Source organism: Pleomorphovibrio marinus, assembly GCF_003347495.1.
GTDB classification, from domain to species: domain Bacteria; phylum Bacteroidota; class Bacteroidia; order Cytophagales; family Cyclobacteriaceae; genus Pleomorphovibrio; species Pleomorphovibrio marinus.
The window spans coordinates 55,915-171,257 of record NZ_QCXY01000009.1 but is presented as its reverse complement, the minus strand read 5'-3'; the positions used below and the strand labels follow the sequence as shown (position 1 = coordinate 171,257).

The 115,343-nt window shown below is 44.4% G+C and carries 69 protein-coding genes, 6 tRNA genes and 1 other RNA gene (2 of these 76 only partly in view); 48 read left to right on the top strand and 28 right to left on the bottom strand.

All coding sequences use genetic code 11. From position 1 onward, the window contains the following. Together DB520_RS19805 and DB520_RS19800 are read right to left on the bottom strand one after the other, a co-directional pair. A protein-coding gene (locus DB520_RS19805; RefSeq protein WP_198675396.1) for a DUF2490 domain-containing protein crosses the window boundary here: on the bottom strand, positions 1-483 show its 5' portion. 294 nt of this gene lie to the left of the window's left edge; 483 of the gene's 777 nt are visible here — the first part of the coding sequence; the start codon lies at positions 481-483; its stop codon lies beyond the left edge, outside the window. A gap of 79 nt (positions 484-562) precedes the next feature. Next, positions 563-1,705, bottom strand: a complete 1,143-nt coding sequence (locus DB520_RS19800) for an acyl-CoA dehydrogenase family protein (RefSeq protein WP_114751507.1) — start codon at positions 1,703-1,705, stop codon at positions 563-565. Between the two features lie 282 nt (positions 1,706-1,987). Between DB520_RS19800 and galE the strand changes: the two genes are divergently transcribed. From galE to DB520_RS19780, 3 genes are all read left to right on the top strand, one after another. Further along, on the top strand, positions 1,988-3,001 hold the full coding sequence (galE, locus tag DB520_RS19795) for a UDP-glucose 4-epimerase GalE (RefSeq protein WP_114751506.1): 1,014 nt from the start codon (positions 1,988-1,990) through the stop codon (positions 2,999-3,001). Positions 3,002-3,037: 36 nt separating this feature from the next. Continuing rightward, the gene (locus tag DB520_RS19790) at positions 3,038-5,323 is read left to right on the top strand and encodes a GH92 family glycosyl hydrolase (protein WP_114751505.1); all 2,286 of its coding nucleotides are present in this window, start codon (positions 3,038-3,040) and stop codon (positions 5,321-5,323) included. A 274-nt stretch (positions 5,324-5,597) separates the two neighbouring features. Next, the gene (locus DB520_RS19780) at positions 5,598-7,175 is read left to right on the top strand and encodes an FG-GAP repeat domain-containing protein (RefSeq protein ID WP_232835068.1); all 1,578 of its coding nucleotides are present in this window, start codon (positions 5,598-5,600) and stop codon (positions 7,173-7,175) included. A 34-nt stretch (positions 7,176-7,209) separates the two neighbouring features. Here DB520_RS19780 and DB520_RS19775 read toward each other — a convergent pair whose 3' ends face one another. Then, the gene (locus DB520_RS19775) at positions 7,210-8,667 is read right to left on the bottom strand and encodes a PhoPQ-activated pathogenicity-related family protein (protein WP_114751502.1); all 1,458 of its coding nucleotides are present in this window, start codon (positions 8,665-8,667) and stop codon (positions 7,210-7,212) included. Between the two features lie 140 nt (positions 8,668-8,807). Between DB520_RS19775 and DB520_RS19770 the strand changes: the two genes are divergently transcribed. Then, a complete protein-coding gene (locus DB520_RS19770) occupies positions 8,808-9,800 on the top strand; it encodes an N-acetylmuramoyl-L-alanine amidase family protein (protein WP_114751501.1) in 993 nt (330 codons plus the stop codon). A 9-nt stretch (positions 9,801-9,809) separates the two neighbouring features. On the opposite strand, the gene DB520_RS19765 is transcribed toward DB520_RS19770, so the two are convergent. Next, positions 9,810-10,169, bottom strand: coding sequence for an Hpt domain-containing protein (locus DB520_RS19765; protein WP_157972173.1), 360 nt, complete (start codon positions 10,167-10,169; stop codon positions 9,810-9,812). A gap of 169 nt (positions 10,170-10,338) precedes the next feature. On the opposite strand from DB520_RS19765, the gene DB520_RS19760 reads away from it, so the two are divergent. Then, entirely contained in the window at positions 10,339-12,588 is a 2,250-nt protein-coding gene (locus DB520_RS19760; RefSeq protein WP_114751499.1) for a Tex family protein, read from the top strand. Between the two features lie 52 nt (positions 12,589-12,640). Here the strand turns inward: DB520_RS19760 and DB520_RS19755 are convergent, their stop codons facing one another. The 3 genes from DB520_RS19755 to DB520_RS19745 all read right to left on the bottom strand — a co-directional run bounded on the left by DB520_RS19755 (position 12,641) and on the right by DB520_RS19745 (position 16,206). Beyond that, entirely contained in the window at positions 12,641-13,942 is a 1,302-nt protein-coding gene (locus DB520_RS19755; RefSeq protein WP_114751498.1) for a nucleotide sugar dehydrogenase, read from the bottom strand. 141 nt (positions 13,943-14,083) lie between these two features. Next, the gene (wecB, locus tag DB520_RS19750; protein ID WP_114751497.1) at positions 14,084-15,202 is read right to left on the bottom strand and encodes a non-hydrolyzing UDP-N-acetylglucosamine 2-epimerase; all 1,119 of its coding nucleotides are present in this window, start codon (positions 15,200-15,202) and stop codon (positions 14,084-14,086) included. 182 nt (positions 15,203-15,384) lie between these two features. Then, complete coding sequence (locus tag DB520_RS19745; protein WP_232835067.1) at positions 15,385-16,206, bottom strand: endonuclease/exonuclease/phosphatase family protein; 822 nt, start codon at positions 16,204-16,206, stop codon at positions 15,385-15,387. Positions 16,207-16,448: 242 nt separating this feature from the next. Between DB520_RS19745 and DB520_RS19740 the strand changes: the two genes are divergently transcribed. The 12 genes from DB520_RS19740 (at position 16,449) to DB520_RS19685 (ending at position 33,416) form a co-directional block, all read left to right on the top strand. Continuing rightward, positions 16,449-19,262: a PAS domain-containing hybrid sensor histidine kinase/response regulator gene (locus DB520_RS19740; RefSeq protein WP_114751496.1), complete on the top strand. Its 2,814-nt coding sequence runs from the start codon at positions 16,449-16,451 to the stop codon at positions 19,260-19,262. A gap of 139 nt (positions 19,263-19,401) precedes the next feature. Continuing rightward, entirely contained in the window at positions 19,402-20,331 is a 930-nt protein-coding gene (locus DB520_RS19735) for a ribose-phosphate pyrophosphokinase (protein ID WP_114751495.1), read from the top strand. 40 nt (positions 20,332-20,371) lie between these two features. Then, the gene (locus tag DB520_RS19730; protein ID WP_114751494.1) at positions 20,372-20,962 is read left to right on the top strand and encodes a 50S ribosomal protein L25/general stress protein Ctc; all 591 of its coding nucleotides are present in this window, start codon (positions 20,372-20,374) and stop codon (positions 20,960-20,962) included. Between the two features lie 88 nt (positions 20,963-21,050). Continuing rightward, positions 21,051-21,611, top strand: coding sequence for an aminoacyl-tRNA hydrolase (pth, locus tag DB520_RS19725; protein WP_114751493.1), 561 nt, complete (start codon positions 21,051-21,053; stop codon positions 21,609-21,611). Between the two features lie 8 nt (positions 21,612-21,619). Further along, positions 21,620-21,928 (top strand): thiamine-binding protein, encoded by a 309-nt coding sequence (locus tag DB520_RS19720; RefSeq protein ID WP_114751492.1) that lies wholly within the window; start codon positions 21,620-21,622, stop codon positions 21,926-21,928. Between the two features lie 298 nt (positions 21,929-22,226). Beyond that, positions 22,227-24,170, top strand: a complete 1,944-nt coding sequence (locus tag DB520_RS19715; protein ID WP_114751491.1) for a polysaccharide biosynthesis protein — start codon at positions 22,227-22,229, stop codon at positions 24,168-24,170. Positions 24,171-24,621: 451 nt separating this feature from the next. Beyond that, positions 24,622-25,308, top strand: a complete 687-nt coding sequence (locus tag DB520_RS19710; protein ID WP_114751490.1) for a response regulator transcription factor — start codon at positions 24,622-24,624, stop codon at positions 25,306-25,308. Positions 25,309-25,317: 9 nt separating this feature from the next. After that, positions 25,318-26,682, top strand: coding sequence for a HAMP domain-containing sensor histidine kinase (locus DB520_RS19705; protein ID WP_114751489.1), 1,365 nt, complete (start codon positions 25,318-25,320; stop codon positions 26,680-26,682). A 68-nt stretch (positions 26,683-26,750) separates the two neighbouring features. Continuing rightward, positions 26,751-28,100, top strand: a complete 1,350-nt coding sequence (locus tag DB520_RS19700) for a hypothetical protein (protein ID WP_198675395.1) — start codon at positions 26,751-26,753, stop codon at positions 28,098-28,100. Positions 28,101-28,164: 64 nt separating this feature from the next. Beyond that, complete coding sequence (locus DB520_RS19695; protein ID WP_114751487.1) at positions 28,165-29,928, top strand: glycoside hydrolase family 9 protein; 1,764 nt, start codon at positions 28,165-28,167, stop codon at positions 29,926-29,928. 31 nt (positions 29,929-29,959) lie between these two features. Further along, positions 29,960-31,891, top strand: a complete 1,932-nt coding sequence (locus DB520_RS19690) for an ABC-F family ATP-binding cassette domain-containing protein (RefSeq protein WP_114751486.1) — start codon at positions 29,960-29,962, stop codon at positions 31,889-31,891. Between the two features lie 235 nt (positions 31,892-32,126). Next, positions 32,127-33,416, top strand: a complete 1,290-nt coding sequence (locus tag DB520_RS19685) for a type IX secretion system plug protein (RefSeq protein ID WP_114751485.1) — start codon at positions 32,127-32,129, stop codon at positions 33,414-33,416. Between the two features lie 47 nt (positions 33,417-33,463). Here DB520_RS19685 and DB520_RS19680 read toward each other — a convergent pair whose 3' ends face one another. Further along, positions 33,464-35,422: a M1 family metallopeptidase gene (locus tag DB520_RS19680; RefSeq protein ID WP_114751484.1), complete on the bottom strand. Its 1,959-nt coding sequence runs from the start codon at positions 35,420-35,422 to the stop codon at positions 33,464-33,466. A gap of 240 nt (positions 35,423-35,662) precedes the next feature. On the opposite strand from DB520_RS19680, the gene DB520_RS19675 reads away from it, so the two are divergent. The 3 genes from DB520_RS19675 (at position 35,663) to DB520_RS19665 (ending at position 37,913) form a co-directional block, all read left to right on the top strand. Then, on the top strand, positions 35,663-37,489 hold the full coding sequence (locus tag DB520_RS19675) for a TonB-dependent receptor plug domain-containing protein (RefSeq protein WP_114751483.1): 1,827 nt from the start codon (positions 35,663-35,665) through the stop codon (positions 37,487-37,489). A gap of 207 nt (positions 37,490-37,696) precedes the next feature. Further along, positions 37,697-37,771: transfer RNA gene (locus DB520_RS19670), tRNA-Val, on the top strand. A gap of 66 nt (positions 37,772-37,837) precedes the next feature. Continuing rightward, a tRNA-Lys gene (locus DB520_RS19665) sits at positions 37,838-37,913 on the top strand. 281 nt (positions 37,914-38,194) lie between these two features. Here DB520_RS19665 and DB520_RS19660 read toward each other — a convergent pair. Beyond that, positions 38,195-39,538 carry a Gfo/Idh/MocA family protein gene (locus DB520_RS19660; RefSeq protein WP_114751482.1) on the bottom strand — a complete coding sequence of 448 codons (1,344 nt, stop codon included), beginning with the start codon at positions 39,536-39,538 and terminating at the stop codon, positions 38,195-38,197. Positions 39,539-39,979: 441 nt separating this feature from the next. Then, complete coding sequence (locus DB520_RS19655; protein WP_114751481.1) at positions 39,980-42,517, bottom strand: phosphocholine-specific phospholipase C; 2,538 nt, start codon at positions 42,515-42,517, stop codon at positions 39,980-39,982. 742 nt (positions 42,518-43,259) lie between these two features. Here DB520_RS19655 and DB520_RS19645 point away from each other — a divergent pair. The 3 genes from DB520_RS19645 to DB520_RS19635 all read left to right on the top strand — a co-directional run bounded on the left by DB520_RS19645 (position 43,260) and on the right by DB520_RS19635 (position 49,753). Continuing rightward, complete coding sequence (locus tag DB520_RS19645; RefSeq protein ID WP_232835066.1) at positions 43,260-46,361, top strand: SusC/RagA family TonB-linked outer membrane protein; 3,102 nt, start codon at positions 43,260-43,262, stop codon at positions 46,359-46,361. A 12-nt stretch (positions 46,362-46,373) separates the two neighbouring features. Beyond that, positions 46,374-48,077: a RagB/SusD family nutrient uptake outer membrane protein gene (locus DB520_RS19640; protein ID WP_114751479.1), complete on the top strand. Its 1,704-nt coding sequence runs from the start codon at positions 46,374-46,376 to the stop codon at positions 48,075-48,077. Positions 48,078-48,460: 383 nt separating this feature from the next. After that, complete coding sequence (locus tag DB520_RS19635; RefSeq protein WP_114751478.1) at positions 48,461-49,753, top strand: aminopeptidase P N-terminal domain-containing protein; 1,293 nt, start codon at positions 48,461-48,463, stop codon at positions 49,751-49,753. Here the strand turns inward: DB520_RS19635 and hemN are convergent, their stop codons facing one another. Further along, positions 49,754-51,106: an oxygen-independent coproporphyrinogen III oxidase gene (hemN, locus tag DB520_RS19630; protein ID WP_114751477.1), complete on the bottom strand. Its 1,353-nt coding sequence runs from the start codon at positions 51,104-51,106 to the stop codon at positions 49,754-49,756. It lies immediately after the preceding gene. A 158-nt stretch (positions 51,107-51,264) separates the two neighbouring features. On the opposite strand from hemN, the gene DB520_RS19625 reads away from it, so the two are divergent. Further along, positions 51,265-52,347, top strand: coding sequence for an alkane 1-monooxygenase (locus DB520_RS19625; protein WP_114751476.1), 1,083 nt, complete (start codon positions 51,265-51,267; stop codon positions 52,345-52,347). Positions 52,348-52,394: 47 nt separating this feature from the next. On the opposite strand, the gene ald is transcribed toward DB520_RS19625, so the two are convergent. Further along, positions 52,395-53,513: an alanine dehydrogenase gene (ald, locus tag DB520_RS19620; protein WP_114751475.1), complete on the bottom strand. Its 1,119-nt coding sequence runs from the start codon at positions 53,511-53,513 to the stop codon at positions 52,395-52,397. 499 nt (positions 53,514-54,012) lie between these two features. Between ald and DB520_RS19610 the strand changes: the two genes are divergently transcribed. Continuing rightward, complete coding sequence (locus DB520_RS19610) at positions 54,013-56,427, top strand: alpha-ketoacid dehydrogenase subunit alpha/beta (RefSeq protein ID WP_114751599.1); 2,415 nt, start codon at positions 54,013-54,015, stop codon at positions 56,425-56,427. Positions 56,428-56,942: 515 nt separating this feature from the next. Here DB520_RS19610 and DB520_RS19605 read toward each other — a convergent pair. Together DB520_RS19605 and rnpB are read right to left on the bottom strand one after the other, a co-directional pair. Beyond that, positions 56,943-58,100: a sigma-54-dependent transcriptional regulator gene (locus DB520_RS19605; RefSeq protein WP_114751473.1), complete on the bottom strand. Its 1,158-nt coding sequence runs from the start codon at positions 58,098-58,100 to the stop codon at positions 56,943-56,945. Positions 58,101-58,132: 32 nt separating this feature from the next. Further along, an RNA gene (rnpB, locus tag DB520_RS19600) (RNase P RNA component class A) lies at positions 58,133-58,569 on the bottom strand. Between the two features lie 236 nt (positions 58,570-58,805). Here rnpB and DB520_RS19595 point away from each other — a divergent pair. Next, complete coding sequence (locus DB520_RS19595; protein WP_114751472.1) at positions 58,806-61,265, top strand: TonB-dependent receptor; 2,460 nt, start codon at positions 58,806-58,808, stop codon at positions 61,263-61,265. Between the two features lie 916 nt (positions 61,266-62,181). Further along, positions 62,182-62,754, top strand: coding sequence for a DUF3109 family protein (locus tag DB520_RS19590; RefSeq protein ID WP_114751471.1), 573 nt, complete (start codon positions 62,182-62,184; stop codon positions 62,752-62,754). A gap of 113 nt (positions 62,755-62,867) precedes the next feature. Here the strand turns inward: DB520_RS19590 and DB520_RS19585 are convergent, their stop codons facing one another. After that, positions 62,868-63,470: a porin family protein gene (locus DB520_RS19585; protein WP_114751598.1), complete on the bottom strand. Its 603-nt coding sequence runs from the start codon at positions 63,468-63,470 to the stop codon at positions 62,868-62,870. 630 nt (positions 63,471-64,100) lie between these two features. Here DB520_RS19585 and DB520_RS19580 point away from each other — a divergent pair. Both DB520_RS19580 and DB520_RS19575 read left to right on the top strand, forming a co-directional pair. Continuing rightward, a complete protein-coding gene (locus tag DB520_RS19580; RefSeq protein ID WP_114751470.1) occupies positions 64,101-75,422 on the top strand; it encodes a T9SS type B sorting domain-containing protein in 11,322 nt (3,773 codons plus the stop codon). Between the two features lie 5 nt (positions 75,423-75,427). Beyond that, positions 75,428-76,498, top strand: a complete 1,071-nt coding sequence (locus tag DB520_RS19575) for a PorP/SprF family type IX secretion system membrane protein (RefSeq protein ID WP_232835065.1) — start codon at positions 75,428-75,430, stop codon at positions 76,496-76,498. Between the two features lie 4 nt (positions 76,499-76,502). Here the strand turns inward: DB520_RS19575 and murA are convergent, their stop codons facing one another. From murA to DB520_RS19555, 4 genes are all read right to left on the bottom strand, one after another. Next, positions 76,503-77,810, bottom strand: a complete 1,308-nt coding sequence (murA, locus tag DB520_RS19570; RefSeq protein ID WP_114751469.1) for a UDP-N-acetylglucosamine 1-carboxyvinyltransferase — start codon at positions 77,808-77,810, stop codon at positions 76,503-76,505. Beyond that, complete coding sequence (locus DB520_RS19565) at positions 77,810-78,484, bottom strand: DUF4290 domain-containing protein (protein ID WP_114751468.1); 675 nt, start codon at positions 78,482-78,484, stop codon at positions 77,810-77,812. The genes murA and DB520_RS19565 overlap by 1 nt, the downstream gene beginning before the upstream one ends. A gap of 96 nt (positions 78,485-78,580) precedes the next feature. Further along, the gene (locus tag DB520_RS19560; RefSeq protein ID WP_114751467.1) at positions 78,581-80,839 is read right to left on the bottom strand and encodes an ATP-dependent helicase; all 2,259 of its coding nucleotides are present in this window, start codon (positions 80,837-80,839) and stop codon (positions 78,581-78,583) included. An 852-nt stretch (positions 80,840-81,691) separates the two neighbouring features. Next, complete coding sequence (locus DB520_RS19555) at positions 81,692-82,540, bottom strand: lysophospholipid acyltransferase family protein (RefSeq protein WP_114751466.1); 849 nt, start codon at positions 82,538-82,540, stop codon at positions 81,692-81,694. A 125-nt stretch (positions 82,541-82,665) separates the two neighbouring features. On the opposite strand from DB520_RS19555, the gene DB520_RS19550 reads away from it, so the two are divergent. The 4 genes from DB520_RS19550 to nadD are packed head-to-tail and all read left to right on the top strand — an operon-like array spanning position 82,666 to position 84,716. Next, positions 82,666-83,259: a sigma-70 family RNA polymerase sigma factor gene (locus DB520_RS19550; protein ID WP_114751465.1), complete on the top strand. Its 594-nt coding sequence runs from the start codon at positions 82,666-82,668 to the stop codon at positions 83,257-83,259. A 26-nt stretch (positions 83,260-83,285) separates the two neighbouring features. Beyond that, a complete protein-coding gene (locus tag DB520_RS19545) occupies positions 83,286-83,558 on the top strand; it encodes an anti-sigma factor (RefSeq protein WP_114751464.1) in 273 nt (90 codons plus the stop codon). Between the two features lie 13 nt (positions 83,559-83,571). Beyond that, positions 83,572-84,153, top strand: a complete 582-nt coding sequence (gene gmk / locus DB520_RS19540) for a guanylate kinase (RefSeq protein WP_114751463.1) — start codon at positions 83,572-83,574, stop codon at positions 84,151-84,153. After that, positions 84,150-84,716, top strand: a complete 567-nt coding sequence (gene nadD, locus DB520_RS19535; RefSeq protein WP_114751462.1) for a nicotinate (nicotinamide) nucleotide adenylyltransferase — start codon at positions 84,150-84,152, stop codon at positions 84,714-84,716. Before gmk ends, nadD begins: the two co-directional genes overlap by 4 nt. Before the next feature lie 9 nt (positions 84,717-84,725). Here nadD and DB520_RS19530 read toward each other — a convergent pair whose 3' ends face one another. The 5 genes from DB520_RS19530 to DB520_RS19510 form a co-directional block, all read right to left on the bottom strand. Then, on the bottom strand, positions 84,726-86,075 hold the full coding sequence (locus DB520_RS19530; RefSeq protein WP_114751461.1) for a vanadium-dependent haloperoxidase: 1,350 nt from the start codon (positions 86,073-86,075) through the stop codon (positions 84,726-84,728). A gap of 96 nt (positions 86,076-86,171) precedes the next feature. After that, positions 86,172-87,509 (bottom strand): vanadium-dependent haloperoxidase, encoded by a 1,338-nt coding sequence (locus DB520_RS19525; RefSeq protein WP_114751596.1) that lies wholly within the window; start codon positions 87,507-87,509, stop codon positions 86,172-86,174. A gap of 48 nt (positions 87,510-87,557) precedes the next feature. After that, positions 87,558-90,887: a VCBS repeat-containing protein gene (locus DB520_RS19520; protein ID WP_114751460.1), complete on the bottom strand. Its 3,330-nt coding sequence runs from the start codon at positions 90,885-90,887 to the stop codon at positions 87,558-87,560. Positions 90,888-91,029: 142 nt separating this feature from the next. Next, a complete protein-coding gene (locus DB520_RS19515; protein WP_114751459.1) occupies positions 91,030-92,892 on the bottom strand; it encodes a RagB/SusD family nutrient uptake outer membrane protein in 1,863 nt (620 codons plus the stop codon). A gap of 11 nt (positions 92,893-92,903) precedes the next feature. Beyond that, positions 92,904-96,086, bottom strand: coding sequence for a SusC/RagA family TonB-linked outer membrane protein (locus DB520_RS19510; protein ID WP_114751458.1), 3,183 nt, complete (start codon positions 96,084-96,086; stop codon positions 92,904-92,906). A gap of 398 nt (positions 96,087-96,484) precedes the next feature. Between DB520_RS19510 and DB520_RS19505 the strand changes: the two genes are divergently transcribed. After that, positions 96,485-99,124 carry a DUF5686 family protein gene (locus tag DB520_RS19505; protein WP_114751457.1) on the top strand — a complete coding sequence of 880 codons (2,640 nt, stop codon included), beginning with the start codon at positions 96,485-96,487 and terminating at the stop codon, positions 99,122-99,124. Positions 99,125-99,209: 85 nt separating this feature from the next. On the opposite strand, the gene DB520_RS19500 is transcribed toward DB520_RS19505, so the two are convergent. The 4 genes from DB520_RS19500 to DB520_RS19485 form a co-directional block, all read right to left on the bottom strand. After that, entirely contained in the window at positions 99,210-99,494 is a 285-nt protein-coding gene (locus DB520_RS19500; protein WP_114751456.1) for a hypothetical protein, read from the bottom strand. 132 nt (positions 99,495-99,626) lie between these two features. Beyond that, positions 99,627-100,187: a ribosome recycling factor gene (frr, locus tag DB520_RS19495; RefSeq protein WP_114751455.1), complete on the bottom strand. Its 561-nt coding sequence runs from the start codon at positions 100,185-100,187 to the stop codon at positions 99,627-99,629. Positions 100,188-100,200: 13 nt separating this feature from the next. Then, complete coding sequence (gene pyrH, locus DB520_RS19490) at positions 100,201-100,911, bottom strand: UMP kinase (RefSeq protein WP_114751454.1); 711 nt, start codon at positions 100,909-100,911, stop codon at positions 100,201-100,203. A 100-nt stretch (positions 100,912-101,011) separates the two neighbouring features. After that, the gene (locus DB520_RS19485) at positions 101,012-101,506 is read right to left on the bottom strand and encodes an acetyl-CoA carboxylase biotin carboxyl carrier protein subunit (RefSeq protein ID WP_114751453.1); all 495 of its coding nucleotides are present in this window, start codon (positions 101,504-101,506) and stop codon (positions 101,012-101,014) included. A gap of 122 nt (positions 101,507-101,628) precedes the next feature. Here DB520_RS19485 and DB520_RS19480 point away from each other — a divergent pair, with 122 nt between their 5' ends. The 14 genes from DB520_RS19480 to rpoC form a co-directional block, all read left to right on the top strand. Continuing rightward, positions 101,629-104,232 (top strand): M1 family metallopeptidase, encoded by a 2,604-nt coding sequence (locus DB520_RS19480; RefSeq protein WP_114751452.1) that lies wholly within the window; start codon positions 101,629-101,631, stop codon positions 104,230-104,232. A 136-nt stretch (positions 104,233-104,368) separates the two neighbouring features. Continuing rightward, positions 104,369-104,451, top strand: a tRNA-Tyr gene (locus tag DB520_RS19475). A gap of 194 nt (positions 104,452-104,645) precedes the next feature. Then, a tRNA-Gly gene (locus DB520_RS19470) sits at positions 104,646-104,718 on the top strand. Positions 104,719-104,753: 35 nt separating this feature from the next. Then, positions 104,754-104,825, top strand: a tRNA-Thr gene (locus DB520_RS19465). A gap of 59 nt (positions 104,826-104,884) precedes the next feature. Then, on the top strand, positions 104,885-106,072 hold the full coding sequence (gene tuf / locus DB520_RS19460; RefSeq protein WP_114751451.1) for an elongation factor Tu: 1,188 nt from the start codon (positions 104,885-104,887) through the stop codon (positions 106,070-106,072). A 116-nt stretch (positions 106,073-106,188) separates the two neighbouring features. Beyond that, positions 106,189-106,259, top strand: a tRNA-Trp gene (locus tag DB520_RS19455). A gap of 83 nt (positions 106,260-106,342) precedes the next feature. Beyond that, a complete protein-coding gene (gene secE, locus DB520_RS19450; protein ID WP_114751450.1) occupies positions 106,343-106,531 on the top strand; it encodes a preprotein translocase subunit SecE in 189 nt (62 codons plus the stop codon). Positions 106,532-106,549: 18 nt separating this feature from the next. Next, entirely contained in the window at positions 106,550-107,107 is a 558-nt protein-coding gene (nusG, locus tag DB520_RS19445) for a transcription termination/antitermination protein NusG (RefSeq protein ID WP_114751449.1), read from the top strand. 3 nt (positions 107,108-107,110) lie between these two features. Beyond that, a complete protein-coding gene (gene rplK, locus DB520_RS19440) occupies positions 107,111-107,554 on the top strand; it encodes a 50S ribosomal protein L11 (protein WP_114751448.1) in 444 nt (147 codons plus the stop codon). Between the two features lie 10 nt (positions 107,555-107,564). Continuing rightward, positions 107,565-108,263 (top strand): 50S ribosomal protein L1, encoded by a 699-nt coding sequence (gene rplA / locus DB520_RS19435; protein ID WP_114751447.1) that lies wholly within the window; start codon positions 107,565-107,567, stop codon positions 108,261-108,263. Positions 108,264-108,265: 2 nt separating this feature from the next. Next, positions 108,266-108,808: a 50S ribosomal protein L10 gene (gene rplJ / locus DB520_RS19430; protein ID WP_114751446.1), complete on the top strand. Its 543-nt coding sequence runs from the start codon at positions 108,266-108,268 to the stop codon at positions 108,806-108,808. 53 nt (positions 108,809-108,861) lie between these two features. Continuing rightward, the gene (rplL, locus tag DB520_RS19425) at positions 108,862-109,242 is read left to right on the top strand and encodes a 50S ribosomal protein L7/L12 (RefSeq protein ID WP_114751445.1); all 381 of its coding nucleotides are present in this window, start codon (positions 108,862-108,864) and stop codon (positions 109,240-109,242) included. Between the two features lie 155 nt (positions 109,243-109,397). After that, positions 109,398-113,273, top strand: coding sequence for a DNA-directed RNA polymerase subunit beta (gene rpoB / locus DB520_RS19420; protein WP_114751444.1), 3,876 nt, complete (start codon positions 109,398-109,400; stop codon positions 113,271-113,273). 49 nt (positions 113,274-113,322) lie between these two features. Further along, positions 113,323-115,343: the 5' end (the start) of a DNA-directed RNA polymerase subunit beta' gene (gene rpoC, locus DB520_RS19415; RefSeq protein WP_114751443.1), read on the top strand. 2,290 nt of this gene lie beyond the right edge of the window; only the first 2,021 of its 4,311 coding nucleotides appear in the window; the start codon lies at positions 113,323-113,325; its stop codon lies off the right edge, out of view.

Below are 115,343 nucleotides of genomic sequence, written 5' to 3'. Positions count from 1 at the left end.
GCTGTACGTCCCTGATAGTTCCTCTGTCACCTTCTCTTCACTATTTATATGCCTGACGGTGTCCCCCACAAATCGTTGCTCTATTCTGATCCGGTGGTTAAAAGAAAACCTGTCCTCACTGTAGGAGAAATTCACCTCTTGGTGAGGGCGGATTTCGGGTTGGATCACATCCGTAAAAAGGCTATAAAGCATAGAATAGGATATTCCGCCCCCGTAGCTTACCCAGTCTTTTTTTTGGTGCAAGAGACTTGCCCTACCTATACTTTGATATTGTCGGCTTTCTTCAGCAAACCTTCTGTTGTCCAGTTCAATTCCCAAATTGGTTTTTTCCCCGGTCTCCACTTCCAGAAAATACCTAGTCCAGTAAAGCCATCCCTCTTCAAAAGTGGAAATTTGGGCTTGTGCACCTGTTTGCAGGAAGAAGGTTACCAACAAAAAGAAGAACCATCTCCCTAAAAGAAAAGGGTTGGAGTTTTTCGACAAGTTTTTTAAAAGATAAAGTATAGGCCTGTTTTGAAGGGAAAAGGCACAAATTCAAAGCCAACTTTAGAATGCCTTCGATTTATTCAAGAATGCACTTGGCAATCACCAATTTTTGAATTTCAGTGGTACCCTCACCTATAGTACAAAGTTTGACATCCCGGTAATACTTTTCTACTGGATAATCTTTGGTAAATCCATATCCACCGAATATCTGTACTGCTTCATTGGAAAGTTTTACCGCAACCTCTGAGGAATAATACTTAGCCATGGCACTTTCAAGCTTCACCGACTTCCCTTCGTTTTTCATAGCCGCTGCCCTGAAGGTCAATAACTTTGCAGCATCCAATTCCGTGGCCATTTCGGCAAGTTTGAAAGATATACCCTGAAAATCTGAGATGGGACGGTCAAATTGATGCCTTACTTTTGCATATTGCAAGGAAGCCTCCAACGCTCCTTCCGCAATACCCAATGAAAGAGCAGCTATGGAAATCCTCCCTCCCTCCAGGAGTTTCATGGACTGGATGAACCCTTCCCCCACTTTTCCTAAGACATTCGATTTATGCAGCCTACAGTCCTCAAAAATCAATTCTGCAGTTTCGGAAGTTCTCATGCCGAGTTTGTCCTCTACCCTGCCCCCTCGAAAGCCTTTGGTGCCTTTTTCAACAACGAATGCAGTCATGCCACGGGAGTCCCTCACTTCCCCTGTACGGGCAATCACCACAGCCACATCCCCGGATACCCCGTGAGTGATGAAATTTTTTGTCCCATTGAGCACAAAGTAATCGCCATCCTGCTTAGCTACGGTTTTCATATTTGCGGCATCAGAACCGGTATTGGGTTCGGTGAGCCCCCAAGCACCCAGCCATTCACAGCTAGCTAGCTTGGGTAGGTATTTTTGTTTTTGTTCCTCATTACCAAAAAGCATGATGTGCCCGGTACAAAGGGAATTGTGTGCCGCCATCGACAGGGCTATTCCCGGATCCAGTTTAGCCAATTCCACAATTGCAGTGATGTATTCAAAATAACCAAAGCCGGATCCACCGTAATTGGTCGGTACTAGGACACCCATTAGCCCCAGTTTACCTAGTTCTTTGATAAGCGATAGTGGGAATTCTTGCTTATCATCCCACTCCTTGCGGTATGGAGTGATGGATTTAGCTCCAAAATCCCGAATCATGTCAGCAATCATGACTTGATTCTCATTGAGCGAAAGATGGTTCATAATAAAATTTAAGTTAAGTGTGTATTAGGCTGTTTTATATTTTAGGTATACTTTTTTTGATCCAGAAAGTTTCATCTGTTTATAATTTGTTTTTTTATTGGTCAGACCTGACTGCCATGCCTTCGGCAGGTAAACCGTCAGGCAGGTAGCTTGCCCCCAACTGGATTCAGGGGACTAGTTCCTGGAATCCCTTCCTGTGGCGAATTCGTCATGCAAGTTTCAAAGTACTGGTAAAATCCCCAATAGTTTTCCAAAAATAGCAGGAAGACTTATATTTGGTTCATGGAAAAGATTTTAATTACAGGGGGAGCAGGTTATATTGGTTCCCACACGGCGGTAGCACTAGTAAATGCGGGCTATCAGCCCATTATTATCGATAATTTTTCAAATTCCGACAAAAGTGTGCTAAATGGCTTAAGGAATATATTGGGGGAGGAGGTTCCCTACTATGATGGTGACTGTAATGATGCGGATCTCATGAAAAAAATTTTCACAGAAAATGCATTGACGGGGGTGATTCACTTTGCGGCTTACAAGGCAGTTGGGGAAAGTGTTGCCCAGCCCCTGAAATACTACAAAAATAATGTGGGGTCCCTATTATTGCTCATAGAAACGATGCAATCTTTTGGGGTGAAAAGCCTGGTTTTTTCCTCCTCTTGTACGGTATATGGCCAGCCCGATCAACTGCCTGTAAGGGAGGACACCCCTAGGAAACTCGCCGAGAGTCCCTATGGCAACACAAAGAAGATTTGTGAAGATATCTTATCTGACGTGACTAGGAGCAAATTAGGCTTGAAAATAATTTCCCTTCGATATTTTAACCCTATTGGAGCACACGAAAGTGCAGAGATAGGTGAACTTCCTTTGGGGGTTCCCGCTAATTTGGTGCCTTTTGTCACTCAGACAGGCGCAGGTATCAGGAAAGAACTTACAGTCTACGGAGATGATTATGCTACTCCAGATGGAACCTGCATAAGGGATTATATTCATGTCATGGACCTGGCAGATGCACATGTGAAATCCATAGAATACCTCAAGGATAAACCAGTGGATTTTTTTGACTTGTTCAATGTGGGCAGGGGAAAAGGCAATACAGTAATGGAAGTAATAAAATCCTTTGAAAAGGTGAGCGGTAAGTCACTAAACTATAAAATTGGAGCAAGAAGGCCAGGGGATGTGGAGAAGGTATGGGCCGATACTACTAAGATTTCCGAGAAACTAAAGTGGAACCCGCAATATAATCTCGAGGATGCCCTAAGGGATAGTTGGAGGTGGCAACTTTCACTTCCCCTTTAATAAGCCTTAATTAACTTTATTGTCAAAGACCGAAAGATGAAAAATCTCATCATTTGCCTTGTCCTTTTGGCCTGTTGCTCTGTCAAAGAAGAAAACTCGATTTGGGAAGAAAAAGAAAGGCCAGTGGATTTGGTATACCCACTTTTGGATGCCGCAAATTCCCGCTGGTTTTATTTTAGTTCCGCCACCAGGCCATTTGGTATGGTAAACTTAAGTCCCGATACCCAGGTTGATGGGGCCTGGAACAGCGGATATAGGTATGACACAGACACAGTGAAAGGATTCAGCCATGTACATGCCTGGCAGATGTCTGGAGTATCTGTGATGCCACTTGCTTTTAAAGGCAATGCTGTCTCTTTCCTAGATGATTACTATTCTCCATTTTCACACGACAGTGAATTGGTGGAAGCTGGATACCATAAGCTGTATCTGGATCGGTATGGGATAGATGCAGAACTTACCGCTACACATAGGGTAGGAATTCATCGATATACTTTTCCAGAAGACAAGGATGCAGGGGTTTTATTTCAATTGGCAGGTACTCTTGGGCCTTGCGAAATGGTGGATGGGAAACTGGAGCAAAAGGATAAGCGTACTTTACTGGGGCAAGTCACCAATTCTCCTACCTCCCGGAGACCGAAGCCCATCACTGTATTTTTCAAGGTGGAGTTTGACCAGGATATTCAGGGTCTGGTTTATTCAAATGAGTCCGAAAATACCATTGTGGATTTTGGTGCAGGGCTTAACAAACCCCTTCATATGAAAGTTGCCATTTCTTATACCAGTTCCGAGAATGCAGCCAACAATCTAGAAGAGGAACTGAAAGGTTGGGATTTTGATGGGGTAGTGGAAGAAACCCAGGAGGTTTGGAATGAAATGCTGAGCCGGATCCGCGTGGAAGGTAATTCATTGGACCAGCGAAGACGTTTTTATACTGATCTTTGGAAAGCTTTGCAAGGCAGAAGAACCCTTTCGGATGTCAATGGAGCCTATCCGGATAATACAGGGGAGGAATTCCGTATTGGGCAAATACCATTAGACGAAAGTGGAAAGCCAAAATTCAGGCATTTCAATTCGGATTCCTTTTGGGGGGCACAATGGACCATTGCAGTGCTTTGGGGCCTGGTTTACCCGGAGATTGTGGAAGAGTTTTGTAACAGTTTTCTCCAATATTATCAGGATGGGGGACTTATCCCAAGAGGCCCCTCTGGTGGTAACTACACCTATGTCATGACTGGAGCGTCTTCCACTCCTTTTTTTGTAGGAGCTTTTCAAAAGGGAATAAGAGGGTTTGACGTAGAGAGGGCTTATGAGGCTCTGAGAAAAAACCACCTGCCCGGTGGAATGATGAGCAAGTCTGGATACGAGCACAAAACTGCTTTTGGTGGTGGGGTTGAATATTACATGGCAAAGGGATTTGTGCCTTATCCAAACCCAAAAGGAAGGTTTGGAGGTCACGAGCAAGGGGCCGGGCAGACCTTAGAGTACAGTTATCAGGACTGGACACTGGCACAGTTGGCAAAAGCACTTGGAAAAACAGATGACGAAGCTTCTTTCTTGCAAAGGTCTGGCAACTATAAACATGTTTATGATGGTGAGACAGGTTGGATGAGGCCGAAAGATGAGAATGGCGAATGGCTGCAACCCTTTGACCCTTATGATTATGCCAATGGTTTCGTGGAGGCGAATGCGGCGCAGTTTACCTGGTTTGTCCCCCATGATTTACCGGGTTTGGCAGAATTGATGGGTAGCAAAGAAAATGCTGCGGAAAAGCTTCATCGCCAGTTTGAAGAGGCTGAGCAACTGGGCTTCACATCAGGGACTTCCCATGCTGTAGAAACTCACCCAGAGTATAGGAGGATTCCCATTAACTATGGTAACCAACCCTCCATGCAAACGGCCTATATTTTCAACTATTTGGATAGACCGGATTTGACACAATACTGGTCCAGGAAGGTGCTCAATGTAGCATTTAGTGCACTTACCCCAGAATTGGGGTATAACGGAGACGAGGACCAGGGACTAATGGGTTCTTTGGCCGTATTGATGAAACTGGGTCTCTTTCAAATGAACGCAGGCACAGAAGAAAACCCAATCTATGAGATTGGCAGTCCCATTTTTGATAAGGCAACGATACAATTGAACCCGGATTTCTACTCCGGTGGTGAATTAGTCATAGAGGCAGAAAACAACAGCAATGAAAACTACTATATCACGAAAAAATCCTGGAATGGGAACAGCATCGCTGGATTTGGCTTAAGGCATAGGGACCTCATTCAAGGAGGGGTATTGAGGTTAGAAATGAGTGATTCAAAACCATGATTTTGGATTTGACCTGATAGGCAGACAAAAAAAGAGGACCGCTACCTTGCCTTTCACGGTTTTACCCTAATGTTTTACCGAGGTCTGGGGCATTGCGGGCTCTTGGTGTTTTATCACCAATTTATTTTTAGAGTGGTTTTTGGAGGAGTTAGTGAAGTAGTTATCATATACCCGGCTGGTTTGTTTTATTATATATAGTACTTTTGTAGCTCCATGGCGTAATTCATGTATACCTGGGACAATCAATAAAAAGCAGTAATTCAATTTCACTATTTTGGCCTTAATCAAGAACGTTTTCCTTTCCCAATTCCTAGCCATGGTAATTTTGCTTTCCTGTGATTCAAAGGACCAAAAGGAGGAAAAAGACAGCGAAAAGACTACCACAGCGAAAGTGGAGCCGGAAAAAGAAGAGGTGTTGGACGGAAGTCAGTTATCCCGCCGTTATTGTGCTGGGTGCCATCTTTATCCATCTCCGGAATTGCTCGATAAGACCACCTGGGAAACCTACATTTTGCCCAGAATGGGGAATTATTTTGGTCTCTATGAATCGGATACTACAAGGGAATTCTTACTCGAAAAAGGAAGACCTGGTGAGCTTGTGGAAAGGAGACAGGTGTTTCCCAAGACCGCAACTTTGGACTCCTCCATATTTGAAAAGATAAAGGCTTATTACATTGAAGAGGCTCCTGAGAAACTGGATTTACCCGAATACCCCAAACCCATAAGGGGTATTCCTGGGTTTGAGGTTAAAATCCCCCCTTATAGGGTAAAGCAGCCCATGACCTCCATGGTGAAATTTGGAAGGAACAACCGGATTCATGTAGGTGATGCCGGCAGGTCTCTATACAGTATTTTGGACTCTGAAATGACCTTACTACGCTCAGCTCCTGTCCCTCAGGGCGCTGTTTGGGTGGAGGAAGGCAATAGCACCTATGTGTTGGCCATGGGAGCATTCAACCCTACCGATATGGATAATGGCGCCCTTCTGGAAATGCCAAACGCAGATATTACCAGAGCCAGGCTGCTTATAGACCAGCTTCAGCGTCCGGTACATGTAGTGGCAGGAGACCTGGACGGGGATGGAGAGGAAGAGTTTGTGATTTGTGAATACGGCAAACATACTGGAGCTTTGGCATGGTACAAAAAACAGGCAAATGGTGAGTATTTGAAAAGGATTTTAAAAGACATCCCAGGAGCCACTAAGGCATACCTTGAAGATATGAATGGAAATGGAAGGCTGGACATTGTCTCTTTGTTTGGCCAGGGGGATGAGGGGATTTTTATTTTTTGGAACCAGGGTAACGGAAGGTTTGTCGAAGAGCCGCTGGTACGATTTCCCCCATCTTATGGATCAAGTTATTTTCATCTTTTTGATTTTAACGAAGATGGGCATCTGGACATCATTTATACTGCGGGTGACAATGCCGATTATGACCCTGTATTGAAACCCTACCATGGGGTGCGCATCTATTTAAACGATGGTAACAATCGATTTAAGGAAGAATTTTTCTACCCTATGCATGGAGCCTATATGGCCATTCCTCATGATTTTGACGGGGACGGCAATATGGACATTGCGGCTATATCCTTTTTTCCTGATTTTGAAAATGGGGCCGACTTGGGGTTTGTCTTGTTAAAAAACCAGGGACAGATGGAATTTCAACCTTATACTTTTGAGGAGGTACAAGATGGGAGGTGGATAGTGATGGATGTAGGAGATGTTGACGGGGATGGGGATTTGGATTTGATCCTTGGGGGGATGGTATTTGGCACTGACTATCAGGCGGCATTTGACAGATGGATGGACAAAGGTATTCCCTATTTAATCCTTGAAAACAAGGCGGCTAATTAGGGGATATAACTCTATATCCTGGGAATTTTTTTTATCACTGTGCCCGATTTATCCTTGAGGTATCAGGGGTAAAGGGGTCGAAAGGATAGGTTTCAGGCAAGACCTTGATTCCGGTTGATACTTTAATGGGCGAATTCCCTGCATAGGTAAGCTCCACAAAATGGCCTTTCCAGCCCTTCTCCGGGGCTTCTATGGGGATTTCGTAGTGTCCATCTTCAGAAAGGCTGATAGTGGTATCCCTCCACTTAGGCCCAAGGACATAAATTCGGAAGTCCCTGGCATCAGGGTTGGTGGCTTCCCATAACTTTACTTGAACTGGGCCGTTTTCCGGATCCACCTTTATTTTGATATGGGTGTCGGTGATTTCCCAGGAATACCTGGGACGCTCCTCCTCCTCGACCAAGCGCTTAAAAAACCCGGCCAATACTTGGGCAGCATCTGTGTCCTTTAAGGAGTGACCGGTGTTTGGCACATAAAGGAGATGTTTTTCCCCTTCGATTTTCTCCCAGTAAAACCTCCAGCTATCGGGTAGAAAAAACTCATCCCCAGATGCATTAATCAGCAATTTGGGAATATCCTTGACCTGCTCGAGATAGTTTAAAGGATCTGTAATTTCGAGTAGCCGGTCATATTCTTCCGTGTTCATCCAGTCCATTATACCTTCTCTTTCATAGTCTTTAATTGCAGGGGACCATTCCCCATAACTTCTCCAATGGTGTTTAAAGGAAGGTATTAGGTCCAAAAGATCTATGACTATGGGAGCCATCCCAATCACCCTTTCGTCCATAGCAGCTGTAGTCCAGGTAGTCCAGCCTCTTTTGGACGCCCCGGCCACCATGTACTTATCAATGGTTGCCCCATGATGTTCCTGAGAGAACTCAGCTACAGCATCTACAGCAGTCATCACCGCCCTTGTCATGGGTAGTCGGGCCAGCCATTCAGCCTCCTCGTTTTTTGCCCCTCCTTCCAGAAATTTCCTCCAACCATATGCAATGATGGCGTCTTCGGTGCGATTTACCAGGCTATCCCCCACAAAATTCAACGGTTGAAAAGGTATATTATGAATATAAATGGTAGGAGCCCCGGTGGCCATGGCCAATTCTGAGGCTTCCTTTGTAGGGTTCTCCGGTAGCTTGGTGTTTTGGCTTCCTCCTCCAATAAAAACGATAGAAACATCCGACTTGCTGTTTTTTGGTAATACCACACTCACCCAATGCCACCACTGGGTCTTGTCCACTATCTCCTCTGAAAGCCAATTCAGGGATTCTACCCGAAGCACATAATAATCATAGGTGTTCTCATTTCTCTCATGAACCAACTCGTACTTTAATTCCCGGTTTTCTTTGGACACATACTCCTTGAGCGGATTGGAGGGTTGGGGATTCTCCGATGGTTGCCCATGCTTCACAGTTGGTTGACAAGCACCAAAAGAAATCAGTATTAGTAAAAATGGGATATTTAACCCTATGAAAACATTTAATAATTTTTTCATTTTGTGGACTATAGTTTAAATGCCAAGGATAATACTTCTTTTTTTACAAATATTACCATTCTCAAAGAATTTTAACTAACTTATTTTGACCAATAGTTTTGTAACTTTCTGCTTTAAGACAACCAGTTTATCTCTCTACCATGATTAAATACCTGATTTATAATTGTATAGCAATTTCAATATTGGTATTAGCTTCTGTATGGGGTACCGCTGGTGAATCAACGGCAAATCTAAAAAATAAAACAGTCTGCTTGGATCCGGGCCATGGAGGCACCTCGGATACAGACCAATACAGGGTGGGTCCAACTGGTGAAAGGGAGGAATGGGTTAATTTAAGAGTCGCTCTACATCTCAAAGAGAAATTGGAGAATGCCGGAGCAAAGGTGATCATGACAAGGGATTCTGACGAGTTTATCCCCTTGGATAGGAGAAGCGAAATTGCCAAAGACTCCAATGCGGACATTTTCCTGTCCATTCACCACAATGCGACCGCTGATACCGCGGTGAACTTTCCCATTGTTTACTTTCATGGCAGTGCCACAGAAAACCTTGCTGGAGTAAAACTGGCCCAATTAGCTGCTCAAAGGTTTAGAGAGCATCTTTTCGGAAATGCAGTGCCTGTGAGTGTGGTTTCGGATTTTACCATTTTCCCCTCCTCCGGAGCAAGTGTACTCCGTGGGACATACGGTATTCCTGGGATAGTGGCAGAGGCTTCCTTCTTTTCCAATCCATCGGAGGAGCAAAGGCTAAAAGTGAAGGAATATAATGAACTTGAGGCAGAGGCCTATTTTTTGGCAATAAGGGATTTTTTTGAACTTACCCCTCAATTGGTAATTCATGATAAAGTAGAACCTAATGAACTTCCCATATTTGAGGTTCTTCAAGAGGCCGAGCGGATGAGACCTGAAGCCAAGTTATGGAAAGAACACGTTGAGCAGGCAAAAAAGCTATTTGAATCCGGTGATTTGGACAAAGCCTTTGAGCTATTTACCCAATCAGCAAAATCCTTCCCTGACTCCTATGTGGCTGGTGAAGCAATGAGATATAGAGTAAAAATTCTGGAGCTAAAGGATAAGACCAATCAAGCAGATAAGGAACGAAGAAGGCTTCATGCTTTTTATCCAGAAGAATGAGTCCTGAACTTACTTAATCTCCCGAAGTAACTGCTGATTAACTTTTTCGAGCCATTCGATGGTGGAATTAATTTTGGGCTCCAGATCTGATGAAGGTAGGTTGTCCTCTGGGGCACCTTCTACTTCCCGTATTAACTTGCTTAGTGGATGGATTTTTATATTGTCAATGCTGGGTTTAATTTGATGAGCTAAGCTTTTTATTTGCGCCAAATCGTTGTTTTCCAAGGAGGCTTTGAACCCGGTAATGGTGGTTTCGGATTGATCTATAAAAAGCTGAAGCATTTGTTGGACAAAGTCCCTACTCCCACCACTAATTTCTTCAAGATCGGAAAGATCATAAAGTTTCTCTCCTTTGTTACCTTCATTCATGGTATGCATAATAGGTACAAAATAGGTACAAATTTTTATAGGGCAAAAATACGCATACTTATTGACATTTCGCTTTTCGATTTTTCCCCTTTTTAGATTAAGCCAAAAAAAAATAGCCTTAAATTGCGTCCCGAAATGGAAAAATAATACGGGAAGGATACAATTTGATATGACGAATTTGAATCATTATTTTAAGATTGCTGAAGAACTAGGAATACAATTAAAACAGGTGGATAGTACGGTGGCACTTCTGGATGAGGGTGCTACGGTACCGTTTATCTCAAGATATAGAAAAGAAGTCACTGGAAGCCTCGACGAGGTACAAGTAGCTGCCATCAGGGACCGGGTTCAACAGCTGAGGGATTTGGATAAGCGAAAAGAGGCGGTTTTAAAATCCATAAAAGAGCAAGGGAAGCTTAGTCCTGAGTTGGAGAAAAAGATAGAGGGCGCTGAGACTATGGCCACCTTGGAGGATATTTACCTCCCTTATAAACCAAAGCGCAGAACTAAAGGCACTGTGGCCAGGGAAAAAGGTTTGGAGCCCTTGGCCAACCAACTTTTTGAACAAGCAAAGGGAGTAGACCCTGCTGCGCTAGCCCTTGAATTCGTGAATGAGGAAAAAGAGGTACTTACCACGGAAGATGCTCTTCAGGGAGCAAGGGACATTATTGCAGAATGGATAAACGAAGATGCAAGTATCCGGAAATCGCTTAGGGAGTTGTTTATTGAAGAAGGGGTTTTTACCTCCAGGGTAATTCCGGGAAAAGAGGAGGAGGCCCAAAAATACAAAGATTACTTTGAGTGGTCTGAACCAATAAAAACTGCCCCATCCCACAGAGTTTTGGCTATGAGACGAGGTGAAAAGGAACTTTTCCTAATGTTGGATGCCTGTCCAGAGGAGATGGATGCCGTTTCTATCATCGAAAGAAGAATCCTTAATGGAGATCACCCCACAGCACAACAAGTAAAATTGGCCATAAGGGATAGTTATAAGCGCTTGCTAAAACCTTCCATGGAAACCGAAGTTCGGCTTTATTCCAAGAAAAAGGCGGATGAGGAAGCTATCCGTGTTTTTGCCGAAAACTTGCGTCAATTGCTGTTATCCGCTCCACTGGGAGAACGGGCGGTAATTGCCATAGATCCGGGTTTTAGGACAGGTTGCAAGATGGTAGCTTTGGGAAAACAAGGGCAATTTTTGGAGTATGCAACTATCTTTCCGAATGAACCCCAACGTAAAACAGCAGAATCGGGAGCTATATTAAAGCATTGGGTGGAAAAGCATCACATTACAGCAATAGGTATAGGAAATGGAACTGCCAGCAGAGAAACTGAATCTTTTGTGAGAGGTCTGGGGTTAGAGGGAGTTATTGTTGTAATGGTGAATGAAAGCGGGGCTTCTATATATAGTGCCTCCGAAGCGGCCAGGGAAGAGTTTCCAGATCAGGACTTGACGGTGCGAGGAGCTATTTCTATCGGAAGGAGGCTTATGGATCCCTTGGCGGAATTGGTAAAGATAGACCCAAAATCCATAGGGGTAGGGCAATATCAGCACGATGTGGACCAAGCCGCCTTGAAGAATTCCCTAGATGATACGGTAATGAGTTGTGTGAATGGTGTAGGTGTGGAAGTGAATACTGCATCCAAGCAATTGCTCACTTATGTTTCCGGATTAGGGCCCTCACTTGCCCAAAACATTGTCCATTATAGGGATGAGCATGGCCCTTTTAAAAGTAGGGAGGAAATCCGGAATGTGCCTCGTCTAGGGGAAAAGGCTTTTGAACAGGCAGCAGGGTTTCTTAGGATCCGAAATGGGGAAAACCCATTAGATTCCAGTGCGGTTCACCCAGAACGGTATGGCTTGGTGAAAAAAATGGCTAAAGATATCGGATATGAATTGAACCAGTTACTAAAAGAAAAAGGAGTTACTGAAAAGATTACTCTCGAAAAATATGTAAGTGATGAGGTGGGGCTACCTACCCTTCGGGACATCTTGGAGGAATTGGCCAAGCCTGGCAGGGATCCGAGGGAAAGCTTTGAGGTGTTTGAGTTTCAGGAGGGTGTAAATACCATGAAGGACTTGAAGGTGGGGATGAAACTACCAGGAATTGTTACCAACATCACCAAGTTTGGGGCATTTGTGGATATTGGGGTACATCAGGATGGCCTGGTGCACTTAAGTCATCTTGCAGACAGGTTTGTGAAAGATCCAACGGAGGTAGTGACAGTAAATCAAAAAGTGGAGGTTACCGTGGTGGAGGTAGATATTGCTAGAAAGAGGATTGCATTAAGTATGAAATCCGATCCATTCGGGGAGAACCCCAAAGGTAAGGGCAAAAGAGGAAACAAAAAAGAGGAAGCCGGCGATGGTGATTTGGCCACCAAACTTGCTATGTTAAAAGGGAAATTTAACAAGAACTAAAGGCATTAGGATGAATAGGGAGCAAAAAGGCTCCCTATTCATTTAACCGTGCTTATAGTCTTGCATCTACTTTGTCCTTGTCCAAAACAGCCTTCACGTCAAAGACTACCTTATATTCGGATTTTTGTATGGGAAGTGCCCTGAATTCCTTATGCGCCACTGCCAAAATCACGGCCGAGTATTGGTCCAAGTCAGGGGCAATTTCTCCTCCTATCATGCTAATGCCATACTCTTCCTTTACTTCTTCAGGATTGGCCCAAGGATCATATACGTCTACAGCCATGTCGAAAGACCTGAGCTCCTTGTAAATGTCGATCACCCGGGTGTTACGTACATCAGGGCAGTCTTCTTTAAAGGTAAAGCCCAATATGAGCACCTTCGAGTCAATTACTTTAAGGTCTTTTCGCATCATCCATTTGATGACTTCCGTGGCCACAAATTTTCCCATGCTGTCATTCAAACGTCTTCCCGCTAGGATGATTTCCGGATGATACCCCACTTCCTGCGCCTTTTGGGCCAAATAGTAGGGATCCACTCCAATGCAATGCCCGCCCACTAGTCCTGGCTTAAAAGGGAGAAAATTCCATTTGGTTCCTGCTGCTGCAAGTACTTCATGGGTGTCAATTCCCATCAGGTTGAATATTTTCGACAACTCATTGACAAATGCGATGTTGATATCCCGTTGGGCATTTTCAATCACCTTGGCGGCTTCGGCCACTTTTATGTTGGAGGCTTTGTGAGTCCCGGCAGTTATGATACTCTTGTAGAGATCATCCACGTAATCGGCCACTTCCGGTGTGCTTCCTGAGGTTACCTTCAAGATTTTCGCAACAGTGTGCTCTTTATCACCCGGGTTGATTCGCTCAGGGGAATAGCCAACATAAAAATCCTTGTTGTAGGAAAGGCCAGAAACTTTTTCCAGTACAGGGACGCATTCATCTTCGGTTACCCCAGGGTAAACGGTGGATTCGTATATCACAATATCCCCATTTCTCAGATATTTACCCACTGTTTCGGAAGCTTTGATCATGGGGGTCAATACGGGCTTATTATGTTTGTCCGTAGGGGTAGGCACAGTAACAATGTAAACCGTAGCCCCTTGGAGCTTTTCAGGGTCCTTGGTTGGGAACAAACCAGCCTTAGGCTCCTTGACCAACACCTCCTGTAAATCCTTGTCCTCGATTTCTCTGGTAAGGTCCTTGCCTTGATTTAGTTCTTCAATTCTTTTGGGGGAAATATCAAAACCAACAACTTGATATTTTTTGGCAAACTCCACCGCAAGGGGAAGCCCAACATACCCTAATCCTATTATGGCGATTTTAGCCTCAGAGAGGTTTTTATTTTCAAATTTCATATGATTATAATTTGTTTTTTAAAGGCCATATAGCCTGCCCCGAACTCGCTTCGGGAGAATCTCGCAATCTTAATCATTTCCCTGTGTGACACTTGTGTCATGCACGATTTCATTTTGTGAATTAAATATAGCGGATGTACTTCAATTTAAATTAGGTGCAGAATATTTGGGAAGTGTTTGTAAAATAATATCCACGATTCTTGTAGCAGTTTTACCATCCCAAAGTTCCGGAACCTTACCTCTCTTCCACTTTCCAGAAAACAGGTGATTCATAGCAGGTGCAATTGCTTTCGGGTCTGTACCCAACAGCTCATTTGTGCCCTCCAAAATGGTCTCCGGCCTCTCGGTATTGTCCCTGAGTGTCATGCAGGGGATACCCAGGACGGTGGTTTCTTCAGTAATTCCACCTGAGTCGGTGATTACGGCTAGGGATTTTTCGACTAAAAAGTTAAATTCCAAATAACCCAATGGCTCTATCATATACAGCTTATCATGGGATATCCCAATGCTTTGGAGCATCTTTTTGGTCCTGGGATGGACGGGGAATATCAGGGGTAAGTTCCTTGAATTGTCTACGATCTCCTGGATAAGAGACTTCAGTTTTTCTTCTTGGTCTACATTAGCAGGGCGATGAAGGGTCATCACTATGTACTTCTTTTTTTCAAGCCCCACCTCATCCCAAACTGGGGGTTTTGAGAACCTGGGACGGTGTTTTAGCAAAGTATCTATCATGGTATTTCCGACAAAGAAGATGCGGTCTTTTTCAATACCTGAATTTATAAGGTTTTCATTGGCCTTTTGAGAGGTAGTAAAGAAATAATTGGTGATACTATCGGTGACCATCCTGTTTATTTCTTCGGGCATGGACCAGTCACCAGAGCGGATGCCGGCTTCCACATGCGCCACCTTTACATGTAGCTTTTGGGCGGTAATGGCACAGGCCATAGTTGATGTGACATCCCCAACCACCAGGCAGAGAAAGGGCCTTCCTTCGGTCAAAAGAAGTTTCTCATATCCAATCATTATGGCGGCAGTCTGCTCAGCCTGGGTACCTCCTCCTGCACCTAAGTTATGGTGAGGCTCGGGAATGCCAAGTTGTTTGAAAAAATTCCCAGACATGTTCTTATCATAGTGTTGTCCCGTATGGACCAGTCGGAAATCTATTTTTCCCTCTTCTGTTTTTGCTTGATTAATAGCGTCGATGATGGGCGATATTTTCATGAAATTAGGCCTGGCGCCAGCTATAAGGTCAATTAGCATAGGGGATTATATTTTCTAAAAACAAGTGAATCGCAATTAAAGGCTAAAATAAGTGAAGGAAACAGTTCCCAAATAATTTGTTTAGGCAAAAAACTCTATTTCTGGTGATTAGTGGTTCTCACCAGTTCTCTTTCCTGCAGGTGAGACAAAGGTATTAATGATTTTCAAAAAAAAGAAAGTTTTTAGCTTTCAATCGCTATAAGGGCAAAAACTGGTCTATGGTCAGAGGCATGGGTTTCCTCTATTACTTCATGTACTTTGGTTTTCATTCCATGATCCTTTCTCAAAAAGATATAGTCCAAGGTTGTTTTTGGCTGATCCTGAGGAAAGGTTGGGGGGCATTTTCCAAGGCAGGAATCCTCGAAATAGGTTTCTAAGTAGGTGATTGGAGCCGATGATCTTTCGCTATTAAAATCTCCTGCCACAATCAGCGGATCGGAATTTTCGATGAAGTATTCATTCAGGTGCTTTGCTTGCATCAAGGTGTTGGCCTCATTGGTGAAATCCAGGTGTGTACTGGCAAATTTCAGCAATTTCCCGGAACCCAAATCCAATTTCACATATGCTACCCCCCTTGGTTCGGTGTTCTCCTGAAAAGGCAACGCAAACCCACCTTTTTCTTTGATGGGGAAAGAAGTAAGTATCGCATTTCCGTACTCCCCTCCATCGTGGTCTATGGATTTGTGAAAATGCCAATCCATGCCAGTCAACCTAGCCAGTTCCTTGGCCTGGTGCAAGTCCTTCCCAGAACGTTCGGTAAAAACGTCTACTTCTTGTAAAGCCACGATTTCAGCACCACTTTCCGCTATTACCTTCGCTATGCCTTCAATATCTATCTCACCGGATATACTTGGGGGATTGCAGTGATGTATGTTGTAGGTCAGTACTCTAATTTCCGTAGGTGAAGGGGTTTTGTGACCCGAATTTGAAAAATCAGGAATGAAAAACATCGCTAAGCCGAGCAAAGCAAAGGTAGGAATTGTAAATAGTATCCTGTTTTCCATGTGGCCTTGGCGGATTGGGTAAAGAGTTTGGTAAAGTTGAAATTTTTATCCCGGTATGGCAAGTTCTCTCAGGATATTGCTAGTTCTTATGGATAGTTGAATTTGTAATTTATGACAAAAAATATGCTTTATGTCAAACGAAAACAGGAATTTATAAAATTTTATTTTATATTTTTTGATAATTACCTAATTAATTTTCATTTTTACATGTTAGGAATTTTATTTGTTAATAGTTTTTTGGTATGCAAGAATTCTGGATCAGTGATCACCCTTGTAGCGATAATTCCCCTGTCACCGTTCAGCTCAACCATACAGGGTTTGGCGGAAATGAAGCCCTTGTTGATATTCTGGACTTAGCATGTAGTATTTCTGGTGTATCGGCAGCAAGGGTAGAATTAAAAATAGGCGATAGGACAATTTTAGCAGCAGAACTTAATTCCGTTGCTGTTGGTATAGCTTCGGATGAATGTGTTCTTCACACTTTAAAGCTTGACCAGGTCTATGAAAACAGTGTTTTGGGGCAATGCCCTGCTTCTGTTTTTCCTTTTAAAGTAAAGGGAGAACATGGTGCTATGGGCTATTTGATACTTCTAGAAAGCGAAGCCCTCGACTTGCCCCTTGCTGTTAGGAGCCAATTGGAAAAGTTGGCCAACCTTGCTTCAAGGGTATGCAAGGCAAATTTGAAAAGTAGGGTAAAAGAAGGTTTCAGAGAGATTCTCCACGCTCCAAACCTTATTAAGTTTTCCGAATTTTTCGAGCTTTCACCAGTAGGTATAGCGTTGACGGATTTAAAAACAGGACGCTTTATCGATGTCAATTCAGCACTGATTAAGTCAGCAGGATATACCAGGGAGGAATTTCAAGAACTCACTTTTTGGGACATCACTCCCAGCCAATACCATAAGGAGGAGGAGCAATTGGTAGAAAGGATGGCCGAGAATACACATTTTGGACCTTATGAAAAAGAGTATATTAAAAAAGATGGGTGTAATTTCCCCGTTTTGTTGAAAGGGATTAAATTTCAAAATGAAAAAGAGGAGTGGTTTGTATTATGTGTAATCCAGGATATTTCGGAGCAAAAACAAAATGAAAACCAACTAAAGGAGGCTATTGAAGTAGCTCAAAATGCAAATAAAGCCAAATCGGATTTTTTGGCAAACATGAGTCATGAAATCCGCACCCCACTTAATGGGGTAATAGGTTTCACTGATCTTCTGATGAAGACACCTCTTACAGAGACGCAACTCCAATATATGTCTACCGTGCACCATTCCGCACATTCCCTTCTAGACCTTATCAACGACATTTTAGATTTTTCTAAAATTGAAGCAGGGAAAATGGAGCTTTCGGTGGAGAAGACAGATATCTTTCGGCTTGGTTCACAAGTTTCTGATGTTACCAAGTACCAAGCTCATAGCAAAGGGCTGGAGTTGGTGTTGAAAATCTCCCCCTATTTGCCGCGGTATTTTTTCTTAGACAGTGTGAGGATAAGGCAGGTACTGATTAACCTACTCACAAATGCCATCAAGTTTACCAAAAAAGGAGAAGTAATCCTTGAAATCAAAGAACTGGTAAGGGGGGAATCTGGAACAGGGACTTTCAGGTTTTCTGTCAGGGACACTGGTATTGGTATCGCAAAGGAAAAGCAATTGAAAATTTTTGAGGTCTTTGCCCAAGAGGATGCCAGTACCACTAGAAAATACGGAGGTAGTGGTTTAGGTTTGGCAATTTCCAACAAGTTGCTGAACCTTATGGGAAGCGAATTGAAACTGAATAGCCATCCCGGAAAAGGGAGTGAGTTTTATTTCGATCTCAGTGTTTCCACTAAGGTTGGCGAAAGTTTTTCTCCCCAAAAAGCTTTAGGGATAAATCGGGTGCTCGTGGTAGACGATAATGCCACCAACCGTGAATTGATACAAGAGGTATTGATCCGGGAGGGGATTAATGTGGATCAGGCCGAAAACGGCATGGCGGCCTTGGAGTTCTTGTCAAAAGGCAACAAGGTGGATCTTATTCTGATGGATTATAGAATGCCTTACTTAAATGGAATAGAGACGACAATGAAAATAAGGAAAGCTAATTTTACTTCCCTTGTTGATGTTCCGGTCATTATCCTCTCCAGTTCTAGTGAGGAAGAACTGGATGAGCAAACAATGAATAAGCTCAAAATTAGCCAAAAACTGGTGAAGCCCCTGCGTTCTGAACAACTGTTCGAGGCATTTCACAACATTCATTTTCCCGCCCCGATTGTAGAGCCCCGAACAGATGCTTTGGATTTTTCCGGGCTTTTTGAAAAAAGAAATATTTCCATTATTGTGGCAGAGGATAATCCGGTGAACATGAAGCTGACTAAGATTCTCCTTTCCAAAATCAGTCCCAATTTTGAGGTTCGGTCTGTGGAAAATGGCATGTATGCCTATGAAGAATTTATGAGACAACCCTCCGATTTAGTATTGATGGATGTTCAAATGCCAGTAATGAATGGTTATGAAGCTGCCCAGGCCATAAGGAATTTGCCATCTGGTAAAGAAGTGCCCATTATTTCCCTCACCGCCGGAACCGTGGCTGGAGAAAGAGAGAGATGCCTGGAGGCGGGTATGAGTGATTATCTTTCCAAACCGATTGCTCAAGAAAAATTGGTCAAAACCCTCCTTAAGTGGCTTAACAGTGGCAATGTGGATGGATTCCCGGAGAAGGAAACCCTGCCAGCTGTCCTCCAAAAAGACGTTAGGTTTGACATAGCACATTTAATTTCACTTTTTGACGGGGATAAGATGATCGCTGAAGAATTACTGAAGATCACGATAAGTTCGCTCTGGGAAGCTATGGAGCAACTGGAAGCTTCCTTACGTACATGCAGTTTGGAAAAGATAAGGGAACTTGGTCATCGGTTAAAGGGGTCGGCAGGTACGGCTGGATTTTACAAGTTGCTTCCTATTACTGATGCCCTTTTATCGGTGCATGAAGGGGATAAAGAGAAAGTAAAGGAACTAGGAGAAAGCTTGCTGGAAGAATTAAAATTGACGCTCATTGAAGTCCAGGGGGTAAAGTTATAGGATCTGCCATAGTTGGAAGGAAGTTAGTGTTTAAGGATTACTTTCTTGGTAATATGTACCAATATAAGATCCAAAAACCATTTTTTGTTACCTTTGCTTTTCTAAACTGAAACCTTCCACACAAAAGTCAACTTAAACCATGCCCGAGGTAAAAATTTTCTCAGGATCCAACACCCAGGATTTAGCGTATAATATCGCCACAGCTTATGGTCAGGAATTGGGCAAATTGACAATCAGCAAGTTCAGTGACGGGGAATTATCACCGAGCTTTAATGAGTCTGTAAGGGGATGCAATGTTTTTCTTATACAGTCCACCAACCCATCCGCAGACAACCTCCTGGAGCTATGCTTGATGATTGATGCAGCCAAAAGGGCAAGTGCCTACAAGGTATGCGCCGTGATTCCCTATTTTGGGTATGCGAGGCAGGATAGAAAGGACAGACCCAGGGTTTCCATTGCGGCCAAATTGATCGCAAATATTCTTACTTCTGCTGGAGCGGATAGGATCATGACCTGTGATTTACATGCTGGCCAAATTCAGGGATTTTTTGACATTCCTTTGGATCATTTGAATGGATCGGCTATCTTTGTGCCCTATTTGCAGAGCCTGGACTTGGGGGATTTAATTTTCGCCTCTCCGGATGTTGGAGGAGTAGGTAGGGCTAGGGCCTATGCAAAGTACTTTAATGCTGACATGGTGGTATGTGATAAGCACAGGAAAAGAGCCAACGAAGTAGCTTCCATGCAGGTAATTGGCGATGTGGAGGGCAAGGATGTGGTGCTAGTGGATGACTTGGTAGACACAGCTGGCACCATATGTAAGGCGGCCCAGATCATTTTGGACAAAGGAGCCAACTCGGTTAGGGCCATATCCACACATGGAGTATTGTCCGGTAAAGCTTACGAGAATATTGACAACTCGGTACTTTCTGAGCTGGTAATCACAGACACCATACCCCTGAGACATGAATCTTCCAAATTAAAGATACTTTCGGTAGCTGAATTGTTTGCAAAGGCGATTCGTGCTGTCACGGGTAATCAGTCCATAAGCGCATTATTTATTCAGTAAATTTATCAATTATTTATTATTCATCTATATATAACTACTTATGAAATCTTTAGAGATTATAGGGTATAAAAGAGCAAATCTCGACAAAAAGGAATTGGCGAAGATAAGGGAAGAAGGGAGCGTTCCCTGCGTTGTTTATGGTCCCGGTATAAAGGAGCAAATTCACTTCCATTCACCAGCAATTTTATTCAGAGACCTTATTTATACTCCGGAGGTACACATGGTGGACCTTAACATTGAGGGAGAAGTAATACAGGCCATTTTGAGAGAAGCCCAGTTTCATCCAGTCAGTGAGGTTTTGCTACATGCGGACTTCTTGGCTTTCAGTGACGAAAAGCCAATCACAATGGAAATTCCAGTGGAAATACATGGGTCTTCTCCTGGAATTATGAAAGGGGGCAAGTTAGAAATGAAATCAAGGACTTTATCCGTAAAGGGTTTGGCTAAAAACCTCCCTGACAGTATACCTGTGAACATCTCTAAATTGGAGCTTGGAAAATCCATTAAAGTTGGCGATATCAGTGTGGAAGGTTTTGACATCATGACCAGTTCCAATGTAACCATTGCCACCGTTGGAATACCTAGGGCGTTGAGAGGCAAGAAAGCAGGAGAAGAGGAAGAAGAAATTTAAGTTTATCAACTTCTTTTTATCAAAAACTTAGTACATCCTGCCTCCACGGGGCGGGATGTTTTGTTAATACCTATATTAGCCGGAAGCTATGAAATACCTTGTGATAGGCTTAGGAAACATAGGGCCTGAATACGAACTAACCAGACACAATGCTGGGTTTTTAACCTTGGATAGGCTTGCGGATAGGGAGTCCTTACAATGGGAATCCGGGAGGTTGGCATTCCACAGCCTTTATAAATTTAAGGGAAGGCAAATACATCTCGTCAAGCCCACCACCTATATGAACCTAAGTGGAAAAGCCGTCAATTTCTGGATGCAGGATTTGAAAGTTGACAGAGAAAATATGCTGGTTGTGGTGGATGACGTGGCCTTGCCCTTTGGTAAGTTGAGGCTAAAAGGCAAAGGTTCTTCGGCTGGTCATAATGGACTTAAGAGCATAGAGGAGGCTTTAGGAGGGCAACTGTATGCAAGGCTTAAATTTGGTATTGGGGATGATTTTCCTAAAGGAAAGCAAGTAGACTATGTTTTAGGAAGGTGGACCCAGGAGGAGATTTCCGAGTTGCCTGCCATAATGGACAATGCCATCGAGGTAATAAAGGCCTTTTGTACTATAGGTATAGAAAAGACAATGAACAGTTTCAACAAATAGATAATACAGTGAAAGACAATGTGGTTAATTTGGGCATTCAGATAGTGCCAAAGAGCAAGACGAAAGATAGCTACGAACTAGTGGATATCGCCATAGAAGTGATAAAAAACTCGGGGGTGAACTACGAAGTGACACCTTTTGAAACTGTTATGGAGGGGCCTCAAGCCTTATTGTTGAAGATAGCCCAAGAGGCACAAGACCAGGTGATGGCTGCAGGTGGAGAAGAAATTTTGGTTTATTATAGGATTCATGCTAGTGCAGAAAGAGATATTTACATGAATGAAAAAGTAAGTAAACACAGGAAAAACGCCATATGAAATAAACAACATTTAAACACCTGTGAAAATGATATTTTTCGGTGTGAAATTAGGTTAGGAAAGAAAAATAATAGTTAAAATTTTGAATTATTTTAACTATTATTTATATATTTGAAGACTTGTTAGTTGAGAAACCCGGAAAAACCAACTTTAATATATGATTGATTTTTTTGGGCTTAAATATGTGTTTAATTCGATATGTTTAAAATTGCGAGTGAAACCCTAAAAAGGCTCAACCTCACATAAAGGTTGTTTTTAGAAATGATTATCAAAAAATATCTTTTAACATGTTATTTTTATGGAAGCACTTACTGAAAAACTATCCCGTGCCAAAAGACTCAATGTCCTGCCTAGATGGATAATTGTATCGCTTGATGCGTTTATTCTTTTTTCTGCCTCATCTTTGGCGTTTTTCATTGTCTTCAATTTTGAGTTTTCCAAAATGCAGGAGTTTGAGGTTTGGCGGGCAGTATTAATCTTCACCATTTTTGGTCTTGGGGTGATGTTTTTCACTAAAAGCTATGAAGGCATTGTAAGGCATACTGGCATGAGGGATGGCGTTTTATTGGGTAAAACGATATTTTTCCTGGCATCAGGAATATCCTTGACAAATATCTTGCTGTTCAACGTTTTTATGCAGCCTTACGTTATGCCCTTTTCCGTGCTATTAGTAGCTGCGATATTTTCCAGTGTCATTTTGATCTTGTATAGGCTGCTGGTAAGGGACCTTTTTTACCGGATCAGAAATATTAATCAAGGTAAAAAAGTAGAGAAAAGAGTGGCGATTTATGGGGCTGGAGAGGCAGGGATACTTACCCATAAAGCATTGATAAAGGATAACCAAATTAAATACACCAATTGTGGATTTCTCGATGATGCCCAAGACAAAAAAGGGAAGTTCATTGAGGGTGTCAAGGTTTTCGGGGATTTGGAGGAGTTGTCCCAGCTTGTCAAAGAACAACAACCAGATGAACTCATAATTTCCATACTCGAAATTTGCCAAGAAAGGAAAAGGGAAATAATCGAGAGGGCTATTGAATTGGATATTCAGGTTTTTACCATCCCTCCTGTGAATCAGTGGGTAAGTGGAGTCTTGCAGCCCAATGCCATAAGGGAGGTTAATATTGAGGACTTGCTTGGAAGGAAAAGCATTTCATTGAAAAATAATAGGGTGACCTCCGAATTAAAATCAAGTGTGGTGTTAGTTAGTGGAGCTGCTGGATCCATAGGAAGTGAGCTGAGTATGCAAATCGCAAGGGCCGATCCCCAAAAGATCATCCTGTTGGATAAGTCAGAGTCTGCTTTATACGACATAGAGCACCAGCTCAGAAGGATGCGGGTTTCGGCCAAAATAGAAGTCATTCTTGCTGATGTAAAAGACAAAGAAGGTATTGACAACTTTTTCCGCATCTATCGTCCAGACTTCGTTTTTCATGCTGCCGCTTACAAGCATGTTCCTATGTTGGAAAAATACCCTAAGGAAGCTATCAGGTGCAATGTAATCGGTACCAAAAACATGGCTGATGCAGCATTGAAATACAATGTGAAAAAGTTTGTTTTCGTCTCTACAGATAAAGCCGTAAACCCGACCAATGTGATGGGAGCCAGTAAAAGACTTGCGGAAATGTACGTGCAAGCTCTCAATCAATACCTTGATTCGGGTGACACAAACCAGCACACAAAATACATTACCACTAGGTTTGGGAATGTGCTGGGCTCAAATGGCTCGGTGATTCCTTTGTTTAGGGAACAAATCATGCTGGGAGGCCCAGTCACTGTAACGGATCCCAATATAACCCGGTATTTCATGACCATACCTGAGGCTTGTGAGTTGGTCTTGGAAGCTGGAGTAATGGGCAATGGAGGGGAGATCTATGTGTTCGATATGGGTAAGCCCATCAAAATATTGGATTTGGCTAAGAAAATGATCCATCTTAGCGGTAAAAAACCTGGAGTAGATATTGAAATTGAATTTTCAGGCTTGAGGGAAGGAGAAAAGCTGTTTGAAGAGTTACTGAACGATACCGAATCCGTACTTCCTACTCATCATGAAAAAATTAAAATTGCCCAGGTAGCTAGCGGATCTTACCAAAACATTTCCAGCTGTATCAACCTGTGCCAGACTTTGGCCGAAGAGGGATCAGATTGGGATTTGGTAGCATACCTTAAGCAACTAGTTCCTGAATATATCAGTCATGTAAGTAGGTTTGAGGCATTGGATCATTTGGAAAGTGAAAAATAATTTGGTGGTTTTTTACTTTATAAAGACTTATTCCATTGCTTGGATTTACCCCATTCTAACTAGAAGCAGTTTTTGGAGTTGCTGAAAGCATGGAATTAAACTTTGTTCCCGGTATAAGGACTTTAAATCGGGAGGCTTTTTGTAATACCTGAACAATTAAAGCTTTTTATTTTCAGGTCCATTCCTATATTATCCATTTTTTGGGATATCGGTAACCTCCTATTTTCCTTTACAGGATACCATTGGAAGGGTGACCCTCAAAACAGCATTCAGCCCTTTTTTCGGAGACATTAATTGCCCAGTTGAAATAATAATTAGGGGGAGGGGGTTCTTTTGGCTCGTGTTGTTTGGTTCGAAAAAGCATTTCCATTTATCCACCTGAGCGGATTATTATCTTTAGGCATATGCTTTTGATTTTCATTTTTGTACTTTTAAGATACTAAAACTAACCATGAACCAGATACTATTGATAGAGGATGACCCTAAACTAAACCAAAACATCAAAGAGGCATTGACGGAGGAGGGGTTTGTCGTGGAGCCGGTATTTGATGGCTTATTGGCCGAAAAATTGATGAGGAGAAATAGTTATGACTGCATATTGTTGGACATAAATCTGCCTGGAAAGAACGGATATGATTTATGCACCGGGTTTCGCCAAGGGGATGCTAAGACTCCCGTACTGATGTTGACGGCTTTTGATGAATTGGAGGATAAGGTGAAAGGGTATGAATGCGGTGCAGATGATTATCTCACCAAACCCTTTTATATGAAAGAGCTGGTATTGAAGGTAAGGTCTCTTATCAAACGTTCACCTGGCATATCCTCTTCTAGGGACTCCAGCACAGAATTCCAGGTCTCGGATATTAGCGTTCTACCAGGTCAAAAAAAGGTGTTTAGGCAAGGAAAGGAAATCCCACTTACTCCCAGAGAATATCAAATCCTCATGAAACTGCTACATGCCAATGGGGAGGTGGTGCCTAAAAAGGAACTGATTAAAGAGATTTGGGGCAAATACCTTGAAACCAACACCAACACTATTGAGGTATATATCAATTTTCTGAGGAATAAGTTGGACAAGCCCTTTGGTAAGGGTTCCATAAAGACCAAAATAGGTTTTGGATATTACTTTGAGGACTGATCCTGCTTCATGAGTATACGGAAAAAAATATTGGTTTACTTTTCTGCCACTGTCATTTCTTTGACGGCGCTTTCCCTTCTGGTGATACATGCCCTGTTTGCCGAGTACCGAGAAGAGGAATTTCAGCAGAGGCAGAAGGAAAAGATCACTACCACTTTTAAGTTCCTCACAGAAACTCAACGCATGGATTCGGACATACTTCAGTCCCTGGAGGAGGTTAGTATTCAGAAAATTTATGACGAAAAACTGCTGATCTATGATGGTAATAAACGCCTTATTTATGAAAGTATTGATGATACCGAAATTGAAAACCCCGAATACTTCTTGGGCCTGCTCTCTGTAGACAATGACTGGATAGAGACCAAAGATGGGCGATACGATGTGGTGGGTATTTATTTCCAATCCAACAACCGCTCATATTACGGGATAAGTAAAGCCTATGATGCCTTTGGCTACACCAAGCTGGAATTCTTAAGACAAGTATTGGTTTTCACATTCATCTTGATTTCGGTTATAGTAATCTTTGTCAGTGTTTACCTTTCCAGAAAGATATCACAGCCCATAACCGAAATCACCCAAAAAATTGATGATTACAATTTTGAAGACGAAAACGACCCCATAGTGGTAAAGGAGAGCGGAAAGGAAATAAGGGTCTTGTCCAATCGGTTTAACGAATTAATGCAACGGATGAAGGAGGCATTTGCATTTCAAAAGCATGCAATCCATCATATCTCCCATGAGCTCAAAACGCCGATTTCTGTGTTAGTCTCGAATTTTGAACGAATGGAAAAGGAGAATGACCTGGAAAAAATCAGGGAATGGATCAATAATCAAAAAGAAGATACCAAGAGCCTAAGTGAGATTATAAATGCCTTGCTTGAGATTTCGAAAGCGGAAACCGGAAAGGATATACTTCAGGACCATATCCGCATTGACGAAATGATATTTGATATTGCCGATGAGTTGAAGGCCTTGGCTTCAGATTTCAATTTTAACATCATCTATGACAAAATAACAGAAGATGAGCGACAACTGACGGTGCGGGGCAATCAGCGTTTGTTAAAATCCGCAATCACCAACCTAATGCTTAACTGCATCCTCTACAGTGATGAACGACAAGCAAAAGTCCAAATCACTCCCCAAGTCTCAAAGCTTGAGGTGGAATTTATCAACAAGGGTCAACCCCTAAGCAAAAAAGACCAGCAATTTTTGTTTCAACATTTTTTCAGGGGGGATAACAGCAAGGGTAAAAAAGGCTTTGGTCTGGGGTTGGTGTTTATCCATAAAATCATGAATTTACACAAAGGGAGTATTTCTTATAGAACCCAAGAAAAGGGGGGAAACATCTTCATCATTTCTTTGCCATTAAGCTGATTTTTATGTCCATTAAGGTCTTTTTAAGCTCCAATTCACCAATTTTGAAGGCTGTTTAAAAAAATCTGATGCGTATTACTATGTACTTGAAGTATTTATTGGGGTTACTAATGGTAACAACTAATTTAATGGGCCATTATGCAATGGCTCAAGAGGAGGGGGACACGGTAATACTGGATAGGAAAAAAAAGCTGATCGACACCCTCACCTATGAAACCCAGTCTGGCCTGCCTATTGCCGCTTCCAAGATTTATTTCACGGATTCCAAATTCGCTTTTTCAGGTTTTGGGGAAAGCAACTTTGTCAATTATAGAGGGCCTAAAAACACCGAAAGCAACGACCTTGAGCTATATTACACCAATTTGCAGCGTTTCGTTGCCTATGCGGCCTGGAAGCCGGTGGACTGGTTGGTGGTATACGGGGAGTTTTTTGCGGAATTCCTCAATGACGGAGCCAACGAACAGGAATTTGAATACTTACCTGAGTTTTTCCTGGATTTTCTGATAGACGAAAGATTCAACGTACGGGTGGGTACGCACCAGCCTGGCATTGGTTTTATCAATAACAACGATGAGCCGGTGATGTTCTATACGGTGAATCGACCGGAGGTGGAAAGGATCATAATCCCTTCTCAGTGGATAGATCTTGGAATAATGACCTACGGTAAGTTATCCGAGGACTTGAAGTGGAGTTTATCCATCTACCAGGGATTGGATGCCAATAATTTGAATGGGAGCACTTTTTTACGCAGGGGAAGAGCAAATGCCCTTCGCTTTAATTTCAACTCCTATTTACTCAATTCCAAATTTGTATATTCGGGAATCAAGGACACGGAGATCTCCGCAAGTGGATTTTGGACAAGGCTGGGAGACAATCAGCAAATTGAGACCAATGACGGTACTGAAAGGGTAAGAGCCAATACCCTATTATTAAGTTCCTATATTCGGCATACCTACAGAAACTGGACTTTTATGGCTTTGGGTACTTATGGGCGGGTAAGCAATACCGACCAATTATATGAGCTGACCCAAAATTCTCCACTTGGCCCCCAAGTTATTGGAAAGGAAGTATATGGAGCCTATACAGAGCTAAGCTATGATATATTGCCGGCCTTGGGATGGGTGAAAAGTGGTAAAAGTGATAAGGATAATATTTTGGTAAAAAGAAACGAATTTTCTCTTCCGATTTTTGCCAGGATTGAGCGGCTGAATACCCATGCCGGCATCCATGAAAACCTTACCGCCATGGACAGGGCACAAACCAACCTCACTACCTTAACTGTTGGTGCAAATTTTAATCCCAGAAGGAATATCGTGGTAAAAAGCAATTACCAATTCAGGTGGAATGATGAACCACTATTAGATATAGGTGAGTATGAAGGGAATAGGTTCGAGTTTGGATTAGGGTTTATTTTCTAGCTGTAAGATCTAGGGAAAAATTACTATCTTTAAACAATCTTAAAACCTATTAAATCAATACATTATGTCAATTAAACACTTCCTGAAGGGGTGTGTCGCAATTCTACCATTGCTAGTTTTTGCATTTTGCACCCCAGAAGCATCCACCTTTGATGAACCCTTCTCCGAAAAACTGCGATTGAATCAAATCGGCTTCTACCCAAACTCCAGCAAGGTGGCAGTAATCTTGTCCGAAGATCCGGAGGACAAGAATTTTTATGTCCTCGATGCAGAATCCAATGAAGTAGTCCATGAAGGAGATCTTAAGGAAGCTGAAAAAAAGACGCTTTCAGAAAAAGTATCATGGATTGCCGATTTTTCCGGATTTGAAGTCGCAGGGAAATACAAACTGGGGGTTCCAGGTATCGGATCCTCTTATGCTTTTACCATCGAAGAAAATGTACATGCCGACCTTGCCAAGGCCTCGCTTAGAGCATTTTATTATCAGCGAATGTCCACGGAACTTCTTCCTGAGCATGCTGGGAAGTGGGCGAGGCCAAGTGCCCATCCAGATGATCAGGTAATGGTACACCCCTCTGCGGCAAGCCCAAAACGACCAGAAGGCACGGTGATTTCCGCACCTTATGGCTGGTATGATGCCGGGGATTATAACAAGTACATTGTGAATAGTGGGATCACCATGGGAACACTTATGTCCCTATTTGAGGATTTTGGCAACTTTGCTGGTGGGCTGGATTTGGAAATACCTGAATCTGGCGATTCCAACCCTGATATTTTAGATGAAATCTACTGGAACCTGAAATGGATGCTGGAAATGCAAGACCCTGAAGACGGAGGAGTTTACCATAAGTTGACCACCGCAAGTTTTGAGGGAAGGGTTATGCCCCATGAGGCTACCAGCCAGCGTTATGTGGTGGCCAAAAGTACGGGTGCAGCTTTGAATTTTGCGGCTGTGATGGCACAGGCTTATAGGGTGTTTTCTACCTATGATCAAGCCTTGTCTGAAAGGTGCCTAGAGGCGTCTAAGGATGCCTGGAGATGGGCCAAGAAAAACCCTAATATTCTCTACCGGCAAAACGAAATGAACCAAAGGTTTGATCCTGATGTGACCACTGGTGCCTATGGGGATAGCAGTGTGGAGGATGAGTTTGTTTGGGCGGCATCAGAGCTCTGGGTCAGTACACAAGATGAAAGCTATTTGGAGGATGTGTCCACGGAGGTTTCCTCCTTTTCTTTGCCAAACTGGAATACGGTAAATTGGTTGGGGTACTATACTTTATTTAGGCATGAAAGGGCAGGTAACAGGATTCCTTTGGAGAATTTTGATGCAGTGAAAGCGCTATTTATGGAAACCATGGATGATTACATAAAAAGTGCCCAAGAAAGTGCCTACCATGTAGTAATGGGACAGGACGTGAAAGATTTTGTGTGGGGGAGTAACTCCGTAGCGGCAAACCAGGGAATTGCCCTGATTCAAGCCTATTTACTTAGTGAGAGGGATGAATATGTGCAATATGCACTTCATAATCTGGACTATATTTTAGGAAGGAACGCCACAGGTTTTAGCTATGTGACAGGCCACGGAAGTAAAACCCCAATGGACCCGCACCATAGGCCATCAGGGGCGGAACCGGATAAAGAACCTATCCCAGGCTTGATAGTTGGTGGGCCAAACCCCGGTCAACAGGATGATTGTGAGTATGAATCGGAGGTGCCGGATGAATCCTTTGTGGATGATTATTGCTCCTACGCTTCAAATGAGATAGCCATTAATTGGAGTGCTCCCTTTGCTTACCTAGTTGTGGCATTAGAAGCTATACATAATTGAGGTAAATCCTTTTTCTTTCTTATTTTTGTGAATGCTTTCTATTAACAACTTATCCTATTACATAGGAGGGAGGCCTCTGTATGAAGAGGCCTCCTTACATATAAAGCCTAAGGACAAAATTGGGCTAGTGGGACTTAACGGAACAGGGAAATCCACCTTGCTTAAATTAATCAGTGGCGATCTTCAACCCAGTGCAGGCGAGATCCAAAAGGCAAAAGACTGCAGTATTGGATTTTTAAATCAGGACTTGCTGTCTTTCCAGTCCGGAGATAGTATTTTAAATGTGGCCTTGGAAGCTTTCAAGGAAACACTTGCCTTACAGATAGAAATTGACAAGGTCCTCAAAAAGATGGAAACTGACTATTCCGATGCTATTATGCAAAAGTTGTCGGATCTACAGGAACGGTTTGAGGCCAATGAGGGGTATACCATCAAAGCCAAGGCGGCAGAGGTGCTAGAGGGTATAGGGTTCTCTACCTCTGATTTGGACCGTCCCCTGAAAACTTTTTCAGGAGGGTGGAGAATGCGGGTGATGCTTGCAAAGCTTTTGTTGGAAAAACCTTCTCTGCTTATGCTGGACGAACCCACCAACCACCTTGACCTGCCCTCCATCCAATGGGTGGAAAATTACCTTAAAACCTATGAGGGAGCGGTAATGGTGGTTTCTCACGACCGAACCTTTCTCAACAATTGCACCAGTACCACAGTGGAGGTGGCAAGACAAACACTCACAAGCTATCCTGGCAATTACGATTACTTTAGGAAAGAGAAGGCGGCAAGAGAAGAAATCCAGCAAAATGCCTTTGAAAACCAGCAGCAAATGATCAAGCAAACGGAGCGTTTTATAGAACGGTTCCGCGCAAAGGCCAGCAAGTCCACCCAAGTCCAGTCAAGAGTGAAGGCACTGGAAAGAATGGATAAGGTATCAGAGGTGGTGAGTGATGAGGCAGCCGTAAACTTTAAGTTTAAGTTTTCTCAAAAATCCGGTAGGGATGTGGTAATACTTGATGGGGTGTCCAAATCCTATGGAGATATCAAAATCCTTAAAAACACCAATGCCAGAATCGAGAGAGGCGATAAAATCGCTCTTATTGGAGCCAACGGGAAGGGGAAGTCTACCCTTTTGAGAATCATTTATGGCAGTGAGCAGATAGATGGAAAAAGGGAAGAGGGATACAATGTGATTAAATCCTTTTTTGCACAGCATCAATTGGAGGCCTTGTTGTTGGACAACGAGATTCTGCAGGAACTCAGCCAAGCAGGAAGTAAAAAGACAGAAACAGAGCTAAGAAGCGTGCTTGGGTGTTTCCTCTTTACCAATGAAGATGTGTTTAAGAAAATCAAAGTATTGTCCGGAGGGGAAAAATCCAGGGTGGCCCTGGCCAAAACCCTGATTTCTGAAGCCAATTTTTTGTTGCTCGATGAGCCTACCAACCACCTGGATATGCTTTCTGTAAATATACTTATACAGGCACTGCAGCAATACGAGGGTACTTTTGTGACTGTTTCTCACGATAGGCATTTCATCAGGGGGGTAGCTAATAAAATTTGGTACATAGAAGACCACCAGATCAAGGAATACCCCGGTACCTATGAAGAATATGAGTATTGGGCACAGCAGCAGCAACAGATTCAAAAGGAAGCCAAAGTGAATGCCGCACCTGAAAAAGTGGTAGAAAAGCCTGCAAGTAAACCCCAAAGGGATGCAGGTATGGATCAGCTCAAAAAAGAGATTAGGACCAAGGAAAAAGACCTTCAGGATCTAGAAGAAAGGGTCACCCAGATTGAAAAGAAGAAAGAGGCAATGGAGGTAAAATTGGCAGACCCCAAACTCTACCAGGATGAGGTAAAACAGGAAAAATTGACCCAAGAATACAAAGAACTTCTTGAGGAGGAAGCCCAGCTCAACAAAAAATGGGAATCTTTGATGGAGGAAATTGATGCGCTTCAAGGGCAAAATTGACCTCCTTAATATGTTTTTGCTCCTGTTGTCGTTTTAAAGTATGGTTAATGATTCTGTTAGGCAGTGTGCCCAGCTAACTACCGTTATGATAAATAAAACACCTGAAATCGAGCCTGTCCTGACGGCAGTCAGGGCATGAGGAGAACCTCACACGAAGGGATGATTATCAAAAGGAGATTCTCCCAAAGTGAATTTGGGACAGGCTATATGACCGCTGAAAAGAAATTATAAACATATGAAAGAAGTTTTTGCCTTAAGTCTTTTAATATCCAGTTTTTTTGTGCCTAAGTTGGTGTGTGGTCAAGAGCTTTATCAAGATGAGGTGATGGACGAAAACATCCTTTCGGTAAGGATTTTCCCGACATCATCTGATTTTTCTAGTCAAATGAACTCCCCCATTATAGCACTAAATGCGCCCTCAGGATTAGTGCTTCGCTTTGACGATATCGCGTATGATGCGGAGCTTTTTTCTGCTAAAATCATCCATTGTAATGTGGATTGGACAAAATCCCAGCTTAGGGATGCGGATTACCTATCGCAATTCAACGAGTTTAACATTCAGGATTATGATTATTCCATAGATACTCGAATCCCTTATATTCACTATACTTTCCAAGTGCCAAGAGTTAAGAGATCCGGAAATTATATCCTCAAAGTATACCGGGGAAGGGACGAATCCCAGACTGTCTTTACCAAAAAATTCATGGTATATGATAACCAACTTGGCATAGGAGCAGCAGTAGTCACACCTAGTAAAACTTCCGATAGAATGACTTCCCAGCAGATAGAGGTTAATATCAATTATAAAAATAGGGAACTCTTCGACCCTGCCAACAATACCAAAGTAGTGATCCGGCAAAACCAGCGCTGGGACAATGCCATTTTTGGGCTTAAGCCCACCATGATTCGCGAAGATATCCGGCAAATCCAGTACAAGCTGTTTGATGGAAGTAACGTTTTTCAGGCCGGCAATGAATTTCGGTTCATAGATCTACGCTTCGTAAGAGCGCGTGGAAGAAACATTACCTCGGTAAAGATGGAAGAAGATGTGGTCTTTGCGGAAGCAGGGTTGGATGAAAGTAGAAGAAGGCAGGGCTATCTCGAATACCTCGATTTAAATGGCCAATTCGGGGTGCTTAATGCAGAAAGACAAAATCACGAACTGGAAAGTGAGTATGTATTAGTAACCCTAAACCTGAAATCGGAGGAATTGCCGGAGGCCCCTCATGTGCTTGGTGCACTTACCAACTGGGGGAGTAATCCTGACGCCCAAATGGTATATGACCAGGGGAAGGGGGTGTATCAAACCACACTTTTCCTCAAGCAAGGCTGGTACGATTACCAATATGGGATCCCTACCTCTGAGGGATTTGACATGGAACCCTTTGAAGGCACTCATTTCCAGACCGAAAACGAATATGAGGTCTTTTTCTATTATAGGGACATGGGATCCAGGTATGATGAATTAATTGGATATACAGTAGTAAACCCCAATAAGCGAAGAATCGGGAACAATGCCCCTTAAGTGAAATAACCACCTTGGTGTTCCCAAAGTGGTTATAAAAGGTTTTATTAATCCTCATAAATTTGCAAAGGCCATACGTCATTGGAGGAATTGATGTCCGGCAGGATTTTGTCCGGGTCAATTTCTACTTTTTGAACCCGCTTATCGGTTTTGTGCAGGTAATTCCAATCATTTCCACGTTGCCATATTTCCACCGGTAGTGTGACACGCTCGGTGGAGCCATCCTGATAGGTGATTTCCATTTTTACAGGCATGGGGATGCCACCTCGGTTCGCCAGCATAAATACATAGTTTCCGGCATAGGGCATCACATTGTTGATGGCCAGGTCTATGTTTTCTGTGCCATAAAACCAGCCTTTCCAGAACCAATCCAGGTTTTCCCCGGCTGCATTCTCCATAAGGTTGAAAAAATCAATGGGCTGTGGGTGCTTATATGCCCAGGTTTCTATATAGCTTTTGAAGGCGTTGTCGAAACGCTCATGGCCCAAAATGTATTCTCTCAGCATTAATAAACCCATGGCGGGTTTGTAATAGGCGATCATTCCCAAATTTCTGGTGTCAGCCACGTCGGGATATGTGTCTATGCCTTCCCGGGTTGGGTTGGTAAGCCAATTCACATGCCGCCGGGTCTGATCAAAATTTGAACCGTATTCACCCTCATTGAATTCCCTGCTGCTGTAATGGTTGATAAAGGTATTAAAACCCTCATCCATCCAGGCATACCTTCGCTCATTGGTACCTACGATCATGGGGAACCAGTTGTGGCCAAATTCGTGGTCAGTTACCCCCCAAAGGCTTTCCCCGGTACTTTTGTAACTGCAAAAATTCAAGCCGGGGTATTCCATCCCGTTGATGTCAGCGGCCACATTTACCGCCACGGGATAGGGGTATTCGTACCACATTTCCGAATAGTGCTCAATAGAGGCCTTGGAATACTCCGTGGATCTTCCCCAGGCGTGTTGGCCATCACTTTCTTTTGGGTAAACGGATTGTGCCATGGCACTTTTGCCACTGGGCAGGTCTATTTTTGCGGCATCCCAAATAAAGGCTTTTGAAGAGGCAAAGGCCACATCCCGCGAATTTTCTATCCTAAAATGCCAGGTAAGTGTGCCCTCCTGTTTAGGCCGGGTACTTTCCGGCTTGCCAATTTCGTCAGGGGTCAAAATATACACCGTGGAATCACTTTTAGAGGCCCTATCCATTCTGTCCCTTTGTTCACGGGTAAGAACCTCTCTGGGGTTGAGAAGCTCCCCCGAGCCAACCACAACATGGTCATAAGGCACGGTCACCTTATATTCAAAATCCCCATATCCCAGGTAAAACTCTCCAGCTCCTAAATAAGGTTCAATGTTCCAGCCAATGACGTCATCCAGCACAGCCATTTTAGGGTACCATTGTGCAAGTGCGTAAATAGTCCCGTCTTCCACTTTTAGCCTTCCCATCCTATCCATTCCCTTTGTGGGGATTTTAAAGCTGAAATCCATGGAGATGCTTGCCTGCCCCCCTTTTGCGGGAATAGGTTCCTCAAAGAACACCTGCATGCGTGTATCGGTGATTAGGTGCCTGTTGGAGGTGGCTGTGTTTCTTTTATTGAGTTTGGCCTGAAGGTTCTCAATCTTAAAGCCTCCATCCACATCACCATCATAGCGGTTTCCCTGAATAGGAGTGGTTAGCGTTCCCCTGGAATCTTCTTTGAATCGGTTTTGCTCCAAGTGCAACCATACATATTTCAACTCTTCGGGGCTATTGTTTGTGTAGGTAATGGTTACCTTTCCAGATAGAGTATGAGCCTCCTCATCCAACTCCACTTCAATTTGATAATCGGACCTGTTCTGCCAATATTCAGGCCCTGGTTTTCCGGAGGCAGACCTCAGTGATGAACCCTCCCTATAGGTGAAGGAATCAAATTTTTCCTGATTGTTTTTACTTGGCTGCTGTGCATTTGCAGGTTGAGTAAAAAGAGAAATCAACCCCAGCAACCAAAAAACGCGAAAGTAGCTATGCATATCTTTAAGTTTTTTTGCTAAAATAACACAGAACTCATTAGTGGTAAAATTAATCGGTTAATATCCTTAAGACCAAACCCTCTTTGAAATGTTAAGGGTTTTTACGGAGATAAGTTAAATCACTGTAATCCAAATTAATAAGAATTATTCCCGGAGGGAGACTCATTTTTATCTATGTGGTTAAATTTGGTTAATTGCAGATTTAGGAAGTAATTTGCTCCACTTACCAACCTTAATCCCATGGAAAAAGCAATTCTACTGTTATTCGGATTTCTTTGGCTTCATCCCCTCCTTGCCCAGGAGGACACTACCTATGTGGAAATGGGGGAGGTGCTGGTCAAGGAGAACAGACTTGAGATTCCTTTTAATAAAAGCTCCAGGAATATATCGGTAATCCATAGAAAGGAGATTGAAACCACACCAGCGAGAAGTTTGCAAGAGATCTTGGCCTTTACCCCAGGTGTGGATGTGAGGCAAAGGGGAATTGGGGGAGTGCAAGCCGATATAGGAATCAGGGGAGGTTCCTTTGAGCAGACCCTGATGTTGGTAAACGGTATTAAACTTACCGACCCCCAAACGGGGCATCATATGATGAATATCCCAGTTCCACTTGCTGCTGTTCAGCGCGTGGACGTGTTAAAGGGGCCTGCTTCCAGGATTTACGGACAAAATGCCTATACAGGAGCCATCAACGTGGTTACCGAACTCCCGGATGTCAATGAACTTCAACTGGGTCTTTATGGAGGGGATTTTGGCATGAGGGGAGGCCACTTGCATGGTGCACTTGGGGAAGGGAGCTTTAAGCAAAACCTCTCCATTTCCCATGATGCATCCAACGGGCATTGGTACAATTCCGACTACAAAGTCACCAATGTGTTTTATGAAGGAGGGATTCAAGTGAAAGATACCCAGGAATGGAGGGCAATGATGGCCTTTTCAGACCGGACTTTCGGGGCCAACGGTTTTTATACCAGTGTTTTTCCTGACCAATGGGAAAGCATCCAAACCTATGTGGCTGCCCTCAGCCATACCTTAGATAAGGAGCAACTATGGATAAATACCAGGGCCTATTGGCGAAGAAATGAGGATGAATTTAGGTTGGAGAGGGAAAATCCGGCTTTTTTCCAAAATATTCACACCACCGATGTGGTGGCCTTGGAACTCAACGGAAGATATGTGTCAAATTTGGGTACCAGCGGTTTTGGTATTGAAGGGCGATCCGAGCAAATCGACAGCAACAATCTGGGGCAACATGACCGGGTGTTGATGGGAGCCTTTGCAGAGCATAGGCTTGAATTTTTGGGTAAAGGCGATTTCAGGGCAGGGGTATATTCCAACTATTACTCGGAGTATGGGTGGAGGCACTTTCCAGGTGCTGAAGTGGGCTATCAACTTACCCCATATATGCGCATGTACGGAAACTATGGAGTGAGTTTTAGGATTCCGACTTATACGGACTTGTATTATATAGGACCTACCAATATCGGAAATGCCGACCTGGAACCCGAGAGGGCCGTCAATTATGAGGGTGGGTTAAAACTCAACAGCAACCGACTAAGGGCAGAAGTGGTATATTTCTACCGGCATACCAATAATTTGATAGAATGGGCAAGAGCAGATGAAAGCCAGCCTTGGCAGCCTCAAAACTTCAATGAGGTGGTTTTTCATGGGCTGGAGACAGGTTTGCATTATCAAATAGCAAAACCTGCCCCTGGGTTTAGGCTCAATGAGCTGAGTATGAGCTACAATTATATAGACGCCAATTTGATAGAAAGGGAGGGGCAGGAAACCAGGTACTCCCTTAACGCCCTAAGGCACCAATTGATAGGTGGAGTACAGGCCTCCTACAATGAAAACTGGGAACTTTCCGTAAAAACCCGATACATAGAAAGGATGCGGCTGGATCCTTATTTTCTGCTGGATGCCAGGTTGGACGTGAATCGTCTGAAGACCCTTAGCTATTTTGCCGAGTGCAGTAATATCACCAATACCGATTACATAGAGGCCGGTACCGTACAGATGCCCGGAAGGTGGTTTAGGGCGGGGTTGGCTTTGCGGATAAGGTAAAATAATCTATCTGAAAATGAAGGAATAGGGTAGGGGATAGACTATTTTCTTCCCCTCCCATTGATTGAGTTAAAATTTAATCCTACATTTGCAATCCTGTTTGCGGCTAGTTATTCGCCTAAATTATGGGAGTCTAGCTCAGTTGGCTCAGAGCATCCTGACTTTTCAGTCAGGAGGGTCGGGATTCGAGTTAGCGAATAAACAAATGGGAGTTTAGCTCAGTTGGTTCAGAGCATCTGCCTTACAAGCAGAGGGTCGGGGGTTCGAATCCCTCAACTCCCACGGATTAAAACCCTAAATATTGAGAGATAGGTAGGGTTTTTTGTTTTTTTGGGGACTGCGTCATTTGAGTTTAGCCCAGTTGGTTCAGAGCATCCTGACTTTTCAGTCAGGAGGGTCGGGGGTTCGAATCCCTCAACTCCCACAGTTGTTTTCAGGTAAATTTTTTGAAACGGCTTTTCTTTGAGGATTTCATGCTTTCATTCCGTCAACTGAACCCTCCATGGTATGAATCCTTCAGCTCACGGTTTTCTTTAAATGTCCCGTGAAAAGTTTCCCCTTTTGTCCGTTACGAGAGTATTTCACCCCACGGCGGCCTCGATTTACATGCCACGTTCGTCACGAAGGAGAGTCCTATCTTTGCTCCCACCACTTGCTCCTAATTCCTGATTGATTTTAATAATGAATTGTGAGACCAGTTTAAGATCACGCCTTCTTCGCCATAGGCTTAAGAGAGGTCAAGTCCGCGATTTTTATGATTTTCCCGGTTTCTATGCTGTTCCTGGCGGCAATTCCTATCAAGGCTGACATGGCTCCGTCCCTGGAACCTGCAGATTGTTTGTAAAGGTCCGGACTATCAGGGTTCCTGAAGATTTTATTCTTCAGTCTGGGGTCCGAACCCCCGTGCCCTCCTGATTGGGGGATCACCTGAATGGTATTCACATTTCCGAAAAGGTTGGTAATGGTGATTTCCTGATAGGGGGGTACACCTGTCGGCATAGAAGACTTAATCCAGGCGTCCAACCTGCCCTTGGTCCCGTTTATGGCAACCCTGAATCCTTCGTAGGGAGAGAAGGCTGTAAGGGAGTAACTTACGGGTACCCCATTTGCATATCGGTATTGAACCGCCATGGTATCATAAATATCGATTTCTTTGCGGAACACACACCCATCGCGTAGGTAGCCATCATGGTTTTCATGGTCCACATAGAGTTCCATGGCCCGCCTATCCTTGGTAATGTCCCAATAGAAATCACAATTCGATTGATGGGGACAGGTCCTACAGTGAGAATGGTTGATGGAACTGTTTTTTAGCCCGTAAAAATCAAGGGAACCATATGCATAAACCTCTTCCGGTTCCGAATCCATCCAATAATTAAGGGTATCGAAATGATGCGTGGCTTTATGGACCAAGAGCGTGCCCCCGAATTCTTTTTCCCCATGCCACCTTCTAAAATAACTCGCCCCATGACTGGTGTCCAGGTACCAGTTCAGGTTCACGGATTTGATGTCCCCAATCTCACCGTTGCGGAGCAATTCCCAAATTTGCTGCACATAAGGGGTATAGCGCATGTTGAAAGTGACAATCACTTTGTTTCCTGTCCTTTCCTCGGCATCAAAAATGGCTTGGCATTTTTGCTCGTCAGTGGTCATGGGTTTTTCGGAAATCACAGTCAGGCCAGCTTCCAGTCCTTTGATGATGAATTCATGGTGGGTGGAGTCCGTGGTGGTGACGATCAGTGTGTCCGGCTTGGTTTCCTTGATCATTTTGTCAAAATCCGTATAAACTGGGCAAGAAACCTTCATTTGTTCCTTTGCATACGCCACCCTCCCAGGGTTAATATCACAAAGACCGACAAACTCAATGATGTCATGGTAAGCCTCCTGTACCGAAGAACCCCACATGCCTATCCCCCTGCTACCAGTCCCCACTAAAGCCAGCCTTTTTTTAGCTTGGTGGAACCCATAAGCTGCCAGTGGGGATAAAAAAGATGAGGCTGCCAATAATCCCGTGTTTTGGATAAATTTCCTGCGATTTAGGGTTTCCATAATTCTGTTTTTAAATGTCATTTTATTTTCTTTCTGTTAGGTCCAGTTCAGCCTTACTTTTCATATGATTATAGTTTGCTTTTTATAGGCCATATGGAATCTCACAATTATAATCATCCCTCCGTATGTCGCTTGCGTCATGCCCTGACTGCCGTCAGGACAGGCTCGATTTCATCTGTTTATAATTTGTTTTTCAGCGGTCAGATGGAATGCCCAGATTAATCATCCCCCTGTGTGAGAATACTTTCTCATGGGCATTTCATATGATTATAATTTGTTTTTTAAAGGCCATATGGAATCTCGCAGTCTATAATCATCCCAGTGTGTGACGTGCTCGTCATGCCCTGACTGCCGTCAGGACAGGCTCGATTTCATCCCTCTGACAATCTAAATAGACTTTCCAGCTTATGTAGAAGGCACCAACCCTAAGCAGCGGGAAAGTCAAACCTTTAGCTCTAAAATGCTAGCCAATTCCCTGCCCATATATGGATCCGTTTTGGAGGGATATCCCGTCTCTACCCTTCCGGCAAACCGCTGAAGGAAGTGCTTGTTTTCCTCGATCCTCACTGAAAGGTCGTACCAGTTATGGCTATTCCCAAGGTCTATGGACAGGCTTTTTTCTTCTCTTCCCTTAAGGGTTAGCTTTTTTCCTCCCATACCATAGGCATTGTCCTGTACCATACAGTTAAGGGAGGTTTTTCCGTGATTCCTGAATTGAAGATTAATATGTGCTTTTTCGGCTGCAATTCGCTTTCTCGCATAGGTAAGTTGGATTTCCAATTCGGGAGAAAAGGACTTACCCCTGAATGTCCTAAAAAAGCCATTGGGGCCATACACCTCTAAGTCATACAAACCTTCGGGAAATGTTTCCAATGGCCATTGGTAAGCCAATACATCACCGGCTTTTACGGCAAATGAAAAAGTTCCTTGTTCACTTATTAGGTTAGCGGCATACACCTGGAAGGGTGCACCCAGGGCTTTGTTCCCAAACCATTCAGTAGAGGCGTGAAAACGAATTTCGGCTTGATTACCCGTGTTCTTCATTCCTCCATGCACCTCCAACTGGTAGGCTAATGCATTGGAGGGCTTGGTTCCCGGTTCTTGCTTGGGCAGGAAAGGGGATTGGGCCGGGTTTAGGTTAGTTTGTCGAATTGCTTCTGTGTTAAGGGGCTGGAAGTTTTCAGGCAAGTCCTTAAAACTGGCATTGTAGATACTTTTGACGTGTTCCTCCTTTTGCACAAAAGCAGGGAGGTCCATTTTTTCCCCGTTATAGGGTCGAAATACCGAGGTCAGGTCTCCACTGATCCCCCTTCTCCATTCACTGATATTGGTTTCTTTGATGGGCTTACCTGTTTTTTTGGAGAGCCATTTTTCCAAAAACATGATGGAAGAGGTGATATCAAAAACCTCCGAATTCACATACCCTCCTCTGGACCAAGGGGAGGCCACCACCAGGGGAACCCTATAGCCAAGCCCCACTGGGCTTTCCCGCGCATTTTTAGGATCCATACCTGGGGTGTCCAATTCCTGCTGCAAGGTTACATATTCACCCGTGGCATCCAATCCTATCGAAGATTTACCGGAACCGGGATCCCCTGGTTTTGGGGGTACAAATGGTGGTACATGGTCAAAATAGCCATCGTTCTCATCGTAGTTTAGGATAAAGATGGTTTTTTTCCATAGCTCTGGGTTTTGGGTGAGGATGTCCAGCACTTCTGAAACATACCAGGCTCCATACCAAGGGGCGCTGGGGTGATCGGAAAATTTCTGGGGGGCAACCAGCCAGGATACCCTGGGCAGCTCTCCATTTTCCACATCTTTTCTAAATTGGTGCAGGATGTCCCCTTTGGGGATTTTAACTTCTCTTTTTTGGTTGTTTTCCTTGTAACTGAGCGTTTCGGTCTTATGGTAATCCGGATCTCCGGTGTTGATGGTAAATGCCCTTTGGTGAAGTTCCTTTTCCTTTTGGGTAAGTTTTTCAAAGTTATCAGGGCTCCATTTTTCCAGGTAGGCCTCAACGGATTGGAGCGCTTCCATTTTTTTTTCCAAAGATTCCAATAATCCTGTATCCTCTTTGTTTTTTTCCACTTTGGCCCTCAATTCCGCTAATTCCTGCATTTGTCTGGTATAGTTTGCCTTCACAAACCGGTAATGCCCTGGACTATGTCGGATCCGGAACTGCGTGAACCATTCCAGGTTATTATCCGTGAAGTTGGCCAGCAGTGATTCGTCTTCACCCTCCAGTTCAGTGCCCACACTTACCTCGTTTTGATACACCTTCCAGGAGATACCGTTGTCCTGGAGAAGTTCAGGGAAGGTTCTCCAATTCACCTCTTTATTATACCGAATATCGGAATTCCTTACTTTAGGTTTATCCCCTTTTTCCCCATGGGTTTTTCCTGCCCATAGGTAATTCCTGTTGGTGGTGGTGCCCGTGAGGGAGGCACAGAAATGCTGGTCACAGACGGTGAAGGCATCGGCAAGGGCATAATAGAAGGGAATATCCTCCCTTTCATAAAACCCCATGGTAAGCGGGACATGTTCGAATTCCTTTCTTCCCGACCGTTTTGCCTCAATCCACCCGTCGTACTTGCCGTCGTTTCTGGCATCCACCTGGTTTTCCCAGGAGTGGGGGATGTCCCTCATCCAGGTGGCCTTGGTTTCCTTGATATCCATTCTGAACGGAGTGTAGGTGTTGCTTTCCTTGTCACTTTGTAGCCAGACCAGGTTGCCGTTTGGCAGGTGTATTGCCCTGGGGTCGTTAAAACCCCTCACTCCCTTCAATTTCCCGAAGCAGTGGTCAAAAGAGCGGTTTTCCTGCATAAGAATAACCACCTGTTCTGCATCTTGGAAGGTGCTTCCCGGTGCGGGGTTAATGGCCATGGCTTTTTGTATAGAGGGAGGGAATCCCGCCCATAGGCTGCTGCCCCCTGCAAAAAGTGCCGCTTTTTTCAGGAATTCTCTTCTGGAATCTTTCATAGAGAAAATAGAAGTGTAAATGTCTTTCAAAATAAAACTAACCGTAAGATAAAACAATCCAATTGACATTAAAATAATGTTAATAGTTAAAGAATTGGGTTCCCTTCTACTCTTTTTCCAAAAATCACTGTTTGTTCGTCAAGGGGTTAATTTATTTGAAATTTTAAATTGCCTTTGAAAGTTGAAAAAAATTGCTAATTCCGCTCTTATATTTGATCTCGGTTACGGTCAATTCCTCTTCCCTAAGTAGGCGGAGTGCATTGTCAAATAAAGAAGCAATCCCGGTTGGAGGTCTCCAATTGGTTCGCTAATTAGGACACTTTAAATGTGGAGGAAAGTAGAATTTAACTAATCGTACCACAATTTTTCAAACTAAAAATTTTATACATACGAAACCATGGCAAATAAAATATAATTTCAAATTCCAGAAACCCGTCATTTTTTTTTATAAATTTTGACATCAAGTGTTTTTTTGCAGTATAATTTTTTCTAACATTAGCCCATGATTGTGGAAAAGACAACTGTTTATTTATTGACCCTCTTTTAAGAAACTCTAATTCTATACCCTTATGTGCAATCGATTCCATTTACCTTTAGAATGATTAATTATCCATAAATATAAAACCCATACATTTATACAATAAACAAATTGCCTATGGACAAATCCCCAGGTGTGAAGTGTGCACGTAGCTATCACACTTAATAAAAATAATTTATCAAATTACTTAGAAACCCAAAATTTATGAGTCAATTATTACCCAAACGTAAACAAGTGGGAGTAAAAAACATGCTTGCAGCATTTCTCTTGCTGGGATTTTGTTTTTCCACTTTGGTGGGCATGAGTGCTTCGGCAAACGAAACGGAAAAGGATCCGAAGCTAGTCAACTCAGCCGATTTTGCGACTGTCACAGGGACAGTTAAGGACGCTTCCGGGGAGCCCATTCCTGGAGCGACAATAATGGTGGAGGGCACTGGATCCGGTACTGCCACCGATATAGACGGAAATTTTTCCATTGAAGTGCCTGAAGATGGAGTTCTGGTTTTTTCTTTTATCGGTTATCAAACCAAGAAGGTAAATGTTGGAAGTCAAACCACTATTAACGTGACCTTGGATGAAGACATGTCTTCCCTGGAAGAAGTAGTGGTGGTGGGTTATGGTACCCAAGAAAAAAGGAATATTACTGGTGCTATTGCTTCACTAGATGAGAAATCCATCCGTGAGATGCCAGTTGCATCTGCCGTGGAGGCCATTCAGGGCCAGTTGGCAGGTGTAGATGTGGTTTCCAGTGGAGGAAGACCAGGTCAGGCACCTCAGATATTGATCAGGGGTAGGAGATCCATTTCAGCTTCCAATGATCCCCTTTATGTAATCGATGGTATTCCCCAGACCAGTGCCTCCTCGGCCATATTTGATATCAATCCTCAGGACATTACCTCTATGGAAGTCTTGAAGGATGCTGCCGCTACCGCCATCTATGGTTCCAGGGGTGCCAATGGTGTGGTAATTATTACAACTAAAAGGGGTGCTACAACTGGTGTAACTACTGTTTCTTACGATGGCTACTACGGTGTATCTAACACTACGAGCCGGGTAGACATGATGAACGGGGAGCAATTCGCTGCATTGAAGAGAGAGTCAAGAAGATGGGATCCCAACACAAGGGCTGCTCAATGGAATGGTGTGATTCCTCCAGATTCTGAAGTGTTCTTTGATCCCGTGGAGATCGAATCATTGAATGCAGGCCGTTCCACGGACTGGCTGGACCTGGTGTTGAAAAACGGGTACCAGACTAATCACCAGTTCAGTGTAAATGGGGGTAATGAAAAAACTCAATTCAATATATCGCTGGGCTATTTTGATGAGGAAGGTTTGATTGAAAACATGGATTATAAGAGGATAACCGCAAGAATCAACCTAGATCATAAAATCAGTGATATTTTTAAAGTCGGCACTTCTTTCCTTGCTTCCGATGTTGTTCAAAATTGGGGTTCTGGTTCGACTTTGGGCGAAGCCGTGTCCAACAGTCCCCTAGGCGTTCCATACAACGAGGATGGGAGTGTGAGGTTTTTACCCACCAATGATGGTATTCGTACCAACCCATTGAGCGAGATCGTACCAGGAGCTTACGTTGACGAGAGAAGGTTTACTAGGATCTTTGCTCCTGTTTACTTTGACGTAAATATCGCGGACGGATTGAAGTTCACAACCAATGCTGGCCCTGATATCCGTTTTCGAAGAAGGGGGTTGTTTAGAGCAAGTCAGACCAATGCCAATAGAGGGGGGCCAGCAGATGCCCAAATGGAGAATGAAATAGACATGGGCTACACCGTGGAAAACATCTTAAATTATAATAAGACGTTTGGTGAAATCCATAAATTTCAAGCCACTGCGCTTCAAAGTATCCAAGGCTTAAGGCATGAGCGGCAAATTAGTAGGGTTTCCAACCTTCCTTACGAATCCCAGCTATTTTATGATATGGGATCCGCAGAAGTAAGAAACAGTACAACCAGTAGATTGGAGGAATGGAGTCTTGCCTCCTATATGGGTAGGGTGAATTATGAATTGGCAGGTAAATACCTGTTTCAGGCTACCATGCGGGCAGACGGTTCTTCTCGGTTGGCAGCAGGCAGACAGTGGGCCTATTTCCCAGGTGCTTCCATAGGTTGGAGAATGATCGATGAAGGTTTTATGCAAGCTCAAAATTTAATAACAGAGCTTAAATTAAGGGCTTCATATGGACGAGTAGGCAACACTTCTGTAGATCCATATCAAACCTTAGGAAGACTGAGAAGAACGGTATATGCCTTTGGGGATACCCAAGCCCTGGGGTATGGGTTGGGAGAAATCCCTAATCCCGACTTGGGTTGGGAGATTTCCTCTACTGTTAATGCAGGTGTGGATTTTGGTCTATTTAATAATCAGTTAACGGGTTCTTTCGAATACTTTGTGACCAATACTACCGATATCCTTTTGGAGAGAAATCTACCGTTTACATCAGGTTATCAAAACATACTCCAGAACATTGGTGCTACCCGCTCCAGTGGTGTGGAATTGACCTTGAATGCCACTCCCGTAGATTCCCCAAAATTTAGGTGGGACATACAGTTTAACGTTTCCTCTTGGAATGAAGAGATTGTTGACCTGGTGTTGAGAGATGAACAAGGAAACTCCATTGATGATGTGGGTAACCAATGGTTTATAGGTCAACCCATTGAAGTGTTTTTTGATTATGAAAAAATAGGTATTTGGCAGGCTGATGAAGTTGATTTGGCTTTTGAAATGGATCAAAAACTTCCCGGTGAAATTAAGTTAAGGGATGTGGATGGAGATGGTGTAATCACCCCTGCAGATAGGGTGGTTTTGGGATCAGATGTCCCCAATTTTATGGGGGGAATCACCAACAGGTTCCAATTCGGCAATTTCGACTTTAGCGTGTTCTTCTTCTACAGAATAGGGCACATGGTCAGAAGCCGTTTCCATGACAGCAACAATGGGTTGTTTGGAAGGTACAACAACCTGAACGTTGACTATTGGACCATCGATAATCCCAGTAACGAGAACCCTAGGCCAAACGTAAATCAGGAATTCCCAAGGAATGGATCCACAAGGAGCTATTTTGACGGTAGTTTTGTGAAGTTAAGGAATGTGACAATGGGATATAACCTCCCCACACCTATTGCCAGTAAACTGTATATGAGTAGGGCAAGGGTTTATGTACAGGCTCAGAACCCTATTTTTTGGGCGAATTTCGATACTTGGGATCCAGAACTCGCCGGTGATATTGATTCTGGCACTGTTCCGTCCCCTCGTCAATTTATCCTAGGTGTAAATGTGTCATTCTAACTAGCAGCAATCATGAAAAAATACATAATAACGTTAGCCATAGTTGCCACAGCCTTTATGTCACAGTCTTGCGAAGACTACTTGGAGGAAAACTTGGTGACTGGCGTATCCGCTGGGACATTTTATACAACTCCTGCGGGCTTGGAAGCAGCAGTAAATGCCACCTATGCGGAAAACAAGTTTTTCTATGGGCCGGAAAGGGGGTTTTCAATGACCGTTTTCGGTACAGATGTTCATACCAATGGCGCCGACGGAAGCCATAAAATGCTCAATCTTTATGATGGGGCCCTCAATCCCACTCAAGGTTTTGTAAGAGATACCTGGAGGGATTTCTTTAGGGGCATTAACCAGGCAAATGCGGTGATCAATCGGTCCTCTGAAATTTCTGGGATGTCGGAAGAATTGATTACTACCAGGATTGCCGAAGTGAGGTTTCTCAGGGCCTTGTTCTACTTCAATTTGGTGAGGTTTTATGGGGATGTGCATTTAAGTTTGGAAGAAACCGAAGGAGTGGAAATCACAGCTAACCGGACGCCTGCTGAACAGATTTATTCGGAGGCCATCATTCCGGATTTGCAATTTGCCATTCAAACCCTTCCGGCTGCTCCAGGGGATTATATGAGGGCTTCCAGACCAGCGGCTGAGTTTCTGCTGGCGAAAGTATTTATGACCAGGGCCTATCAATCTTACGGAAATGGGAACAGTGATGCTCAAGAGGCAGAGCGTTTGATGACCAATGTGATTGATAATTACGGTTTCCAATTGCTAGAAGATCTTGCTGATCTTTGGGAAATTGACAATCAGCGAAATGCTGAGGTCGTTTGGTCTGTGCAGAACAACAAAAACCAGGTGGACGAAGGTATAGATAATCAAGGACATAGAGGTCACCTCTATTTCTTGATGGAATATGATGTGTTGCCGGGTATGGCCAGGGATACCGAGAACGGAAGGCCTTGGAAGCGGTTTAGGCCCACGGATTTTCACCTGGCGTTGTGGAATAGGGACATTGACTCCAGGTATGATAAAACCTACAAGCACGTATGGTTTTCAAACAATGAAGGGGGAATACCTACGTGGACACAAGCAGAAGCCGATGCAGGATATGTCGCTTCCAATAGGGTTGGTGAGAGGAAATTTGCGCTTGGGGACACAGCAGTGTATATCCCCGGCCCTGGTAAAGACCAGGAATGGACGGATCAAAGAAGATTAAGTGCACCTTATCGGGTGTTCACCAGAGCGCAATACGACGAAAGGTTCTACCCTACCCTGAACAAGTGGATTGACCCTACCAGGCCTAATAGGCAACATGAACAGGGACAAAGAGACCATCCCTTGATGAGGTTGGCGGATGCATATTTAATCCGTGCAGAGGCTAGGATAATGCAAGGCAACACCTCTGGTGCCGCTGATGATATCAATGTGATCCGCCGACGGGCAGCATGGCCAGGCATGGAAGCTCAAATGGAAATTTCTGCTGCTGATGCCACCCTGGATTTCCTTCTTGATGAAAGGGCCAGGGAGCTGGACGGTGAAGGCCATCGTTGGTTTGACCTTACCCGTACTGGAACATTGGTCCAAAGGGTGAGAGCCCACAACGTGGAAGCGGCGCCGAATATCCAGGATTTTCATATCCTCAGGCCTATACCATTGGATCAAATTGATCGTACTGATGGCGGTTATCGACAAAATTGTGGATATCCCGGTGCGGATTGCTAAAATTGAAAAAAGTAGTTAGGTAAGTTTAGATAATCTTTACTAACCCCCGGAGCCCAGCTTCGGGGGTTTTTATTTGGGGTGCCTTGCATGGTAACTGATTAGGAGATGAAAGTTTACTGTGGGGATTTATAACCGCCAACCACTAACCAATAGCAAGGGTGTTCGTCACAAGGTGGCATCTGAAGGGAACAGGAGGCAAAATTCCGTCCTGTACCGAAGGGTACTCAGGGTAGGGAGAGAGGACAGATACGGAAATAATCCCTATTTTCCTCGATTAAATGGCTTTCAAAGGTTGATAACTATGCCCTGCCCATCCCTCAAGAAGTACATTGGGGATTTCCATAGACAATTTACTACCTTTGCTTTTTTAAAACCCAACCATAATGAGATACCAAGCAGCAGATTCCAGCCTTTACATCAAAAACAGGAAGAAACTGGTGGATAAACTTTCCGCACAGGCACTGGCCGTTTTCCATTCCAACGACATTATGCCCACCAATGCGGACGGGACCATGCGTTTCCGCCAAAACAATGACCTTTTTTATCTCACCGGAATAGACCAAGAGGAAAGTATCCTGGTGCTTTGCCCCAATTTTCCCAAAAAGGAGATGCGTGAAATGTTGTTCATCCGTAAAACCGATGAACATATCGCCATTTGGGAGGGGCATAAATACACAAAGGAGGAGGCTTTTGCGGCTTCAGGAATTGAGCAAGTACTTTGGTTGGACGAATTTGAAGGCATATTTGCCCAGCTAATGGCACTCAGCAATGAGGTGTACCTTAATACCAACGAACACCTCAGGGCAGCGGTGAATGTGGAAACTCGGGATGCTCGTTTTATACAGCATTGCAAGAAGCGCTTTCCCCTCCATACTTATAGAAGGGTGGCCCCCTTGATGCACGAAATTCGCTCCATCAAGGAACCAGAGGAAATAACTCAGTTGCAGGTAGCATGTGATATTACGGAACAGGGCTTTCGCCGGATTCTGCAATTTGTCAAGCCTGGTGTGAGGGAATACGAAATTGAAGCCGAATACCAGCATGAATTCGTAAGGTCCGGAAGTAGGGGGTTTGCCTATGAACCCATCATTGCCTCAGGGGCCAATGCCTGCGTCCTGCATTATATTTCCAATGATCAGGTGTGTAAAGACGGTGACTTGCTCTTGTTTGATGTGGGGGCTGAATATGGCAATTATAATGCAGATATGAGCCGCACAATACCCGTAAACGGTAAATTCACCAAACGCCAAAGAGCCATCTATGATGCGGTGTTGCGGGTGCAAAGGGCGGCTTGTGATCTGCTAAAACCAGGGGTTACCATACAGGATTACCATGTAGAGGTGGGTAAAATCATGGAATCTGAATTGCTTAGTTTGGGTCTTTTGGACAAGGGGGATATCGCAAGCCAGGATCCAAAATCACCAGCCTACCGAAAATATTTTATGCATGGCACCTCACACCATCTTGGATTGGATGTCCATGATGTTGGCACCATGTATGATCCAGTGCAACCGGGAATGGTATTCACGGTGGAGCCGGGCATATATGTGAGAGAAGAAGGCATAGGTGTTCGGCTGGAAAACAATATCCTTATCCGTGAAAATGGGTTTACAGACCTTATGGCAAATATTCCCATCGAGGCAGAAGAAATCGAGGACTTGATGAATGGTTATTAATCAGATGGCCTTACTAAAAACCGGTTTTTCAAGTTGCTGTTGAAAATAGGGGTCCAGGGCCATACAGATGTTTCTTACAAAGGCTACTCCCTTATCCAAAATCCGGATGCCTTCCAGGTCAAAGGCAATAAGCCCTTCTTCCTCAAAGGTTTTCAGGGCATAGGCCCAATGAGGTTGGGAAAATGGGTCATACCCTGGTTCCCATTTGGCTTCATTATTACATATGAGGGACAGGATTGTGTTTTTCATTTTCAAATCTGTATTCGTAAGCCTGTGCCCTTTTATGAGTGGAGAAGTTCCTGCCACTATATGTTCTTTATAGCACTCTATTTTCTTTTCGTTTTGGGAATACCCCAAATAGACATCACTTATGGCACTGTTGCCTAAGCCAATCAATATCTTGGAGGGCATGGTAGTGTAGCCCATAAAATTACGGTGTAAGTTCCCGGCTACTTTGGCTACATTTAATGGGTCCTGCGGTAATGCAAAATGATCCATGCCTATTTCCAAATAACCCATCCCGGAAAGCAGCGACTTTCCTGTCTCGTACAGGGAACGCTTGGCCTCCTCGTTTGGCAAATGGGCCTCGAAACTTCTTTGAGCTGGAAAAACCGTAGGCAAATGGGCATAACTGTAAAAGGCAATGCGGTCTGGCCGGAGGCTAGCTACTTTTTCAAAGGTGTCCTTGATGGTGGATTGGGTTTGGTGGGGCAAGCCATAGATCAAATCAAAATTCACCGAAGTATATCCTATTTCCCTGGCTTGGCGAGTGGCCCTTTCTACATTTTCCAGAGGTTGAACCCTATGGATGGCTTTTTGCACTTTCTCGTCAAAATCCTGAATACCATAACTCACCCGTCGGAACCCCACCTCATAGAGGGCCTGTAGGTGGGATTTAGTGGTGTTATTTGGATGCCCCTCAAAACTAAATTCCGCATCAGGTGTAATCCTGGTGCTGTTTCTAATATGCCTGATCAGTATCTGGAGACTTTCAGGGGAGAAAAAGGTAGGTGTTCCACCCCCTAGGTGTATTCCGGAAAGCAGTGGCTTTTCGGGTAGAATCCTTAGGTAATTGTCCCATTCTTTCATTACGGTGGAAATATAAGGCAGCTCCACCTTGTGATTGGTTGTAATGCGCTTATTGCACCCGCAATAGGTGCATAGGCTTTCACAATAGGGGAGGTGAATATATAGCTGTATGCCTTCCCTATCCCCAAATTGACGATAGGCATCTTTTACAAGCTCATGCCAAGAGGTACCGTCAATTTGATTATCCCAAAATGGCACAGGGGGATAACTGGTATATCTCGGTGCAGGGACGTTATATTTTTTGATCAATATTTGGCTCTCCATGGTTGTATTCAAAAGGTTACAATTGCAAAGCTAGGTAGCTTGTAGTCTAAAATTCATGATGTCGAATATGGAAAAAGCTGATTAAAATCATAATTTGCATTAAGCTAGATTCCCAGTTTTACCGTTTAAATGAGTTGGGTAGGTGACTGAATTAAAAAATGAAAGCTATAAAAAAAATAGGATTCTTTAGCGCCCTAATACTCCCTCTACTATTGGTTCTTGGATACTACCTTGGCGGGGGCTGGATGTTTTCCATTCATGTATTTTCTTTTATCCTGGTTCCCCTACTTGATTATTTGGTAAAAAAGGATAAAAGCAATGTTCCCAAAGAGGCGGTTTCCAGGATTATGAAAATAAGATTTTATCGTTGGATCACTTATGGCTGGGTGTATGTTCAACTTGCCCTTTTGGGTTGGTGTTTTTATGTCGTAGCATTACATCCCCTATCCTGGATAGAATGGATAGCTTTGATTAGTGGAACAGCCTTGGTTACAGGAGGTATAGGGATTACTGTTGCCCACGAATTGGGGCATAAAACTTCCATTTGGCAGCAGAGCTATGCCAAGATTCTCCTGCTCACTGTAGGTTATATGCATTTTTTGATAGAACACAACCGTGGGCACCATGTGCGGGTGGCCACACCTGAGGATCCAGCTACCAGCAGACAGGGGGAGTCTTTTTATGCATTTTGGCCTAGGTCCGTTTTTGGAGGGTATTTTTCTGCCTGTAAACTGGAAGCTGCCCGACTTAAGAAAAGAAGGAAAAACACGATAAACCTCAATAATCAGATGATCGCTTTCACTTTTTGCCCCATCCTTTTTATAGCGATTATCCTGCTTGTTTTCTATCTTCTGTATGGGGGATGGTTTTGGGAGTTGCCTTTATTTTATACAAGTCAGGCCCTACTTGCTTTCACCTTGCTGGAGCTGGTGAATTATATCGAGCATTACGGTATGGAGAGGAGAAAACTTTCCAATGGCAACTATGAAAAAGTAACACCCCTACATTCCTGGAATGCCAGCCACGTAGTAAGTAATTTTTTGCTTTTCCAGTTGCAACGGCATTCCGATCACCATGCCTACGCCTATAAACCTTACCAGGTACTGAACCACTACGATGAAAGCCCGCAGCTTCCCGCGGGCTATTCGGCTATGCTTCTTGTGGCATTGATTCCTCCACTTTGGTTCCGGATCATGGATACCCGGCTGGATAAGTGGAGGGCAAGACAATTTCACCGATAAGGATGGTAGCTTTAAGCCAACCCTCCTAGAGTTGGTTATTAGTTGTCTTAATGTTTTATGTACTTGGAAACCGGCACATAAGGAAGGTCAAAGGTTTTTGCCACCGCTTCATAAACCACCTCCCCATTCACGATATTAAGTCCAGAAATTAGGTCTGGATTGTGTTGGGCGGCTTTTGCCCAGCCCTTGTCAGCCAGTTGCAGGGCATAGGGTAAGGTGGCATTGGTAAGTGCCAGAGTTGAGGTATAGGGAACTGCCCCAGGCATGTTGGCCACACAATAGTGCAATACTCCATCTATTTCATAGGTAGGGTTTTCGTGCGTGGTGGGCCTACAGGTTTCTATACACCCTCCTTGATCTACTGCCACATCTACCAAAACCGTACCTGGAAGCATATCCTTAAGCATGTCCCTGGTGATAAGGTGGGGGGCTTTCGCACCCGGAATCAATACAGCCCCTATGATTAAGTCTGCAGAAGTGATCATCTTCCGGATATTAAACTCATTGGACATCATGGTCTTCACGTTGGCGGGCATCACATCGGAGAGGTAACGCATGCGGGGGAGTGATACATCCATGATGGTAACATCCGCACCTAGACCAGCAGCCATCCAGGCAGCCTGTGTTCCTACTACTCCTCCACCTAGGATAATTACTTTGGCTGGTAAGGTCCCTGGCACACCCCCCAACAATATACCTCTTCCGCCTAGGGGTTTTTCAAGGTAATTGGCACCTTTTTGCACCGCCATTCTTCCAGCTACTTCAGACATTGGGACAAGCAGGGGCAGGCTTTTGTCCGGTTTCTCCACCGTTTCATACGCCAGACAAATGGCTTTGCTGGCTATCATGGCCATCGTTAAGGGCTCATACGAAGCAAAATGGAAATAGGTAAAAAGTAGTTGGTTTTCGCGTATCAAGCCATATTCTTGATCAATAGGCTCTTTTACCTTAATAATCATTTCCCCTGTTGCATATACTTCCTCTATGGTGGGCAAAATTTTTGCTCCTGCTTTTTCATAAAGTTCATCCGAAAACCCGCTATCTATTCCGGCGTTCTGCTGCACAAATACCTCATGCCCTTTTTTGGTAAATTCCTTCACCCCAGCAGGAGTCAAGGCCACCCTATTTTCGTTGTTTTTGATCTCTCGGGGAATGCCAATAACCATAAGATTTAATTTTAAGTAGTTAGGTAAATGAAAGGTGTTTTATGAGGATATTTTGGGTTATCAGATTCAGGAGGTGCCCCTTTTACGGTTTTCACTATGAAAAGGGGGTTATTTGGTTTCATTGCCAAGGACCTGCCTTTAAATAAGCAGTCATATTGGTTCTCAAAGCTAAGGGGTTTTGGTGAAAAAAGGATAATTGATGCTACTATTCAAAGAATTAATTTGAGGAGCGTTTCACCCTTAAAGACCACACTTTCAGTTTTTCAAAGAAACCCTTAATTTATTACCGAGGATTGAAGGTAACTAGGGAAATACTGAAAAATTCAACATACAAAATGATATTTTGTTTACTGAATTATTAATTACATTAACCAAACATTAATGGGTTACGTTTCCTAATTTATTTATATTTTGATTGGGAAAACTGACAAAATTCTGTATTTTTGAATTCATCGGAATCCCGGTTGTAGGTTTATAGTTGACAGAAGAAAGATTGGAAATGGAAGAAATATCCACATTGTCTGAAAAGAAAATAAACAAGGAGAGCAAGGAATTGGTGTTGCAGGATTTTAGGTTGGCTATGATCAGCCGCCATGCTTCTTTGATTGGGAGGAAGGAAGTTTTTATGGGCAAGGCCAAGTTTGGGATTTTCGGAGACGGAAAAGAGCTAGCCCAGATTGCCATGGCCCGTTATTTTGAGTTTGGAGATTGGAGATCTGGATACTACAGGGACCAGACATTTATGTTTGTGGTGGGGGAGCTGAACCTACAGCAATATTTTGCGCAACTCTATGCACATACAGACGTGAATGTGGAGCCTGCTTCTGCAGGAAGGTTGATGAATGGCCATTTTGCCACCCGGTCCCTGAACCCAGATGGCAGTTGGAAAAACCTGATGCAGATAAAAAACTCGGCAGCTGATATTTCCCCCACTGCCGCACAAATGCCGAGGTTACTGGGTCTGGCCTATGCCTCCAAACTTTACAAGGCCAACAAAGACCTTCATCCTTTTACACAATTTTCAAATAAGGGAAGGGAAGTGGCCTGGGGAACGATAGGAAATGCTTCTGCTGCGGAAGGAATGTTTTTAGAAACCGTGAACGCCGGCGGGGTACTGCAGGTGCCTATGGTCATCTCTGTTTGGGATGACGAATATGGCATTTCTGTCACCAACGAATACCAGATCACCAAGTCCGAAATTTCCGAGGCACTACAAGGCTTCAAACGAGAGGCCGAGAAGGATGGGTATGAGATATTGGTGGTTAAAGGTTGGGATTATGAAGGCCTTATGAGTACCTATAAGAGAGCTGCTAAAATTGCCAGGGAACAGCATGTCCCTGTATTGGTACATGTCACCGAGATGACCCAACCTCAGGGACACTCCACCAGCGGGTCGCACGAAAGATATAAATCCAAAGATCGCCTGGCATGGGAGAGAGAATATGATTGTGTTCCCCAATTCCGGAAATACCTGCTGGAGAATGAACTCTTATCTGAGGAGGAATTGGATGCCATTGACCAAGAGGCCAAAGAGTTGGTGAAAAGGGAAAAGGACAAGGCCTGGAAGGCTTTTACGGAAAGCATCCAATCTGAACTAAAAGAGGCAGTTTCCCTTATCCAAAAGGCTGGGGCGAAAAGTGGCCAGAGGGCTATTGTGGACCAGATGGCAAAGGATTTGTCCAAAACCCTTAATCCGGTGCGAATGGATGTAATGGGTACTGTACGGAAATCCCTTTGGGCCATGCGAAATGATCCCATTGAAATTAAAGCTCGCTTATTGGAATGGTACAAGAAACAACAGATACGCAATGAAGAGAGATTCAGTAGCCATTTATATAGTCAATCGTCGGAGAGGTCGAATGCAATAGAGCCCGTAGAGGTGAAATTCGAAAAGAATGCACCCCTGGTAGATGGGAGAGAGGTCTTAAGGGCCTGTTTTGACCATATGCTAAAGCGGGACCCGAGGGTTTTTGCCTTTGGGGAAGACGTGGGAAAAATCGGAGATGTTAACCAGGCATTTGCGGGGCTTCAGGGAAAATACGGGGAACTTAGGGTCACCGATACCGGCATTAGGGAAATGACCATTATAGGCCAGGGGATAGGGGCTGCTTTAAGGGGATTGAGACCAATTGCTGAAATACAGTACCTGGACTATTTGGTATATGCTTTGAACACGCTTACTGATGACCTTGCCTGTCTCCATTACAGGACAAAGGGTGGGCAAAAAGCACCACTGATCATACGTACCCGGGGACATAGATTGGAGGGAGTTTGGCACTCCGGATCTCCCATCAGTATGATTTTGGGGAGCTTGAGGGGCATTCTTCTCTGCGTACCCCGAAACATGACTCAGGCAGCAGGTATGTATAACCTGCTACTTGAGGCGGATGAACCTGCAATTATGATTGAAGTGTTGAACGGCTATCGCCTCAAGGAAAAGATGCCTTCTAACATTGGGGAATTCAAAGTGCCCCTGGGAAAGGTGGAGACAATAAGAGAAGGTGCAGACCTCACCTTGGTGACCTATGGCGCCATGTGTCGAATTGCCCTAAACGCCGCAGATCATCTCTCGGAAATGGGGATTTCCTTGGAAATCATTGATGTGCAGACCCTACTGCCCTTTGATTTGGATCAGGATATCCTGAAATCCATCAAAAAGACCAATAGGGTGATTTTTGCCGATGAAGATTCACCAGGTGGTGCTTCTGCCTATATGATGCAGCAAGTGGTGGAAGGGCAAGGAGCCTATTTTTACTTAGATGCCGAGCCGGCAACGATAAGTGCCAAAAGCCATAGACCAGCCTATTCTTCGGATGGGGATTATTTTTCCAAACCCAGTGTAGATGATATTGTGGAAAAGGTTTATGCTATTATGGGTGAGGCAAAACCGGATTTGTTTCCCCCTATATATTGAATTAGTTAACTTTTAAATCAGCTCCAACGAAAAGGGGAGGGCACAAAATAAAGGAGGATGTGATCCAACTATTCATTATTAAATCCGTGGAATCAGATTAGAAAAAAAGTTTAGGCTTTGTCAATTTGGAAAGCTCTTCTATTTTTGGAATGCCACAAACTATCGTGGAGCTGCTAGAGGCCTTTTCTTGAAAATCAATAACCAAATAGAGTGGTTGAGGTTAAAAAATGCTTTTTGCTCACCTCTTTGTTTTCCAATATATACAAGAATTCAAATATTTCCGTTAACCTATTCAGGGAGCATAAAATTATTCAGTATAATTTTGTAAAACCTCTGGAATTGGTCATATTTGACCACTAAAAAATTTATGAACACATGAAGAGATTAATTTTAGCCGTTATGGTTGCCGGTCTTATGGCTCTTGGGGCCTGTGCCTCCAGCAAGCCTTGTCCTGCATACGCAGATGCAAGCCAAAGTGTAGAGGCAAAAGGGTAAAAGAGTATGCTGACCATTTTTTAATAGTCAGCATATTTTTTCACGTCTTCCTCTGTGATAGTCTTGTTTCCAAGTATTACTAAACGTTCTACCACGTTTCGGAGCTCCCGTATGTTGCCTGTCCAAGGGTATTGCTGAAGTTTTTTGAGTGCTTTGTCTTCTATAACCTTTTTGACTGTTCCATATTCTCTTGCAATATCGTCCAGGAATTTGTCCACTAATAAAGGTATGTCTTCTAATCGGTCTTTGAGTGGGGGTACTTGAATTAAAATAACACTCAGCCTGTGGTAAAGGTCTTCCCGGAATTCACCTGCTTCGATTTCCTTTTTCAGGTCCTTATTGGTGGCTGCTATCACCCTCACATTTACCTTAATATCCTTATCTCCCCCTACCCGAGTTATTTTGTGCTCTTGTAAGGCACGCAGCACTTTTGCTTGGGCCGACAAGCTCATGTCTCCGACTTCATCTAGGAATATGGTGCCACCATTTGCCTGCTCAAACTTTCCCTGCCTTTGCTTCATGGCTGAGGTAAAAGCCCCTTTTTCATGCCCAAAAAGCTCGCTTTCTATAAGTTCCGAGGGGATGGCAGCGCAATTCACGGCGATAAAAGGAGCGGAGGCTCGTTCACTTTTCTGGTGAACCCAATGCGCAACCAGCTCCTTCCCGGTTCCGTTAGGCCCCGTGATAAGTACCCTGGCCTCTGTGGGAGCTACTTTTTCAATGGTTTCCTTGACTTGGCTTATTGCAGGGGATCCTCCTACCATATCCAGCTTTTTGGACAGTTTTTTCTTTAAAACCTTAGTTTCCTGCACCAAGTTCTTTTTTTCCAATGCATTTCGCACCGTCAATAGGAGGCGGTTGAGATCCGGAGGTTTGGGGATAAAATCAAAGGCTCCCTTTTTGGTGGCCTCCACGGCTGTTTCAATAGTGCCATGTGCCGATATCATGATGAATTGGGGTTGTTTTTCCAGGGTAAGGCTCTTGGTGAGCACTTCCATTCCATCCATTTTAGGCATTTTGATGTCACAAAGGATAAGGTCAAAATCCGATTTTTGAATCATGGAAAAACCTTCTTCGCCATCCTTGGCCTCAGAAATCTCGTAATCTTCGTATTCCAGAATTTCTTTTAATGTGGACCGTATGACTTTCTCGTCGTCAATGATCAGGATTTTTGGCATTTCTTAATTAAATAGGTAGTTGGTGAGTAATAAAAAGGTGCAAGCCTGTAAGCCGGGTTCTGTACCTCCGCGCCCTATAGCCGGAATGCATCCGGATGCTCGGAGGTACCTGTCATTTATCTAGCCCTGTCCTCACGTAGGGGTCTATCGATCTACCCACCCCGGATATCTCCAGCCTTGAAGCATGGAGATTCGGACGAGCAGCCCTTGATCCGAGGCCTATTTGATCTTTCAACCCATAAGGTTTGCCCTGCACCTGATGTCGCCATCAGGCCGGTGGGCTCTTACCCCACCTTTTCACCCTTACCCCGGCTCCGAAAAATCGGGGTCGGGGCGGTATATTTTCTGTGGCACTGTCTGTAACCTTTCCGTCGCCAGGAAGGCCCCTTCCCGTTAGGAAGTATGGTGCTCTATGTTGCCCGGACTTTCCTCCCTGCAATAGTTGCTGGGCGACAGGTCGGCTTGCACCTTGCAAAATTAGCAGTTTTTGTGAAAGTGTCACCATGTTACCATAAGGGGAAAGGAAATACCAGCCCTTTCCATTGACTCCTTTATTGAAAATGAATTTTCATAGGAAAAATCTATAGCAAATGTTAATAGCTTATTTGGATTAAGTTTAAATAGAGAATACCTTTGCGTCAGAAAGGCTAATTCAAAATCAATCTAAATTAAAATTAACTCCGGTTTTCTGAATTTTATTACCATATGGAAATTTTACCACATTTGAAAAACTGCTATATCCTTAAGGTTTTATCCTTGGTTTGTTGTCTTTTCTTACCAGAGGTTCCTGCATTTTCTGTTAGTATCGACGAAAATGAAAAGGAAAGGGAATTGGTGATAAGGGGAAACATAAAATCTGTGGAAGGGGAAGCTGTACCCTACGCTACCATTTCCGTGGTAGGTACAGTGAAAGGAGCATACACTGACATGAACGGTGAGTTTCAGATTTATAACTTGGAGGATGGTACTTATACACTCAAAATTTCTGCCGTGGGTTATAAGCCCATTTATAGAGAGGTGGAGGTCAGGGATGGTCAAATTCAGGAGTTAAACCTGGCCTTTGAGAACCACGGTGCTGAAATGCCCCAGATCACCGTAATTGCCAATAGGGACAGGATTTTTAGTAGGGTTCCCGGGTCCGTATCTTATATAGACAAAAAAGACATTCAACAGCTTGCTCCTATCAGTGGAAATGAGGCCCTGAGAAGATCCCCAGGTGTCCATGTAGTGGATGAAGAAGGGCTGGGAATGCGTGTAAACATAGGCATTAGAGGTTTAGACCCATCGCGGAGCCGCTCCGTGTTGGTGATGGAAGATGGGGTTCCTGTTGCTTTGGCACCCTATGGTGAGCCCGAAATGTATTATACCCCTGCCATAGACAGGATGGCAGGCATAGAAATCCTGAAGGGATCGGGTCAAATATTATATGGCCCTCAGACCATAGGAGGTGTTGTGAACTACATCACCCCAAACCCACCACAGGAAGAAGAGGGATCTGTTTTCCTGCAAGGAGGCCAAGGTGGTTTATTTAGTGGGCTTGTCAATTATGGTAATACCATTGGAAACACTGGGGTTCAGGTAAACCTAATGAAGAAAAGAGCGGATAACGTGGGTCCTACCGAGTTTGACATTACCGATTTCAATACCAAGCTTTTGTTCAATATGAGTGACCGCTCAGAACTTGGGGTAAAGGTGGGGGTTTATGATGAGGTCTCCAACTCCACCTACATCGGCCTTAACCAGGTAATGTATGACCATGGAGGTCAGGATTTTACTAGGTTGGCACCCGATGACCAGTTGGATGTGAGAAGGTATTCCTTGAGCTTTAGCCATAGGTACAAGATTAACGAAAACGTAAAGCTCCGAACCATTGCCTATGGCTATACCACCACCAGGAACTGGAACAGACAGGATTTTGCCATCAATCCCACCAATACCCCTCCCAACAATTGGACTGGTGTGGTCTGGGGAGACCGGGAGATTCCAGGGGGTGCTATTTTTATGCGTGACGGTACTGGAAACCGGATGAGACAATTTGAGGTGGCGGGTTTTGAACCCAGGTTAGAAGCCAGTCACAATTTGTTCAATAGGAAGAATGACCTTATTGTTGGGACCAGGTTTCTTTATGAGAGGGCTTTTGAACAAAGGGTGAACGGTACAAAGGCAGGGGTATCCAGTGGTGATTTGGTGGAGGATGAGGTACGAACCGGTCATGCCTTGAGTGCTTATGTGCAGAACAAGTTTAACCTTACGGAGAAATTTGTGCTAAGTGCAGGGGTAAGAATGGAAAACTTCAATTACGAAAGAGACATCAACCGAAGGAATTTCCCCGAAGTAGGGATTAGGGACACCATTTTGGTGGCAGGCAATACCATAACGGAGATTATTCCCGGTGTCGGTTTCAATTACAGTGCCAACCCAAAAGTGAATGTTTTTGGTGGAATACATAAGGGATATGCCCCTCCCCGTACCAAAGATGCCATCACCGCTGTCGGAGACGTTTTAGATCTGGATGCTGAGGAAAGTTGGAACTATGAACTTGGGTTCAGGTCGGATTTGAAAAGATGGTTGTTCCTGGAGATGACGGCTTTCCGAATGGACTTTTCTAATCAGATTATCCCAGTTGCCGAAGCAGCTGGTGGAATTGGCTTTGGGGTGATCAATGCGGGGGCCACCTTACACCAGGGAATAGAGTCTGCCTTGGTATTCGACATTGGACAGTTGGCCGGCTTCAGCAGGCTTAACCTTACCTATGACATCAACGCTACTTATGTGCAATCCACCTTCTCGGAGGATAGGTTTAAAGGAGATGTAAACATTAATGGAAACAGGACTCCCTATGCCCCTGAATGGTTTATCAATTCAGCCCTCACCTTAGAGACGAACATGGGCTTGGGTGCGAGACTTACCGCCAACTACGTGGGGGATCAGTTTACCGATGAGGTGAACTCGGTGGTGCCCAGCCTGGATGGAAGAAATGGTTTGATGCCCTCTTACTTCTTGATGGATGCCAATGTGTTTTATAACGTGGACAAGTGGAACTCGCGATTTAACCTATCAGTGAAAAACATGTTCAATGAACGCTATATTGCTTCCAGAAGACCACAAGGAATTCGCGTAGGCTTACCGAGGTTTATTACAATGGGTTATGAATTTAGATTTTAAAAAAAATAAAACATTTTTCCCGCACCGTAGTTTAATAATGCATAAGGCTTAGACAAGCTTTTCTTCATAGTGCTGGGTTAAGCCGCCTCATCTTTGGTGAGGCGGCTTTTTATTTGGAAATTGATATTCTGGATAAAGCTGAAATGAAAGAGTTTAGGTACTAAGGGCTTTTCGGAAAGCTTGGACAAAAGATCACCTATCTATTTTTGAAGAAGCAAGTGATGGGAGATCTTTGGTCAATGTTAATAGTGCCCGTTGTACATAAAGAATACTTAAGGTTCAGAACCACATTGCCTACCTCGTATTTTAGGTTCAAGTTCAGTATCATTGAAGCGGATGTTTTACTTTTTAACATAAAGTAGCATAAGATTGTCATCCGGTGGTAGCTTATGATCAATTGGTGGGTTGAAACGTGCAATAGAAAAGCTTTCTTCGATTATTTTTACATCCCGTAAACGCTTGTAAACCCTAATTTGAAATAATATTGCAATGTCACGAGGAGTGGAATTACACCTCATTTTGAAGCAATTTGTTAAAGTATAATCCTTTTTCCAGATCAAGGTACTTAATTTTGAGGATTAGCTTAATCTTGCTCTGTGGGTTAAGTAAGGGATTGCAGGTGCTGAACCTTTTCATGGGCTGAATTAGCTGGGAAACTTTCAGGCACATAGGGTGAAGATTGCATCTACTTCGCTTTTTTGTTTCGAAAACTAAAGCATTTGAACTGTCGGTTCCTGAAAGAGGATCATTCACTGATTCTTATGCTTTAGGCCATCGCAAATAGCTAATGGCACCTTTTAATTGAACATGCGCTGAATACAAAGGTGAAATGATTTTTCACTTGTGCCAGGTATCGAGTCGCTAAACCCTCCTTTTGCCTGTGCTGCTCAAAAAATATAGCTACCTTTGCCCTATCATGATAGTAATCGAAAATGCTGTTATCAGCGACGATATAAAAGAAAAGTTTTTCGTCTGTGACCTGGAGAAGTGCAAAGGTGCCTGTTGTGTTCAGGGAGATGCCGGTGCACCGCTCACCGAGGAAGAAACACTAATCCTGGAAAAGGTTTTTCCTGAAGTAAAACCCTTTCTTACGGAGGAAGGGGTCAAGGCCATTATGGATAAAGGTACCTGGGAAATAGACATGGATGGCGAAAAGGGAACTTCCACCATCGGGAATAATGGTGCGTGTGCTTACGCCATAAAAGACGAAAAGGGAATATTAAAATGCGGAATTGAGCAGGCATATATGGAAGGGAAAACCAATTTTAGAAAACCCATCAGTTGCCATCTCTATCCCATCAGGATCACAAAATACGACCAATATGATGCCCTGAACTATGATCGCTGGGAGATCTGTGATCCTGCCTGTGCCTTGGGAAAATCCCTTGGTGTCCCACTATACCGTTTTTTAGAAGGGGCCCTGACCAGGAAATACGGGAAGGAATGGTACCGGAAACTGCTGGAAGAGATTGAAGGCAAAAAGGAGTAGAAGGCATTTAAATCAAAAAAGTAATAAAATGAGCTGTCTCCATTTTCCTGTCAGAATATCGATACCTTGTATAGGGATGCATCCCACAGAAATGGAGACAGCTCGGGAAGAAATTAGAAGCTTATGCCGACAGAAAGCTTAAAGCCTCTATTGTACACCTCAGCGTCCGAATCCTTGAATACCGGCCTTAAGCCTAAGTCATAGCTGGCCTGAAGGTTGAGTCCCCGAGGGAGATTGTAGCCAACTCCAACGACAACTCCATAATCCACATCATTGATGGCATCGGTGTTCCATCCCAGAGTGTTTCCCAATACATCCGCCTCGAAGGTGGAGCCCATCAAGATGGAACCCTGGGGCCCGGCAAAGAAATTAAAACCATCTCCGGCATATACCCTGAAAAGCACGGGGATGTCAATGTAGTTCAAAATGGCCCTGCTATCGGCAAAGTCGTCATTTTGGGTTCCTTTTACAGAGTAATAGGCACCGGGCTCAATCGCAAAGGCTTCGCCTAGGAAAACCGTTCCATAGACTCCAGCATGGAAACCTACCCGGTTGTTATAATCGCTGCTGCTGATATCTGAGCCTCCCCAATTGAAGAAATTGGCTCCACCCCGAATACCAAAACTCCCCTTGCCTTCACTCGGCGGATCTTGCTGGGCATTGGAATGGAAAATAACTCCTAGAATCATTACTGATAATAATGCTACTTTTTTCATGGTAAGTAATAAATTTAATTGGTTTAGTTTGTTTCGTCTTAGGTAAGCTAATTTTATGCCAAAATATATTCTGTTTTGAAAGTTGATCCATACTTTTGATTTCCAGGAAGTTTGTCCATTCATCCCTTCTTTTTCCATTAAGAAAAACAGTTTTCCATCTTGAGAAGTCATTGTATCGAAGCAGAAGTTGTTGTCTTTATAATAAAACTATACCCTTTTTAACCCCCAGTAATTTCCTATATTCTAGACTTTTGATAAATAGGGTAATTTGGTGTTTCACAATTTCCATCAAAATAAGGTTTTAAGACCTAGTGCTATCTTCTGTACCTACGTTGGGCTTTGCAATTGAATAAATGTTGAAGTAAATTTTTTTAGGCCACTCTTTTGATGCTATTGAAAAATTCTATTTATTACTTAAAGTAGTCATAAAATACGAATTTAATTTTATTATATGTAAAGTACATAGTATTTTATATCAAAAATTAAGTTACGTTTTATACTACCTATAGCGCAAATTTTTGGATGGCAAAGCATTGGTCCAAAAATGGTTTTTAGTGTTTGGGTGCCTCTTTTTAAGGAATTAGGGGAAGAGTTTGGAGAGAGAAGAGTTTTTAGTGCTTTTGTTTTATCATGTTGAAGAGAAATTTACCGGTATTACATGGCTTTTTATTGGGGCTGTTCCTGATGCTTTCTATTTCGGAAGCAAAGGCTTCAATAATCAGGGATGTTTTCATCTTCTCGGAGTGTGAAAAAATGGCCTCTATCCGTGTAAGAAATGGAGTGGCTCCCTACACCTATGTCTGGAGTTATGGGGGAACGGTAATTCAGACCGATACCAATGTAGGCGAAAGCGAGTTCAGTACCATTGAGCAGGCCCAAGGGGGGGATTATACTCTTAATGTAACTGATGCAGTGGGTAACACCTATTCCGAAACCATTAACTTTTCTGGAAGCACCAATTTCATCCTGCATATAGAATACGAGGAAAACCAACAATGCGAGGGGGAGACATTCGGGAATGTGTTTGGTACCATAGAGAACGGCATTGCACCCTTTACCGTGAATTTTTACAATGAGGCCAATAACCTGGTCTTGACTCAAAATTTGGCCGGTAGGAATCTGGATCTTAACGGGATTCCGGCAGGACGCTACTTGGTGGAAGTAATAGATGCTACGGGGTGTAAGGAACTTACTGAGGTAGAAATCGAAGAAGTAGAGCCTATCGAGATTGCCCCGGCCGAAGGAGCAGGAACCTTTCCCGAAACCTGTGTGGGCAACGGTGGGGTTGCCTTTGATGCCACAGCCTATGAAGGTGAAGTGAGATTCAGGATTCGACGCGCCAATGGAACTTACGAAACAGGATGGATTACGGCTACAGATGGCCAAATCCGGTACAATGAGCTAACTGCTGGGGATTATGTGCTGGAAATTACAGACCGGTACCGGTTGGAAGATTGTCCAGAGGAGATTGTATTTAACATCGCAAATGATGTCCCAATAGAGGTAGTGCCCAGTACACAACCAATCACCTGTGTAGGGGATACGGATGGAAGTATCATACTGGATGTGAATCGGCTTTCTATGACCTTTCCATTCCCTCCTGCCAGTGTGGAGGTGGATATTTTAGATGCAGGAGGCAATGTGCTGGTGGACAGCCAAACGATTCCTGTCGGAGTTACTACTGGTCAGCAAATTTTTCCTGGTTTTGGAGCAGGGACGTATACCATATTGGTGAGGCATGGTGGCGATGACTACCCTTTATGTACCCTGGAATACCAGGCCACAGTTGGGGCTCCAAACACCCCGCTAACTGCCACTGTAGTCACTACCCCGGAGTCCTGCTTTGGCGAGGAAGATGGTACTGCCAGGGTCAACCGCTCCGGTGGATGGGGGGGATATTCTTATTCCTGGAGTGATGGACAAACAGGAAGGACTGCCACTGGATTGGCGCCTGGGAACTATACCGTGACCGTGACCGATCAGGGAGGATGTGCTATTACTCTTAACGTGACCATTAACGGCCCGGATGCAGCTATTTCTGCACAAACGGAAGTACTTTCGGCCTTAAGTTGTGTCGGGGCTGATGATGGCTCGGCCAGGGTATTTGATATACAGGGAGGTTGGGGAAGTTACACCTTTCTATGGAGTAATGGAGAGACCACTCCTACTGCAAGTAGTTTGCCGGCAGGGGAAAGTACGGTAACCGTTCGCGATGCGGAGGGTTGCGAGACCTTGTTTACAGTGGATGTTCCTGTACCTGATCCCCCTTTGGTATCCTATACCCCTACTGCCCCAACCTGTTTTGGAGGCGAAGATGGGAGTTTGGCAGTGGAAATTGCAGATACAAGTACGGATTTCACCATTACCTTAAATGGACAAACTGTTACTAGCAACAACCACACTTTCACAGGACTTCCCGCCGGGGATCACCAAATCCAAATAGCGTATGGCACCAATTGCAATATTGTAGAATCAATAACCATAGACACTCCGGAACAAATTATTATTGATGAGACCGGATTGAACATCACTTCCATCCTCTGTCATGGTGACGGCAATGGTGCTATTTCTGGGCTACAGGCAAGTGGTGGAACGGGTACCCTGAATTTTCAATGGCAGCAATTGATTGGAGGAGAGTTCGAAAATCTTTCTGGGCAAACAGGGACAAGTTTGTCCAACTTAGATGGGGGTAGCTACCGTTGGGTGGTTACCGACCAGAATGGGTGTCAGGTTTATGCGGACTTTCAGTTGGAAGAACCAGGTCCTTTGGCTGTTTCACCACCTACAACGGTGGACGTAAGTTGCTTTGGGAACGCTGATGGAAGTATCTCTTTTACACTTTCAGGAGGGACAGCTCCATATGCTTATGCCTTGAATGGAGATACCTTTGTCACAACCAATGAGACCGAGATTTCCCTCTCAGGTTTAGCTGCAGGGAATGACCAGTATATCCAGATTAGGGATGCCAATGGTTGTGCAGTTCCTAATATCAACTTTGACATTGCAAGTCCCCCACCTATCACCATAACTGATCCGGAAATCAGTCCAGAAACCTGCTTTGGTCAAGGAAATGGAGGTATTTCCATCACTATCGATGGAGGTTCTGGAAACCTTGGTGTTGAGTGGTTTTTGGCTTCCAATATGTCCAATGTGATATCTACAGACCAAAACCTGACAAATAGGTCTCCGGGAAATTATGCCGTAAGGGTTTATGACCTGGGGAACCCTTCCTGTTTTGTGCAAGAATCCTTTACCATTGCCCCTACCCCAGAACTTCAACTTTCTCTGGACGGTCCACCGGTAAATGTTTTTTGTTTTGGGGAAGAAACGGGTGCAATATCTTTGGCCATAAGCGGTGGGGTAGGGGACTACACCTTCAATTGGACCGGACCTAACGGCTTCACCTCAAATCTTCAAAATATCGAAGATGTTGCCGCCGGCCTATATAATGTAAGAGTAACTGATGAAAATGGATGCTGGAAGGAGTTGACAGATATTTTAATTAGCCAGCCGAGTTCAGGTGTTGAAATCAATGTATTAAATAAGGTGACCCCTAAATGCCATGACTCCCTGGATGGTAGAATTGAAATTCAGGTAGCAGGGGGCAATTCCCCTTATCAGATTAACTGGGAAATAGAAGACGTGCCAGGAGTTTTCCAACCTGTGCCTGGCAATGGGTTGACCCTTTCCAATATTACAGCAGGTATTTACAAAGCCTTGGTGAGGGATGCCAACGGTTGTTTGGTAGAGGAGGTTATTGATTTGGATGGCCCAGAAGCCCTTCATGTTGAATTGGTAGAAAGGCTGGATGTATCCTGTTTTGGTAGAAATGACGGCAGGATAGGTATAGAAGTCACTGGAGGCACAGGAGTGTATTTCTATAATTGGGATCATGGGTTTATCAACAAAAACCCCACAAACCTGGGCCAAGGCACCTACGGAGTTACCGTTACGGATGCCAATGGTTGTAGCTTCAGGTTGGATGACATTGAGATTTTCCAACCCGACGAACTTTCCATAGACTTGGTAGAAATTGTACCTCCTTCCTGTACCTTAGACGATGCCAGCATAGAAGTTACCTTCACTGGTGCAGCTCCGGGACAGGGAAGTAACCGATGGATAGATGTATCTACGGATGAAGTTATTGCTGAAAACCAAACTTTGGTATCTGGTCTTCAACCTGGATTCTACAGGGTGGAGTACAGTGCAGGTTCAAATTGTACGGTTACTAAAATCTTCAGGGTTCCGGGACCTGCTAATCCCTTGCGTCTGGTGACCAATGCCCAAGATGCTTCTTGTCCGGGAGAGACGGGGGTGATTTTCCTTTCTGCCACAGGCGGGCAACCTGCCTACAGCTATTTCATTTTTAAGGATGGTATTTGGCAGCCCGCAAATTCCACTGTTTTGGCGGGGCTCCCTGCGGGGGATTATTCAGTACGTGTGGAAGATTCCGCAGGATGTCAAGATGAGTCCACCTTAACAATTGACCAACCAAACCCTCCGGTATATGATGCTCAAGTTGAGCAAAACGTTTCCTGCTTTGGTGGTAATGATGGTGCCTTACAGTTTTCCATCTCTGGTACTTCGCCGGGTGACAATTTCCAATGGTATAGAAGGACTGCCACCGGAGGTAAAGCACCCATAGCTACCGCTGATTTGGGTCAGCTTATCGTTGGTACCTATTTCATGGAGTTGACCTTTGCAGGTGGATGTACCATTATATCCCCGGATTATGTGATTACCCAGCCCGAAGCTATCTTTACCTCACCTATAGTGACCCAGCCTGTTTGTGCCGAGGATAGGGGCAGTTTTAGTCTTGAAGTGATTGGGGGCTTGCCGGGCAAGACCATAAGGCTGACGGGTGACAATGGATATTTCCTGGAATTTGAAGGTGAAAATGTAGGGGCTTTTTCTTTCGCCGACCTTAATTCAGGAACCTATACCTGGGAGGTTGAGGACGAGGGTTGCCCCACTCAGACTGGCAATTTTGTCATTCAGGATATTCTTCAGCCCCAATTTAATATAAGTACACAAGATATTACCTGTTTTGGTGCCAATGACGGTATACTTCAAGTGCTTAACCCGGTAGTTCAGGGCGGAAGAACATTCACGGTGTGGGTTAATGGCGTAAACCAAGGAGGAATGAGGGATTTTTTCAATTTAGCACCTGGGGCTTACCTGGTAGCTATCAGGGATAATCAAGGTTGTGAATCCCCTCCTCAATTGGTACAAATCAACCAACCAGATCGACCCTTGGAAGTCGACTTTTTAGAAAAGGGAGATGTCTCTTGCTTTCAGGGTAACAATGGGGAAATATCCTTTTCTGTCCTTGGTGGAAGACCTCAATACCGAGCCACCCTTACAGGGAACAACGGTTCTCTTTACCATCTTTCCGAATTGGATCCGGGGCAACACTATTTGTTTGCAGCCTTGAGAGCAGGAAGTTATACTCTGGAAGTCTGGGATGACAACGATGTATGCCAAACTTCAGAAAATATTGTCATTGAGCAGCCAGAGCTATTTGAAGTAAGTCACCATGTAGGGGAAATACTTTGCGCAGGAGGTCAAACCTCTATTTCCCTTGACATCACAGGAGGCGTGCAGCCTTATGCCATTACTTGGGAATCCTTCAATACCCAAAGCGGGAATTGGGAAACTCTCTCTGCTACTGGCATTAGTCTGGAAAATGTAGAGGCTGGGGAGTACAGGTATACGGTAGTCGATGCCAGGACCTGTGGCATTTTTATAGATGTGGTAGAGGTAGAGGACGGCTCTACCGTGGATCTCGATTTTGATGCCCCACCTATTTTATGTTTTGGTGGCACTTCCCAAGTTACTTTATCCGCCAGTTCTCCAGGTTCCACTGCTTTTACCTATTACGTGAACGGTGCTCCCATTGCGGGAAATCAATATCTGGCCACGGCCGGTACCTATGTAGCTTATGCCATAGACAATGTGAAAGGTTGTGTATCTGAGGAGGTTAACTTTACCCTAGAGCAACCAGCAGCTCCGTTTGCGATATCCTCTTTTGAAAGGCAATCTTTAAGTTGTTTCGAATCTGAGGACGGGGAGCTTTCGCTTACCCTAACCGGTGGTACTGGCCCTTATACGGTGACATTCCTGGGGCAAAATTACTCGGCAAATCCTAATGAAACCTTGGTCTTCGATGGGCTTTCTGCCAACGTGGCTTACCAAATCGAAGCGGTAGATGCCAATGGATGTGTGGTGGACATCCCTCCAAGAACCCTTACGCAACCTTTCCCCCTTCAGGTGGAATCTGCATTTAACCCTATTCAGTGTTACGCTGGCAGCACCAGTATCAATTTGCAAGTTTCAGGTGGTACCTCGCCTTATACTATTACTTGGGCATTCAGTGAGGATGGGGTAGATCCCGAAGGGATACCCGGTACAGACAATCAACTTACCCTATCCGGTGTGAAAGCAGGGTTTTATCACTATACCGTATCGGATGGTGGGTGCGAAGATATCCTCAGGGTAATCGAAATCACACAACCCAATGAGGTGATGCTTATGACAGATAAGCAGGATGTGTCCTGTTTCGGTGGAAATGATGGAAGTCTCTCTTTTTCCGCCACAGGTGGGGCCTCTGGCCCATTCAGGTATTTTGTGAATGGGCAGGAAATCAATGATGCCATGCTGAATGGCCTGAGTGCGGGTACTTACACAGCCTATGCTATGCGGGGGAACTGTATCTCTGAAACCATTTCACTGACAATTGATCAGCCGGAAGCTGCACTGAGTGCCAGTTTGGATTATTTAAACCCTGTACTGTGTCACGGTGACCTGTCTGCAATCCAAATGGAGATCAGCGGAGGAACTTCCCCATATCAGGTGGCACTAAATGGAGAGACTTTCCCTGTTGCGGATCATTCAATCCTCTTTCAGGACCTTGCAGTAGGACAATATACATTAGTACTTACAGACGCAAACGGGTGTTCCTGGGAAGAGAATCTGGCCATAACAGGCCCTAACCCCATTTTGATAGAAGAGGATGAAATATCTCCGGTTTCTTGTTTTGGAGGCGAAGATGGGGAAATCAGGGTCTTGATAGAAGGAGGTAACGGAGGATACAGTTTTGAATGGGCCGATTCAGAAGGGATACAGGTAGGAAGTTATCAAAATTTGGTAGGAGTGCCCGCAGGGGTCTATACATTAACTGTAACCGATACCAATGGATGTATTAATGCCGAGGATTTCGAAATCCTTGAACCTACCCCACTTTCTTTTGACCATCAACTTACGCATGTTTCCTGTCATGGGGGTCAGAACGGCCGCATTGAGGCTACGGCCGCAGGAGGGTTCCCTGGATATCAGTTAGTGGTTAATGGTGTTTACAGATCGGGCTTAGAAGCAACCGGCTTATCGGCAGGCACCTATTTTATAAGGGTAGCAGATGCCAATGGCTGTTTATCCCCGGGTGAGGAAGTGACTATCACAGCACCTGAACCTTTGGGTTTACTGGTTTCTTCGGAAAATTTGAGCTGTTTTGCTGCCAACGATGGAAGGGCAGGTGTAGAGGTGACAGGGGGAACAGGTCCCTACCAAATCCGATGGTCTGACGGAATCCAGGATGCGGAGAGGGAAAACATGGCCCCTGGCAATTATGAGGTGGTAATCACCGATGCGAATGGCTGTGTCATAAGGGAGAACGTATTGATCACCCAGCCTGACCCTATCAACACCAGTGTGGATATTACACCGGTAAGCTGCCACGGAGGGGAAGATGGGGCTATTCAGCTTAATTTATCCGGGGGGAACGGAAATTTTGAAATTATCTGGTCTATCAAGGATTCAGGGGAGCAAATAGGACAGGGCAACCATATCCAGGATCTTACTGCGGGCGTGTACATCGCGACGGTGGTGGATGCGTTGGGCTGCTCGGTGGAAAGGGAGTACGTGGTTACTGAGCCCGCCAACCCCTTATCCCTTCAAGTCTTAAAGCAGGATGCAAGTTGCTACCAGGGGGATGACGGCAGCTTGGAAGTGGTTGTAGCCGGAGGCACAGCGCCCTATACCTATCAATGGTCCACTGGGGAGCAGACCAACCGCATACAGGGCAAGACTATGGGAACCTACCAGGTGGAGATCAGGGATGCCAACGGATGTGTGCTCATAGAGTCTTTTGATATCGATGAACCGACTCCAATCCTCTTAGAGGCCTCCGTTACGGATGTTTCTTGTTTTGGCGGCAGCGACGGAAGTATTAACTTCTCTCCAAGTGGAGGAAACAGCAGTAATTACCGCATAGTGTTGGATGGTCAGGAATTAAACAGTTACCAGGTTACCGGCCTTTCGGCGGGCACCTATGCTGCTTATGCTGTAAGCCAGGGCTGTAGGTCAGAAACGATAAACGTGGAGGTATCCCAGCCAGAAGAGGCCCTTTCGGCAACTCTAAGTACCCAGGACCTTTTATGTGATGGGGATGCCACAGGCTTGCTGGTGGAAATTACGGGAGGTACCGCCCCTTATGTAATTAGCCTGGACGGGGTGGACTACCCAGTAAATGGATCATCGATTTCCTTGGAGGATTTAGTTGCCGGAGTTTACGAGGTAGGTGTACGAGATGCCCAAGGTTGTGAGTGGAGTGAACAAGTGGTTTTGGAGGCTCCCTCCCCGATTGAAGTTACAGAGGAAGCACTGATACACGCCAGTTGTTTTGGTGCCGAAGATGGGAGGATTGAAGTAAGCATCTCCGGTGGTGTTGGAAATTATACTTTCCAATGGAGGGATAGTGAAGGGAGTTTGGTAAGTTCCTCAAGAAACTTGGAAGGGGTAGGGGAAGGAACCTACACCTTGACAGTGACAGACAACAATGATTGTTTAGCAGAAGAATCCTTTGTCATCACCCATCCCCAGCCCATCTCCTTCACTTACGAGACCTTCCCGGTATCTTGTTTTGGAGGGAATGACGGAAGGGTGGAAGTATTAGCAACGGGTGGAACTCCTGCGTATCGCCTTTTGGTGAATGGAGTGGCACAAAATGGATTAGCGGCCACTGGTCTTACTGCTGGCATTTATAGTATTCAAGTAGAAGACCTGAATGGTTGCCTCAGTCCAGCGGAAGAGGTTGAGGTGGTAAGTCCAGCCCCTCTTGAGATGAATATCATCAAAGAGGACGTGGCATGCTATGCGGCCAATGATGGCAGGGCCGAAGTGCAAATTTCCGGAGGTATTGGTCCTTATGATATAAGGTGGTCTGATGCCGGAACCGGTCAAATCAGAGAAGGGTTAGCCCCTGGAAATTTCGAGGTGGTGGTTACAGATGCCCTAGGATGTAGCATCAGGCAAAACATCATTATTCTTCAACCTGACCCCATTTCTGTAAATCCTACAATAACCCACGTAAGTTGCTATGGAGGACAGGATGGTTCCATCTCCTTAGCCCTTTCAGGAGGGAATGGCCCTTTTGAAATACGTTGGCATAAGGCTGATGGAGGGGAAGAGGCAGGGACAGGCACTTCTCTTCAAAACCTGGACGCAGGGACTTATGTGGCTACCATTGCGGATGAAAGAGGGTGTGTGTTGGAAAGAGAATATGTAGTTAATGAACCACTTGCTCCTTTACAAGTACAACCCCTAGTGATGGACGTAAGGTGTGCAGGAGAGGGTAGAGGAAGCGTGGATCTCATCGTTTCTGGGGGAACTGCCCCTTATACCTATGCCTGGAGTACGGGAGAGCAGACCAGGGCGGTAAGGGATAAAAATGGAGGAATCTACCAAGTTACGATCACAGATGCAAAAGGCTGTTCGATCACTGAATCTATTATCCTAGAGGAGCCGGACCCCATAACCTTTGATGCGCAGATCGAGGATGTCAGTTGTTATGGTGGCAGTGATGGCAGCATTGCCTTGGAAATACATGGTGGTACAGGCAACTATCAGGTGCAATGGGGCAACGGCCTTACTGGCAGGGAAATTTCCGGTCTCAGGGCTGGGAATTATACGGTATTTATTTTGGATGGCAATTCCTGTTTTGAGTCCCATACATTCAGGGTGAATGAACCTGAAGCGCCCTTACAAATCGAGGGGTCGGGGAATTTTGAGCTTTGCCATTTTGACGACAGGTTATCCTTTGAGGTGTCCGTGAGTGGAGGTACTGCGCCCTACACTTACTTGTGGTCCACAGGGGAAACCACTCCCAATTTAACGGATGTGGTTCCGGGTATTTATTCCATTCAGGTAACCGATGCCATGGGTTGTGTGTTGGAAGAAGAATTCAACATTCCACCACCATCTTCTCCCATGGATATTTCGGTGGAAGGACAAATTGCTCTTTGTACCAACCAAGACAGAGGAGAAGTTTCGGTGACCATTAATGGGGGAGAAGCACCCTTTAGCTATAGGTGGTCGAATGGGGCCACCACTTCTACCATTTCTAACCTAAGTGCCGGAGTTTACACTGTGGAAGTTACCGATGCCAGGGGGTGCTGGGTGGAAAGAAGTGTGGAAATTATCCGTCCAAGAGACCTTCAGGTTTCCCTTGAGTCTATACAGGGAGTTTCCTGCGCAGGTAGTAATGATGGTGCTTTGAGTATCGCCGTGGAAAGTTTCGGCTCTCCCTTTACGGTAAACTGGAGTCATGGTGTAGAAAATCAATTGTCGGTAAGTAATCTTTCTGCTGGAACCTATACGGTACAGGTGGCGGACACCTTGGGCTGTGTGACTACCGTAGCCTATCAGGTAAGGGAACCTGCTCCATTGGCCTTTAATGAAACCATTAACGACGTCGTCTGCCACGGGCAAAACAATGGTTCTATTGCCTTGGAAGTAAGAGGAGGTACTGCTCCCTATTCTTATGAGTGGTCTAATGGGGCAAGCAGCAGGAATATCGGAGGCCTTAGCCCTGGCTCTTACTCGGTGTTGATCACGGATAGAAACGGGTGTTCTACAGGGGGGCAGTTTACCGTGGCAGAGCCGGAGCCTTTAGAGGTTCTAATAGAGCATTCAGAAATGTTGGCTTGCCATGGTGATGAAAATGGATTCATACAGCTTACCATCACAGGAGGAGTTCAACCTTATCGGGTCCATTGGGCGGATGCCCCTGGGCTTGGGACGCAAAACAGGGGTGATTTAGCTCAGGGGAGTTATACGGTTCAGGTAGTGGACGATAATAATTGCTCCCAAACCATGACCATAGAAATCCAAGAACCAGAGAGGTTGGAGGCGGAGCTGTTTACCCGGTTTGAGGTGGACTGTGAAAACAAGGTGCTTACTGGAGTGGCCTGGCTGGAAATCAATAGCGGCGAGGGCCCTTTTCAAATTTATTGGAATAACGGAGACAGAGACAACTTGGAGTCCCATTTCTATGAAGATGGAATGGTTTCCGTCATGGTCATGAATGAAAACGGGTGCCAGATTGAACTTTCTGAGGTAGTAGAGATGCCCCTGGCCTTCACAGATGCGGAATTCAACTATACCGTGATTTCCACTGGCATTCAAGGTGAGATATTGTTGCATGAGGCAGTACAGTTCAATGACCAGACTTTGGGTAATGTGTTTACCTGGGAGTGGGATTTCGGGGACGGTAACAAAAGCAACGAACAGCATCCTGTCCACAGTTATAGTAGAACGGGGACATATCTGGTGACCTTAACCACCTTCGATGTTTTTGGCTGTGTGTCCTATGCCCAAATGGAAATTGAGGTGGTTGCTTCGTATAGAATTTTGATTCCCAATGCATTCACTCCGAATGGGGATGGACTCAATGATTATTTCAGACCCAGGATGAGAGGCATTGAGGACTATGAATTCCATATTTTTAATAAATGGGGAGAGTTGATTTACAGCTCATACTCCATAGAAGATCCGGGATGGGATGGAACCTTAAATGGCACCATGAGTCCCAATGGGAATTATGTGTATAAGATCAGGTACACCTCTATAGATGGAGAGAAGGGGAGTAAAACGGGGGTTTTCACTTTGGTACTTTAATTTTTATGAATGCTGTGATGAAGGAGTTGATGGCTAATGTAATAACTGAATTAAGAAAACTGGCAATAGTGGTGCTGCTCACTTTCCTGGGGGGCCTTGGGTTTGCCCAAGATGTACAGTATTCCCAGTATTATGCAGCTCCCTTGTACCTCAACCCGGCTTTCACGGGGGCGACGGAGCTGACCAGGGTGGGGTCCAATTATAGGAACCAATGGCCAGGGCTCAATCATTCTTTCAACTCCTACTCTGCTTATCTGGATCATTATATGTTTGACATTAACAGTGGCATAGGGATCATCGTGAACGCCAATAGGGAAAGTAAAGTGAGGCTAAGTACCAATGAAGTTGGGCTTACCTATGCGTACAAACTGCATTTGGGAGAAGATTTTTTCCTTAGGTTTGGTGGGCAGGCTAGTTTTGTGGCGAGGGATGCCTACTTTGGGGACCTGGTTTTCGGGTCACAGCTGGACCTGGAGAGAGGGATTGTAAACGACAACAGCGGTGAAATTTTTGATGAGGATTACAAACACAATTTTGCAGACTTCAGTTTTGGTATGCTTTTCCATGCGGAAGAATTCTGGCTGGGGATTTCAGGTCATCATTTATCCGAGCCCAACACTTCCTTTATAGATGGGAACATCAGCAAGTTGCCGATGAAACTCTCTGCACATGGAGGGATGAAATTCGATTTGGGGGACGGAATGATCAATAACTACTTTAGCAATACCAGGCAGGAGAGATCGGCTTTTGTTTCCTTTAATTTCAAGCGGCAAGGTGCGTTTAACCAGTTGGATATAGGCACCCAGTTTCTGTTGGAGCCACTTGTAGTTGGGGTTTGGTATAGGGGTTTTCCAGTCAAGTATAAGCTGCCAAATAGCGAGGCCATTGTATTACTGCTTGGTGTGGCTTTGCCGTCCGGATTGGATATTGGGTATAGCTATGATTTCACGATTTCAAAAATGTCTGTGATGCAATCCGGTGGTGCTCATGAAATCTCCATACGGTACTCCTTCCTTTATGGGAACCCCAATGACAGAAACAGGAGAAGTACCATTATCCCCTGTTTCCGTTTTTAATTGCCTAATCCAGCCGAATAATGTCCGCACCCAATGCATTGAGTCTTTGGTCAATGTACTGGTATCCACGGTCAATTTGTTCCACATTATCAATGATGGATGTTCCTTCTGCGGATAGTGCAGCAATCAACAAGGCCACTCCTGCACGGATGTCTGGAGAAGTCATCCGTATGCCCCTCAGGGAATATTTTCTGTCCAACCCAATTACGGTGGCTCTGTGTGGGTCACATAGGATAATTTGTGCCCCCATATCAATTAATTTGTCCACGAAGAACAGCCTGCTCTCAAACATTTTCTGGTGAACCAAAACAGTACCTTTTGCCTGTGTAGCTGTTACCAGAATGATACTTAACAAATCGGGTGTAAACCCTGGCCATATAGCATCGGCCACGGTAAGGATGGACCCATCTATAAAAGTCTCTATTTCGTAATGGTCTTGGGGAGGGATTCTGATGTCATCTCCATTTATCTCCATTTTAATACCCATTCTACGGAACATTTCCGGAATGATTCCCAGCTTTTCCAGCCTTACATTTTTAATGGTGATATCGGATTTGGTCATGGCAGCCATTCCTATGAAAGACCCGATTTCTATCATGTCAGGGAGTAACGTATGGCTGGTGCCATTTAGGGAAGTAACGCCCTCTATGTGTAGGAGGTTTGAACCTACCCCGGTGATTTTGGCACCCATTTGTATGAGGATCTGGCAAAGTTGCTGCAGGTATGGCTCACAGGCCGCGTTGTAGATGGTGGTTTTTCCTTTTGCGAGTACAGCCGCCATGAGGATATTTGCGGTCCCCGTGACCGAGGCCTCGTCCAGCAACATGTAGCAACCCTGAAGCTGGCTGCCGTCGATGTGATAGAGCTCCTTTTTGCTGTCATAGTGGAAAGTGGCTCCCAATTTCTGAAACCCGAAAAAGTGGGTGTCCATTCTTCTTCTTCCAATTTTGTCCCCTCCTGGCTTGGAGATTTTTCCCTTCCCAAACCTTGCCAACAATGGACCTAAAATCATGACAGATCCTCGGAGGGCACCGGCTTTGTTCAGGTATTCCTGGGTTTCTAAATAGGCAAGATTTACATTGGAGGCATTAAAGGCGTAGGATTCTGAACCCTTTTTATCCACCTTCACACCCATATCACCGAGCAGTTCTATCAGTTTATTTACGTCCCTGATATTTGGGACCTTGTGTAAGGTAACTTCCTCATCTGTCAAGAGTACTGCACACAATACCTGTAGGGCCTCGTTTTTGGCTCCTTGGGGTATGATGTCTCCTTTGAGCGTCACCCCTCCTTTTACCCTGAATGAAGCCATTAGTTTCTCCTTCTTTTTGAGTTGGAGCCGTTGTTTCTCCGCTTGTTGCTACCACCGTAGTTTTTGCGTCCGGAATGGCTATTATTATCATTGCTGGCAGGCTGGGTTTTAAAGTCTCTTCGCATGGAAGTTTCAAAAAGCCCGTTTTGCTTTACCTTTTCCAGGTCTATGTGGAGCTTGCCTTTAGAAAGGGTCTTGATGTCGTCAATGATAATGGCATCGTCAAAATTCTCCTTGTTCCAGGTAGAGTGGAAGCTTCTCATCAATTGACCAATGTAGATGATGGCCGTTTCCTGCTCTTCATCATCTTCTATCTCCACTGCCTTCTCAATAAGTTTCTCCACATTTCTTCCATAATGCTTAAATTTTACCTCCCCGTCAGGATAGCCTACCATTTGGGGACGCTTGCCCAGCAGCTCCTTCGGGGGCATGGGAAACGGGCCGTTGACGATTAATTCAAAATCAGACATAATGTAGATGTCGTCCCAAAGTTTTTGGTCACTCTCCGTCTTCATTTGAGGGTTGAGCTGCTTGATGAGTTCCACCAGTGCATAGGCATATTCGGTTCTCTTCTGGTCATCAGGCACTGTCTTGATGTAATCCACCAGTTTTTGAATGTTTTTTCCGTACTCTTTCAAGATTATGTTGTTTATTGGCTGTTTTGAATCTTCCATAACATCATTGGTTGAAAATACCCGATAAGATTACCTACTAAAAATACAATTATTTTGGGATATCGGAACCAATGATAGGCTTAAAGATCTTTAATTTTATTCTTCTACAATCCTAAGCTTTGCAAAGCTAAGTAATAAAGTCTTATCACCAAAATTATCAAAATGGATAAATGCTTTTCTATTAGTACCTTCCATTTCAATTTTGTTCACATTACCAAACCCGAATTTGGGGTGTTCGACCTTCATTCCTGCTTCCAGCCGGTTGGTATTTGAGGGTTTGAAGTCGGGGCTGGGGGTATGTACTTTCCCAGTGGTGCTTTTACGGACGGCCGGCTTTTTAAGACCCACAAACCCGTTGCTTCCCTCGCTTTCCCTATTTCTGAAACTATTAGAAAGGGAGGTGCCCATACGCTTGTTTACCTTGATATGGGCAGGATCCAATTCCTCCAGAAACCTGCTAGGTTCGCAGTTCAATAACCTGCCGTACCTGTACCTGGTGAGGGCGTAGCTAAGGTACAGTTTTTCCATCGCCCTAGTACTTGCCACATAGAAAAGCCGGCGCTCCTCTTCCAGATCCTCTCTGCTTTGCATCATCATTTGGCTAGGGAATAGATCCTCCTCCAGGCCAACTACAAATACGTATTTAAACTCCAACCCTTTGGAAGAGTGAATGGTCATCAAAGTGACGTTGTCCATTTCTTCCTTTTTCTGGTCTTCATCCGTGAGAAGTGCTATTTCCTGTAAGAAAGCCCCCAAACTCTTATCTTCATTTTCGGGACTGTCCACATACTCCTTAATAGCATTTAGCAGTTCCTGGACATTTTCGTATCTATTAAGTCCTTCTATGGTCTTGTCCTCATACAGCTCCTTTAGGATTCCCGACTGCTTGGCAACGGTGGATGCCACCTCGTAGGCGTCTTTTCTTTCGGTGGCAATTTGGAAGCTCTTGATCATAGTAGCGAAGTCATCTACTGCTATGGCGGCTCTTCCGGTAAGGAAACTGCCGCTGTTGTTTAAGACTTCCCAGATGCCGATGTCATGTTCATAGGCCGCCACTAGTATCTTCTCCACCGTGGTATTGCCTATTCCCCGTTTAGGGTAGTTGATCACCCGCTTAAATGCCTCCTCATCGGAAACATTGACCAAGTACCGCAAATAGCCCATCAAATCCTTAATCTCCTTTCTCTGATAAAAGGAAAGTCCCCCAACAATCCTATAGCTGATATTCATTTTTCTCAGTGCCTCCTCCAGCGACCTGGATTGGGAATTGGTCCGGTAGAGAATGGCAAAATCACTGTTTTTCAACTGGTGGTTGTTCCGCTGCTCGAAGATGGTGGTGGCCACGATCCTGCCTTCTTCGTTATCAGAGGCGGCTTTAACCAGTTCTATGGGTTCCCCGTCCTTATTGTGGGTCCAGATGCTTTTCTTTAGTTGGGCTTTGTTCTTTGCGATTATGGAGTTGGCCGTGTGTACGATGTTTTTGGTGGACCGGTAGTTTTGCTCAAGTTTCACTACAAAAAGGTCCGGGTAGTCTTTTTCGAAATTGAGGATGTTTTGGATGTCGGCGCCTCTGAAAGCATAAATGCTTTGGGCATCATCGCCTACTACACAGATATTTTGATGCACGGAGGCCAGCTTTTTGGTGATGAGGTATTGGGAGATATTGGTGTCTTGAAATTCATCTACCATAACATAGCGAAAGCGTTGCTGGTATTTGTTCAAGGCCTCCGGGTGATCCCTAAAAAGCACATTGGTGTTAAATAACAGGTCGTCGAAATCCATGGCCGATGACCTGAAAAGCCTTTGTTGGTAAGCTTGATAGATTTCTCCCATCTTGGGTTTCATTGCAGCCTCATCGTCAGCAAGGACTAGGTTGTCCTTTCTATATGCCTCCCAACTGATCAGCCTATTTTTGGCTCCGGAAATCCTAGAGAGGACCGTGCTGGGTTTGTACACTTTTTCATCCAGTCTTTTTTCTTTTACAATAGTCCGGATGAGGGATTTGCTGTCTTCGGTATCATAGATGGTGAAATTGGAGGGATAGCCTAAACGATGGGCCTCTACCCTTAGGATTTTGGCAAAAATGGAATGAAAGGTTCCCATCCACGTGTTTCTTGCCTCCAGCCCAATCAGCTTTTCAATACGCTGTTTCATTTCATTTGCGGCCTTGTTGGTAAAGGTTAAGGAGAGGATTTGAAACGGGTCCACTCCTTTTGCATGAATGAGGTGGGCAATCCTGTAGGTCAATACCCGAGTCTTCCCTGACCCTGCACCCGCTATGATCATTAATGGCCCTTCAGTATGCTCCACTGCCTCTCTCTGGGGAGGGTTAAGTCCTTCCAAATATTCGCTCATGCTTATTGAATTTCTTGTTATTGACTGCTTACAATATGCAGCCCTCTCAAAGTTACAGGCCCAAAGTTACTATTTCAATTTAATATGATTACAATTGTCTTTTATCTGCCACACCTGACTGCTGTCCTTTGCAGGCAGGTAGCCTGCCTACCCTGCACCCGATTGCTAAGAGGATTCGGGGAATCTGGCTGGCTATTATGATCATCTCCACCATTCAAGAATAATTATTTCCCTTCCGAGCGATGCGGATCCGTTTGCGGCTCCCTGAAAAAACCTAGGGCAGGGCTGCGAGAAACCAAATGGCATATTCTTTCTGTAAATACTGGTTATTGAAACGCCTTGTATTACCTGCGACATCTTCGTTTGCAGAGGAAATTAAACTGCAGGCAACTTATCCTTTAAATATCCTCAATTACCCCATGGTATATCAGAAGCTATGTTTTGATAATTTTTGGTATAAAATTTTGTCTATTTTAGATAAATTTTTTACATTTATGGGACTGTGGAGGTGAAAATATGGAATAACTGTTATTTGTACCTTATAATAGTTTTTTCCTTTTAATGCCTTAAAGAAGTTTCGCAGTAAAAAACACTTCAGTAGACACCTAAATGATGATGCCCCAAAAATCGGGGAAGTTGATAGCAGGATTTATGTGCCAACCATTTAAGAGATTTATTTGCCCAACCTGCCATTGAGAAACCTACTCAGTGGATGCAAACTAGTAACTCAAGGGTTGCTGTTATGAGGGAAAGCTCTTTTTGCGGCTATGATTTATGGTATAGACCGTAGTAGGCAATTTGTCACTGGTCAGGCCTTCTTCGATGGGGCGCCATCATTTTGTAATAAGCCGGTTAAACCGGCTTTTTTTCTTTCCAGCGATTATGGGACCAGAGGTAGAGATCCGGAAAATCCTGAATGTTTTTCTCGATCGCTTTGATGTATTTTTCGGTGATGCTATTGGTGGGTTCCCCGTCATAGGGCGGATTGGCTAAGACATGGTATGTAAACCTGTAATGGCCTCTTTTGATTTTGCCTACCTCTCCATAAATTACCTGACAGTTAAAGCGTTTTGCCAATTTTTCCCCACCCTCAAAGAAGGCAGCATCCCTATGCATGAATTTACTCCAATACCTTATCTCAGAAAACTGGGGCCTTTGATCGGCAGCAAGTGCAATTAACCTGGGGCGGTTTTTTTGGGCGATAAATTGTTTGACAAACTGGTTCCTCTCAGTAAGGGTAGCGCCAAACCTGCCCCTTAGTGCCCGCATGAAACGGTCGAAAAAAGGAGTGTTTAGCTTTAGGTAAACTACCTCGCAAAGCCCCTCCAAATAGGTGCTCATGGTGAGTACATGTCCTTCCCAGTTAAAGAAATGGGCTTGATAACCAACAATTATCTTTCCCTCTGATATCGGCCCAGTGATGAGGTGTAGGTTTTCACAAGCATACCGTTTATTTATCTCTTCCTTAGGGAGGGTTAGAAGTTTTAGGGTTTCGGCGAAAGAATCTGTGAGGTTCCTGTAAAATTTCTTTTGTATTTTTGTCCTTTCCTTCTCGGATTTCTCCGGAAAGGCAAAGGCAATATTTTCGGTTACCACCTTTTTGCGATATCCCAATACGTAATAGGCAATTAGAAACAAAAAGTCAGTGAGAAGGTATAATATGGAAATCGGAAAATACGAAATAAGTTTGAAAAAGAACATACGTGCCTAATTTTCACAGCCACCCTCTCCTTAAGGAGCGGTGTGAGGGCCAAAGTAAATAAAATCCCGGCACTTTCTTCCAGAAAATTAGTTAAAAATTGCTTCAATTAGTAATTTTAAATCTTATGTCAGAGATTCAGAGAAAAAAATATTCAGATAAGGATAAAAACACCATCTTTGATCAGGAGTTTATGCCCCATATAGACTCCATGTACAATTTTGCCTATAGGCTTACTTTTGATGAGGACGATGCCAAAGACCTCGTTCAGGATACCTATTTGAAGGCCTACAGGTTCATCAATTCCTTCGAAAGGGGCACCAATGCCAAGGCATGGTTGTTCAGAATACTCAAGAACAGTTTTATCAATGAGTACAGGAAGAAAAGTAAGCAACCTTCCAAGGTAGATTATCAGGAAGTTGAAACTTATTACAACTCCGATAATGTTGATTACAATATGACATCCGATTTGCGGGTGGATACTGTCAAGGACATGCTTGGTGACGAGATCAGCAATGCACTAAATAGTCTGGCTGTGGATTTCAGGACGGTAATCATACTTTGCGACTTGGAAGGCTTTACTTATGAGGAAATGGCTAAGATTTTGGACATCCCCATTGGAACGGTCAGGTCTAGGCTGCACAGGGCAAGAAACCTGTTAAAAGAAAAACTTAAGGGATACGCCCAAAACATGGGCTACGATACTGAGGAAGAACAATAAAAGTTTTAAGAAGAATTGAATTAAACATGGACAAGAATTTTAACTCATCCAGTGAAAGGAAACTGAATTGCAAAGATGTGGGGAAATGCTTTAAATTGCTGGAAAGCATCCTGGATGGTGAGGCAGACTTGGAGTCAAAGGACATTTTAGACGAAAAGCTTGAAAAGTGCCAGCCCTGTTTCGAGCACTTCCATTTGGAAAAAGTGATCAGGGAGGTACTGAAGACCAAATGTACCAAGCATATGGTTCCTGTAGAGCTCGCTGATACTATTCGTCAAAAGATCCAAGCCATAAAATAATTTCACCCGCTGCATGTCATCCGGAAAAGCCATTATTTTTTCCGCACCTTCAGGTTCGGGGAAGACTACTATCGTAAAACATCTTCTTGGTAAATATCCAAATTTGGGATTTTCTATTTCAGCCTGCACCAGAGACAGGAGGGGAAGATCCGAAGAAGAAGGCAAAGACTATTATTTTCTTTCCCCGGAAGCTTTCAAAAAAAAGATTGATGAGAATGCCTTTATCGAATGGCAAGAAGTATATGAAGGGAATTTTTACGGCACCCTTAAGGAAGAGATCCAAAGGATATGGGATAATGGCAAACATGTAATATTCGATGTGGACGTAAAGGGAGGATTGAACCTCAAGAACTATTTTGGGGATAAAGGGTTGGCTATTTTTGTGAAAGTACCCTCTTTAGATGACTTAGCCAGCCGATTGAGGGACAGGGGTACTGAAACCGAAGACAGCCTAAGCAGAAGAATCTATAAAGCAAAGTTCGAAATGGGTTTTCAAGATAAATTCGACGTAATCCTGGTGAATAAAGATTTGGAAAAGTCCATTTCAGATGCTGAAAGGCTGGTGGAGGAATTTATAAATAAGCCCCAGCCGTGAAGATCGGTTTGTTTTTCGGCTCCTTTAACCCTATACACATCGGGCACCTTATCATTGCTGATATCTTGCAAGACCAGACTGACTTGGAGGAAGTCTGGTTTGTGGTAAGCCCCCAAAACCCCATGAAAAGCAGCAAGTCCCTGCTGCATGAATTTGACCGCCTGAGAATGGTGGAACTGGCAATAGCCGATCATTTTAAATTCAGGGCAGTGGATGTGGAGTTTCATATGCCTAGACCCAGCTATACCATAGATACCCTAGCCTATCTTACCGACAAAAATCCCCAGCACGAGTTTAGACTTATTATAGGAGGAGATAACCTCAATCATTTTCACAAGTGGAAAAATAGCCAAGAAATTCTTCGGCAATATGGGCTATACGTTTATCCTAGGCCAGGAAAAAACAGGCAAGTTGAAGACCCTAACGTCACCTACATCGATGCTCCATTAATAGATATCTCTGCCACTTTTATCAGGAAAACCATAAAAAGTGGAGCTTCTGCCAAATACCTATTGCACCCGGATGTCTTGGACTATATTCGGGACAAAAAGCTATACCTGTAGGAACTGGCCTTATTCCTTGTCGAAAGAAGCAAGTGTTTCTCTTCTGGTGTGGATTTTGTTCAAGATGTGATTGGCTACCATTTCACCTTGTTCTACGCCGTTATCAATGGCAGGAATATAGTGTATGCCCCCATAAAACCTGCTGATAGCGGCTTCTGCCGCAGCCTGGTTAAAGGAGTCGAATTCCCGGATGCCCAAACCATATTTTACCTCAGTGGAATCCACAATATGAAAAGGTTCCCCCAGAAGGTTGGTAAGTGCCTTGGCAGCCGCCGTGGAAATCACGCTGTGGCCACTTGTGTATTCAGGGAAAGGCGGAGTTTGGAGTAGGGGAAGCCAATCCTCATCCATATACAGGTTGATATAGGTTTCAGGCCGTATCAGGATACTTCGGTACTTCTCATCCCAGCAGGCAATAAAACCATCAAACAAAAAGACAGATGTATATGCCAAGGCCTCGGCAGTTGATTCCCAACTCAAGTCCTTTGCCTTAGAGGCTATCCCTGCAATCCCCATCCAGTGCCCACCGGGAGTGATCTTCTTCTCCGCGTACATCACATGTCCCTTTACATTCATCTTGTAAGGGTTGCAATCCCAGAAATAGGCGATTTCCCTTTCTTCCTCCGATAGGGTTTTACCGGCATCCATCACTTCCTTGGCTTCTTGGAAGAAATCACTTTCAGGAATGATGTCGAAGGGAGTAGATGCTTTTGGAATATACTGGTTGGCAGAATCCAGAACAAAAGGCCTTATTTTGTTCCAGTGTGGTTCAATACCCTCCATATAGGCAGGAGGTGTGGGCTTCCAGGTGCCGGGATCGTTTTTGATGGTATATTTTTCAAAGGAGCGGCTCTGGTGGTAATTGTCCTTTGCCGCGTATTCAAGAATATTTGCCCCCACTTCTTCTCCAAGTCGGATGGAGGCTTGTAGTTTTCTTTTGGATAAGCCTTCCTTTCTGGCCCTTTCATAAAGTAAGTCCCTATGCTTGAGCAGTTCTTTCTCCGAAAACACCAATTGGGCTCCGACCTTGTAATAGGCAGCAATGGCAGCTAAGGGAAGGTATACCTCCTCACTTATGTCCACTTCAAGTTGTTTGGATTGGTTTAGTTGCCCCATCAGCGGTGCAAATAGTTCCGGGTCTGCTATGGCAGCAACCTCGAATGCGGCTATTGCAGGGTAAGCATAAATACGACTGGCTACAGGAGGGGAAAAAATATCATGTACCATCACATCCGTGAGCTGGAGATTTGCCTGTATTAAGGGATCTCCAGACTCCAAATAGGTTTTATAGTCTTCGTTTTCTTCACAGGCAACAAACAGTATGAATACTACCCAACACCAATAATAACCCTTGTTCATGTCTGCACTTTTTTATTCAATAGCAAAACTAATAATTCGATTTTAAAATATAAATGATTTTCATCATGGAATGGTTCTCCATCAATTGCTTGAAATTCAATCTTTTGCCAAGGCTTGGTTCCCGGAGGGACTTAGGGGATTAGCATATAGAGATTTTAGCACCCATTGGCCTACTTCCCTGCCCTGGTCTTGTCCATTCCGGATGGCATCCATGAAATGTATCCCCCCATATAACCTGGAAATGCTTGCTTCCTCTGCGGCTTCCAAAAAGGAAGGGAAATCCCTGGTGCCTAATCCATATTTTTCTTCCACAGTATCGGTAAATGCAAATCCTTCACCAAAGAAATTGGTAAGAATAACGGCTGAAGTGGTGGATATTGTAGAATGACCGCTCAGATATTCAGGAAATGGGGGAGTTTGCAGTAGGGGTCGGTAAGAGGGATCCATGTGTTTTCTAATGGCACTTTCCGGTCGTATTCTGTCGCTTCGGTACTTTTCATCCCAACAGGCCATAAATCCGTCCATTAAGCCAATGGCCACCACAGCATGTATCTCCATGGCTTTCGAAAAGGTTAAGTCGGCTTTTTCGCAGGCAATCCCCGTGATGCCTATCCAATGCCCCCCGGGCGAAATTTGCTTTAACCCAACCATCAAATGCCCGCTTTCTTCCAAAGCGAATGGATTGCAATCCCAAAATGCAGCAATTGCCCTGTTTTCCTCAGAAAGCTCTACCTTATAAACCTCGGTGAGCATTTCGAAGAAGGGCTCACCTTCTTCTGGGTGGTATGCGGCAGGGGGTAGGGGTTTAAATTGCGAGGGGCTATCCAGTGTCAGCGGGCGTAGGGTGTTGAAATAAGGTTCTACCGGTGCAAAGTACCCAGGTGGTGTGGGATACCAAAAGCCCTCTTCGCCCTTGGGCTGGTACCTGGGATAATTGCTGATTCTGTTGTATTTGTCGGACTTGGCGTAAGCTAGCACTTGCTCGCTGATAGCATTGGCAACCTGTTCTGAATTCTTTATCCTCTGTTTAGAAATGCCCAGGTTTAAACAGGAGTCCAACAGTGCCTGCCGGGTTTCTTCCAGTAAATTGCCCGAAGGTTGTAAAACCATGGCCGTTTCTATGACTGCCAACAAACTGCTTAGCGCTGGATGGTGCCCGTTTAATCCCTTAGCAGGAACAATTTCAGGGAATTCGTTCAATAAACCCTGAAAGGACTGAACCTCCTCATCGCTCAGTGCCAAAACCTCGTTTCCGGAAATTAGGGAATACGCATAAAACCTGGCGGCTAATGGTGGATTGGTAATATCATGAACCATAATGTCCGTCATGGCCTCCGTTACCATACTGATCAATCCTGGACTTAATTGGACCTGCTGTGAATCATTACTTTCTTTGGTGCAGGCAAATAGGAGTAAAAGGGATGATAAGATCATCCAACCGATTCTCTTTATTTTCAAAACCTGGGTCAGCATCTGGTAAATTCAGTTTATTTTTTTTTTGGTGTACGCTGTAATTCCTTGCTGATTGATTCCAAATAGCCATTGATCATTGATGGAAAGCATGCTTCTTACATCGCCTTTTAAACGGAACCCCGATGCCAGTTGTGGGATATAGGTGAACTTGCCATCCCCAGACCCTTTAAGGAAAACGCCGTAGTTGGCATCATATTTTCCAAAACGTAATCTTGCCCTCTCAATATTGCCGGCAAGTAAAATATCTGTCACCCCATCCCCGTCCATGTCCTCAGCATATAGTACAAAAACGGGAGCCTTTTGTGCCTCAATGGGAAGAGCAATGGGCTCAAATTTTCCATTTTCAACCCTGGAAAATAGGGCAGTGGAAAGGTGTTCTGCTTTTTTGTATCCAGCCCCTTCCAGTTCCTGTTCTGAGAAAATATCTGTTATTTTCGCATTAGCGTAGCTGGCATAATCCCCAAACCTGGTCCGCATCATGGAGATCTGGTCTAAAAGTTCATCCCTGGTGAGATAGGGGTAACTGGTGCCTTGAATATAAAAACACAGGATTGGGTCAATGGCACCATTATCATCAAAGTCCTTGTAGTACATTTCGGCAGGCTCCTTCTCACTGGCTTTCACTTGGGAGTTCAGCCCTTGGTTGCCAATCAACAATTCCGGTATTCCATCCCCATCCAAGTCCTTCACCAAAAGTGTGTTCCACCATCCTGAATAGGATTTGTCAAAAAACTTTTCGCTGCTATCCAAAAACCTACCTTCCTCCAGTTTCATCACCTTTATTGGCATCCATTCTCCCACAATGATTAATTCTTTTTTGCCGTCTTGGTCAAGATCAGCGAATGCAGCATCTGTCACTAACCCCAAATCCTTCATGGGGTCCCCCCATTTAGAGGTTTGGTTGAGAAATTTTCCATCCCCTTGGTTGATTAATATATGGCTTTTTGGGGTTTCGGGATACCTACCTGGAACTACCCTGCTGCCAACAAAAAGGTCAATTTTCCCATCCCCATTGAGGTCTTCCCCACATACAACGCTGGTACTCGTTGGCATATTGGGGAGGCAGGCTTCGCATTTTTCGAATCCCCCCTTGCCATCGTTGAGGTAAAGCCTGTCCTGCAAGGCGGGATCCTCTGGGAGAAAGTTGCCATATCCCCCACTTCCCACATACAAATCCAGGTCTCCATCACCATCTGCATCGAAGAAATAGGCAAAGGTGTCTTCCGAAGTTTGATCCAGGGCAAAGGGTTCACTAATACCTTCCCTAAACGCTCCATTGTTTTCTTGGAGGTATAAAGTAGAGGCACTTCCTGCTTCCCCGCCAACGAAGACATCTTCCAACCCGTTTCCATTCACATCTGCTTTGGCCAACACAGGGCCTGAAAAGGACAGTGGATTAACCAGCAACGGCTGACGCTTGAAATCATTGATGGAATTTGGCATCAGGGAGTGCTGAATATGGGGCTGTGTTTGTTGAAACAAAGGATCCGGCTTGGTTTTTACAATTTTCCCCTCTTCGGCTGCTCCTTCCTCAAGAAGCAGAACTTGGTTTGCTTCCAAGTTTTGTTTTTTTTCAACTTTTCCCGAAGGCCATTCCACCCACAAAGAATCGATTTTTTTTTGGTCGCCCAACCCAAAATGAAGGATGGGTGATACACTGGATTGGTATCCCCGGGCTGGCATCTGCTCCAGGTATTGGAGGCCTTCCTCGGTGAAGATGGTCACCTTTGCACCCACACCGAAAGGATTTTGGTTTTCTCCGCTTAGTTGTACTTTCAAGAAATGCCGGGTGCTGTCGGAGTTGTTTTTGTAAATAAAGGCAGGTTGCCCCACATTGTTGACGATAAGGTCCAGGTCACCGTCGTTGTCCAAATCCGCATAGGCGGCTCCGTTGCTATTGGCACTCTGGTCCATTCCCCAGCTTTTGGTGCTGTTGGAAAAAGTCAACTTTCCATCGTTTTTGAAGATATAGTTGACCACATTGGAAGAAGGCATTTGGTAAACCAGTTCCAATACATTTTCCCGCTTCAGCCCCTGGTATTTTTTCACAAAATCCGACATGTATTTCAAAAAATCCTGATTGGTATAATCCCTAAAATACCCATTGGTAATGAATAAGTCTTTTTGCCCGTCATTGTCAAAATCCGCAAACAGGGAAGCCCAGCTCCAGTCGGTATTGGAAACTCCCGCCAATTGCCCAATCTCGCTGAACTGCCCGTTGCCATTATTTAGGTGCAACATGTTGCGCATATATTGATGGTGGAAGCCTACTTTAAGGTTAAATTCAAATTTTTCGTAATTGTCCGGTGCCATCAACAGCTTTTGACGTGCATTTTCTTCGGGAAGCATGTCCAATGTGAATACATCAGGAAACCCGTCATTATTGAAGTCAGCAATATCGTTGCCCATGGAAAAGTGGGAGATGTGGCCCATACTTTCTTGGATTTTGTCAGTAAAAGTCCCGTCCCCGTTATTGATATAGAGATAATCCGGAACGGTATAGTCGTTGCAGATATAGATGTCCAAGAAACCATCTCCGTTGATATCTGCAATTCCTGCTCCCAGACCATAGGAAAGTGCTGCACTTAAAATCCCTGATTGTTCGGTAACCTCGGTAAACTTGCCCTTGTTGTTTTGGAAAAGCTGTGGCCCAGCAGGGTCTTTTTTCTGCATGATATCCTGAGTGATGGCCTCATCGAGTACGGGTAATGACTTGGGGTTGTGATTGAGGAGCAGCATGTCCAAATCACCGTCGTTGTCGTAGTCAAAAAAGTAAGCTTGGGTGCTTGTGGCAGAACTCGCAAGGCCATATTTTTCGGCTTCTTCCTCAAACTGGGGGATACCGTTTTCGTCGGGGCCTTGGTTGATAAATAGCTGGTTGGTTCTTTTCTCTGCTGGCAAGCTGCCAGAATAGCACACGTAAATATCCAAAAGCCCATCTCCATTGACATCCGCCATGGTCACCCCAGTGGCCCATGGTCCGGGTCTTCCGGCTACTCCCGCAGTTTCTGTAATGTCCTCAAAAACCATTTCTCCCTTGTTGAGGTAGAGTTTATTTGGAACCATGTTGCCTGTAAAATAAATATCCTCTAGCCCATCTCCATTTAGGTCGCCTACTGCCACTCCCCCTCCGTTATAGAAATATTCATACATTAGGATATTGGTATTGAGGCCCTCCGTCAAGGTGTTTTCGAAGGTGATTCCGGTCTGTTCTGGAGAGAGAAGCTGAAACTGTTTATCCATACTTGCTTCCTCTTCCTCGTTGGAAGAGCTGGATGTGCAAGCAGTAGCGATGAAAAAGGCAAGCAGTAATAAGGAATAGGTTGATCGGATAATCATGGTATTTTTTCAATTCGGCCTCAAATATAGACAATTAAGCAATATGCTTTTTAGCCTAATGGTTTTTCCTCATATTCTGAGGGAATAAGCACAAAAAAAAGGGGGAAGCATACCTCCCCCTTTTATTACTTGTTTCTAGAAATTAATAGCCCGGATTTTGAATAAGGCTTCGGTTTCTTTGCATTTCATCAAAATGTATGGGCATCCAATACATCTTGTCCAGCCATAACCTATTTTCTTTACCAATGTCCAGGTCATTGATATTATAATCATATTCATAATATTCTGGATCAAAGCGATAAAGACTAAGTTGCATGCCGGGCCTCAGGTTCCCAAAGATATTGACAATCTTAGGCTGTCTTCCCAATGTTTCTGGAGCGATCATCCATCTTCTGGCATCGTAGTAACGCTGCTCCTCGTGTACCATCTCCTTTCTTTTCTCATGGATGAATAGTTGCCAAAGTTCATCCCCTCCTGCAGTGATAGCAGGAAGACCTGCCCTAAACCTGATTCGATTTAGCCAGTCCCTGGCCTCTTGTTCTTGACCCAGTCCTAAACAGGCCTCCACATAGTTGAACACCACTTCAGTTACCCGGATATTAGGCCATGGAATCTCCTGCCATGTATTCTGATCCACAAAATTAGGATCTGGCTCTATAAACTTGCGGATGTAATAGCCCGTAAAGGTGCCATTCCAATCCTCAATTGGGCTTTGCCTCATATCCAGTCCATTGTGGATAACAATGTTTCCGGCTGCGTTGGTAACCTCATATCGGCCAGTTTGAATCTGCCCCAAGGGATCCCTGGCTTGGTTAGCGGGGGACCGGGGTTTCCACTGGGCACCATCGTACAAAAAGGTAGCATAAAACCTGGCTTCTCTTTCCAAATAAGGTAAACTTGCATGCTGCTCGTTATCCCAATCGAACTCACTGCCATCCATCATGGCGTAGTCGTCGATGAGCTGTTGCATAGGAGTATTTCCCGCCCAGTTGTTATAGCCATTGGGTCCGTTGTGCAAGCCATGCCTACCACCGGCTTCCGGCTTCTGAGCAAGAAAATACCTGCCAAAGATCATTTCTGCTTCACCGCCACTTCTGGAAAGTGCATTATTGCTATATACCTGAATGGCCTCCTCATGGGGAAGGGGTTCAGTAAGATTTAGCATATTTCCCGGCATCATTTCCAAGACAACTCCTGCAGCGTCTTTGGCCCTTTGGTACCGCTCAGCTCTATTCCCGGTGGTATACCCAAGAAATTCCTTATGGTCGTATCCGGATATAACATCTGACCTTGAAGAAGCAGTAGCCATATCATGCAAGTCACTGGCCGCATAGATGAGGACTCTGGATTTTAGACCATAAGCCGCAGCCACATTGGCCTGGCCCCGAATTGTACTGTGACCTTCCAGCAATTGAGCAGCCCTGTCTAAATCCGCGATGATGTGGTTTACACACTCCTCGAAGGTGTTTCTAGGCAATTCGTAAGTTTCCTCATCAAGGGTGTAAACTCTGTCTGCAATAGGAAAAGAACCGTAATTTCGCAATAACTGGTGGTGAAAGTATGCCCTCATAAAGGTAGCCTCTCCCAACAAACGGTCGGCCATGTCGGGATTGTCAAACTGGGGATCGGTGAGGTTCTCTATGGCTAGGTTTGCCCCTCTTAAGCGGTTATACATGCTTGCCCAGCCTCTGGTGCCGTCAATCCAACCAGGTTCTTGGGGATTAGACCTTGCCTCCACTACTGTAGTGATATTTCTTCCTGGGTGGGTAAAGATAGCTTCGTCCGTTAAAGAGGCCAGAGCTTGTTCGCTAAAACCGCCTTGACCGAGGCCACCATACAAATCAATAACAAAGGCTTCGGCAAGTCCGGGATCTGTCCAGACGTCCGCTTCAGATACTTCGTTTAGGGGTTGGGTGTTTAGGAACTCGTCATCACAGGAAGTGAAGACCAGCAGCATACACAGTCCAACCCAGGCATATAAAGAATGAAATTTAATTGTCTTCATCATTTTTTGGATTAGAATGTAACAGAAAGTCCAGCATTAACAATTCTTGCTTGTGGATAGTACTGACCCGTCGCGTTGTTTGATTCCGGATCATATACGCCCAGTTTGTCCCAAGTCAATAGGTTTAGGCCATTGGTATAGAACCTTAGGTTACTGATCCCAAACCTTTCCCCAAAGGAAGCAGGTACTGTATATCCCAGCTCAAGGTTTTTCAATCGGAGATAGTCCGTGCTTCTGTACCAGAAATCATTGTTGTTACCGGAGTAATACTGGTCGTTTCTGTTAGCGATTCTTGGGTAAACAGAACTTTGATTGTCCACCGTCCATCTATTCTCATAGAATTCATGCAAATAGTTACCGATATCACCGGATTCTCCCATGCTCACTAGGGCAATGGCACCGGTAGCCCCTTGGAACAGCACTGACAGGTCAAAATTCCTCCATTGGGCGTTCATGTTCACACCACCCTGAAACCTCGGGATATCGTTTCTGTCCATTCTTACCCTGTCAAGTGGGGTGATCACACCGTCTCCATCATAATCTACAAACCTCATGTCCCCGGGTCGAAGCTGGTTCGTGATTGCGGAATAGTCAAGGGTTTCGGAATCTATTTCCTCTTGGGTAGCAAATACACCATCATACATGTATACCGGAGCAGGGGTGTTCATAGGTAATCCGGTAGACCTTTGCCAATCAGGGGCACCTGGAGGCTCATCCCAGAAAAGAATCTTGTTAATAGCATAACCGCCATTCGCACTGATGGAATATTGCAACTCTCCTTTTTGCCCTCTAACTCCCACATTGAAATCAAACCCTCGGTTTTCTATTTCGCCGATATTTTCTGCTGGCAATAGGGTGGATAGTCCACTGGATTGGGGCACTGAGGCATTCCTTCTCCATAGGATGTTGGTTCTCTTATTATAGAAATACTCTAATTCAAAGAAAACCTTTCCTTGCCAGACGGATCCTTCAAGGGCAATATTGCTATTGTTCGCCACTTCCCAGGTGATAGCCCGGTTAGGCACCCTAGTCTCATAGAGAGATTTGGCTTCTACATTTTCAAGGATATGGCTTCTAAATCCATACGTGGACATAAATTGGTATTCCTGAAGGGACCCATCATAGAAAATCTGGTCATTACCCATTTGGCCCCAAGATCCTCGCAACTTTAAAAAATCAACCGCTTGTATGTTGTTTTTCCAGAAATCCTCTTCAGAGATAACCCAGCCTCCCATTACGCCAGGGAAAAACCCAAAACGAGTTTCGTCGGGAAAAATGTAGGAACCATCGTACCGCCAAAGGAATTCAAATAGGTATTTTTCCTGGAAATTGTAATTAACCCTACCAAAGTAGTTCAATCGGGCCTGCTCAAATCCGGCACCTCCATTGTCCTTTTCGGCATCACCACCGGCAAACATTTGGTCAATGGCTGGAGAGATAAAGAACCTTCTATAGGCCCAAAAATCGTCACCTTCCACAGTTTCCTTGTTTACCCCAGCTAGTAAGGACAGTCCATGATCCCCAATTTTCTTATCATAGGTAAAGATACCTCCTAGCATGATATTCAATTGATTGATGTTTTCCTGCCTTAATCTAGGCTCCGCAGGACCTCTTTCACTCGGCACCAAAACAGGTGTAGTGCCATCTGCTTCAAAACCGCTGCCCCTTTGGTAAAGGATCCATGGGGTTTCCCACCTCTTGTTGAATCGGCTCAACTTATCTACAGCCCCTGTACCTTGGAACTTAAGTCCTTCCACTCCGGGAATTTTGATATTTATCACACCGTTGGTTTGAAAATAATCCCTGGTATCCCTGTCATAACCGGTGGCGTTAGTGGTGATCACTACTGGGTTTTCACCGTTTTCGATATCTGGCCCTGGCCTGCCATCCGGCCAAAAGGCCGGTTCGTGAGGTTTGCCCCTCATTTGCATCCTAAATATGGCACTTGCCGGTCTAGTAGGGAATTCCCTGTTTTCCTGCCTGGCCAGTACCCCAAGTTGAATATCTATGTACTCATTGATGGTCGCATCGAGATTCAGTCGCATATCATACTGCTTGTAGCCAGTGGCCGAATTTCGGTAATAGGCATCCTGGTTTTGATATCCAACAGAGGCCAAATAACGGAGATTTTCACTTCCTCCATTCATTTGAAGGTTGTGCTGGGATTGTGGGGACCATGTTTTCAAGGTCTCTCCAAACCAATCCGTATTAGGGTAGTTCCAGGGATCAGTGCCAGCCCTGTGCATTTCTAGTGCATTTGGGCTAAATGGGGCAGTTCTGGTTACTCCGTCGGCACCTACAAAACTCCCAGTGCTTCTAAAAGCATCTGTTGCTCCCCTCCATTCATTCGGAGGTAATCCTTGGTAAATGGCCAAGTCGTTTAGCATTTCACCGTACTGGGCCGCATCTGCCATTCTAGGGATTACAGTAGGCTGGGAAAAACCTTGGTTGAATTGGTAGGTAAGTTCAGGCTTTCCCGTTTTTCCTCTTTTGGTGGTTACCAAGATCACCCCATTGGCAGCCCTTGCACCATAAATGGCTGCAGAAGCATCTTTCAAAACGGAAATGGTCTCGATGTCATTAGGGTTAAGCCTCTCAATACCCCCGGCTCTCGCAGGGATTCCATCAATTACGATAAGGGCGTCGTTGTTTCCAAGCGTATTGGAGCCACGGATCCTGATTCCAGAACCGTCATAACCAGGCTCACCACTACGGTTTACAGCAACTACTCCTGCCATCCTTCCGGCAATGTTGTTGGTGAGGTTCAGTGCGGGCGACTTGGCCAGTTCGGCTCCTTTTACAGTAACCACCGAGCCGGTTATGGTCTCCTTTTTCTGCTCACCATAGCCAACTACAATTACCTCACCCAAGGATTGCACATCTGGTAAGAGGGTGACCTCTATTACACTTTGGTTGCCCACTTGCTGTTCAAAAGTGGTAAATCCCAAAAATGAGAACACAAGGATTTCTTCGTTGGATTCTACCTGTAGGGTAAACCTACCGTCCATGTCAGTTACGGCTCCTCTTGAGGTGCCTTTCACCAGCACTGACACTCCCGGCAAGGAAAGGTTGTCCTCCCCGGAAAGCACTGTTCCGGTCACCTCCCTGCTCTGGGCATTCGCTGTGATACTACATGCCATTAAAATGGCAAATCCCAGCAAAAACCATCTTGCTTTGGGTAAATAGTTTGTCATAATTTTGAAAATTAGTTATGGGAAATTATAATTTATGTTGTAAAAACACGTTAAATATGAGAGTAAAAAATTTGTTGTACAATCGATTTTTCTGGTCAAAGATTTTATGTTAATCAAATTTATTTAAAAAAATAAAGAGTTTGTTTTCATTACTTTAAGCAAACTTTATTTTTATATTTATTTTGACAATTAAATTTTTGTTTTTTTATAAAAAATGTAAAAATGACATAATGGTAAATTTAACTTTTTTATGTATATGACCCTTAACTTTTTCCAGTTTTGGTTTAAATGAAAAGTATTTTGGGCATCCGTTTCAGGTTGGCGTTCGTTATTATTGCTGAATAGATTCGTTAGAAATTCATGCCGCTTTTATCCATCCATTTACTTCTAGGTAGCCAATGCGCTTTTATTGGTTAGGGTTACTTCTTTTGATTGCTTTTTTGCAACCTATTCAAGGCCTTCAGGCACAGGGTGTAAGGGGAAAAGTGCTGAATGAATCAGGTGAATCCCTGGGTTTCGCTTCCCTGTACTTCAGGAACCTGGGGGAGGGGGCAGCCGCCAATGAGAAAGGCGAATTCCGGATTCAATTGCCTGAAGGAGCCCATGACCTATATATTCAACACCTTGGGTACCAATCACTGCTGCAACCCATTGAGGTGGAAAAAAATTGGGTGGAGCTGGAAATTGTTTTGACAGAGCAAACCTATGGATTGAAAGAAGTCACCGTGGATAGCGGGCAAGAGGATCCTGCCCTGACCGTAATGAGGAAGGCCATCGCCAAAGCCGATTTCCACCGGCTTCAGGTGGATAGCTATAAGATGCGCGTTTACCTCAAAGGAACAGGTACCCTTACCAAAGCCCCTATTTTTTTCAGGAAAAAACTAAAAGAAGAAGGTCTAAACCTGAACGAGGCGTATACAGTGGAATCCTTATCCGAAATACGTTTTTCCCAGCCCAATACTTATGAGGAAAAGGTTACTGCCATCAGGACGATAGGGGAGGACCTGCAAACCAGCCCGGCCCCTTACATTACCGCAAGTTTTTATCAGGATAAAATTAACGATATTTTATCGCCACTTTCCAGAATTGCCTTTGCCTATTATAGGTTTAGGTATGAGGGTTCATTTTTGGAGGAAGGCCTTTTGGTCAATAAAATAAAAGTTATACCAAAATCAAGAGGGGAAAAGTTGTTTGAGGGACACCTATATATAATAGAAGATCTCTGGGCCATTCATAGCCTTGACCTGGTAACCTACTACTTGGGGTTCAAGATAGAGGCCAAGCAGCATTTTTCACCTATAGAAGAAAAGGTTTGGATGCCAGTAACGCATTCCTACCGGGTGAGTGGCAAGTTTTTTGGTTTTGCCGGCGAATTCAACTATTTGGCCACTATCAGCGACTATGAGTTGTCCCTTAATCCGGATTTGGCCTTCCAGCCTGTTATTGTGGATGAGAAAATTGAACCCATTAGCAGCAGGAAAGGAGGGGAAATTGACCCTTTGACCGCTTTGGCAGAAAAGGAACAGGAGCTAAGCCGTAAGGAGTTTAGGGGTTTGGTAAAGGACTACGAAAAGTCGGTTAATAAACAGCGCGAAAATCAAGATGTGCTCAGGGAGAGAAAATATGCCATCGACAGCTTGGCCACCAAAAGAGGGTTGAATTTTTGGGACAGCATACGGCCAATAGCTCTCACCCCTGATGAAGTGATAGGGTATAGAAGGGACGATAGCCTGGCAAGGGTGGAGCGTGCCAAATTCTCCGAAAAGGATAGTGCCTCCCAAGAAATAAAGAGAAAATTTAAGCCATTTGACTTATTTAACGGGCAGGAGTATTTCTTTGGTGGCGGGTATTCAGCGGGTTTTTACAGCAATGGGGGAAAGTTCAGTTACAATACGGTGGAGGGTTTCAAGATGGGGTTGGCCGGTTTTTTTAGGTACAGGGAAAGGACCCTGATGGCGGATAGTGCCCATTATAAAACCAATCAGTGGCTAATAAGGCCCGAAATCAGATATGGGTTTGCCAGCAATATTTTATACGGTAGGGGAAGGTTGGTTCACACCCATACTGAGGCATTAAAGCGGCACCGACTGGAGCTAGAGGGGGGGAGGTTTATATTTCAATACAACCCTGAAAACCCAATTTCAGAATGGGTGAATGCTGGATACAGTCTGTTGCTTCTCCAAAACTGGATGAAACTTTTTGAACAATCTTATGCCAAAATAAATTGGCTACATGAAATAAACCCGGGGTTCAGTTTTGACATAGGCCTTAGTTACGCACAAAGGAACCACCTGGAAAATGCAACTTCCTACAGTTTCAGAAACCGGGAAGGCATGGAATTTACTCCCAATCAGCCAGCTAACCTGGAAACCACGGATAGCCACTTTGCTCCCCATCGGGCACTAATTGCCGAACTCGGGCTTAACTGGAGGCCCGGGTTGAAGTATGGTATAAGAAATGGGAGAAAATACCCCATATATCATACGGCCCCCACCTTGTCGCTGAGGTACAAAAACGCTATTTCCATGGTTGCATCTAGGGGAGATGCTGATTTTCACCATTTGAATGCAGGGTTTACACATACCCTTCGGTTTGGGGTGAGTGGTAAGCTGGATATCAACCTGAACACAGGCACCTTCCTACAAGCAAATCAAGTATATTTTCAGGATTTCAGGCATTTTGGAGGCAACAGGACCATCTTTTCTGAAATGGGCGCGGCTTCCAATTACCGTTTTTTGGATTATTACCAATATAGCACCAGGGAGGATTATTTGGGGGTTATATTACATTACCAATTCAGGAAGTTGCTGTTTACCCAATTGCCCATGCTGAGGTTTAGTGGAGTGAGGGAGAACATTTTTCTCAATTACCTGAAGACGGGAAATTCCCCCCACTATGTTGAGATCGGTTATGGACTGGATAATTTGTGGAGGATTTTCAGGATAGAGGTAGGTGCCGCCTTTGAAAACGGCGCCTACCTCCGGGCTGGGCCAAGGTTGGGTATTGCCACCTTTATCCGGCTGAATGTGGAAGAATGACTTGCTTTTGGAGGCCAAAATTCATTATCTTTGGAGCGTAAGGTTTAATAAAGGAAAGAATGGCCAGCTTTTAGCTGACTGTTCTTTATTTCTCTTTAAACCCAAAGTTAACTTCCACGTTTTGTTCCGCAGTAAAAGCTTCTATCAGCACCTCGTCCCCAAATCTAACTTCTGGAATCTCTTCTTTAATCCCACGGATACCTTGAAGGTGCAATGCCTGCCCAGAAAAGGCAATTACTGTCATTTTTTGAAGTTCTGTCGTTAAATGGGTGGTGATATAAAGTTTATTTCCATTTAGTTCCCATATACCCTCCGTTTCGAAGGGATCTACAGCTATGTTTTCTTGGAAGTCAAAATCATTGTCCCCCACTTCAAAATCGATAGTGTAACCTCCACTATTTTTTACTGATCCTGAGGCAATAAGTCCATTCCAAATTGCACAAAAAAACCGATCATATATTAATTATGTGACCGGTCTCAGTATGGTCTAGGAAGTGAGATACTATACTTTCATAATTTCCTCCTCCTTTTTGTCAAAATGCGCATCTATCTGCCCGGAGTATTTATCGGTCATTTTTTGAACCGAGTCTTCGGCACGTTTCACTTCGTCTTCGGAGGCACCTTCTTTTTGAAGTTTTTTGAGGCTGTCGTTGGTGTCTTTTCTTATCGTGCGTATGCTTATCTTTCCATTTTCGCACTCATTTTTCACCTGCTTAACCAAGTTTTTTCTTCGTTCTTCGGTGAGTGGGGGTATGGTCAATAGCACCATTTCCCCATTGTTCTGGGGGTTAAGGCCAAGGTCGGAATTGATGATGGCTTTCTCGATTTCTCCGATGAGGGTTTTTTCCCAAGGCTTTATGGCCAGTGTCCTGGCATCTGGAGTGGTTATGGAACTCACCTGCTGAAGTGGGGTGGGAGCACCATAATAGGATACCATTATACCATCCAAAAAGTTGGGCATGGCTTTGCCGGCTCTAATTTTCACCAGTTCTGAGGCGGTGTGATCCACTGCCTTTTTCATTAAGGATTCTGCTTCTTCTAGGAATAATTGGATTTCTTCCATGATTGGGTATGGCTTATTTTGAAGTGATTAAGGTCCCTACGTTCTTTCCATGCACAAGGTTTAGTAGGTTTTCTTTTTTATTCATGTCAAACACGATAATGGGTAGGTTGTTTTCCTGGCATAGGGTAAAAGCAGTCATGTCCATTACGCTTAAATTTTTTTCATATACTTCCTGGAAGGATATCTTGTCATACCGCTTTGCATCCCGGTCTTTCTCGGGGTCTGCGGTGTATACGCCGTCCACTCGGGTTCCTTTGAGCACCACCTCCGCTTCGATTTCTATGGCCCGCAAACTTGCAGTGGAGTCTGTGGTGAAATAGGGATTGCCGATTCCTGCTCCAAAAATAACAATACGGCCCTTTTCCAGATGTCGGATGGCCCTCCTCCGGATGAAGGGCTCACAGACACTTTCTACCTTTATGCCGGACATCAGCCGTGTGTACATACCGTTTTGTTCCAAGGAGCTTTGCAAGGCCATGGCATTGATAAGCGTGGCTAGCATACCCATGTAATCGCCTTGCACACGATCTATACCCACATTTCCAGCCTGTACACCGCGAAAAATATTTCCTCCCCCAATCACTATGGCTATCTCCACCCCCAACTCATGCACGGCCTTAATATCATTGGCATATTGTTGGAGCCTGCTGGAGTCTATGCCATAATTCTTGTCGCCCATTAAGGCTTCCCCGCTGAGTTTGAGGAGTATTCTTTTGTATTTCATGCAATTTCGGTTTGTTATTTGCCATTCAAAAGTGAGAGCCTGATCCCCCAAAAACAGGACAAATATAAATTCTTGTTTGGTACAAAACTAAACCTTACCCCTAAAATTGGACCAATAATTGGTTTTTTTCCACCCCCTGGCCCGGGCTGACAAGGACTTTTTTGATTTCCCCGCTTTGGGGAGACTTGAGGGCATTTTCCATTTTCATGGCTTCAAGGACAAGTAATATTTCCCCTTTTTCCACATTCTGTCCTTCCTTCACCTGCACATCAAGGATCAGACCCGGCATCGGGGCCGTGATGTCGCTTATCTGTTGTTGCTTCAAGTGGTTCAACCCCAGTTTTTCTAGCAGCAGGTCCTGCTCGGTCTTGATGCTGAGAACTGCAATTTTGTTGTTCAAGGCCAAGGTCAGGGATTTATTGGCTTTGTCCCAGCTAAGTACCTCAAGCGTATAGGAACCTCCGCCTGCCAGAAGATGGTAAAAATTGGTTTTGATCTGGACAAGATCCCAATCTACGGATTGTTTATCTACCATGATTTTGCCCCCTTCTATCTGAGCCCCGAATGTGTCATCATTGATTTTTATCTCATACATTTTAGAGGATTTAGGATGATAATTGCAATAAGCCAATTAATTTTACTTTGTTTAATAAAGAATTTCCAAGTTAATAAAATTAGGACACTTACCTTTCTGAAATCAATATTTGCTGATCCAAGATGCGAAAATTACTTTGTTTACTAGTGATTACAGGTAGCATGTGCACTTTTCATGCCTGTAAAACCACCCAACCCGTAACGGAACCCACAGAGGAAACCCCCACCCAAGAGCCTGAAAGTGAAATCCCAGAGCTGCAGGATGAAAGCAAGGAGTTGGTACGGGAAAAGGAGAGAAAACTCCGGGAATACCAGGCCAGCAGAGAGCGGAAATTCGACTTGTTGCATTCCTCCTTGGATCTATCCTTTGATTTTGAGCGACAGCAGGTAGAAGGAAAGGCCTTGCTTAAGGTGAAGCCCTACTTTTTTCCCCAGAAGGAGTTAGCCTTGGATGCAAAAGATTTTGAAATCCATGATGTTTGGTTGGAAAGAGAAGAAGGGAGAGGGGCTTTGGCCTTTCGGTATGACCAGGAAAAGGTAAGCATCTTTCTACCTGAAACCTTTTCCTCCTCCGACACACTGGAAATTGGCCTAAGCTACACGGCAAAGCCAGAAGAAGGGGGGCGCGGAGGAAGTAAGGCGATTACCGACGCCAAAGGGCTCTATTTCATAAACCCAATGGGCAAGGAAGACAAGCCAACTCAAATTTGGACACAAGGGGAAACAGAACACAATTCGAAATGGTACCCTACCATTGACAGCCCGAACGAAAGGCATACCCATGATATCAAGCTGAGAGTGGAGGACCGTTACATTACTCTGAGCAATGGACAGTTGCAAAAGCAAACCCAGCATGAGGACGGCACCCGTACCGATCATTGGCTTATGGATATGCCGCACGCCCCCTATCTCGCTGCTTTGGTAGTGGGTGAGTTTGACCGGGTGGAGGATGAGTGGGAAGGGATGCCCGTTCATTATTATGTGGAGAAGGGCTATGCGGAAGGAGCCAAAAAAGTCTTTGGCGATACTCCTGAGATGATAGGTTTTTTTTCCGACCTTCTGGGGGTGAAGTACCCCTGGCAGCGGTATGATCAGGTAGTGGTGAGGGATTTTGTATCCGGCGCCATGGAAAACACTACTCTTTCTATCTTTATGGAATCCCTAAACCTAGACGAGAGGGAAGCCATAGACAGTGAATGGGACTACATTATAGCTCATGAGCTGTTTCATCAATGGTTTGGTAATCTGGTGACCAATGAATCCTGGTCTCATCTTCCACTAAACGAATCCTTCGCGGATTATTCGGAATACCTCTGGTTTGAATACAAGCAGGGAAAGGATGTTGCAGATTTACACAATCACACCGCCAGGGAGCAATATCTGTACGAAGCACAGGAGAAAAAAGAAGACTTGATCCGGTTTTTTTTCGAAGATGCTGAAGACATGTTCGATAGCCATTCCTATGCAAAGGGGGGGCGTGTCCTTCATATGCTCCGAAGGCACCTTGGTGACGAAGCATTTTTTGGCAGCCTTAACCATTACCTTACTAAGCATGCCTTTTCCAGTGTGGAGATACATGATTTGCGGTTGGCCTTCGAAGAGGTTACAGGTCAGGATTTAAATTGGTTCTTTAACCAATGGTTTTTAGGTGCAGGTCATCCCCTTCTGGAGGTAAACATGGACTATAGTGTTCCAGATAATGTTTTGCTTACTGTCTCTCAGCAGCAAGATTTGGTCGATACCCCTTTATACAGGCTTCCCTTTACCGTAAGCATCTATAAGGGTGGGGTCCGGGAGGAGAAGTCTTTTGTATTGGAGCAGGGAACGCAGTATTTTGCCCTTGAGAATGGAGATGGTACAGAACTTATACTTTTTGATGAGAGGATGGATTTGTTGGCTGAGCGGGAGACCTACCGGGGCAAGGAGATGCTCACGAAGCAACTCCGTATGTCGGAGAGCGGACTTGCCAGGTTGGAAGCCTTGGATAGCCTTACTTCAGATCATGCAGAGCAAGGGGATTGGTTACAGGACCTAAAGGCTTCCCTAAATGATTCTTTCCATGAGGTAAGGGGTTTAGCAATTTCTAGAATAGGCCAGGTGTTTGATTCAGAAACGGTTTCCGATGAATTGGAGGGGAAATTGGTGGAAATGGCCAAAACCGATGAAAGCAATGAAGTTCGTGCAGCTGCTATTGACCTATTGGCAAAGACAAACGGGGAGCGACATATGGGGTTGTTTGAAGAGCTTATCGAGGAGGCTTCCTATGTAGTGGAGGGTGCGGCATTGATGGGTATCATGGATCAGCCGGGTAATCTGTCCTTAAAGCGTGAGCTTCTCGACAGGTTGGAGGAGGAATCCAATATAAGAGTGGTAGTTCCACTGGCCGACTTCATGACCAATGAGCAGCTTTCTGACCGATCGGGGTGGTTTCATAGGAAGCTAGACCAGTTATCTGGGGAAAACCTGTATTATTTTATAGGTTATTATGGAGATTACTTCTCAAGCGTTCCTGGTACCGAAAAGGAAAAGGCACTGGAGAACCTCCTTAATTTGGCTGCCGATCACAAGGCCAACTACATTAGGTTGACTGCTTTCCAGTCCCTTTTTGGGTTTATCGATGAAGGGGATGTCTTACAAAGAGTGATTGAAATACATGCCAACGAAGAAGACGAAATGGTAAGAAACTACCAGGGATTTTTCCTGGAGCCCTACCTGGAGGAAAATTAAAACCCTGAGCGATAAAATGATAAATTGTTAGGCCTGTTAAAACCATTTTTTTTCATGAGAATGTTTTGAATGTTTCAGAAAAGCATATAATTTTGCCATCCATTCAGACAGACCTGTGGTTTGTCTGTTATAAGTTGGGGGAATACCAAAGCGGCCAACTGGGACGGACTGTAAATCCGTTGACTTATGTCTTCACAGGTTCGAATCCTGTTTCCCCCACAACAACTACTTGAATCTTTCATAGTTGGATGGTTTAATTTGGAAAATTAGACTACCTTTGTATTCCTAAATTATACCAAGCTGTGATGCTGGGGCAATTTGAATGAGTTTATTGACGGGAGTAGCTCCTCTCGATGGCTATCGGGAGAAAGAGTGGCAGCCGTTTGTGAATTGAAATAGTGAATATCAGATAAGCGGGAGTAGCTCAGTTGGTAGAGCGGCAGCCTTCCAAGCTGCAGGTCGCGGGTTCGAGCCTCGTCTCCCGCTCTATGTTCTTTATATAGGGCATAATAATGTAATTAGCCGACGTAGCTCAGGGGTAGAGTGCTTCCTTGGTAAGGAAGAGGTCACGGGTTCAAATCCCGTCGTTGGCTCGATACATTGATTTTAAAAAAAGAAATTTTATCATTAACTAAACAAAGGATTTTCACGCATGGCAAAAGCAACCTTTGACCGTTCCAAACCACACGTTAATATAGGTACGATTGGTCACGTCGATCATGGTAAGACCACTTTGACTGCTGCCATTACTACTGTATTGGCCAGAAAAGGTCTTTCTGAACTTAGAGATTTTGCGTCTATCGACAACGCTCCCGAAGAGAAGGAAAGAGGTATCACCATCAACACTTCCCACGTGGAGTATCAAACAGAAAGCAGACACTACGCGCACGTTGACTGTCCAGGCCACGCTGACTATGTGAAGAACATGGTAACAGGTGCTGCCCAGATGGACGGTGCCATTTTAGTGGTTGCGGCAACAGATGGACCTATGCCTCAAACGAGGGAACACATTCTACTTGCCCGTCAGGTAGGTGTGCCTGCACTTGTAGTTTTCATGAACAAAGTGGACTTGGTCGATGACCCTGAGTTGCTTGAGCTTGTAGAGATGGAAGTGAGAGAGCTTCTTTCCTTTTATGAATTCGACGGCGACAACATTCCTGTTATTGCTGGTTCTGCCCTTGGCGCGCTTAATGGCGAGGAAAAATGGGAAAACACCGTTATGGAATTAATGCAGGCGGTAGATGATCATATTCCTCTTCCTGAAAGAGCTATAGACAAGGATTTCTTGATGCCTGTGGAAGATGTGTTCTCTATCACAGGTCGTGGAACAGTTGCGACTGGTAGAATCGAAAGAGGAGTAGTAAACTCTGGAGAAGGTGTTGACATCATCGGTATGGGCGCAGAGAACCTGAAGTCTACCGTGACTGGTGTTGAAATGTTCCGTAAGATTTTGGACAGGGGTGAAGCTGGTGACAACGTAGGTTTGTTGCTTAGAGGTATCGAAAAGTCTCAGATCAAAAGAGGGATGATCATTTGCAAGCCTGGATCTGTGAAGCCCCACGCTCACTTTAAAGCGGAGGTTTACGTTCTTTCTAAAGAAGAAGGAGGCCGACATACCCCATTCTTCAACAAGTACCGACCACAGTTCTACTTAAGGACTACAGACGTTACTGGTGAGATCAAATTGCCAGAGAATGTGGAAATGGTTATGCCTGGAGACAACATCACTATAGAAGTAATATTAATCAACCCAGTAGCTCTTGAGAAAGGACTTAGGTTTGCGATCCGTGAGGGTGGCAGGACTGTGGGTGCCGGACAGGTTACTGAGATTCTGGATTAATTCAGCTAAAAGCTTGATAAATATGACAATGCGATTCTGAAAGTATTCGGAATCGCATTTGTTTCTTTGGACTTTGTTCACTACTTTTGCGTTCCGTAAAAATGGGCAGGGTTCATACGGGCGTAGTTCAATGGCAGAATAGCGGTCTCCAAAACCGTTGATGGGAGTTCGAATCTCTCCGCCCGTGCTACACCTTCCCGTAAACCATGTCGAGGCAATGGATCTATTCTGCGTTTGCACCCAGAGGGAGGGCATTTAAAATAATGTAAAATGAATGTTAAGAATTTTGTAGTAGAATCCATCGACGAGATGAAGAATAAGGTCACTTGGCCGAAATATTCTTCCTTACAGAACAGTGCTGTTTTGGTACTCGTCGCTTCTTTGATTTTCGCCTTGGTAATCGGATTAATCGATTTATCATTCGAAAATGTGATGACATGGTTTTATGATTTATTCTAATTGAATCTAAGTTACGTAATGGCGGACCACAAATGGTATGTGCTTAGGGTAGTTGCCGGGCAAGAGAAGAAGGCTAAAACATATTTAGACAACGAAATTGCCAGGCAAAAGCTTGAGGATTATATTCCTGAAGTTTTGATACCCTCAGAAAAAGTGTATGAGATGCGCAACGGCAAGAAGCGTGTCCGGGAGAGGAACTTCTTCCCCGGCTATGTCTTGGTAAATGCAGATCTCGGCCATGGGGAAGCCAACCACGTAATTACGAGTATTCCGGGAGTGATCGGTTTCTTAGGGTCAAACCAAGGGGGGGCTTCCAAAACCCCTGAGCCATTACGTCAGTCAGAAATCAACCGTATCTTAGGTAGGGTAGAGGAGATTGATGAGTTTGCAGAGAAACTAGAAACACCATTTATAGTTGGGGAGACCGTAAAAGTAATGGACGGTCCTTTCAGTGGGTTCTCGGGAACAATAGAAGAGGTGTTTGAAGACAAGAAGAAGCTAAACGTTATGGTGAAGATCTTCGGTCGGAACACGCCTGTAGAGTTAAACTTTATACAAGTAGAAAAACAAGACTAGGAAATGGCTAAAGAAATCACTGGTTATCTGAAATTACAGGTGAAGGGTGGCCAGGCTAATCCATCTCCTCCGGTTGGTCCGGCTCTTGGTTCCAAGGGTTTGAACATCATGGAGTTCTGTAAGCAGTACAATGCCAGGACTCAGGACAAAATGGGTCAGGTACTTCCCGTGCTTATCACGATTTATTCGGATAAGTCTTTTGACTTTGTAGTTAAGACCCCTCCCGCAGCGAATATGCTACTTGAGGCAGCAAAGATCAAAGGAGGTTCTTCGGAACCCAACAGGAAAAAAGTTGGCGCCGTTTCCTGGGATCAGGTGAAGGAAATTGCAGAGGTTAAAATGCCTGATTTAAATGCTTTTGAAGTGGAATCCGCCATGAAGATGATTGCGGGCACCGCCAGAAGTATGGGAATTACAGTTTCAGGAAAAGCTCCTTGGGAGGATTAATCAAAGAAAAATGGCTAAGTTAACGAAAAAGCAAAAAGAAGCGCTTTCTAAATATGATGCTAGCCAAGCGTATTCCCTGGCAGAAGCTTCTACCATAGTGAAAGACATCACCAAAGTGAAGTTTGATGCTTCCGTGGATCTGGACATCCGTCTGGGTGTGGATCCCCGAAAAGCAGATCAAATGGTAAGAGGTGTGGTGGCACTTCCGCATGGTACAGGTAAGGACGTAAGGGTTCTCGTATTGTGCAGCCCTGACAAAGAAGAAGAAGCCAAGGAAGCCGGAGCCGATTACGTAGGTTTGGATGATTACATCGCCAAAATCGAAGGAGGATGGACAGATATTGACGTGATCATCACTACCCCAAACGTTATGGCGAAGGTAGGTAGGCTAGGTAGGGTATTGGGCCCAAGGGGTTTAATGCCTAACCCCAAGGCGGGTACTGTTACCCTGGATGTGGGAAAAGCAGTAAAAGAGGTTAAAGCAGGTAAGATCGACTTTAAGGTGGACAAGTTTGGCATTTTACATGCTAGCGTCGGAAAGGTATCTTTTTCTCCGGAAAAAATACATGAAAATGCCATGGAGTTAATCCAAACTGTCTCCAAGTTGAAGCCCACTGCCTCTAAAGGAACATATTTCAGAAGTATTCACCTTTCTAGCACCATGTCTCCGGGCATCAACATAGACAAGGGAAGTATTCAAGGTATATAATCATGACCAAAGAAGAAAAAAAATCCATCATTGAAGGACTTACAGAGAAGTTTAAGGAAACCCCGCATTTCTATATAACAAATGCTTCCGGATTTTCTGTGGCTCAAGTAAACGCCTTCAGAAGGATGTGTTTCGAAAAAGGTATCGAATACAAGGTGTATAAAAACACCCTGATAAAAAAGGCACTGGAAAATTTGGATGCCGATTATCAGGAGTTTAGCGATACCACATTGAAGGGGTTTTCAGGAATTCTCTTCTCCACTGAGGTAGCCAACCTCCCCGCTAAGGTGTTGTTGGACTTCAGGAAAAAGCTTGGTGCCAAAGAGAAGCGGCCCTTGTTTAAAGGTGCCTCCGTGGATGGCGGTGACCAATACCTTGGAGAAGAAACCTTGGAAATGCTTTCCAAACTCAAATCTAAAGAAGAACTCCTAGGAGAAATTATTTCTTTGCTCCAATCCCCTGCCAAAAATGTGGTATCTGCCCTTCAAAGTGGACAGAACACCTTGGCCGGCTTGGTCAAAGCTTTATCCGAAAAGGAATCTTAATCACACACAGTTTCAATTAGTCTTAAAAAAACAACAATTAAATATTTAATAAAATGGCAGATCTTAAAGCATTCGCTGAGCAGTTAGTAAACTTGACTGTTAAAGAAGTAACTGAGTTGGCCGCAATTTTGAAGGATGAATATGGTATTGAGCCTGCCGCTGCCGCTGCTACTGTAGTAGCTGGAGGTGGTGCTGCTGGTGACGGTGCCGCAGAGGAGGAAAAATCCTCCTTTGATGTAGTCTTAAAAGCTGCTGGTGGACAAAAATTGGCCGTGGTAAAATTGGTGAAAGAATTGACCGGGCTAGGCTTGAAAGAAGCAAAAGAAGTAGTAGACAGTGCTCCTAAAGCTGTGAAAGAAGGCGTAAGCAAAGAAGAAGCTGAAGCTCTTAAGAAGCAACTTGAAGAAGCCGGTGCTGAAGTAGAATTGAAATAAAATTGCATAGCCTTCCTGTGAGGAATGGTTATCAAGGATTAGACCTGACTTTTCAGTCAGGTCTTTTCCTGTTTATGGGCAATTAAATAATTGCACTTTTCGTAGTGTAAATTGTCCTATAATAATATTAATTATCACTAAAAAAATATACTGCCTTGGCTATCCAGAATCAAACCGAAAGGAAAAGTTTCTCATCTATAAAGGTAGTCAAAGACTATCCCGATTTTCTTGACATCCAACTTCAGTCCTTCAAGGATTTTTTCCAGTTGGATACCCCCGCGGAAAAAAGAAGACAAGATGGTCTTTTCAAGGTGTTTTCTGAAAATTTCCCCATCAGTGACTCCAGGGAAAATTTCACCCTTGAATTTATCGACTATGCCGTTGATCCTCCGAAGTACAACGTCTCCGAGTGTATAGACAGAGGGTTGACTTACTCTGTACCCCTAAAAGCAAAACTCCGGTTACTTTGCTCGGATGAGGACAACGAAGATTTCGAAACCATTGAACAAGAAGTGTTCTTGGGGAACCTTCCCTACATGACTGAAAAGGGATCTTTTGTCATCAACGGCGCAGAGCGAGTGATTGTCTCTCAGCTCCACCGTTCGCCTGGGGTTTTCTTCGCCCAAAGTAAGCATACCAATGGCACCAAACTTTATTCCGCTAGGATCATTCCTTTTAAGGGATCCTGGATAGAGTTTGCTACTGACATTAACAATGTGATGTATGCATACATCGACAGGAAGAAAAAATTCCCTGTAACCACCCTACTTAGGGCTATTGGGTATGGCTCTGACAAACAAATACTTGACCTTTTTGGTCTTTCTGAAGAGGTGGAAGCTAAATCTTCCAACCTCAAAAAAGTGATAGGAAGAAAACTCGCGGCACGTGTGCTGAGAACTTGGGTGGAGGATTTTGTGGATGAAGACACTGGAGAGGTGGTTTCCATTGACAGAAACGAGGTGTTGCTAGAAAGGGATTCCATCCTGATGGATGAGGATATTGAACTTATCTTGGACTCAGGCACCAAATCCATTATCCTTCACAGGGAAGATGTGAATGTGGCTGACTATTCCATTATCTACAATACCCTACAAAAGGACAACTCTAATTCTGAAAAAGAGGCAGTGGAGGTGATCTACAGGCAGCTTAGAAATACGGAGGCTCCTGATGAAGCCACTGCCAGGGAAGTAATTCATGGCCTTTTCTTCTCGGATAAGCGTTATGACCTCGGTGAGGTGGGAAGATATAGGATCAACAAGAAATTAGGGTTGGATATAGATTCCCTAAAAATTGTTCTTACTACTGAAGATATTATCTCTATTGTAAAATACCTGATTGGATTAATCAATTCCAAGGCTGTAGTGGATGATATTGACCACTTGAGCAATAGAAGGGTAAGAACAGTGGGAGAGCAGCTTTACAGTCAGTTTGGAGTAGGTTTGGCGCGGATGGCCAGAACCATCAGGGAAAGGATGAACGTAAGGGACAACGAGGATTTCAAACCCGTTGACTTGATCAACGCGAGGACACTTTCCTCAGTGATCAATTCCTTCTTTGGAACCAACCAGCTTTCCCAGTTTATGGACCAAACTAACCCCTTGGCGGAATTAACCCACAAACGTAGGCTTTCAGCTTTGGGACCTGGTGGTTTATCTAGGGAAAGAGCAGGCTTTGAAGTTAGGGATGTTCACTATACGCACTATGGAAGGCTTTGTACTATCGAAACCCCTGAAGGGCCAAATATTGGTCTGATTTCTTCCCTTTGTGTGCATGCCAAGGTAAATACGATGGGATTCTTGGAGACCCCATACCGAAAAGTTTTCGATGGAAAGGTGAGCATGAACCCATCCGATATCGTATTCCTTACCGCAGAGGAGGAGGATGATAACAATATTGCTCAGGCCAATGCGCCATTAGATGATGGGGGTAGTTTTGTCAACGATAGGGTAAAAGCTAGGTTTGAGGGGGACTTTCCCGTATTGGAGCCCAATGAAATCTCCTACATGGACGTGGCACCTAATCAGATTGTATCGGTAGCGGCCTCCCTTATTCCTTTCTTGGAGCATGACGATGCCAACCGTGCCCTGATGGGATCCAATATGCAACGCCAGGCAGTTCCCTTACTGAAAGCTGATTCCCCTATAGTGGGAACTGGCCTAGAAGGTAAGGCAGCCATTGATTCCAGGTCTCTTATCTTGGCGGAAGCCGATGGAGTTGTGGATTACGTGGATGCCAAAAAGATAGTAATCAAGTATGATTTGTCCGATGATGAGTTGTTGGTGAATTTCAGCGATGAGTACAAAACCTATGAACTCACCAAGTTTAGAAGGACAAATCAAGACACTACCATCAACCTCAGCCCCATTGTACTGAAAGGACAGCGGGTGAAGAAGGGTCAGGTATTAGTGGAAGGTTACTCCACAAATAATGGGGAGCTTGCTTTGGGTAAAAACTTGCTGGTGGCCTACATGCCATGGCAAGGATATAACTTCGAGGATGCCATCGTGATTTCCGAGAGGGTAGTAAGGGAGGATGTTTTTACCTCCATACATATCGAGGAATTTCAATTGGAAGTTCGTGACACGAAAAGAGGAGAGGAGGAACTTACTTCCGAAATCCCGAATGTCTCTGAGGATGCTGTAAAAAATCTGGATGAGAACGGAATTATCAGGATAGGTTCTGAGCTTAAGGAAGGGGATATAATTATTGGTAAGATTACCCCTAAAGGTGAAACTGATCCTACCCCTGAAGAAAAGCTGCTTCGAGCCATATTTGGCGACAAGGCAGGTGATGTGAAGGATGCTTCCCTAAAAGCTTCACCATCTCTAAATGGAGTAGTGATTGAGACCAAACTCTTCTCCAGACCCAAGAAGGACAAAGACCTCAGGGCCAAGTCCAAAGCTGAGGTGGAAAAGCTTAAGCAAAAGTACAGCAAAGACTTGCTCGGCGTAAGGGCCAGGATGATCAATAAATTGGTGGACATATTGGAGGATAAGACCTCCAATGGAGTCAAGCACAAGTTTGGTGATGAGATCATAAGTAAAGGGGTGAAGTTCAATAGACAAAATATTGAAAACAACCTTTTCCCACCGAAAAACCCTTACAGGGACGAAAGTAACTATAACGTAGCAGAAGAGGCTAACCTCATATCTGATATTATTTTGGACGATTGGACCAATGATGAGCACATCAATGAGTTGGTTCAACGTCTGGTTAAAAACTATACCAATACCAGAAATGAAATTTCCGGTATCTTCAAGAGGGATAAATTTACCTTGGAAGTAGGGGACGAGCTTCCCGCAGGAATAGTACAGTTAGCCAAAGTTTACGTGGCCAAGAAGCGTAAGCTCAAGGTGGGAGACAAGATGGCAGGACGTCACGGCAACAAGGGTATTGTGGCCAAGATCGTTAGAGACGAGGACATGCCATTCCTGGAAGACGGAACTCCAATGGATATCGTACTTAACCCCTTGGGTGTGCCTTCCCGAATGAACATTGGACAGATATTTGAGACTGTTTTGGCATGGGCAGGGATGAAGCTAGGGAAAAAGTACGCTACCCCGATTTTCGATGGAGCTACCACGGAAGAAGTGGCTGCGGAACTGAAAGCAGCAGGTTTGCCTTCATTTGGAAGGACTTATCTGCATGACGGTCTTTCTGGGAAACAGTTTGATCAGCCCGTTACAGTTGGGATTTCCTACATGTTGAAACTTGGGCACTTGGTAGATGACAAGATGCACGCAAGATCCATTGGTCCTTATTCCCTGATCACGCAGCAACCCTTGGGTGGTAAAGCCCAGTTTGGTGGCCAGCGATTTGGAGAGATGGAGGTTTGGGCATTGGAAGCCTTCGGTGCATCACATGTTTTGCAAGAAATCCTTACCGTAAAGTCGGATGACGTGATCGGAAGGGCAAAAGCCTATGAAGCCATTGTAAAAGGAGAAAATTTGCCGAAGCCAAATATTCCTGAATCCTTCAATGTTTTGGTGCATGAGCTAAGAGGGCTTGCACTTGAGATCACTCTTGACTAAATTAGACACTTTAGGGCCTCAGGGCCCATCAACAACACACAAATAGCTTATGGCGTTCAGAAAAAATAAAAAGCTAAATAACGACTTTTCCAGGGTCACCATTAGTTTGGCTTCACCTGAGTCCATATTGGACAGTTCGCATGGTGAAGTTACCCAGCCGGAAACCATCAACTACAGAACATACAAACCAGAAATGGGGGGGTTGTTTTGTGAGAGGATTTTCGGTCCGGTAAAGGACTGGGAATGTCATTGTGGGAAATACAAGCGCATTAGATATAAAGGGATTATTTGCGACCGTTGTGGGGTGGAAGTAACCGAAAAGAAGGTAAGGCGCGAGAGAATGGGGCACATAGAGTTGGTGGTTCCCGTGGCGCATATCTGGTACTTCAAGTCCTTGCCAAATAAGATAGGCTACCTGTTAGGGCTGCCTACCAAAAAGCTGGACCAAATAGTCTATTATGAACGATACGTAGTCATCCAAGCTGGTCTTAAAGGAGAGGATGGATTACAATATTTGGATTTCCTTACCGAAGACGAGTATTTGGACATCATGGATAAGCTTCCAAAAGAGAACCAAACTCTTGATGATGATGACCCAAATAAGTTTATAGCTAAAATGGGTGCAGAGGCATTGGAGATGCTGTTGGCAAGGTTGGATTTAGATGATCTTTCCTATAGCCTAAGGCACCAGGCTGCCACTGACACTTCCCAGCAAAGGAAGGCCGAGGCATTGAAAAGGCTCAAGGTTGTGGAAGCGTTCCGTGATGCTAGAACTAGGATAGAAAACCGCCCTGAATGGATGATTGTAAGGATGGTACCCGTTATTCCACCGGAATTGCGACCCTTGGTGCCCCTGGACGGGGGCAGGTTTGCTACCTCTGACCTTAATGACCTGTACAGAAGGGTGATCATCCGTAACAACAGGCTGAAGAGACTTATAGATATTAAAGCTCCTGAGGTAATACTCAGAAATGAGAAGCGTATGCTTCAGGAAGCAGTAGACTCCTTGTTTGACAACTCCAGGAAGGTAAACGCTGTAAGGTCTGATGGTAACAGAGCCCTTAAGTCACTTTCTGATATGCTGAAAGGTAAGCAAGGAAGGTTCCGTCAAAACTTACTAGGTAAGCGGGTGGATTATTCAGGCCGTTCTGTGATCGTGGTTGGCCCGGAGTTAAAGTTACACGAATGTGGCCTGCCAAAGAATATGGCGGCGGAACTTTTCAAACCCTTTATCATCAGGAAATTGATTGAAAGGGGAATCGTGAAAACCGTAAAATCCGCCAAAAAAATTGTGGATCGTAAGGATCCCGTTGTTTGGGACATTTTGGAAAATGTACTGAAAGGTCACCCTGTTTTGCTTAACAGGGCGCCTACACTGCACAGGCTGGGTATCCAGGCTTTCCAACCCAAGCTTATAGAAGGAAAGGCCATACAGTTGCACCCCTTGGTGTGTACCGCATTCAACGCCGATTTTGATGGTGACCAAATGGCCGTGCACGTGCCCTTGGGACACGATGCGATCATGGAGGCAGCTACGCTAATGCTTTCCTCTCACAATATCCTAAACCCCGCTAATGGGGCACCTATTACTGTTCCTTCTCAAGACATGGTATTGGGGCTTTATTATGTGACCAAGGGTAAGCATTCCACTCCCGAAGACCCAGTCGAAGGGGAAGGAATGACCTTCTATGGAGAAGAAGAAGTACTCATTGCATTGAATGAAGGCAGGATATCCAAGCATGCCCACATCAAATGTAAGGTAATAGTACGGGATGAGAATGGAGAGTTGGCGCATAAAATTATAGAAACAGTTGCAGGAAGGTTGATTTTCAACCAATACGTGCCCTTAGAGGTGGGTTTTGTAAATGAGCTCCTCACCAAGAAAAAGCTTCAACAGATCATTGCTGATGTAGTTAAAATCTGTGGTATATCAAGGACAGCTCACTTCCTGGACGACATCAAGGAACTTGGGTTCCAAATGGCTTACCAGGGTGGACTATCCATGGGATTGGATGATGTTATCATCCCTGTGGAGAAGGATACCCTTATAGACAAGGCCAAGACTGATGT

What these genes read in the sequence shown, in the direction of transcription:
- DB520_RS19800 (WP_114751507.1), bottom strand. Translation starts at nt 1,705, where the DNA reads ATGAACCATCTTTCGCTCAATGAGAATCAAGTCATGATTGCTGACATG.
- galE (WP_114751506.1), top strand. Translation starts at nt 1,988, where the DNA reads ATGGAAAAGATTTTAATTACAGGGGGAGCAGGTTATATTGGTTCCCAC.
- DB520_RS19790 (WP_114751505.1), top strand. Translation starts at nt 3,038, where the DNA reads ATGAAAAATCTCATCATTTGCCTTGTCCTTTTGGCCTGTTGCTCTGTC.
- DB520_RS19775 (WP_114751502.1), bottom strand. Translation starts at nt 8,667, where the DNA reads ATGAAAAAATTATTAAATGTTTTCATAGGGTTAAATATCCCATTTTTA.
- DB520_RS19770 (WP_114751501.1), top strand. Translation starts at nt 8,808, where the DNA reads ATGATTAAATACCTGATTTATAATTGTATAGCAATTTCAATATTGGTA.
- DB520_RS19765 (WP_157972173.1), bottom strand. Translation starts at nt 10,169, where the DNA reads ATGAATGAAGGTAACAAAGGAGAGAAACTTTATGATCTTTCCGATCTT.
- DB520_RS19760 (WP_114751499.1), top strand. Translation starts at nt 10,339, where the DNA reads ATGACGAATTTGAATCATTATTTTAAGATTGCTGAAGAACTAGGAATA.
- DB520_RS19755 (WP_114751498.1), bottom strand. Translation starts at nt 13,942, where the DNA reads ATGAAATTTGAAAATAAAAACCTCTCTGAGGCTAAAATCGCCATAATA.
- wecB (WP_114751497.1), bottom strand. Translation starts at nt 15,202, where the DNA reads ATGCTAATTGACCTTATAGCTGGCGCCAGGCCTAATTTCATGAAAATA.
- DB520_RS19745 (WP_232835067.1), bottom strand. Translation starts at nt 16,206, where the DNA reads ATGGAAAACAGGATACTATTTACAATTCCTACCTTTGCTTTGCTCGGC.
- DB520_RS19740 (WP_114751496.1), top strand. Translation starts at nt 16,449, where the DNA reads ATGCAAGAATTCTGGATCAGTGATCACCCTTGTAGCGATAATTCCCCT.
- DB520_RS19735 (WP_114751495.1), top strand. Translation starts at nt 19,402, where the DNA reads ATGCCCGAGGTAAAAATTTTCTCAGGATCCAACACCCAGGATTTAGCG.
- DB520_RS19730 (WP_114751494.1), top strand. Translation starts at nt 20,372, where the DNA reads ATGAAATCTTTAGAGATTATAGGGTATAAAAGAGCAAATCTCGACAAA.
- pth (WP_114751493.1), top strand. Translation starts at nt 21,051, where the DNA reads ATGAAATACCTTGTGATAGGCTTAGGAAACATAGGGCCTGAATACGAA.
- DB520_RS19715 (WP_114751491.1), top strand. Translation starts at nt 22,227, where the DNA reads ATGGAAGCACTTACTGAAAAACTATCCCGTGCCAAAAGACTCAATGTC.
- DB520_RS19710 (WP_114751490.1), top strand. Translation starts at nt 24,622, where the DNA reads ATGAACCAGATACTATTGATAGAGGATGACCCTAAACTAAACCAAAAC.
- DB520_RS19705 (WP_114751489.1), top strand. Translation starts at nt 25,318, where the DNA reads ATGAGTATACGGAAAAAAATATTGGTTTACTTTTCTGCCACTGTCATT.
- DB520_RS19700 (WP_198675395.1), top strand. Translation starts at nt 26,751, where the DNA reads ATGCGTATTACTATGTACTTGAAGTATTTATTGGGGTTACTAATGGTA.
- DB520_RS19695 (WP_114751487.1), top strand. Translation starts at nt 28,165, where the DNA reads ATGTCAATTAAACACTTCCTGAAGGGGTGTGTCGCAATTCTACCATTG.
- DB520_RS19690 (WP_114751486.1), top strand. Translation starts at nt 29,960, where the DNA reads ATGCTTTCTATTAACAACTTATCCTATTACATAGGAGGGAGGCCTCTG.
- DB520_RS19685 (WP_114751485.1), top strand. Translation starts at nt 32,127, where the DNA reads ATGAAAGAAGTTTTTGCCTTAAGTCTTTTAATATCCAGTTTTTTTGTG.
- DB520_RS19680 (WP_114751484.1), bottom strand. Translation starts at nt 35,422, where the DNA reads ATGCATAGCTACTTTCGCGTTTTTTGGTTGCTGGGGTTGATTTCTCTT.
- DB520_RS19675 (WP_114751483.1), top strand. Translation starts at nt 35,663, where the DNA reads ATGGAAAAAGCAATTCTACTGTTATTCGGATTTCTTTGGCTTCATCCC.
- DB520_RS19660 (WP_114751482.1), bottom strand. Translation starts at nt 39,538, where the DNA reads ATGGAAACCCTAAATCGCAGGAAATTTATCCAAAACACGGGATTATTG.
- DB520_RS19655 (WP_114751481.1), bottom strand. Translation starts at nt 42,517, where the DNA reads ATGAAAGATTCCAGAAGAGAATTCCTGAAAAAAGCGGCACTTTTTGCA.
- DB520_RS19645 (WP_232835066.1), top strand. Translation starts at nt 43,260, where the DNA reads ATGAGTCAATTATTACCCAAACGTAAACAAGTGGGAGTAAAAAACATG.
- DB520_RS19640 (WP_114751479.1), top strand. Translation starts at nt 46,374, where the DNA reads ATGAAAAAATACATAATAACGTTAGCCATAGTTGCCACAGCCTTTATG.
- DB520_RS19635 (WP_114751478.1), top strand. Translation starts at nt 48,461, where the DNA reads ATGAGATACCAAGCAGCAGATTCCAGCCTTTACATCAAAAACAGGAAG.
- hemN (WP_114751477.1), bottom strand. Translation starts at nt 51,106, where the DNA reads ATGGAGAGCCAAATATTGATCAAAAAATATAACGTCCCTGCACCGAGA.
- DB520_RS19625 (WP_114751476.1), top strand. Translation starts at nt 51,265, where the DNA reads ATGAAAGCTATAAAAAAAATAGGATTCTTTAGCGCCCTAATACTCCCT.
- ald (WP_114751475.1), bottom strand. Translation starts at nt 53,513, where the DNA reads ATGGTTATTGGCATTCCCCGAGAGATCAAAAACAACGAAAATAGGGTG.
- DB520_RS19610 (WP_114751599.1), top strand. Translation starts at nt 54,013, where the DNA reads ATGGAAGAAATATCCACATTGTCTGAAAAGAAAATAAACAAGGAGAGC.
- DB520_RS19605 (WP_114751473.1), bottom strand. Translation starts at nt 58,100, where the DNA reads ATGCCAAAAATCCTGATCATTGACGACGAGAAAGTCATACGGTCCACA.
- DB520_RS19595 (WP_114751472.1), top strand. Translation starts at nt 58,806, where the DNA reads ATGGAAATTTTACCACATTTGAAAAACTGCTATATCCTTAAGGTTTTA.
- DB520_RS19590 (WP_114751471.1), top strand. Translation starts at nt 62,182, where the DNA reads ATGATAGTAATCGAAAATGCTGTTATCAGCGACGATATAAAAGAAAAG.
- DB520_RS19585 (WP_114751598.1), bottom strand. Translation starts at nt 63,470, where the DNA reads ATGAAAAAAGTAGCATTATTATCAGTAATGATTCTAGGAGTTATTTTC.
- DB520_RS19580 (WP_114751470.1), top strand. Translation starts at nt 64,101, where the DNA reads ATGTTGAAGAGAAATTTACCGGTATTACATGGCTTTTTATTGGGGCTG.
- DB520_RS19575 (WP_232835065.1), top strand. Translation starts at nt 75,428, where the DNA reads ATGAATGCTGTGATGAAGGAGTTGATGGCTAATGTAATAACTGAATTA.
- murA (WP_114751469.1), bottom strand. Translation starts at nt 77,810, where the DNA reads ATGGCTTCATTCAGGGTAAAAGGAGGGGTGACGCTCAAAGGAGACATC.
- DB520_RS19565 (WP_114751468.1), bottom strand. Translation starts at nt 78,484, where the DNA reads ATGGAAGATTCAAAACAGCCAATAAACAACATAATCTTGAAAGAGTAC.
- DB520_RS19560 (WP_114751467.1), bottom strand. Translation starts at nt 80,839, where the DNA reads ATGAGCGAATATTTGGAAGGACTTAACCCTCCCCAGAGAGAGGCAGTG.
- DB520_RS19555 (WP_114751466.1), bottom strand. Translation starts at nt 82,540, where the DNA reads ATGTTCTTTTTCAAACTTATTTCGTATTTTCCGATTTCCATATTATAC.
- DB520_RS19550 (WP_114751465.1), top strand. Translation starts at nt 82,666, where the DNA reads ATGTCAGAGATTCAGAGAAAAAAATATTCAGATAAGGATAAAAACACC.
- DB520_RS19545 (WP_114751464.1), top strand. Translation starts at nt 83,286, where the DNA reads ATGGACAAGAATTTTAACTCATCCAGTGAAAGGAAACTGAATTGCAAA.
- gmk (WP_114751463.1), top strand. Translation starts at nt 83,572, where the DNA reads ATGTCATCCGGAAAAGCCATTATTTTTTCCGCACCTTCAGGTTCGGGG.
- DB520_RS19530 (WP_114751461.1), bottom strand. Translation starts at nt 86,075, where the DNA reads ATGAACAAGGGTTATTATTGGTGTTGGGTAGTATTCATACTGTTTGTT.
- DB520_RS19525 (WP_114751596.1), bottom strand. Translation starts at nt 87,509, where the DNA reads ATGATCTTATCATCCCTTTTACTCCTATTTGCCTGCACCAAAGAAAGT.
- DB520_RS19520 (WP_114751460.1), bottom strand. Translation starts at nt 90,887, where the DNA reads ATGATTATCCGATCAACCTATTCCTTATTACTGCTTGCCTTTTTCATC.
- DB520_RS19515 (WP_114751459.1), bottom strand. Translation starts at nt 92,892, where the DNA reads ATGAAGACAATTAAATTTCATTCTTTATATGCCTGGGTTGGACTGTGT.
- DB520_RS19510 (WP_114751458.1), bottom strand. Translation starts at nt 96,086, where the DNA reads ATGACAAACTATTTACCCAAAGCAAGATGGTTTTTGCTGGGATTTGCC.
- DB520_RS19505 (WP_114751457.1), top strand. Translation starts at nt 96,485, where the DNA reads ATGCGCTTTTATTGGTTAGGGTTACTTCTTTTGATTGCTTTTTTGCAA.
- frr (WP_114751455.1), bottom strand. Translation starts at nt 100,187, where the DNA reads ATGGAAGAAATCCAATTATTCCTAGAAGAAGCAGAATCCTTAATGAAA.
- pyrH (WP_114751454.1), bottom strand. Translation starts at nt 100,911, where the DNA reads ATGAAATACAAAAGAATACTCCTCAAACTCAGCGGGGAAGCCTTAATG.
- DB520_RS19485 (WP_114751453.1), bottom strand. Translation starts at nt 101,506, where the DNA reads ATGTATGAGATAAAAATCAATGATGACACATTCGGGGCTCAGATAGAA.
- DB520_RS19480 (WP_114751452.1), top strand. Translation starts at nt 101,629, where the DNA reads ATGCGAAAATTACTTTGTTTACTAGTGATTACAGGTAGCATGTGCACT.
- tuf (WP_114751451.1), top strand. Translation starts at nt 104,885, where the DNA reads ATGGCAAAAGCAACCTTTGACCGTTCCAAACCACACGTTAATATAGGT.
- secE (WP_114751450.1), top strand. Translation starts at nt 106,343, where the DNA reads ATGAATGTTAAGAATTTTGTAGTAGAATCCATCGACGAGATGAAGAAT.
- nusG (WP_114751449.1), top strand. Translation starts at nt 106,550, where the DNA reads ATGGCGGACCACAAATGGTATGTGCTTAGGGTAGTTGCCGGGCAAGAG.
- rplK (WP_114751448.1), top strand. Translation starts at nt 107,111, where the DNA reads ATGGCTAAAGAAATCACTGGTTATCTGAAATTACAGGTGAAGGGTGGC.
- rplA (WP_114751447.1), top strand. Translation starts at nt 107,565, where the DNA reads ATGGCTAAGTTAACGAAAAAGCAAAAAGAAGCGCTTTCTAAATATGAT.
- rplJ (WP_114751446.1), top strand. Translation starts at nt 108,266, where the DNA reads ATGACCAAAGAAGAAAAAAAATCCATCATTGAAGGACTTACAGAGAAG.
- rplL (WP_114751445.1), top strand. Translation starts at nt 108,862, where the DNA reads ATGGCAGATCTTAAAGCATTCGCTGAGCAGTTAGTAAACTTGACTGTT.